Annotated in this window: 105 protein-coding genes and 1 tRNA gene (2 of these 106 cut by a window edge); 44 read left to right on the forward strand and 62 right to left on the reverse strand. The window is 71.2% G+C overall.

All coding sequences use genetic code 11. The features are described 5' to 3' along the window. From CRP27_RS17150 to CRP27_RS17165, 4 genes are all read right to left on the reverse strand, one after another. A protein-coding gene (locus CRP27_RS17150) for an ABC transporter permease (RefSeq protein ID WP_097181827.1) crosses the window boundary here: on the reverse strand, positions 1–73 show its start. It extends 863 nt beyond the left edge of the window; only the first 73 of its 936 coding nucleotides appear in the window; it begins with the start codon at positions 71–73; the stop codon falls past the left edge of the window. Continuing rightward, the gene (locus CRP27_RS17155) at positions 70–1,050 is read right to left on the reverse strand and encodes an ABC transporter permease (protein ID WP_097181828.1); all 981 of its coding nucleotides are present in this window, start codon (positions 1,048–1,050) and stop codon (positions 70–72) included. The genes CRP27_RS17150 and CRP27_RS17155 overlap by 4 nt, the downstream gene beginning before the upstream one ends. After that, complete coding sequence (locus tag CRP27_RS17160) at positions 1,047–2,807, reverse strand: ABC transporter substrate-binding protein (RefSeq protein ID WP_255257645.1); 1,761 nt, start codon at positions 2,805–2,807, stop codon at positions 1,047–1,049. Before CRP27_RS17160 ends, CRP27_RS17155 begins: the two co-directional genes overlap by 4 nt. A 509-nt stretch (positions 2,808–3,316) precedes the next feature. Next, positions 3,317–4,423, reverse strand: coding sequence for a LacI family DNA-binding transcriptional regulator (locus CRP27_RS17165; protein WP_255257646.1), 1,107 nt, complete (start codon positions 4,421–4,423; stop codon positions 3,317–3,319). A gap of 207 nt (positions 4,424–4,630) precedes the next feature. Here CRP27_RS17165 and CRP27_RS18330 point away from each other — a divergent pair, with 207 nt between their 5' ends. After that, entirely contained in the window at positions 4,631–4,786 is a 156-nt protein-coding gene (locus CRP27_RS18330; RefSeq protein ID WP_176505665.1) for a hypothetical protein, read from the forward strand. 90 nt (positions 4,787–4,876) lie between these two features. Here the strand turns inward: CRP27_RS18330 and CRP27_RS17170 are convergent, their stop codons facing one another. Next, positions 4,877–5,578, reverse strand: coding sequence for a GntR family transcriptional regulator (locus tag CRP27_RS17170; RefSeq protein WP_255257647.1), 702 nt, complete (start codon positions 5,576–5,578; stop codon positions 4,877–4,879). A 108-nt stretch (positions 5,579–5,686) separates the two neighbouring features. Here CRP27_RS17170 and CRP27_RS17175 point away from each other — a divergent pair, with 108 nt between their 5' ends. Continuing rightward, on the forward strand, positions 5,687–6,835 hold the full coding sequence (locus CRP27_RS17175) for an MFS transporter (RefSeq protein ID WP_255257649.1): 1,149 nt from the start codon (positions 5,687–5,689) through the stop codon (positions 6,833–6,835). 104 nt (positions 6,836–6,939) lie between these two features. Here CRP27_RS17175 and CRP27_RS17180 read toward each other — a convergent pair whose 3' ends face one another. After that, positions 6,940–8,097 (reverse strand): Vms1/Ankzf1 family peptidyl-tRNA hydrolase, encoded by a 1,158-nt coding sequence (locus CRP27_RS17180; RefSeq protein WP_097181831.1) that lies wholly within the window; start codon positions 8,095–8,097, stop codon positions 6,940–6,942. Between the two features lie 193 nt (positions 8,098–8,290). Between CRP27_RS17180 and CRP27_RS17185 the strand changes: the two genes are divergently transcribed. Genes CRP27_RS17185 through CRP27_RS17200 form a run of 4 tightly spaced genes read left to right on the forward strand, consistent with a single transcriptional unit; the run spans position 8,291 to position 14,683 of the window. Continuing rightward, entirely contained in the window at positions 8,291–9,655 is a 1,365-nt protein-coding gene (locus CRP27_RS17185) for an extracellular solute-binding protein (protein WP_097181832.1), read from the forward strand. Beyond that, the gene (locus CRP27_RS17190; RefSeq protein WP_097181833.1) at positions 9,652–10,740 is read left to right on the forward strand and encodes a carbohydrate ABC transporter permease; all 1,089 of its coding nucleotides are present in this window, start codon (positions 9,652–9,654) and stop codon (positions 10,738–10,740) included. Before CRP27_RS17185 ends, CRP27_RS17190 begins: the two co-directional genes overlap by 4 nt. Next, entirely contained in the window at positions 10,737–11,672 is a 936-nt protein-coding gene (locus CRP27_RS17195; RefSeq protein ID WP_079238017.1) for a carbohydrate ABC transporter permease, read from the forward strand. The genes CRP27_RS17190 and CRP27_RS17195 overlap by 4 nt, the downstream gene beginning before the upstream one ends. After that, on the forward strand, positions 11,669–14,683 hold the full coding sequence (locus CRP27_RS17200; protein ID WP_097181834.1) for a glycoside hydrolase family 2 TIM barrel-domain containing protein: 3,015 nt from the start codon (positions 11,669–11,671) through the stop codon (positions 14,681–14,683). The genes CRP27_RS17195 and CRP27_RS17200 overlap by 4 nt, the downstream gene beginning before the upstream one ends. A gap of 121 nt (positions 14,684–14,804) precedes the next feature. Here the strand turns inward: CRP27_RS17200 and CRP27_RS17205 are convergent, their stop codons facing one another. After that, the gene (locus CRP27_RS17205) at positions 14,805–15,236 is read right to left on the reverse strand and encodes a DUF3151 domain-containing protein (RefSeq protein ID WP_097181835.1); all 432 of its coding nucleotides are present in this window, start codon (positions 15,234–15,236) and stop codon (positions 14,805–14,807) included. 276 nt (positions 15,237–15,512) lie between these two features. Here CRP27_RS17205 and CRP27_RS17210 point away from each other — a divergent pair, with 276 nt between their 5' ends. Beyond that, positions 15,513–17,090 (forward strand): ABC-F family ATP-binding cassette domain-containing protein, encoded by a 1,578-nt coding sequence (locus tag CRP27_RS17210; protein ID WP_097181836.1) that lies wholly within the window; start codon positions 15,513–15,515, stop codon positions 17,088–17,090. A 6-nt stretch (positions 17,091–17,096) separates the two neighbouring features. Here the strand turns inward: CRP27_RS17210 and CRP27_RS17215 are convergent, their stop codons facing one another. The 4 genes from CRP27_RS17215 to CRP27_RS17230 form a co-directional block, all read right to left on the reverse strand. Further along, positions 17,097–17,792 (reverse strand): SDR family oxidoreductase, encoded by a 696-nt coding sequence (locus CRP27_RS17215; RefSeq protein WP_097181837.1) that lies wholly within the window; start codon positions 17,790–17,792, stop codon positions 17,097–17,099. A 231-nt stretch (positions 17,793–18,023) separates the two neighbouring features. Further along, positions 18,024–18,527 (reverse strand): DedA family protein, encoded by a 504-nt coding sequence (locus tag CRP27_RS17220; protein WP_097181838.1) that lies wholly within the window; start codon positions 18,525–18,527, stop codon positions 18,024–18,026. Positions 18,528–18,564: 37 nt separating this feature from the next. Then, positions 18,565–19,596 (reverse strand): YihY/virulence factor BrkB family protein, encoded by a 1,032-nt coding sequence (locus CRP27_RS17225; RefSeq protein WP_097181839.1) that lies wholly within the window; start codon positions 19,594–19,596, stop codon positions 18,565–18,567. Between the two features lie 4 nt (positions 19,597–19,600). Then, positions 19,601–20,122 carry a hypothetical protein gene (locus CRP27_RS17230; protein ID WP_097181840.1) on the reverse strand — a complete coding sequence of 174 codons (522 nt, stop codon included), beginning with the start codon at positions 20,120–20,122 and terminating at the stop codon, positions 19,601–19,603. Between the two features lie 64 nt (positions 20,123–20,186). Between CRP27_RS17230 and CRP27_RS17235 the strand changes: the two genes are divergently transcribed. Continuing rightward, positions 20,187–20,927: an MBL fold metallo-hydrolase gene (locus CRP27_RS17235; RefSeq protein ID WP_097181841.1), complete on the forward strand. Its 741-nt coding sequence runs from the start codon at positions 20,187–20,189 to the stop codon at positions 20,925–20,927. 295 nt (positions 20,928–21,222) lie between these two features. Here CRP27_RS17235 and CRP27_RS17240 read toward each other — a convergent pair whose 3' ends face one another. Genes CRP27_RS17240 through CRP27_RS17270 form a run of 7 tightly spaced genes read right to left on the reverse strand, consistent with a single transcriptional unit; the run spans position 21,223 to position 27,599 of the window. After that, positions 21,223–22,266, reverse strand: a complete 1,044-nt coding sequence (locus CRP27_RS17240) for a Gfo/Idh/MocA family protein (protein WP_097181842.1) — start codon at positions 22,264–22,266, stop codon at positions 21,223–21,225. Between the two features lie 58 nt (positions 22,267–22,324). Beyond that, a complete protein-coding gene (locus CRP27_RS17245; RefSeq protein ID WP_097181843.1) occupies positions 22,325–23,251 on the reverse strand; it encodes a prenyltransferase in 927 nt (308 codons plus the stop codon). Continuing rightward, positions 23,248–23,664, reverse strand: coding sequence for a lycopene cyclase domain-containing protein (locus tag CRP27_RS18335; RefSeq protein WP_097181844.1), 417 nt, complete (start codon positions 23,662–23,664; stop codon positions 23,248–23,250). The genes CRP27_RS17245 and CRP27_RS18335 overlap by 4 nt, the downstream gene beginning before the upstream one ends. Further along, positions 23,661–24,002 (reverse strand): lycopene cyclase domain-containing protein, encoded by a 342-nt coding sequence (locus CRP27_RS17255; protein ID WP_097181845.1) that lies wholly within the window; start codon positions 24,000–24,002, stop codon positions 23,661–23,663. Before CRP27_RS17255 ends, CRP27_RS18335 begins: the two co-directional genes overlap by 4 nt. Then, positions 24,002–25,630, reverse strand: coding sequence for a phytoene desaturase family protein (gene crtI / locus CRP27_RS17260; RefSeq protein WP_176505666.1), 1,629 nt, complete (start codon positions 25,628–25,630; stop codon positions 24,002–24,004). Before crtI ends, CRP27_RS17255 begins: the two co-directional genes overlap by 1 nt. After that, complete coding sequence (locus CRP27_RS17265; protein WP_097181846.1) at positions 25,627–26,544, reverse strand: phytoene/squalene synthase family protein; 918 nt, start codon at positions 26,542–26,544, stop codon at positions 25,627–25,629. Before CRP27_RS17265 ends, crtI begins: the two co-directional genes overlap by 4 nt. Next, a complete protein-coding gene (locus tag CRP27_RS17270) occupies positions 26,541–27,599 on the reverse strand; it encodes a polyprenyl synthetase family protein (protein ID WP_097181847.1) in 1,059 nt (352 codons plus the stop codon). Before CRP27_RS17270 ends, CRP27_RS17265 begins: the two co-directional genes overlap by 4 nt. A gap of 21 nt (positions 27,600–27,620) precedes the next feature. Between CRP27_RS17270 and idi the strand changes: the two genes are divergently transcribed. The 3 genes from idi to CRP27_RS17285 all read left to right on the forward strand — a co-directional run bounded on the left by idi (position 27,621) and on the right by CRP27_RS17285 (position 30,248). Beyond that, positions 27,621–28,163, forward strand: a complete 543-nt coding sequence (idi, locus tag CRP27_RS17275) for an isopentenyl-diphosphate Delta-isomerase (RefSeq protein WP_079238005.1) — start codon at positions 27,621–27,623, stop codon at positions 28,161–28,163. A 183-nt stretch (positions 28,164–28,346) separates the two neighbouring features. Then, positions 28,347–28,949 carry a glycerol-3-phosphate responsive antiterminator gene (locus CRP27_RS17280; RefSeq protein WP_097181942.1) on the forward strand — a complete coding sequence of 201 codons (603 nt, stop codon included), beginning with the start codon at positions 28,347–28,349 and terminating at the stop codon, positions 28,947–28,949. Positions 28,950–29,198: 249 nt separating this feature from the next. Next, positions 29,199–30,248, forward strand: coding sequence for a magnesium and cobalt transport protein CorA (locus tag CRP27_RS17285; RefSeq protein WP_097181848.1), 1,050 nt, complete (start codon positions 29,199–29,201; stop codon positions 30,246–30,248). Positions 30,249–30,419: 171 nt separating this feature from the next. Here CRP27_RS17285 and CRP27_RS17290 read toward each other — a convergent pair whose 3' ends face one another. The 4 genes from CRP27_RS17290 to CRP27_RS17305 form a co-directional block, all read right to left on the reverse strand. Beyond that, positions 30,420–31,847 carry an FGGY-family carbohydrate kinase gene (locus tag CRP27_RS17290; RefSeq protein ID WP_097181849.1) on the reverse strand — a complete coding sequence of 476 codons (1,428 nt, stop codon included), beginning with the start codon at positions 31,845–31,847 and terminating at the stop codon, positions 30,420–30,422. After that, positions 31,844–33,361, reverse strand: a complete 1,518-nt coding sequence (locus CRP27_RS17295; protein WP_097181850.1) for an FAD-binding oxidoreductase — start codon at positions 33,359–33,361, stop codon at positions 31,844–31,846. Before CRP27_RS17295 ends, CRP27_RS17290 begins: the two co-directional genes overlap by 4 nt. 114 nt (positions 33,362–33,475) lie before the next feature. Beyond that, positions 33,476–34,252: an SDR family oxidoreductase gene (locus CRP27_RS17300; RefSeq protein ID WP_097181851.1), complete on the reverse strand. Its 777-nt coding sequence runs from the start codon at positions 34,250–34,252 to the stop codon at positions 33,476–33,478. Positions 34,253–34,277: 25 nt separating this feature from the next. Beyond that, positions 34,278–35,561, reverse strand: coding sequence for a nitrate/nitrite transporter (locus CRP27_RS17305; RefSeq protein WP_176505667.1), 1,284 nt, complete (start codon positions 35,559–35,561; stop codon positions 34,278–34,280). A gap of 315 nt (positions 35,562–35,876) precedes the next feature. On the opposite strand from CRP27_RS17305, the gene CRP27_RS17310 reads away from it, so the two are divergent. The 4 genes from CRP27_RS17310 to CRP27_RS17325 all read left to right on the forward strand — a co-directional run bounded on the left by CRP27_RS17310 (position 35,877) and on the right by CRP27_RS17325 (position 41,573). After that, the gene (locus CRP27_RS17310) at positions 35,877–36,899 is read left to right on the forward strand and encodes a LacI family DNA-binding transcriptional regulator (protein ID WP_097181853.1); all 1,023 of its coding nucleotides are present in this window, start codon (positions 35,877–35,879) and stop codon (positions 36,897–36,899) included. Positions 36,900–37,586: 687 nt separating this feature from the next. Beyond that, on the forward strand, positions 37,587–39,110 hold the full coding sequence (gene mmsA, locus CRP27_RS17315; protein ID WP_176505677.1) for a multiple monosaccharide ABC transporter ATP-binding protein: 1,524 nt from the start codon (positions 37,587–37,589) through the stop codon (positions 39,108–39,110). Beyond that, on the forward strand, positions 39,107–40,399 hold the full coding sequence (gene mmsB / locus CRP27_RS17320; RefSeq protein ID WP_097181854.1) for a multiple monosaccharide ABC transporter permease: 1,293 nt from the start codon (positions 39,107–39,109) through the stop codon (positions 40,397–40,399). The genes mmsA and mmsB overlap by 4 nt, the downstream gene beginning before the upstream one ends. Positions 40,400–40,478: 79 nt before the next feature. Beyond that, a complete protein-coding gene (locus CRP27_RS17325; protein WP_097181855.1) occupies positions 40,479–41,573 on the forward strand; it encodes a sugar-binding protein in 1,095 nt (364 codons plus the stop codon). A 462-nt stretch (positions 41,574–42,035) separates the two neighbouring features. Here CRP27_RS17325 and CRP27_RS17330 read toward each other — a convergent pair whose 3' ends face one another. From CRP27_RS17330 to dcd, 3 genes are read right to left on the reverse strand one after another with little or no spacing between them, the layout of a single operon-like run. Continuing rightward, positions 42,036–42,365, reverse strand: coding sequence for a DUF86 domain-containing protein (locus CRP27_RS17330; RefSeq protein ID WP_097181856.1), 330 nt, complete (start codon positions 42,363–42,365; stop codon positions 42,036–42,038). Further along, positions 42,362–42,877, reverse strand: a complete 516-nt coding sequence (locus CRP27_RS17335; protein WP_097181857.1) for a helix-turn-helix domain-containing protein — start codon at positions 42,875–42,877, stop codon at positions 42,362–42,364. Before CRP27_RS17335 ends, CRP27_RS17330 begins: the two co-directional genes overlap by 4 nt. A gap of 60 nt (positions 42,878–42,937) precedes the next feature. Next, positions 42,938–43,525, reverse strand: coding sequence for a dCTP deaminase (gene dcd / locus CRP27_RS17340; RefSeq protein WP_097181858.1), 588 nt, complete (start codon positions 43,523–43,525; stop codon positions 42,938–42,940). 89 nt (positions 43,526–43,614) lie between these two features. On the opposite strand from dcd, the gene CRP27_RS17345 reads away from it, so the two are divergent. After that, positions 43,615–44,706 carry a GNAT family N-acetyltransferase gene (locus tag CRP27_RS17345; protein ID WP_176505668.1) on the forward strand — a complete coding sequence of 364 codons (1,092 nt, stop codon included), beginning with the start codon at positions 43,615–43,617 and terminating at the stop codon, positions 44,704–44,706. A 130-nt stretch (positions 44,707–44,836) separates the two neighbouring features. Further along, positions 44,837–46,882, forward strand: a complete 2,046-nt coding sequence (locus tag CRP27_RS17350; protein ID WP_097181860.1) for a cytochrome c oxidase assembly protein — start codon at positions 44,837–44,839, stop codon at positions 46,880–46,882. Between the two features lie 217 nt (positions 46,883–47,099). Here CRP27_RS17350 and CRP27_RS17355 read toward each other — a convergent pair whose 3' ends face one another. The 3 genes from CRP27_RS17355 to CRP27_RS17365 form a co-directional block, all read right to left on the reverse strand. Then, positions 47,100–50,006: an Ig-like domain repeat protein gene (locus CRP27_RS17355; RefSeq protein WP_097181861.1), complete on the reverse strand. Its 2,907-nt coding sequence runs from the start codon at positions 50,004–50,006 to the stop codon at positions 47,100–47,102. Positions 50,007–50,353: 347 nt separating this feature from the next. Then, complete coding sequence (locus tag CRP27_RS17360; protein WP_097181862.1) at positions 50,354–50,701, reverse strand: hypothetical protein; 348 nt, start codon at positions 50,699–50,701, stop codon at positions 50,354–50,356. After that, entirely contained in the window at positions 50,691–51,785 is a 1,095-nt protein-coding gene (locus CRP27_RS17365) for a DUF6177 family protein (protein WP_097181863.1), read from the reverse strand. Before CRP27_RS17365 ends, CRP27_RS17360 begins: the two co-directional genes overlap by 11 nt. 243 nt (positions 51,786–52,028) lie before the next feature. Between CRP27_RS17365 and CRP27_RS17370 the strand changes: the two genes are divergently transcribed. From CRP27_RS17370 to CRP27_RS17380, 3 genes are all read left to right on the forward strand, one after another. Continuing rightward, positions 52,029–52,099, forward strand: a tRNA-Gly gene (locus CRP27_RS17370). Positions 52,100–52,212: 113 nt separating this feature from the next. Continuing rightward, entirely contained in the window at positions 52,213–53,145 is a 933-nt protein-coding gene (bla, locus tag CRP27_RS17375) for a class A beta-lactamase (RefSeq protein WP_097181864.1), read from the forward strand. A 59-nt stretch (positions 53,146–53,204) separates the two neighbouring features. Continuing rightward, complete coding sequence (locus CRP27_RS17380) at positions 53,205–54,305, forward strand: FAD-dependent oxidoreductase (RefSeq protein ID WP_097181865.1); 1,101 nt, start codon at positions 53,205–53,207, stop codon at positions 54,303–54,305. A 42-nt stretch (positions 54,306–54,347) separates the two neighbouring features. Here the strand turns inward: CRP27_RS17380 and CRP27_RS17385 are convergent, their stop codons facing one another. From CRP27_RS17385 to CRP27_RS17400, 4 genes are read right to left on the reverse strand one after another with little or no spacing between them, the layout of a single operon-like run. Further along, positions 54,348–56,216, reverse strand: coding sequence for a glycogen debranching N-terminal domain-containing protein (locus CRP27_RS17385; RefSeq protein ID WP_141399815.1), 1,869 nt, complete (start codon positions 56,214–56,216; stop codon positions 54,348–54,350). After that, positions 56,213–57,529, reverse strand: coding sequence for a hypothetical protein (locus tag CRP27_RS17390; RefSeq protein WP_097181867.1), 1,317 nt, complete (start codon positions 57,527–57,529; stop codon positions 56,213–56,215). Before CRP27_RS17390 ends, CRP27_RS17385 begins: the two co-directional genes overlap by 4 nt. After that, the gene (locus tag CRP27_RS17395) at positions 57,526–58,323 is read right to left on the reverse strand and encodes a sugar phosphate isomerase/epimerase (protein ID WP_097181868.1); all 798 of its coding nucleotides are present in this window, start codon (positions 58,321–58,323) and stop codon (positions 57,526–57,528) included. Before CRP27_RS17395 ends, CRP27_RS17390 begins: the two co-directional genes overlap by 4 nt. Further along, a complete protein-coding gene (locus CRP27_RS17400; RefSeq protein WP_097181869.1) occupies positions 58,320–59,378 on the reverse strand; it encodes a zinc-binding alcohol dehydrogenase in 1,059 nt (352 codons plus the stop codon). The genes CRP27_RS17395 and CRP27_RS17400 overlap by 4 nt, the downstream gene beginning before the upstream one ends. A gap of 121 nt (positions 59,379–59,499) precedes the next feature. On the opposite strand from CRP27_RS17400, the gene CRP27_RS17405 reads away from it, so the two are divergent. The 8 genes from CRP27_RS17405 to CRP27_RS17440 all read left to right on the forward strand — a co-directional run bounded on the left by CRP27_RS17405 (position 59,500) and on the right by CRP27_RS17440 (position 68,811). Next, positions 59,500–60,906 carry an ABC transporter substrate-binding protein gene (locus CRP27_RS17405; RefSeq protein ID WP_097181870.1) on the forward strand — a complete coding sequence of 469 codons (1,407 nt, stop codon included), beginning with the start codon at positions 59,500–59,502 and terminating at the stop codon, positions 60,904–60,906. Further along, positions 60,903–61,838, forward strand: a complete 936-nt coding sequence (locus tag CRP27_RS17410; RefSeq protein ID WP_097181871.1) for a carbohydrate ABC transporter permease — start codon at positions 60,903–60,905, stop codon at positions 61,836–61,838. Before CRP27_RS17405 ends, CRP27_RS17410 begins: the two co-directional genes overlap by 4 nt. After that, the gene (locus CRP27_RS17415; RefSeq protein ID WP_097181872.1) at positions 61,838–62,704 is read left to right on the forward strand and encodes a carbohydrate ABC transporter permease; all 867 of its coding nucleotides are present in this window, start codon (positions 61,838–61,840) and stop codon (positions 62,702–62,704) included. The genes CRP27_RS17410 and CRP27_RS17415 overlap by 1 nt, the downstream gene beginning before the upstream one ends. After that, positions 62,701–63,843: an ROK family transcriptional regulator gene (locus CRP27_RS17420; protein WP_097181873.1), complete on the forward strand. Its 1,143-nt coding sequence runs from the start codon at positions 62,701–62,703 to the stop codon at positions 63,841–63,843. The genes CRP27_RS17415 and CRP27_RS17420 overlap by 4 nt, the downstream gene beginning before the upstream one ends. After that, positions 63,843–64,859 (forward strand): Gfo/Idh/MocA family protein, encoded by a 1,017-nt coding sequence (locus CRP27_RS17425; protein WP_097181874.1) that lies wholly within the window; start codon positions 63,843–63,845, stop codon positions 64,857–64,859. The genes CRP27_RS17420 and CRP27_RS17425 overlap by 1 nt, the downstream gene beginning before the upstream one ends. Next, positions 64,847–65,866 (forward strand): glycerate kinase, encoded by a 1,020-nt coding sequence (locus CRP27_RS17430; RefSeq protein WP_097181875.1) that lies wholly within the window; start codon positions 64,847–64,849, stop codon positions 65,864–65,866. Before CRP27_RS17425 ends, CRP27_RS17430 begins: the two co-directional genes overlap by 13 nt. 141 nt (positions 65,867–66,007) lie before the next feature. Then, a complete protein-coding gene (locus CRP27_RS17435; RefSeq protein WP_097181876.1) occupies positions 66,008–67,618 on the forward strand; it encodes a DUF4041 domain-containing protein in 1,611 nt (536 codons plus the stop codon). Positions 67,619–67,764: 146 nt separating this feature from the next. After that, positions 67,765–68,811, forward strand: a complete 1,047-nt coding sequence (locus CRP27_RS17440; protein ID WP_097181877.1) for an NAD(P)-dependent alcohol dehydrogenase — start codon at positions 67,765–67,767, stop codon at positions 68,809–68,811. An 86-nt stretch (positions 68,812–68,897) separates the two neighbouring features. Here the strand turns inward: CRP27_RS17440 and CRP27_RS17445 are convergent, their stop codons facing one another. Continuing rightward, positions 68,898–70,190 (reverse strand): hypothetical protein, encoded by a 1,293-nt coding sequence (locus CRP27_RS17445; protein ID WP_141399816.1) that lies wholly within the window; start codon positions 70,188–70,190, stop codon positions 68,898–68,900. 143 nt (positions 70,191–70,333) lie between these two features. Between CRP27_RS17445 and CRP27_RS17450 the strand changes: the two genes are divergently transcribed. After that, positions 70,334–71,293 carry a helix-turn-helix domain-containing protein gene (locus tag CRP27_RS17450; RefSeq protein WP_097181879.1) on the forward strand — a complete coding sequence of 320 codons (960 nt, stop codon included), beginning with the start codon at positions 70,334–70,336 and terminating at the stop codon, positions 71,291–71,293. Here the strand turns inward: CRP27_RS17450 and CRP27_RS17455 are convergent. From CRP27_RS17455 to CRP27_RS17470, 4 genes are all read right to left on the reverse strand, one after another. Next, entirely contained in the window at positions 71,290–72,696 is a 1,407-nt protein-coding gene (locus tag CRP27_RS17455; protein WP_097181880.1) for a hypothetical protein, read from the reverse strand. The two genes, CRP27_RS17450 and CRP27_RS17455, sit on opposite strands and share 4 nt — an antisense overlap. Continuing rightward, complete coding sequence (locus tag CRP27_RS17460; protein WP_097181881.1) at positions 72,686–73,528, reverse strand: TIGR03943 family protein; 843 nt, start codon at positions 73,526–73,528, stop codon at positions 72,686–72,688. Before CRP27_RS17460 ends, CRP27_RS17455 begins: the two co-directional genes overlap by 11 nt. Continuing rightward, complete coding sequence (locus CRP27_RS17465; RefSeq protein WP_097181882.1) at positions 73,515–74,540, reverse strand: permease; 1,026 nt, start codon at positions 74,538–74,540, stop codon at positions 73,515–73,517. Before CRP27_RS17465 ends, CRP27_RS17460 begins: the two co-directional genes overlap by 14 nt. A gap of 206 nt (positions 74,541–74,746) precedes the next feature. Further along, the gene (locus CRP27_RS17470) at positions 74,747–75,325 is read right to left on the reverse strand and encodes a TetR/AcrR family transcriptional regulator (protein WP_255257648.1); all 579 of its coding nucleotides are present in this window, start codon (positions 75,323–75,325) and stop codon (positions 74,747–74,749) included. 70 nt (positions 75,326–75,395) lie between these two features. On the opposite strand from CRP27_RS17470, the gene CRP27_RS17475 reads away from it, so the two are divergent. Then, complete coding sequence (locus CRP27_RS17475; RefSeq protein ID WP_097181883.1) at positions 75,396–75,710, forward strand: multidrug efflux SMR transporter; 315 nt, start codon at positions 75,396–75,398, stop codon at positions 75,708–75,710. Position 75,711: 1 nt separating this feature from the next. Further along, positions 75,712–76,086, forward strand: coding sequence for a multidrug efflux SMR transporter (locus CRP27_RS17480; protein ID WP_097181884.1), 375 nt, complete (start codon positions 75,712–75,714; stop codon positions 76,084–76,086). 311 nt (positions 76,087–76,397) lie between these two features. On the opposite strand, the gene CRP27_RS17485 is transcribed toward CRP27_RS17480, so the two are convergent. From CRP27_RS17485 to CRP27_RS17500, 4 genes are all read right to left on the reverse strand, one after another. Further along, complete coding sequence (locus CRP27_RS17485; protein ID WP_079237950.1) at positions 76,398–77,537, reverse strand: LLM class flavin-dependent oxidoreductase; 1,140 nt, start codon at positions 77,535–77,537, stop codon at positions 76,398–76,400. An 88-nt stretch (positions 77,538–77,625) separates the two neighbouring features. Continuing rightward, entirely contained in the window at positions 77,626–78,552 is a 927-nt protein-coding gene (locus CRP27_RS17490) for a DUF4436 family protein (RefSeq protein ID WP_097181885.1), read from the reverse strand. Next, positions 78,549–81,326 carry a hypothetical protein gene (locus CRP27_RS17495; protein ID WP_176505670.1) on the reverse strand — a complete coding sequence of 926 codons (2,778 nt, stop codon included), beginning with the start codon at positions 81,324–81,326 and terminating at the stop codon, positions 78,549–78,551. Before CRP27_RS17495 ends, CRP27_RS17490 begins: the two co-directional genes overlap by 4 nt. Before the next feature lie 116 nt (positions 81,327–81,442). Continuing rightward, the gene (locus CRP27_RS17500) at positions 81,443–82,240 is read right to left on the reverse strand and encodes a phosphatase PAP2 family protein (protein WP_176505671.1); all 798 of its coding nucleotides are present in this window, start codon (positions 82,238–82,240) and stop codon (positions 81,443–81,445) included. A gap of 310 nt (positions 82,241–82,550) precedes the next feature. On the opposite strand from CRP27_RS17500, the gene CRP27_RS18340 reads away from it, so the two are divergent. Continuing rightward, positions 82,551–83,003: a DUF4383 domain-containing protein gene (locus CRP27_RS18340; RefSeq protein WP_158521884.1), complete on the forward strand. Its 453-nt coding sequence runs from the start codon at positions 82,551–82,553 to the stop codon at positions 83,001–83,003. A gap of 184 nt (positions 83,004–83,187) precedes the next feature. Here the strand turns inward: CRP27_RS18340 and CRP27_RS17510 are convergent, their stop codons facing one another. From CRP27_RS17510 to CRP27_RS17565, 12 genes are all read right to left on the reverse strand, one after another. Next, positions 83,188–84,501, reverse strand: coding sequence for an ATP-dependent RecD-like DNA helicase (locus CRP27_RS17510; RefSeq protein ID WP_097181888.1), 1,314 nt, complete (start codon positions 84,499–84,501; stop codon positions 83,188–83,190). Continuing rightward, a complete protein-coding gene (locus CRP27_RS17515) occupies positions 84,498–86,402 on the reverse strand; it encodes a cytochrome c oxidase assembly protein (RefSeq protein ID WP_097181889.1) in 1,905 nt (634 codons plus the stop codon). Before CRP27_RS17515 ends, CRP27_RS17510 begins: the two co-directional genes overlap by 4 nt. 182 nt (positions 86,403–86,584) lie before the next feature. Beyond that, complete coding sequence (locus CRP27_RS17520) at positions 86,585–86,872, reverse strand: HU family DNA-binding protein (RefSeq protein ID WP_071299873.1); 288 nt, start codon at positions 86,870–86,872, stop codon at positions 86,585–86,587. Between the two features lie 287 nt (positions 86,873–87,159). Continuing rightward, positions 87,160–87,465, reverse strand: a complete 306-nt coding sequence (gene rpsN, locus CRP27_RS17525; protein ID WP_070417144.1) for a 30S ribosomal protein S14 — start codon at positions 87,463–87,465, stop codon at positions 87,160–87,162. 2 nt (positions 87,466–87,467) lie between these two features. Further along, positions 87,468–87,638, reverse strand: coding sequence for a 50S ribosomal protein L33 (gene rpmG / locus CRP27_RS17530; RefSeq protein ID WP_022908193.1), 171 nt, complete (start codon positions 87,636–87,638; stop codon positions 87,468–87,470). Then, the gene (gene rpmB, locus CRP27_RS17535) at positions 87,638–87,874 is read right to left on the reverse strand and encodes a 50S ribosomal protein L28 (RefSeq protein WP_022903747.1); all 237 of its coding nucleotides are present in this window, start codon (positions 87,872–87,874) and stop codon (positions 87,638–87,640) included. The genes rpmG and rpmB overlap by 1 nt, the downstream gene beginning before the upstream one ends. A 442-nt stretch (positions 87,875–88,316) precedes the next feature. Further along, positions 88,317–89,012, reverse strand: a complete 696-nt coding sequence (locus CRP27_RS17540) for an alpha/beta fold hydrolase (protein WP_097181890.1) — start codon at positions 89,010–89,012, stop codon at positions 88,317–88,319. A 10-nt stretch (positions 89,013–89,022) separates the two neighbouring features. Continuing rightward, positions 89,023–89,436, reverse strand: a complete 414-nt coding sequence (locus CRP27_RS17545) for a Fur family transcriptional regulator (RefSeq protein ID WP_097181891.1) — start codon at positions 89,434–89,436, stop codon at positions 89,023–89,025. Continuing rightward, entirely contained in the window at positions 89,433–90,380 is a 948-nt protein-coding gene (locus CRP27_RS17550) for a metal ABC transporter permease (RefSeq protein WP_097181892.1), read from the reverse strand. The genes CRP27_RS17545 and CRP27_RS17550 overlap by 4 nt, the downstream gene beginning before the upstream one ends. Then, positions 90,380–91,255, reverse strand: coding sequence for a metal ABC transporter ATP-binding protein (locus CRP27_RS17555; protein WP_097181893.1), 876 nt, complete (start codon positions 91,253–91,255; stop codon positions 90,380–90,382). The genes CRP27_RS17550 and CRP27_RS17555 overlap by 1 nt, the downstream gene beginning before the upstream one ends. Next, positions 91,252–92,163: a metal ABC transporter solute-binding protein, Zn/Mn family gene (locus CRP27_RS17560; RefSeq protein ID WP_097181894.1), complete on the reverse strand. Its 912-nt coding sequence runs from the start codon at positions 92,161–92,163 to the stop codon at positions 91,252–91,254. The genes CRP27_RS17555 and CRP27_RS17560 overlap by 4 nt, the downstream gene beginning before the upstream one ends. A gap of 115 nt (positions 92,164–92,278) precedes the next feature. Next, positions 92,279–93,541, reverse strand: coding sequence for a PTS transporter subunit EIIC (locus tag CRP27_RS17565; RefSeq protein WP_097181895.1), 1,263 nt, complete (start codon positions 93,539–93,541; stop codon positions 92,279–92,281). Positions 93,542–93,719: 178 nt separating this feature from the next. Here CRP27_RS17565 and CRP27_RS17570 point away from each other — a divergent pair, with 178 nt between their 5' ends. Together CRP27_RS17570 and CRP27_RS17575 are read left to right on the forward strand one after the other, a co-directional pair. After that, on the forward strand, positions 93,720–93,956 hold the full coding sequence (locus CRP27_RS17570) for a PTS transporter subunit EIIB (RefSeq protein WP_097181896.1): 237 nt from the start codon (positions 93,720–93,722) through the stop codon (positions 93,954–93,956). Beyond that, on the forward strand, positions 93,953–94,405 hold the full coding sequence (locus tag CRP27_RS17575; RefSeq protein WP_097181897.1) for a glucose PTS transporter subunit IIA: 453 nt from the start codon (positions 93,953–93,955) through the stop codon (positions 94,403–94,405). Before CRP27_RS17570 ends, CRP27_RS17575 begins: the two co-directional genes overlap by 4 nt. A gap of 184 nt (positions 94,406–94,589) precedes the next feature. Here the strand turns inward: CRP27_RS17575 and CRP27_RS17580 are convergent, their stop codons facing one another. Then, positions 94,590–95,330 (reverse strand): GntR family transcriptional regulator, encoded by a 741-nt coding sequence (locus tag CRP27_RS17580; protein WP_097181898.1) that lies wholly within the window; start codon positions 95,328–95,330, stop codon positions 94,590–94,592. Positions 95,331–95,436: 106 nt separating this feature from the next. Here CRP27_RS17580 and CRP27_RS17585 point away from each other — a divergent pair, with 106 nt between their 5' ends. The 5 genes from CRP27_RS17585 to CRP27_RS17605 all read left to right on the forward strand — a co-directional run bounded on the left by CRP27_RS17585 (position 95,437) and on the right by CRP27_RS17605 (position 100,835). Further along, a complete protein-coding gene (locus tag CRP27_RS17585; RefSeq protein WP_097181899.1) occupies positions 95,437–96,072 on the forward strand; it encodes a response regulator transcription factor in 636 nt (211 codons plus the stop codon). After that, positions 96,065–97,267, forward strand: a complete 1,203-nt coding sequence (locus tag CRP27_RS17590; protein WP_097181900.1) for a sensor histidine kinase — start codon at positions 96,065–96,067, stop codon at positions 97,265–97,267. The genes CRP27_RS17585 and CRP27_RS17590 overlap by 8 nt, the downstream gene beginning before the upstream one ends. Before the next feature lie 96 nt (positions 97,268–97,363). Next, on the forward strand, positions 97,364–99,373 hold the full coding sequence (locus tag CRP27_RS17595; protein WP_176505672.1) for a bifunctional lysylphosphatidylglycerol flippase/synthetase MprF: 2,010 nt from the start codon (positions 97,364–97,366) through the stop codon (positions 99,371–99,373). Then, complete coding sequence (locus CRP27_RS17600; protein ID WP_141399817.1) at positions 99,370–100,650, forward strand: esterase family protein; 1,281 nt, start codon at positions 99,370–99,372, stop codon at positions 100,648–100,650. The genes CRP27_RS17595 and CRP27_RS17600 overlap by 4 nt, the downstream gene beginning before the upstream one ends. Next, complete coding sequence (locus CRP27_RS17605) at positions 100,647–100,835, forward strand: hypothetical protein (protein ID WP_097181903.1); 189 nt, start codon at positions 100,647–100,649, stop codon at positions 100,833–100,835. The genes CRP27_RS17600 and CRP27_RS17605 overlap by 4 nt, the downstream gene beginning before the upstream one ends. Here the strand turns inward: CRP27_RS17605 and CRP27_RS17610 are convergent. From CRP27_RS17610 to CRP27_RS17630, 5 genes are all read right to left on the reverse strand, one after another. Next, complete coding sequence (locus CRP27_RS17610; RefSeq protein ID WP_097181904.1) at positions 100,797–101,372, reverse strand: GNAT family N-acetyltransferase; 576 nt, start codon at positions 101,370–101,372, stop codon at positions 100,797–100,799. The genes CRP27_RS17605 and CRP27_RS17610 overlap by 39 nt on opposite strands. A gap of 81 nt (positions 101,373–101,453) precedes the next feature. Next, entirely contained in the window at positions 101,454–103,031 is a 1,578-nt protein-coding gene (locus CRP27_RS17615; protein ID WP_097181905.1) for a dihydrolipoamide acetyltransferase family protein, read from the reverse strand. 40 nt (positions 103,032–103,071) lie between these two features. Beyond that, positions 103,072–104,031, reverse strand: coding sequence for an alpha-ketoacid dehydrogenase subunit beta (locus CRP27_RS17620; protein ID WP_097181946.1), 960 nt, complete (start codon positions 104,029–104,031; stop codon positions 103,072–103,074). A gap of 86 nt (positions 104,032–104,117) precedes the next feature. After that, on the reverse strand, positions 104,118–105,254 hold the full coding sequence (locus tag CRP27_RS17625) for a thiamine pyrophosphate-dependent enzyme (protein WP_097181906.1): 1,137 nt from the start codon (positions 105,252–105,254) through the stop codon (positions 104,118–104,120). Between the two features lie 23 nt (positions 105,255–105,277). Continuing rightward, a complete protein-coding gene (locus CRP27_RS17630; RefSeq protein ID WP_097181907.1) occupies positions 105,278–106,357 on the reverse strand; it encodes a histidinol-phosphate transaminase in 1,080 nt (359 codons plus the stop codon). A 71-nt stretch (positions 106,358–106,428) separates the two neighbouring features. Between CRP27_RS17630 and CRP27_RS17635 the strand changes: the two genes are divergently transcribed. The 3 genes from CRP27_RS17635 (at position 106,429) to purB (ending at position 108,817) form a co-directional block, all read left to right on the forward strand. Further along, positions 106,429–106,827: a phage holin family protein gene (locus CRP27_RS17635; RefSeq protein WP_079237926.1), complete on the forward strand. Its 399-nt coding sequence runs from the start codon at positions 106,429–106,431 to the stop codon at positions 106,825–106,827. Positions 106,828–106,922: 95 nt separating this feature from the next. Then, positions 106,923–107,435 carry a low molecular weight protein-tyrosine-phosphatase gene (locus CRP27_RS17640; RefSeq protein WP_097181947.1) on the forward strand — a complete coding sequence of 171 codons (513 nt, stop codon included), beginning with the start codon at positions 106,923–106,925 and terminating at the stop codon, positions 107,433–107,435. Then, positions 107,432–108,817, forward strand: coding sequence for an adenylosuccinate lyase (purB, locus tag CRP27_RS17645; protein WP_097181908.1), 1,386 nt, complete (start codon positions 107,432–107,434; stop codon positions 108,815–108,817). The genes CRP27_RS17640 and purB overlap by 4 nt, the downstream gene beginning before the upstream one ends. 193 nt (positions 108,818–109,010) lie before the next feature. Here the strand turns inward: purB and CRP27_RS17650 are convergent, their stop codons facing one another. Further along, positions 109,011–109,925, reverse strand: coding sequence for a LysR family transcriptional regulator (locus CRP27_RS17650; protein WP_097181909.1), 915 nt, complete (start codon positions 109,923–109,925; stop codon positions 109,011–109,013). 72 nt (positions 109,926–109,997) lie between these two features. Between CRP27_RS17650 and CRP27_RS17655 the strand changes: the two genes are divergently transcribed. Continuing rightward, entirely contained in the window at positions 109,998–110,939 is a 942-nt protein-coding gene (locus CRP27_RS17655; RefSeq protein ID WP_097181910.1) for an EamA family transporter, read from the forward strand. Here CRP27_RS17655 and CRP27_RS17660 read toward each other — a convergent pair. Both CRP27_RS17660 and CRP27_RS17665 read right to left on the reverse strand, forming a co-directional pair. Next, entirely contained in the window at positions 110,908–111,885 is a 978-nt protein-coding gene (locus CRP27_RS17660; protein WP_097181911.1) for an epimerase, read from the reverse strand. The genes CRP27_RS17655 and CRP27_RS17660 overlap by 32 nt on opposite strands. 1 nt (position 111,886) lies before the next feature. After that, positions 111,887–112,555: a DUF4166 domain-containing protein gene (locus CRP27_RS17665; RefSeq protein WP_097181912.1), complete on the reverse strand. Its 669-nt coding sequence runs from the start codon at positions 112,553–112,555 to the stop codon at positions 111,887–111,889. A 48-nt stretch (positions 112,556–112,603) separates the two neighbouring features. Between CRP27_RS17665 and CRP27_RS17670 the strand changes: the two genes are divergently transcribed. Continuing rightward, positions 112,604–113,165 carry the 5' portion of a cation diffusion facilitator family transporter gene (locus tag CRP27_RS17670; protein WP_097181913.1) on the forward strand. It continues 347 nt past the right edge of the window, so 562 of the gene's 909 nt are visible here — the first part of the coding sequence; the start codon lies at positions 112,604–112,606; the stop codon falls past the right edge of the window.

Consider the following 113,165-nt stretch of genomic DNA (forward strand, 5'->3'; position numbering starts at 1 on the left):
CTGCTGCTCGCCACTTCGACGGGGCTGTTTGTTCTTCTTGGGTCCGTACTGCGACGGTTGCGTTGCTGGTCATCGACGCGTCCTCGGGTCCAGGACGCCGTAGAGGACGTCCACGATGAAGTTGGCGATGAGCACCGACACGGTGATCATCAGGAAGAGGGCCTGCATGAGCGGGTAGTCCTGCCCGATCACGGCGTTGAACAGCAGGTAGCCGATGCCCGGGTAGCCGAACACCTGCTCGACCAGGACCGAACCGCCGACCACGCCACCGAGCGCCAGACCGAAGCCGGTCAGGTTCGGCAGGATCGCGTTGCGGGCCGCGTACCGGATCGCCACGGTGCGACCGCGGAGACCGTTTGCCTCGGCGAAGGTCACGTAGTCGTCACCGAGGGTGTTGATCATCGCGTTGCGCATTCCGATGATCCAGCCGCCGAGGCTCGTCACGAGGATGGTGACCGCCGGCAGCACCGCGTGCTGCAGGGCGTCCCCGATGAACGCGCCGCTCAGGCCCGGTGTCGTGGTCGCCGAGTAGGCGCCCGTGGTCGGGAACCAGTGGGCCACGTAGCCGAGGAAGAAGAGCAGCAGGAGCGCCGTCCAGAAGTACGGGAACGTCGACATGAACGAGCCCGACAGCGTCGGGAGCGAGTCCAGCCAGGTGCCGCGCTTCCACGCCGCGCCGACACCGATCAGGGTGCCGAGCACGAAGGCGAGGATCGTCACCACGCCGACCAGGATCAGCGTGTACGGCAGGGCCCGGGCGACGAGGTCGCCGACCGGCTGCGGGTAGAACGTGTAGCTCGTGCCGAAGTCGAGCGTCACGACCTGGTGCAGGTAGCTGACGTACTGGTCCCAGAGGTTGCCGGTCGGGACGCCGAGCTGCGCCTCGATGGCCTTCTTGGTGGCGTCGGTGACCGGGCCGTTCTGGCTGAGCTTCGCCAGGGCGGCGTCGGTCGGGCTGCCCGGCATGAGTCGCGGGAGCACGAAGTTCAGCGTGACCGCGGCCCAGAGGGTCAGGACGAAGAGGACGAGTTTCTGGAGGATGTACTTCACTTCTGGTCCTCCGTCTGCTTCGCGTCCCGCTGTTCCTGCAGGATCTTCTTGCCCGCCGCGCTGTCGCGGAGCCGGAGCTTCGAGAAGATGAGCAGGGGTGCCGAGTCGTAGTTCTGCGGCGCCATGTAGGGGTCCTCCGCGCTGGGCCACCCGACGAACTTGCCGGTGTTGAAGAGGCCCCAGAGGCCGCCGTAGTACATGCCGATCACCGGCAGGTCGTTGTACACGACCTCCTGCAGCTGGTCGAGGATCTCCTGCTGCTTGGCCGTGTCCGTCGTCGCCTTGTACTCGTCGAGGAGCTGCTGCGTGTCGGCGTTCCTGTACCGCTCGTAGTTGTTCACCGTCGACTTGCCGACCGGCTGGTAGAAGTCGCTGCTGAGCAGGGAGTTGAACGCCTGGTAGACGTCGCCGTTGCCCATGCCGCCCATCGCCATGTCGAACGTGCCGTTGTTGATGTTCTGCTGGTACCCGGCGGGCTGCGGTGCCTGGATCGTCACCTTGATGCCGATGGCGGTCAGGTTGCGGCGGACCTCCTGCGCGGCGCGGAGCCAGTCGGAGTAGCCGTTCGCCGTCATGATCTTGATCTCGAGCTGCTTGCCGTCCTTGACGATCTTGCCGTCCTGGACCGTGTAGCCGGACTTCTCGAAGCTGGCGACGGCCGCCTTCGTGTCCTGCGTGACGACACCCTTGTTCGGGATGTCCTCGTTCACGTACTGCTCCTGGTTCGGCAGGATCAGGCCGGTCTGCGCCGCGGCCTTCAGGTTGCCCTCGGTCGCGGTCTCGGCGATGTCGTCACGGTCGAGCGCGAGCGAGATGCCCCGGCGGACGTTGACGTCGTTGTACGGCGCCTTCGTGAGGTTCGGGATCAGGCCGATCACACCGCCCGGCGGGAACCAGTACGTGTTCGTCTTCGAGGCGGCGCCCCAGGTGCCCTTGACGTCGGAGATGAACGAGTACGCCCAGTCGTAGCCGCGCGTGACGGTGTCGAGCTGGGTGTTCGTCGCCGGCAGGATGAGGTGCTTGATGGCGATCTTGTCGGCCTGCCAGTACTTCGGGTTCTTGTCCATCGAGTACTGCTGGTCGGTGTAGTTGCCGAGCACGAACGGGCCGGTGCCGACGGGGTTCGGGTCCCTCCAGGTGGTGGGGTCCTTCACCTTGCCCCAGTGGTTCTCGCCGAGGATGTACGTCTGGCCGATGATCGTCAGGCTCGGGACATCCTCCGACTTGAGGTGGAAGACGACGTGGTCGCCCTTCCGCTCGATCGTGTCGATGTGCTGCCACGCGCCCTTGATGTCCATCGCGGGGAACTTCTTCAGCAGGTCGAACGTGAAGACGACGTCCTTCGCGGTGAACGGGTCGCCGTTGGACCACTCGACACCGCTGCGGATCGTCATGTCGATCGTCTTCGCATCCGGCTGCGTCCACGAGCTCGCGAGCCACGGGTTCCGCTTGCCGTCGAGGGGGTTCACCTCGATGAGCGGCTCGTACATCCACTTGCTCGCGGTGCGGGCGTTCGCGATGTACGGGTTGAAGTTGCGGTCGAACAAGGGGTTGCCGTGGTCCGCGTTGATGAGCATCGTGTCCTTGCCGATGCTCGGGTCCGGTTGGGACCGGACCTGGATGCTGCAGCCGGTGGCCGCGAGGGCCACGACCGCGATGCCGGCGATGGCCGCGATGAGACGGCCACGCCGTCCCCGGCGGGTGCCCGGGGTGCGCGGCTCTTGTTGCCCGCGCGTGCGCTGTGGGGGAAGCGTCATTGCTCGGTCGACCTCCGTGTCGAGTCGGTACGGAGACAATGTATGCGCTTACATCGCGTCGCGCAACCGCGGCTTTGATTGCCGGGGCGGTACGGGTCGCGCGGTCGCGGGCGGGGCGGGATCGCAGGGTCGGGACGCGCGGGTCGGTCGCGCGCGGATCGGTCGCGCGCGGATCGGGATCGCAGTATGCGAGGTTCCGTCCTGCGTGCGAGGGCCCGAGCCCCGCACACTGCGCGGGACCTCGCACACTGGCGCGGCGGGCGCGAAGCGACCTCGCACCGTGCGAGGGCGCGCGGGCGCGCGGGCGCGCGGGCGCGCGGCGTGCGGGTCGGGACGTGCGGGTCGGGATCGCAGGCTCGGGATCGCAGTGTGCGAGGTTCCGTCCTGCGTGCGAGGGTCCGAGCCCCGCACACTGCGCGGGACCTCGCACACTGGCGCAGCCAACGCGACAGGCGCGCGGCACGACCCCGCACCGTGCGAGGGCGCGCGAGCGAGCGCGCGGCGCGCGACTACAGCGCCGGCGGGCAGCTCTCGCGCAGGAGCACCTCGACCGGCAGACGCACCGCCCGCGGCGGCCCCTCACGTCGCTCCAACCGATCCACGATCGCCCGGACGGCAGCGCGCCCGAGCTCCCCCATCGGCTGGTGCACGGTCGTCAGGCGGGGCACCGAGAACCGCCCCGCGTCGATGCCGTCGAACCCGGTGACGACGAGGTCCTCCGGCACCCGCACACCCCGTGCCACCGCAGCGTCGAGGACCCCGAGCGCGGACTGGTCGTTCGAGCACACGATCGCCCGGGGGACGGCCTCCCCGTCGAGCAGCTGCGCCGCGAGCTCCCGCGCCCGGACCCGACCGAAGTCGCCGTGCACGACCCGGACCGCCGACGCCGGCACCCCGTGGTCGTCGAGCGCCTGCCGGAACCCCGCCGAACGCTCGATGTCGTCCGGGGAGTCGATCGGTCCCGCCAGGTACACGAGCGACGACCGGATGCCGAGCCGACCGATGACGTGCGAGCCGAGCGTCCGCATCCCCGCGGCGTTGTCGACGCTCACGGAGTCGAAGCCGTGCGAGCGACGGTCGTCGGCGAGCACGACGACCGGGATCCGTCGGGCGACGTGCTCGAGCAGGTCGTCCGGCACGGTCTGCGCCAGCACCGCGAGGCCGTCCACCCGGCCGGCGACGTCGTTGACGATGACGTCCCGGGAGGATCCGCGCCCCGCCGCCACCATGAGCGCCAGACCGCGCTGCCACGCCTCGGTCTCGGCGCCGCGCAGGACCTCGTCGAAGTACAGGTTGGACGAGAACGGCTGCGTCACGTGCCGTCGGTCGTCGACCACGCGGACGCCGCCGTCGGTCACGAGGTCGGGTCGTTCGTCCGGCACGACGTCGAACCCGGGCAGCAGCAGTCCGACCACGCCGGTGCGCTTGCCCGCGAGGGCCCGGGCGTTGCCGGACGGCACGTAGCCGAGGGTGCGGATCGCCGCCTGCACCCGGTCTCGTGTGCCCTCGCGGACCGCGTCGGGCGTGCGCAGCACGCGCGACACCGTGGCGATCGAGACACCGGCGGCGGAGGCCACGTCGTAGACCGTGGGAGGTGCGGTGCGCTGCTCGGCCAAGCCGTGCCTCCCGTCCGACATCCGCTGCTTCCGTGCCGCGAGCCGTGCGGCCGGACCATCCTAGGCATGGTGCACGCCGGGACTTTTCCCCACGTGACCGGAATCCCTTGCGCAGTGGCGGTGCTGACCGCACACTGGTGCGACCTCAGTACGTCCCGTGAGGAAGCGCACCGCGAACGGTGCCCACACACACAGGAGAAGAAAACGATGTCCCAGTCGACACGGTCCGGCAGCAAGAACGCGATCAAGCTCACCACCGACGAGGCCGAGGTGCGCGACGCACTGCTCGACCACACCGACGGCGGGAACGCCTGGATCTTCGACCAGATCGACGCGGCTGAGGACACCGCGACGAAACCGTAGCCACCGGCCAGGAGGCACGGTGCGGGTCCGCCCCGCACCGCGCCTTCTGCAGATCGGTCGCCTCCAGGGCACGCGGCGCGCGTGAGCCGGTCAGCGCTCGGTGCTGCCCACGATCGCCATGCCCGCGCCACGCAGACGGCGACGCTCCTGCGCGATCCACGCGAGCAGGCGGTCGTTCGTCCCGGCGACGTGGGCCGCGAGCAGCTCGGCCGCGCGGTCGCCGTCTCCGGCGCGCACGGCGTCGATGATGGCGCTGTGCTCCTCCCACGCGGCGTCGCGGGCCTCGGGCGTACGGACCTCGATCCAGCGCGTGCGCTCCAGGCGGGTGAGGGCGTCGGCGATGGCGTCGGTGATGAACCGGTTGCCGCCGAGCGCGGCGAGGTCGAGGTGGAAGGTCGAGCCCATCCGGATGCCGGCCTGCTGGTCGGGCGTCGGCCGGAGCGTGTCGAGGTGTGCGCGGACCTCGGCGAGCTGCTCCTCGGAGGCACGACCGACGGCGAGCCGGGCGGCGGCGGGTTCGAGCACGCCACGGAGCTCCGCGAGTGAGGCGATCTCGTCGAGGTCGATCGGGGTCACCGTCCACGAGCGACCCTCGTGCAGGATGAGCCCCTCGCGCTCGAGCCGCGACAACGCTGCGCGCACCGGTGTGCGCGAGGCGTGGAACCGCGCCTCGAGGCCACGCTCGGAGATGCGCTCCCCCGGCGCGATCTCGAGGGTCAGGATCGCGGCACGCAGGTTGTCGTAGAGCTGACTCGTCTGCGACACCGGCGCTGCATCGGTCGTCTCGGTCACGGCGATCCAGCCTAGTAGCGGAGCGGCCCGGATGGTATACCGTTTTGGTATACCAATCAGTTCCGCAACGAAACGATGCTCGTGACAACCACCTCCCGCGCCTGGACGATGCTCGCCCTCGGCGTCGCCGCCCAGGCCGCCGGCACCCTCGTGGTGTCCGCCCCGGCGCTGCTCATCCCGTACCTGCACGCCCAGGGCGCGTCGCTCACCCAGGCGGGACTGCTCGCCGCGGCACCGACCTTCGGCATGGTCCTCACGCTCATCGCCTGGGGAGCCGTCACGGACCGCTTCGGCGAGCGCGTCGTCATCGCGGGCGGTCTGGTGCTCACCACCCTGGCGGTCGTCGGGGCCTGGGCCGCGGCGGGGAACCCGGTGCTGCTCGGGCTGGCGTTCCTCGCGGGTGGCATGACGAGCGCCTCGACGAACGCCGCCAGCGGTCGGGTCGTGGTGGGCTGGTTCCCGAAGGAGCGGCGGGGCCTCGCGATGGGCATCCGGCAGATGTCGCAGCCGCTCGGGGTGACGCTCGCGGCGGTCACGGTGCCGCAGCTCGCCGAGGCGGCCGGCATCCGCTCGGCCCTGGTGCTGCCGATCGTCCTGTGCGCCGTGCTCGCCGTGCTGTGCGCGATCGGCATCGCGAACCCGCCCCGGCCGGCCCGTGCGGACGCCCCGGTGGAGCACGTGGCGAACCCGTACCGGGCGAACGGGTTCCTCTGGCGGATCCACGCGGTGTCGATCCTGCTGGTGGTGCCGCAGTTCACGCTGTCGACGTACGGCCTGGTGTGGCTCGTCGGCCTCGGCTGGTCGACCCCTGCGGCGGGGCTGCTCGTCGGGGCGTCGCAGTTCGTCGGCGCGATCGGCCGGATCCTCGTCGGCGCCTGGAGCGACCGCGCCGGGTCACGGGTCGGGCCGCTCCGCATCGTCGCGGTGAGTGCCGCCGTCGTGATGGGACTGCTGGCGCTGGTCGACACGACGCACCTCGCCGCCGCAGCGGTGTTCCTCGTCGTCGCGACGAGCGTCACGGTGGCCGACAACGGTCTCACGTACACGTCGGTGGCCGAGGCGGCGGGGCCGTTCTGGTCCGGCCGGGCCCTCGGCGCGCAGAACACCGGGCAGTTCATCGCGGCGAGCGCCGTCGGTCCCGGGGTCGGCGCGCTCGTGGGGGCGCTCGGGTTCGCGGCGTCGTTCTCGATCGTCGGGGTCCTGCCGTTGCTGGCGCTCCCCCTGGTCCCCCGCCGCGATCGGACGCTGCACGACTGAAACGTCCCAGAACGCCCGCGATGGAACGCGGAAACGGGCGTACCTGGTCGAAAGGATCGACCAGGTACGCCCGTTTCGACCAGGTACGCCCGAGCAGCCCAGGCTCAGGCGGGCACGGCGGGACCCACGGGCCAGCGCAGGAGCGCGGCCGCAGCCACTCCGCCGGGCAAGGACGCGGCGTTCACGAGCTGGAGCTCGGCGTCCGTGAGCACCGCGGCACGCACGAGCGCGCACACGGCGGGGACCGGTCCGATCACGGGCGTCCCCGCCGCCTGCTCCGGCGCGGTCGCCACCCACGGAGCCCCGGCGAGTGCGAGGAGCGTCCGGTCCCCGATCGCCACGGCGTCGAGCGCGACGACCGCTCCCTGCGCCTGCTGCAGCGCGGCGACGACGGAGCCGAGGCCGGTCACCGCGAGGTTGTCGCCCCGGCCGACGTGGGTGCGGAGCAGGTCCTCGAGGTCGTGCCGACGGGTGGCGACGACACGGGCGAGCGCGGTCTCGACGTGTTCGACGAACGCCTGCTTCGACGAGGCGTCCGATCGCGGGTCCCCGGGGAACACGGAGGTCAGGGCATGGCTCTCGCTCGACAGCGCCTTCACGAGCAGCTCGCGTGCGGTGACGTCACCGGCGACGACGACGAGCCCGGGCCGCATCGTGCGGACGGCCTCGTCCACGGCGGCGGCGGTCTCCGACGAGTTCTGCTTCCAGATCTCCTCGGTGTGCTGCTGCCAGTGCGGCTGCTTCCAGCCGGTCCCGGCCTTCGCGTAGTGCAGGGTGTCGTTGCGCCCCTGGACCTGCTGCTCGTCGAGCGCGACGGGCGCGTGCCCGAGCCGGTACGCGCGGAAGGCACCGCCCTCCTTGCCTGCGTGCACGACCAGGAACGGCAGGTCGACCGGGCGGTGGGCGACGAGCGGCACGAGGTCCGGCACGGCACCGACGCCGACGGACTCCACGCCGTGCAGGTGGCCGGGCAGCACCTCGCTCAGGACGACGGCGCCGTCGTGGACGAGCACGTAGCGGGTGACGGGCGAGGGGACCCCTGGCTCCTGTTCGAACTCGCCGGCGATGACGTCGACGACCTCGTCCGATGCGCCCTGCGCGCGCAGTGCCTCCTCGACCCCGCGGAGCTTGAGCGCCGCCTGTCGTCGTGGGTCCTCGACGTTGCCGGAGACGTCGGCGTAGGCCCACGCCCACGTGCCACCGCCCTCCAGCCGCTCTCCCAGGATCCCGTGCAGTTCGCTCGTCGCGTTGGTCGACGTCATGGCAGCTCCTCTCGGACGGTCGCCGAGGCTGTCACGGACCCCGACGTTTCGTGTTGGCCCACACTCCACCCACGCAGGGCACGGTGTTCCACGTCCGGAGGGAACGTCCAGAGTCTGCGCGAAAGTACAGCCGCGCTCGGTTTTGTGGTTGGCTGGACGCCATCCCGCTCGACGACGAACCGGAGTCCAGGCAATGACGCCACAACCGAACCGACGCCCCGTATCGAGACGACAGCTGTTGGGCTTCGGCCTCGGCACGGCTGCCGCCGGACTCCTCGCCGGGTGTGCAGTGCCCGGCTCGACGAACGTCAACAAGGCCGCGCTCGTGCCCGCAGCCGCGAGCGGCCAGAAGGTCGAACTGACCTACTGGGCCTGGCTGAAGGACCTGCAGAAGGTCTGCGACGTGTGGAACGAGACGCACCCGGACATCCAGGTGAACGCGAACTGGATCCCCGGCGGCAACAGCGGCGGCTACCAGAAGATGTACTCGGCGCTGGCCGCCGGCGGTGGCCCGGACATCGGGCAGGTCGAGCTCCGGCAGATCCCGGAGTTCATGCTCGCCAACGGCCTGGTCGACCTCGCCCGCTACGGCGCGAAGGACCACGAGGCGAAGTACGACGACGCCGCTTGGGCCCAGGTCTCGTTCGTGGACGGCATCTACGGCATCCCCCAGGACACCGGCCCCATGGGCTTCTACTACCAGACCGCGCTGCTCGAGCAGGCCGGCGGTGAACCCCCGACGACGTGGGACGAGTGGCGCGACCTCGCCGAGAAGGTCCGGAAGACGGGTGCGCAGAACTACCTCGAGGTCTTCCCGGTCTCCGACGCCTCGCCCTTCGCCGCGTACGCGCAGCAGGCCGGCGCCCGTTGGTTCAAGGTCGACGGTGACGAGTGGGTCGTCGACATGACCGACGACAAGACCCTCATGGTCGCGGAGTTCTTCGACGGCGTCATCGACGACAAGCTCGTCGACACGAGCGCCGGCGCGTACTCCCCCGGCTGGTACGCCGCGGCGGCGAGCGGCAAGATCGCGGCCGTCACGAGCGCGAGCTGGGGTGACGCCCTCATCGAGTCCGTGCAGGGCGGCGAGGGCAAGTGGAAGGTCGCGCCGATGCAGAAGTGGGGCGACACCGGCTTCGGCTCGAGCGCGATCGGCGGTTCGACGGCAGCGGTGCTCGCCAACTCGAAGCACCCGAAGGAGGCGCTCGAGTTCATCACCTGGATGACCACCTCGAAGGAGGGCATCGACGCGATGATCAAGCACTGCGGCATCGGGTGGTCCCCCGCGAAGGACTACATCGGGGCGCAGCGCGAGCAGCCGAGCAAGTGGTTCTCCGGGCAGAACTACAACGAGGACGTCTTCGTCCCCGCCGCCAAGGAGCAGAACGTCGACTGGTCGTGGTCCCCGGTCACGCAGTCGGCCTTCACGAGCCTGCAGAACCAGTTCCGCCGCAAGCTCACCAGCGGCCTGAAGCTCACCGACGCGGTCGAGCTCGCCCAGAAGGAGATCGTCCAGTCCTTCAAGGACAAGGGCCTCAGCGTGAGGACGGCACGATGACCACGACACAGCCGAAGAACGGCTTCCGCACGAGCACGAAGGCCACGGTCGCCCAGAAGCGCGCCCCGTGGATCCTGCTCGCACCCTTCCTCGCCCTGTTCGTGCTGACGTTCATCATCCCGATCATCAGCGCGCTGTTCCAGAGCTTCACCACGGTGGACCGGCAGGGGCTCTTCGGCGAGGACGGCGTCACCGGCCGGTTCGCCGGGTTCGACAACTACGTCACGGCGTTGAACGACGCCGGCTTCGTCGCCTCGATCGGCCGCATGCTGCTGTTCGGCATCGTGCAGGTCCCCGTGATGATCATCGCCTGCACGATCCTCGCGCTGCTGCTCGAGTCGGCGAGCGCCCGCTGGCCCGGGTTCTTCCGCGCGATCTACTTCATGCCGTACGGCGTCCCCGGCGTCATCGCGACGATCCTCTGGTCGTTCCTGTACGTGCCCGGCCTGTCCCCGATCGTGTCCCTGCTGCAGTCCGTCGGGCTCCAGCCGGACTTCCTCGGCGCGAACAGCGTGCTCTGGTCGATCGCGAACATCGTCACGTGGACGTACACCGGCTACAACATGCTCATCATCGTGGCGCAGCTGAAGTCCATCCCCGGCGAGGTCTACGAGGCCGCCAAGGTCGACGGCGCGAACGCGTTCCAGGTCGCGTGGCGGATCCAGATCCCGCTCATCGCCCCGGCCCTCGTCCTCACGACGGTGTTCTCGATCATCGGCACGCTGCAGCTCTTCGCCGAGCCGCAGATCCTGTCCACGGTCGCCCCGGCGATCGACACCGAGTACACGCCGAACTACGCCGCCTACACGAACGCGTTCGCGTTCAACGAGTACGGCGTCGCGAGTGCGCAGGCGGTCATCATCGCGCTGGCCGCGTTCATCCTGTCGTTCGCGTTCCTCGCGCTGACGAACCGTCCGCCGAAGGACGAACGGGATCGCCGCAAGCGGGCGAAGCGGGACGGCCTGGAGGCGCAGCGCGCGCTCGAGACGCGCGCATCCGCCCGACAGGTGGTCACCACCCAAGCCGCACCGAGCCTCCAGGGCGGGTCCGGTCTGCAGAACGGAACGAAGGGGGCGGACGCATGACCAGCGAAGCCATCGAAGCGCCGGCCACCCGCGTCAACGCGGAACGGCTCGACACCACGTCGATCTCGGCGCACCAGCGCCGCAAGCTCGACCGCTCCGGGAAGTCCCAGATCGTCGTGACGGGCATCCTCGTCATCGTCGCGATCTACTTCCTCGTCCCGTTGTACTGGGTGATCATCGCCGCGACGAAGACCACCGGGGCGCTGTTCGCCACGAACGGGTTCTGGTTCGGCGGCGACTTCGCGCTGTTCAGCAACCTCCAGCAGGTGTTCACGTACGACGGCGGCATCTTCGTCCGGTGGATCGCGAACAGCATCCTGTACTCGGGCGTCGGCGCCGTGCTGGCGACGTACTTCGCGGCCGCGGGTGGCTACGCGCTCGCGAAGTACGAGTTCCGGGGTCGGCAGCTCGTGTTCGGGACGATCCTCGGCGGCGTGCTCGTGCCGGGGACCGCGACGGCCCTGCCGCTGTTCCTGCTGTTCTCGACGCTCGGGCTCACCGACACGTACTGGAGCGTGCTCATCCCGAGCCTCGTCTCCCCGTTCGGCCTGTTCCTCTGCCGCGTGTACGCCGCGGCGTCGGTGGACACCGCACTCCTCGAGCAGGCCCGCATCGACGGTGCCGGCGAGCTCCGGATCTTCCACACCATCGTGCTCCGCCAGATGACCCCGGCGCTCGTCACCGTGTTCCTGTTCCAGGTCGTCGGCATCTGGAACAACTTCTTCCTGCCGCTCATCATGCTGGCCGACCAGAAGCTGTACCCGATCACACTGGGACTCAACAACTGGCGATCGCAGGTCGACCGGCTGCCGGAGTTCTACCAGCTCACCACCGGCGGGGTGCTCGTCTCGGTGATCCCGCTCGTCATCGCCATCATCGTCCTGCAGCGCTTCTGGCGCGGGGGCCTCACGGAAGGATCGGTCAAGGGTTGACCATCGCCGCACTCTCCTCCACGTCCCCGGGTTCCGACGCCCGACTGTCCCCACGAGCCTGGTTGCACACCGACGCCCCGTCCCTGTCACTGAACGGGGAGTGGGACTTCCGGTGGTCGCCGGTGGCGGACGTTCCGGAACCCGGGCCGGAGGACGAGTGGGGCACCCTCCCGGTGCCGGCGCACTGGGTACTGCACGGCCACGGCGCACCGAGCTACACGAACCTCCAGTACCCGTTCCCGATCGATCCGCCGCACCCGCCGGAGGAGAACCCGACCGGGGACTACCGGCGCACGTTCTCCTTGCCGACGTCCTTCGACGCGGCTGCCCGGGTGCTGCTGCGATTCGACGGCGTGGAGTCGCACTTCCGGGTGTGGGTGAACGGCTCGCTGGTGGGGTGGAGCACGGGATCGCGGCTCGCGACGGAGTTCGACGTGACGGACGTGCTGCGGTCGGGGTCGAACGAGGTGCGGGTCCGAGTGCACCAGTGGTCTGCGGCCTCGTACCTGGAGGACCAGGACCAGTGGTGGCTGCCCGGCATCTTCCGCGACGTCACGCTGCTCGCCCGGCCCACCGCCCCGGTCGACGACGTGTTCGTGCGCGCCGGCTGGACCGCTGCGCTGGGGAGCGCCGCGACCGCCGGGACCGCTGCGTCCGGCCGGCCGTCGACCGGCACCGGGACGATCACGTTCCCGACGCTCGACGCCGTGTTCCCGGTGCGCTTCGCCGTGCCGTCGCTCGGCGTCGACGTGGTGTGGGCGGGTCCGGACGACGTCGCCCCGATCGAGGTCGAGGGCGTCGAACCGTGGAGCGCCGAGCTCCCGAAGCTGTACGACGCGACGGTGTCCACGGGGACCGCAGCCGGTGGGAGCGCGGGCGGCGAGACCGTCTCGTTGCGGCTCGGCTTCCGGACCGTGACGATCGAGGGCGACCGGTTCCTCGTCAACGGCGAGCGCGTGGTCTTCCACGGGGTGAACCGTCACGAGACCCACCCGGAGCGCGGTCGGGTGTTCGACGAAGCCCACGCCCGGGCCGACATGGCCCTCATGAAGCGCAACAACGTCAACGCCATCCGGACCTCGCACTACCCGCCGCACCCGCGCGTGCTCGACCTCGCGGACGAGCTGGGGTTCTGGGTGATCCTGGAGTGCGACCTCGAGACGCACGGGTTCGTCTTCACCGACTGGGTCGGCAACCCCTCGGACGACCCCGACTGGCGCGACGCCTACCTCGACCGGATCGCGCGGACGGTCGAGCGGGACAAGAACCACGCCTCGATCGTGATGTGGTCCCTCGGCAACGAGTCGGGCACGGGCCGGAACCTCGCGGCGATGGCGCAGTGGGTGCACGACCGCGACGCCGAGCGTCCCGTCCACTACGAGGGCGACTACACGGGCGAGTACACCGACGTGTACTCGCGGATGTACCCGACGCTGCAGGAGACCGAGTCGATCGGCGGCGGTCCGGCCACACCCCTGCTCGGCTGCGGTCCGGCGGAGGCCGCTCGCCAGCGGTCGAAGCCGTTCATCCACTGCGAGTACGTGCACGCGATGGGCAACGGCCCCGGGCAGATCGCCGAGTACGAGGCCCTGGTCGACAGGTACCCGCGCCTGCACGGCGGGTTCGTCTGGGAGTGGCGGGACCACGGACTGCTCGCCCACACGGCCGACGGCACGCCGTACTACGCGTACGGCGGTGACTTCCACGAGGTGGTCCACGACGGCAACTTCGTGATGGACGGCCTCGTCCTGCCCGACGACTCCCCCACCCCGGGCCTCGCCGAGTTCGCGGCCGTGGTCGCCCCGATCCGGTTCGCCGTCTCGGACCGCACGGTGCTCATCGAGAACCGCTTCCACTCCGCGTCGACCGCCGGGCTCCGGTTCCACTGGACGCTCGCACGGAACGGCGTCGTCGAGCACGAGGGCCGATTCGCTCCCGGTGTCGTCGCCGCGCGTGGGTCGGCGACCGTGCCGGTGCCGGACGAGGTGCTCGAGGCCACGACCGCGACGCTCGCCCCCGGCGACGAGCTGTGGTTCGACGTCACGGCCGAACTTGCCGGGCCGACCTCGTGGGCGGACACCGGCCACGTCCTGGCACGCACCCAGACGCTCGTCGCATCACGCGTGGCGGACGCACCACGGGCCTCCAGTCAGGGGTGGGACGGCGACCGACTCGGCGACGGGACGTTCTCGGCCCGCGGTGACCTGGTGTCCTGGAAGGGGCACGAGGTGGCCGGGCCGCGGCTCGAGCTGTGGCGCGCACCGACCGACAACGACAGTCTCGCGTCGCAGGGTGGCTACGAGACGGCCGACCCGGTGCTGACCCACGGCGTCGGCGACCCGTCCGCTCCCGCGTCGGCGACACGCTGGCGGGAGCGCGGCCTCGACCGGCTGACGCACCGACTCGTGTCGGTGTCCCGGACCGACCACGGCCTGGAGCAGCGCGTCCGCGTCGCGGCGGCGAACAGCGGGTGGGGCGTCGACGTCACGCACCGCTGGACCCTGACGGACGCCGGGCTGCAGCTGCAGACCGACGCGGTGCCGTTCGGCGCCTGGGACGTCACGTGGCCCCGCATCGGTGTGCGGTTCGACCTGCCGGCGTCCTTCGCCGACGGTGACGCGTCGTGGTTCGGGACGGGGCCGCTGGAGTCCTACGCGGACTCGTCGCACGCTGCCCGGGTCGGACGCTTCACGGCTCCGGTGCGGTCGCTCGGGGTCGAGTACTCGGTGCCGCAGGAGACCGGACACCGCCCGGACGTGCGGGAGTTGTCGGTGGGCGACCTGACCGTGTCGACCGTGGGGTCGCACCGTGCGGGCTTCACGCTCTCGCCGTGGACCGCGCAGCAGATCGGCCGCGCGATGCACCCGTACGAGCTGCCCGTGTCGGAGCACCTGTACCTGTACCTCGACGCTGCGCAGCACGGGCTCGGCTCGCGTGCGTGCGGCCTCGACGTGCTGCCGGAGCACCAGCTCTGGCCGCAGGCGTTCTCGTGGAGCGTGGTGCTCGCGTAGGCGGCGGCGCGCCGCCGCGGCGGCGCGCCGGCGCGGACGCCGGCCTCGCACAACCAAAGTCGCCCCGAACCGCGCATCTGCGTGGTTCGGGGCGACTTTGGTTGTGCGCCAGCAGCTCGCGCTACTCAGCGGACTCCGCCGACAGCGCGGGCAGCGCCTCGGGGTCGGACGCGTTCAGGAACTCCGTCAGGCGCTCGGGCTCGCCCGGCTCCTCGATCGCCGACGCCGCGCGGCGCAGGGCGAACAGGGCCCGCAGCACGCCACGGTTCGGCTCGTGCGACCACGGCACCGGCCCGGCCCCGCGCCACCCCGCCTTGCGGAGCGCGTCGAGGCCGCGGTGGTACCCCACCCGGGCGTACGCGTAGGACTCGAGGGTGGCCCCGCGCGCCCAGGCCTCGTCGGCGAGGAGCGCCCACGCCAGGCTCGACGACGGGTGCGACACCACGACGCTCGCGACCGGGGTGTCGGCGGCGAGCGCGGCGGTCACCTCCGGCTCGGCGGGGAGCAGCGTCTCGGGGTTCGCGGTCGGGTTCGGCAGCAGGTTCTCCGGCATGCCCCCAGCCTGTCACCTCTTGCGTGTCCGCGGGACGCGGGCGTAGCGTGGTGCCACCTCGTCGTCATCACGAGGCTCCCGGGGCGGGACGACCGACCGGCAGCACGGATGGCGGACACGGGGGTCCCCCGACGGAAGAGACGCCTTGCTGGCCATCACCGGTTCTGCTCAGCCCACGCGCTGACACCGTGATGACGCGCCCCGTCGGGCGCACCACCGCCTCGGCGGTGGGTCCGGTGTCGAGCGCCCAGCTTCGACAACCGGGGAGGCACCGCCATGCCCATCAGTCCGTCCGTCGTCCTGAACGACGTCAGTTTCACCTGGCCCGACGGCACCGTCGCGCTCAGTCACCTCACCACCGCCTTCGGCCGTGGCCGCACCGGCCTGGTCGGGAGGAACGGGGCCGGGAAGTCCACGCTCGTCCGGCTGGTCACCGGTCGGCTCCACCCCACGTCGGGCACCGTCACGACGTCGGGTCCCGTCGACCACCTGCCGCAGCGCCTGCAGACGGGTGACGACGCCGCGGTCGCCGACCTGCTCGGCATCCGACCGACGCTCACCGCGCTGCGGGCGATCCTCGGCGGGGACGCCTCGCCGGAGCACTTCGACGCGGTCGGTGACGCGTGGGACCTCGAGGAGCGGGCAGCCGCGGCGCTCGACGCCATCGGCTTGTCCGGCACCACGGCCGATCTCGAGCGCCCGGCGAGCACCCTCTCCGGCGGGCAGGCCGTGCTCGTCGCGGTCGCGGGCATCCGCCTGCGCGGTCGACCGATCGCGTTCCTCGACGAGCCGACGAACAACCTCGACCGCCGCGCCCGCGGGGTGCTGCTCGACATGGTCGACGACTGGCACGGCACCCTCGTGGTCGTCAGCCACGACCGGGAGCTCCTCGAGCACGTCGACGAGACCTGCGAGCTCCGGGCCGGGAGCATGACGGTGTTCGGTGGGACCTTCAGCGCCTTCGAGGAGCACCTCGCCGTGCAGCAGGCCGCCGTCGAACGCGAGGTCCGGGTCGCCGAGCAGCGGCACCGCACCGAGAAGCGGCAGCGGATCGAGGCGGAGACGAAGATCGCGCGCCGGGCTCGCTCTGGCGTCAAGGCGGCAGAGGGCATGCCGAAGATCTTCGCGAACGAGATGCGGAAGCGTGGGGAGCAGACCGCCGGGCGGCTCCGTACCGGGTACGCCGACGACGAGGCCGCAGCGCTCGACGCCAAGCGGGAGGCACAACTCCGGCTCCGCACCGACGAGTCGATCCACGTGACGCTGCCGGACCCGGACGTCCCGGCCGCCCGGCAGATCGCGACGATCACGGTCCGGGGCCGCGAGACGATCGTGCAGGGGCCGGAGCGGATCGCCATCTCCGGGGACAACGGCGTCGGCAAGACCACGTTGCTCGAACAGCTCGTCGGTGTGCCCGACGCCCGCGAGCACCCGCTGCCGGACACCCGTGCCGTCCCGCACGTCGACCGGATCGCGTACCTGCCGCAGCGGAAGGACACCCTCGACGACACCGCCACGGTGCTCGACAACGTCCGACGGGACGCACCCCACGTCCCGCCGGCCGAGGTCCGCAACCGACTCGCGCGGTTCCTGGTGCGCGGGGACACGGTCGACCGCCCGGCCGGAGCGCTGTCCGGCGGGGAGCGGTTCCGGGTGGCGCTGGCGAGCCTGGTGCTCGCGGACCCGCCGCCGCAGCTCCTGGTGCTCGACGAGCCGACGAACGACCTCGACCTGACGAGTGTCGACCAGCTCGTGGACGCGCTCCGCGCCTACCGCGGGGCCCTCGTCGTGGTGAGCCACGACGAGGCGTTCCTCGAGCGCCTCGACCTCACGACGAGGATCGAGCTGTCGTAGGAGGACTCAGCGTCGCCGCGTCGGCCGGATCGCCAACGACTCGATCGTGCCCCGCTCGGGCAGGTCGACGACGGTCCGGACGGCGTCCGCCACGTCCGAGGGGGCGAGGTAGTAGTCCGTGTTGTAGTCCTCGCCGAGCTTCTCGGTCAGGGCGCGCTGCATGTCCGAGTCCGTCCGTCCCGGGTGCACGCTCGACACCCGCACGCCGTTCGCCCGTTCCTCTTCGCGCAGGGCGTCCGCGAAGGCACGGAGCGCGAACTTCGACGCCGCGTACACGCCACCGCCGGGGCCGGAGTGGAACCCCGACCCGCTGTTGATCGGCACGACGATCCCCCGCGCTGCCCGGAGCGCGGGGAGCGCCACCCGGGTGAGTTCGGCGACCGCGAAGAGGTTCGTGGCGAACACCTGCTCCCACACGTCGCGCGGGGTGTCCGCGACCGTGGTGCCCTGCTCGACGCCCGCGGAGTGCACGAGCACGTCGAGCCGGTCCGGCAGCGCCGGCAGGTCCCCCGCGCCGAGGTCCCCGACGAAGGGCGCCGCACTCGGCAGCTCGGCGACGACCGCGGCGACGGCGTCCGCGCTGCGGCCGCCGACGAGCACGTGGTGCGTCCGTCCCAGGTCGAGCGCGATGGCCCGGCCGATCCCACGGGTCGCGCCCGTGACGAGAGCGGTCGGACGGGCTGGAGGCGCGGTGTCGGTCATGCGCACCAGCCTACGGAGGCGGCGGGGCGGGGCTGCACCGCGCCTCCAGGCCCTGTCTCGCTGGTTCCTGACGCCGTGCGCCGCGCGACACGACGCATCCACACCGAGACACCGCCCGATCCGGCGGCGTCTCGCGCCCGACGCGGCGTCTCGCGCCCGAGGCGGCGCCTCGCGCCCGACGCGGCGTCTCGCGCCCGACGCGGCGTCTCGCGCCCGGCGCGGCGCCTCGTCTCAGCGAGACGAGACGCCGCCTCCGGCGCCGGCGCGTGCACGACCGGCCCGCCGGCGCACCGACCAGACCACGGCCCCGGCGGCGAGGAGCAGCGCGACGAGCGCGACCACGCCCCACGGCGACCCCGCGACGGTGGCGACGACGGCCCAGAACAGGGCGATCCCCACGGTCGCGTACACGAACGCCCACGCCACGCACCCCGGCACCATCGCGATCGTGTACCGCCACCACGGCACCCGGGCGACCCCGGCAGCCGCGTTCATGATCGTCTGCAGTCCCACGGTCAGGAAGCTCACCGTGACGACCGGCAGCCCCCAGCGGTCGAGCAGCGCCGAGCCGCGGCGGACGGCAGCCGAGTCGAGCCAGCGGCCCCACCGCGACCGTGAGGCCCCGGCGACCGCACCGCGCGCCAGCCAGTAGGTGGCCTGCGCACGGCAGAACACCACGGCGAAGAGCGCGAGGACGAGCCACCAGAACGGGAGCCCCTCGAGGAAGGACGGCACGGGCCGAACCGTAGCGGCGCCGGCCGGGAACCAGCCGTCAGCGGCGGTCGGCGCCCTCGCGGATCTTGATGCCGTCGAGGACGTCCTGCGCCCGCTTCTCGTCCTGCTTCTCGATCTGTCGGGTGTCGCGTTCGGGGAGCTGGATGTCCTCCTCGGCGCGGATCCCCGCCTGCAGCTGGCGGCCGCGTTCGAGCTCGGCGTCGAACTCCGCGCCGAACAGCAGCGCGTTGTTCGTGATCCAGATCCACAGCAGGAAGACGATCACCCCACCGAGGGAGCCGTACGTTGCGTTGTAGTTCGAGAAGTTCCCGACGTAGAACCCGAACCCGACGCTGGCGACGATGAAGATCAGGATCGCCAGGATCGAGCCGCCGCTCACCCACCGGAAGTTCGGCTGCTGCACGTTGGGCGCCCAGTAGTACAGGACGGCGACGACGATGATCGCGATCACGAGCAGGATCGGCCACTGCACGATGCTCAGCACCGTGACCGCGACGTCGCCGAGGCCGATCACGTCACCGAAGCTGCGGGCGAGCGGGCCGGACACGAGGACGAGCAGGCCGACCACGAGCAGGATCACCGTGAAGAGCGTCACGCCGAGCATGGTCGGGCGGAGCTTCCAGATCGGTCGACCCTCGCGGACGTTGTAGATCCGGTTCATCGCCCGGCCGAAGGCACCGACGTACCCGGAGGCCGACCACACCGCACCGACGACACCGACGATGAACGTGACCGGCGCGGCGGGCGACCGGACGAGCCCCTCGATCGGACCCTCCAACAGCTTGACGACTTCCTGCGAGCCGATGTTGCCGATGATGTCGAGCAGCGTCTTGATCGTGTTGTCCGCCTGGCCGACGAGGCCCAGGATCGACACCACGGCCAGCAGCCCGGGGAAGAGCGCGAGGACGGAGTAGTACGTCAGGCTCGCGGCGAGGTCGGTGCACTGGTCGCTGGAGAACTCGCGGAGGGTCTTCTTCAGCGTGTAGACGACAGTCGGCTTCGTCAGGTCGGCCGGGCTGTCCGGCTTCCGGGAGTCGTCGGGGGCGGGCTTGCCGTGGTCGGATGCCATCGTCTCAGCCCTTCGCCGCGGCCTTCACGGCCTGCTTCGACCGCTTCACCGCAGCCTTGCGGTTCTTGTCGGCACGGCGCTGCACGGCTGCGATGCCGGCGCGCTGCTTCACCCGTGCCTTGTGCACCGGGTCGCGCTCGAGTGCTTCCTCGGCCGCCTTCGCCCGCGCCTTCCGGCCCTTCCGGCCGGGCTGCGCCTGCTCCTTGGCGGAGGGTCCGTCGCCGCGTGCCCCGAACGGCAGCAGCGCCGTGAACGCCGAGGTCACCGGCGGCTCGGCCAGGTGCCCGGCGGGCTTGTTGCGGATCGCGATGCCGACGACGATCGCCGCGACACCGGCCGCAGCGGTCACGCCCATCGCCACGAGCGGAGTGGGGTCGCGGTGCCAGCGCTGCTTGGTCTTCGCGATCGCCAGACGGGTGCGCGCGGGGATGTCCGCACGACGACGGATCTCGGTCACGGTGTCCGTGATGCCCTCTCGCGTGCGGACGTTCGCGAGTTCGAGCTCGGGGAGACTGTCCTTGGCCATTCCCCATTTCGTACACGGCTCAGCCGGGATCGGTGTCCAGGTCGACGCGCATACCGTGCGCGTCATGCTGTTCCGAGACATCGCCGAGGGCATCCACCGGCTGGAGATCGCACACACGAACACGTACCTCGTCGAGACCGGCGACCAGCTGGTGGTGGTCGACGCAGGCCTGCCCGCCGCCTGGCCGCACCTGCTGCTCGCCGTGCACGATCTCGGGTACTCGCCGGCGCGCGTGGAGGGCCTCCTGCTGACCCACGGGCACTTCGACCACGTCGGCACCGCGGCACGGATGCACCGGGAGTGGGGCACGTCCGTGTACGTCCACCCCGGCGACCGACATCTGGCTGCGCACCCCTACTCCTACCGGCCGCAGACGAACCGGTTCGGGTTCGTGGCCGTGCACCCGGGCGGCCTCGCTCCTCTCGGGCGGATGCTCCTCGCGGGAGCGGCGACGGTGACGGGCATCGTGGACACCCGCCTGCTGGAGTCCCGCGCTGACGTGCCCGGGTCGCCGTGGATCATCGAGACGCCTGGGCACACCGACGGGCACGTCGCGCTGCACTTCGCGGATCGGGACGCCGTGATCGTGGGCGACGCGCTCGTGACGTTCGACCCGTACACCGGCGGCATCGGGCCCCGTGTGGTGGCACCGGCTGCGACGGCGGACGTGGACACGGCGGTGGCGTCGCTGTCCCGGCTCGAGGACACCGAGGCTCGGCACGTCCTGCCCGGGCACGGGCCCGCGTGGTCGCTCGGGGTGCGCGGGGCGGTCGCGCAGGCGCGGCGCGCCGCGGGCGCCGCGTAGCGCGCGGGCGCGTGCCGGCGCGGGCGACTCTGCCGCGAAAGCGACTCGTTGCCGCGAACGTTCCGCGCGGTTCTGTCGCTTTCGCGGGTCCGGAACCGGGGCGGTGTCGGACGGGAGGCACGGGGCGGCCCGGCACCGCGCCTCCAGTCCGTTGCCCGGTCGTTCCCACGACGCACGCGATGGCAAGCGAGAGCGGGCGTACCTGGTCGGATAAACCGACCAGGTACGCCCGTTTCCGCTCAGTACGCCCTGCGCCACGCCGCCGGGCGCCGCAGGCGGCGCCGCACGCCGCGCGTCAGGACGGGACGACGACGTCCTCCGGACGGCCGGAGGCCGCCGAGCGGCCCGCCGCCTCCATGAGCGCGAGGCTCCGCAGGTTGTCGCGGCCGCTCGTCGCCGGCGCGGGACCGCCCGCCACCGAGTGCGCGAACGCCTGCAGCCCGCCCTGCCGGTCGGTGTGCGGCATCGTCGGCAGCTCGACGACCTCGGCCTCGTCGTCCTGGGTGCGGCGCACGGTGACGCGGTCACCGTCGACGGCGTTCGGCGACCCGTCGCGGCTCGTGAACCACAGCTCGCCGTCCTCGCCCTGGATGCTCCACTCCCCGGCCCAGGCGGTCCGGGGGCCGCGGGAGAGCCAGCTGCCGCGGTAGCTGACCACGAGTCCGTCCTCGAGCTCGATGATCATCGACGCGACGGCCTCGTCCTGGTACTTGCTGTACGACGGGTACGACGCCTTCGCGAAGACGCGAACGGCCTCCTGTCCGGTGACCATCCGGATGAGGTCGAAGTGGTGGATGGCCATGTCGTTGATCATGGCGTGGGGGAACCGGTAGTGCGGGTGCTCCTCGAACGCGAGGTCGTTGTCCCACTGCCGGAAGTCGATGTTGATCGCCGACAGCTCGCCGAGCGTGCCCGCCGCCAGCAGCTCCTGCGCGACCCGGGGTGCCGGGTACCAGCGGTAGTTCTGGCTGACCTGCAGCACGAGCCCGAGTTCCTCCGCACGGCGCACGGCGGTGACGGCCTCGTCGGTGGTGTTGGCGAACGGCTTCTCGACGAGGACGTGCTTGCCGGCCTCGAGCGCTTCGAGCGCGAGCGGGACGTGCGTCACGGCGGGCGCGGTGATGACGACGGCGTCGGCCTCGACCCCGGCGAGCGCCTCGGTGAGGGACGCGAACGCCGCCGACTCCGGCAGGCCGAGGTCCGTGCGCACGGCGTCCAGCGTCGCGGGGACCGGGTCGACGATCCCGACCACCTCCACTTCGGTGACCTCCGGGATCGCGGTGCGGGCCCAGTTGCCGCCCCACCCTCCGAGACCGACGTGGATGATCCGGACCGTCATGCGTGCACTCCCTCGTGGCTGGCGCGCCACGACAGCCGCGGCGCATGCGTCCAGTCTGTCAGTGCGTGAACGCGTACGCGATGAGTGCCATCGTGACGATGAACCCGGCGAGGTAGTTGATCCAGAGGAACCGCTTCCAGCCGGCGTTGGCCGACTCGGCGCCGTCGTCGGTGACGTTCCACCACGGCAGCACGTTCAGGGCGTACGGCACGACGACGACCGCGGCGATCGGTCCGGGGAACGCCGAGAACAGGAGCGCGACACCGGCGACCAGGTACGCCACGAACGCCAGGCGGACGGTGGCCCTGGCCCCGATGACGGTCGCCACGGAGCCGATCCCGCCTGCACGGTCGGCCAGGACGTCCTGCACGGCACCGAACGCGTGCGAGGCCACACCCCACAGGAAGAACGCCACGCACACGGCGACGAGCTGCCCGGTCCAGTGTGGCCCGGCCAGCGCCAGACCGTAGATCGCCGGCGACACGAAGTGCGTCGACGAGGTCAGGGAGTCGAGGAACGGCTTCTCCTTGAAGCGCAGCCCCGGCGCCGAGTACGCGATGACCGCGAACACGCTGATCGCGAGGACCAGCCAGGACCACGGCCCGTTCCCGGACACCGCCCCGAGCACGACGAGCGCGACGAGGAACGGCACGTTCGTGACGACGACGGCCCAGAGGGTCGTGCGGTGCACGCTCTTGTCGAGCAGGGCACCCTCGACCCCGCCCTTCCGCGGGTTCCGCAGGTCGGACTCGTAGTCGAAGACGTCGTTGATGCCGTACATCGCCAGGTTGTAGGGCACGAGGAAGTACACGACGCCGACGAGGAACGCCACGAGCGAGAACCCGCCGCCGCCCTCGACTCCGACGCCGCTGCCGAGCAGGTACGCGGCGCCGAACGGGTACGCGGTGTTCACCCAGCTGATCGGTCGGGACGACACGAACAGGGCGCGCAGGGTCGACGGCCTGGAGGCAGTGCTCGCGTTCACGGGGTCTCCTCCGGTGGTGCGGTGGTCGGGTCGGGCGCGGGGCGCGCGCCGGTGCGGTCCCGCGCACCGGTCCGGTCGAACAGGACCCACAGGCTGGGCAGCAGCACGATCGCGGCGATCGAGTACGCCAGGTCCTCGACGGGGATCGCCCCGATCTTCGCACCGCTGATGAGCGCCGGGTCGTAGGCGACGATCCGCAGCGTCACGATGACGTTGTCGAACACGATCGTCATGACGAGCAGGGCGGTGCCGGCGACGAGCGCGGTCACGAGCGCGATCCGTCGGCCCGTCGGCGCGCGGCGGCCCCGAGCACGCGCGCGTCGTGCGGCGACGATCCCGGCGGCGACCGCGACCACGGCCACCGCGGCGAAGAACGGCACGGCGAGCAGGGCGTACGCGCCCGACCCGGTCACGGCCGCCTCCGCTCGGACCGGCGCAGCCCACGTGCGACCAGGGGCTGCACGAAGCCGACCAGGTTCATGGTGGTGTAGCAGAGCAGCAGCAGGAAGAAGAGTTCCTCGAGCGGGACGTCCGGCGCGAGGAGCACCCCGGTCAGCAGGTCCTGCGGCCCGATGAAGAAGATGCCGAGGGCGACACCGAGGGCGTCCCAGAACAGGAAGAACGCCACGCCGACGACCATCACGGCCGCCGCACGCCACGGCGCCCGCCAGAAGAACAGCCGGAACCGGGCGTCGAGTACGGTCATGCCGACGAGCGACACGACCAGCCCGGCGAGGTACAGCCCGGGCATCAGACGCCGTCGACCGACGCGGACCCGAGCGGCGTCGGCAGCGGTTCGGTCGTGGTGTCCCCGTGGATGCGCTTGAGGAGGACCTCGGCGCTGATCAGGCACATCGGCAACCCGATGCCGGGGATCGTCGAGGCCCCCGCGTAGTACAGCCCCTCGACCTTGCGGGAGGCGTTCTTCTCGCGGAAGAACGCACTCTGCTTGAGGGTGTGCGCCGGGCCGAGCATCGACCCGTTCCAGGCGTTGTAGTCGTCGGCGAAGTCGCGCGGGCCGATCGTCCGGCGGACCCGGATGCGCTCCCGCAGGTCTGGTACGCCGGCACGCTCCGCGACGATGTCGATGGCGCGGTCGGCGATCCGTTCGACCTCGTAGTCTCCGGCGCCGTCGATCCCGCCCTTGCCGATGGACAGGTCGGCCGGCAGGGGCACGAGGACGAACAGGTTGCTCGATCCGGGCGGCGCGACCGACGCGTCGGTCTCCGAGGGTGCGCAGACGTAGATCGACGCTGGGTCCGGGACGTGCCGGTCGTGGCCGAAGATCGCGCCGAAGTTCGCCTTCCAGTCCTCGGTGAACACGAGCGTGTGGTGCAGGAGTCCGGGCACCGGGCCGTCGACCCCGAGGTACACGAGCACGGCGCTCGGCCCCGGGTCACGCTTCGCCCAGTGCGCGGCCGGGTAGGTTCGGTGCTCCTTGTCGAGCAGCTGCAGCTCGGTGTGCCGGAGGTCGGCGGCGCTCACGACGAGGTCGGCCGGTGCGGTGTGCTGCACGCCCCGCCGGTCCCGGTGCACGACGCCGGTGACGTGGCCGTCCTCGACGACGATCCGCTCGACCTTCGCCCCGGCGATGATCTTCGCGCCCTCGCGACGGCCGACGCGCTCGACCGCGGTGATGACCTCGGTGATGCCGCCCTTCGGGTAGAGCACCCCGTCGGCCAGGTCGAGGTGGCTCATCAGGTGGTACATGCTCGGCGCCGCGTACGGGCTGGTGCCGAGGAACACCGCCGGGTAGCCGAGGACCTGCCAGAGCCGGCGGTCCTTCACGGCGGACTCGGCGAACGTGGACAGCGGCTCGATGAGCAGGCGTGCGAGCTTCGGCAGCCGACGCAGGACGTCGGGGGCGGCGAGCCCGCGGAGGTCCTGGAACGTCGTGTACAGGAACCGGCGGATCGCCATGGCGTAGGTGTCCTCGGCGGAGGCCAGGTACTTCCGGATCCGCTTGCCGGCACCGGGTTCGATCGACTCGAACAGGGCGATGTTCGCCTCGCGGTCGGCGCGGAGGTCGATCGGCTCGTCGTGGCCCTCGCTGTAGACGCGGTAGCCGGGGTCGAGCTTCTCGAGGTCGAGTTCGGCGTCCGCCGAGGTGCCGAGCAACTGGAAGAAGTGGTCGAACACCTCGGGCATGAGGTACCAGGACGGCCCGGTGTCGAACCGGAAGCCGTCCTGCTCCCACGATCCGGCCCGGCCGCCGAGCTGCTTGCGCTGCTCGAGGACGGTCACCGAGAAGCCGTCCCGCGCGAGCAGGGCGGCGGACGCGAGTCCGCTGATGCCACCGCCGATGACGACGGCGCGACGGGCGGGCACCTTGCGCTTGGACGTGGGGGCCTTCTTCCTGGAGGCGCGGGGCGGGGTCATGCCGTGCCTCCAGTCCGGTGGTGGGTCGCGTGCGACCGCAGCGGCGCACGTCCGGCGAGCACCTGCGCGGCCAGGCGCGCCTTCACCGGGTTCGGGACGCGCACGCGCGTCGTGATGAGGCGGTGCGCCGGCGTGACCGCGATGCGGTCGTTGAGCTCCTGGAAGAGCGCGTGCGCGAGGCCGACCGCGTTCCTCGCGTCGGCGGGCAGCAGCCGGACGGTCGTGGCGGCGCGGTCGAGGTCCGCCTGGACGTCGGCGACGAGCCGGTCCTTCGTCGCCTCGTCGAACGTGCGGAGGTCCACACCAGGGAAGTACGAGCGGCCGAGGACCTCGAAGTCGGCGTGCAGGTCGCGGAGGAAGTTCACCTTCTGGAACGCGGCACCGAGCGCGCGGGCACCGTCGACGAGCACGGCGTCGTCGAAGGTCGGCCGACCGGCGCGGTACACGAAGGCGCGCAGGCACATCAGGCCGACGACCTCGGCGGAGCCGTACACGTAGCGGTCGAAGGACTCCTGGTCGTGCTCGGTCCGGTCGAGGTCCATCCGCATCGAGGCGAAGAACGGCCGCGTGAGTTCGGGACCGAAGCCCGTGACGCGGGCGGTGCGGGCGAACGCGTGCACCACCGGGTTCACCGAGAAGCCGAGGGCGATGGCACGCTCGGTGTCCGACTCGAGCTCGTCGAGGACGGTGCGGGCGAGCTCGTGGTCCAGTCCGGCCTCGGTCGCGGGGCCGTCGACGACCTCGTCGGCCACCCGGACGAGGGCGTAGACGTTGCGGATGTGCTCACGGGTGTGCTTCGTGAGCAGCCGGCTCGCGAGCCCGAAGGACGTCGAGTAGCGCTCGATGACGACCCCCGATGCGGCCTCGGCCGTGGCGTCGTACAGGGGCAGACGCGACGGTGCGGTCTGGTTCACCGGGCGCGTTCCACGAGTTCGGTCACGAGGCCCTCCAGGCGGTCGGCGAGGTCGTACGGCAGTCCGGCGAGCTCGGCACGGGCGAGTGCTGCGTGGTCGGCGATCCGCGACTCGGCGGCGGCGCGGGCACCACAGGTGACCAGGTTCGCACGGAGTTCGGCCGCGCGCTCCTCGGTGAGGTCCGGGTCGCCGAGGTAGGGCGCGATGTCGGGCCAGCAGTCGGTGGTCGCCGCGTGGGCGATGAGCATGGTGCGCTTGCCCTCTCGCAGGTCCCCGAGCACGGTCTTGCCGGTCGTGCCCTCGTCCCCGAACACCCCGAGCAGGTCGTCCACGATCTGGTAGGCGATGCCGATCTCCCGCCCGAAGGCACCGAGGGCGGCGACGACGGACTCGTCGGCACCGGCGAGCACGGCTCCGGACTGCAGCGGCGCCTCGAACGAGTACACGCTCGTCTTCGCCCGCTCCATCTGGAGGACCTCGTCGACGGTCGGCATCACCCCGAGCGCGAGGTCGACGTCGGTCATCTCCCCGGCGGCGCTGGCGAACACGGCCTCGTCGAGGAGTTCGAGCAGCCGGGCGCGTCGCTCCCCCGTGACCCCGGAGGACTCGATGAACCGCGGTGCCGCGGCGAGGGCGAGGTCCCCGGCGATCACCGCGGCGCTCATCCCCCGGTGCTCGGCGGTGGGCAGCGGCAGACCACCGGTCGTCCCGGTGTCGCGGAAGGACCCGGCGACGTTCGGCTGCCCACGGCGGGACCAGTCGCGATCGATGACGTCGTCGTGCACGACCAGCGCGGTGTGCAGGAGTTCGTAGGCGGCGGCGACGTTCGCGGCGGCGTGCACGTCCTCCCCGCCGAGGCCGGCGTAGGCGGTGAGGACCATGCGCGGACGGAAGCGCTTCCCGCCCATGCTCGCCTTGCGGAGCACCCGCCAGAGTTCCTCGGAAGGACGTCCGTAGCGCTCGGCACGCGCCGACGACACGACGAAGAAGCGCTCGAGGCAGTCGTCGACGAGCGCGAGGTCGATGTGCGCCACGGTGGCCGCTTCCTCGCTCATTGGCCTAACCTATCGATGCAGATGAGCGCATTCCCGGAAACCGTGGTGCTTCTGGCCGACGACCGTACCCCGATCGGCACAGCGGACAAGTTCACGGTGCACACAGACCACACGCCCCTCCACCTGGCCTTCTCGTGCCACGTGCGGAACACCGACGGCGACGTCCTGGTGACCCGTCGTGCGCTCTCGAAGAAGACGTGGCCGGGGGTGTGGACGAACACCTTCTGCGGCCACCCCGGCCCGGACGAGACCTTCGAGGACGCCATCGCCCGCCGGGCGTCGCGCGAGCTCGGCATCACCGTCCGTGACGTCGAACTCGTCCTGCCCGACTTCCGGTACCGCGCGGTGGACGCCTCTGGAATCGTCGAGAACGAGGTCTGCCCGGTGTACCGCGCGGTCACCGACGACGTCCCCGCCCCCGCGGACGACGAGGTCGCCGAGTACGCCTGGGTCTCCGAGGACGCCCTGCGGGAGTCCGTCGCCGGGGCGCCGTTCGCGTGGAGCCCGTGGCTCGGGTGGCAGCTCGCCGAGCTGACCTCGGCCGGCCTGCACATCACGCGCTGACCGCCGCCGTCGCGCTGTCCCGCTGTCGCGCTCTCCCGAGTCTCGGGCCGAGCGACACTTCTCGTGCCCGCGGGCACGAGAACGGTCGCCCACGCCGAGACTCGGGCGTGCGCGGCCGAGACTCGGTACGATCGGCTGCCGCTGGGCAGCCCGTCCCCAGACGCGTCGTCGACAATGGTCGGCATGACCACGACGGAACGCGCGGTCGCACCGCGCGCTGGAGCCGAGGCCGTACTCGACGCGCTGCGGGACGACCCGGTGATCGCGAGCATCAAGGACGCGTCCGCGTTGGACGAGGTCCTGGCATCGGACCGAGGGGTCGTGTTCGTGCTCTTCGGCAGCGTGCTCGACATCGCGGACATCGTCGACCGGGCGAAGGACGCCGGCAAGACCGTACTGGTGGACGTCGACCTGCTCGACGGGCTCGCCGCGCGGGACGTCGTCGTGACCTGGCTCGCCGAGCACACCCGCGCCGACGGGGTGCTCTCCACGAAGTCGAACCTCGTCCGGGCCGCCAAGCGCGCGGGGCTCGTCGCCGTGCAGCGCTTCTTCCTCGTCGACTCGTTCTCGTACCACCAGCTCCCCCGCGTGGTCGAGCAGGCCGGTCCGGACGCCATCGAGATCCTGCCCGGCTGCATGCCCCGCGTGATCACCTGGCTGCGGGACGACACCTCGGTGCCGATCATCGCCGGTGGCCTGGTGTGCGACAAGGCCGACGTCATGGCCGCCCTCGGTGCCGGGGCCGTCGCGGTCGCGTCGTCGAACCACGACGTCTGGGGCATGTGAACGCCCTCTCACTTGGCGCCCGCGCGGCGGCGGAGTATGGTCGGACGTCGGCCACGGGTGTGGCCACGAGGCTGCGGACCGCGGCCACGACGGACCAGAAGGGCAGGTGAGGCGCGATGTCGGGTGACCATCCTCGATCGGGCCGGCCGCCCCTGACGGTCGTCGCCGTGCCCGTTCGCTGAGCCACGCCTGCCCCCGGGACCACTCCGGGGTGACTTCGCGCCTGCCTGCTCCCGAGAGGAGCACAGCATGGCACTGATCGACAACGCGGTCTACGTCGAGGGACGTCGCGTCGAGTCACCGTCGACCCTGTCGCTCGCCACGCGGGGCGACCTGGCGTGGATCGGGCTGCTCCGGCCCGACGACGCCGAGCTCGAGGCGGTCGCGACCGAGTTCGACCTGCACGAGAACGCGGTGGAGGACGCCCGCAAGGGACACCAGCGCGCGAAGCTCGAGCGGTACGGCGACACCCTCTTCCTGGTGCTGCGACCCGCGTGGTTCGACGCCCGCGCCGAGACCGTCGAGTTCGGTGAGGTGCACCTGTTCGTCGGCGACCGCTTCGTGGTGAGCGTCCGGCACGCCGAGCGACCCGACCTGGCGGCGCTCCGTGCCCGGGTCGAGGGGGATCCGGAGTTCCTCGCGCGGGGCTCCGAGGCCGTCACGGCCGCCGTGCTCGACGAGGTCGTCGACGGCTACGCCCCGGTCGTCGAGATCCTGCAGGACCACATCGACGCCATCGAGGACCAGCTGTTCGCCGGCCAGGTCGACCCCGGCGTCTCGAAGCGCATCTACCAGCTCCTCAGCGAGGTCCTGGCGTTCCAGCGCGCCACGAAGCCGGTGCCCGCGATGGTGAAGGGGCTGCTCCGCGGCGCCGACAAGTACGGCGTCGACGACGAGGTCCAGCACCGTCTGCGGAACGTGCTCGACCACGCGCTGCGCGTCACCGAACGGGTGGACTCGTTCCGCGCCCTGCTCGAGAACGCCCTGACCCTGCACGCGACCCTCGTGTCGCAGGAACAGAACGAGGCGATGCGCCGCATGACGAGCGCCAGCCTGGCGCAGGGCGAGGAGAGCCGACAGCTCGCACGCGCCGCGCACCGGCAGGGCGAGGAGGTGAAGAAGATCTCCTCGTGGGCGGCGATCCTCTTCGCGCCTGGACTCATCGCGGGGGTCTACGGGATGAACTTCGACCACATGCCCGAGCTGCACTGGCGCTACGGCTACCCGGTCGCGATCCTCGGGATGCTCGCCCTCATGGGCGTGCTCTGGGCCATCTTCCGCAAGCGCAACTGGCTGTAGGACCTCAGGGCCTCGGCGGCCACACACCGTCGTCCGCCCGAGACGCCGGCCAGGGCACGAGACACCGCCGGATCTCACGGCGTCTCGCGCCTTCGGCGGCGCCTCGCACCGCGGACGGCGTCTCGTCTCGTCGAGACGAGACAAGACGAGACGAGACGAGACGAGACACCGTCAGCCGACGATCGCCGCCGTCCGCCGGTAGACCTCGTCGGTGTGCACCGTCACGTCCGCGTGCACCGCACGCAGCGCGTCGTAGACCGCCGCGGTCGACGGGTCCGGCGTGAACCGGTCCCGCTCGACGACCATCGCCGCTGCCGCAGCCTCGAACGACGGGTGCACTCCGGTCGCGACGGCAGCGCAGATCGCCGCCCCGCGCCCCGCGGCGCTGTCGCCGACCATGCGGATGGTCGGCGTCTGGAACACGTCCGCCATGACCTGCATCACGAGGTCCGAGGACGAGCCGCCGCCGGACACGACCACCCGCGCGTACGCCGTCCCGAGCTCGGCGGCCATGGCGTCGCCACGGTCGCGCATCGTCATCGCGATGCCCTCGAGGATCGACCGGTACACGTGCGCTCGGCCCTGCCGCCCGTCGAACCCGAGGATCGACCCCTTCCGGAACACCGCGTCGGCCGGCGCGAGCCAGTCCAGCACCGTCAGCAGTCCGTCCGAGCCGGCCGGCACGGCGGCGGCCTCGCGGTTGAGGCGGTCCTCGGGGCGTTCACCAGCCGCCTCCGCCGCTGCGGCGAAGTCCGGCCCGAGCAGGTCCCGGAACCAGCTCACGGTCCACATCCCGCGACGGATGCCGCCGGACTCGTACAGGTAGCGGCCGGGCTCGGACCCGAAGTTGGTCCAGAAGTCGGTCGCGCCGGCGATGTTCCGCTCTCCGACGGACATGCCCGCGATGTAGGTGCCGAGCGACACGAGGAGCGTCGTCGATTCCAGGAGCCCGCACCCGAGCGCCTCCACGGCCTTGTCGTTGGCCGTCGCGACCACCGGGAGGCCGACCGGGAGGCCCGTGGCCGCAGCCGCAGCGTCGGTCACGGTGCCGAGGACCTCGCCGGGCGCGACGAGTTCGAACAGCTGGTCCGGTCGCATGCCGGTTGCGGCGTACGCGGCCTCGTCCGCACTCCAGCGCCAGGTGTCGGTGTCGATCGGCCACACGCCCTGGTAGTTCGCCGCCGTGTCCCGGAAGGCACCGGTGAGCCGGTGCGTGACGTACCCGGAGGACGTCGTGACGTACGCCACGTCGTCGTGCTCCGCGACGAAGGGAGCACCGACACGGGCGTCCATCCAGCTCAGGACCGGCTGCGCGAGCGACCCGTCGGCGCGGAGCACCGCCCGGCAGAACCGGATCGTGCAGAGCCCGACGCCGACGATCTCGGACGGGTCGCCCGGGAACGCGTCCATCGCGATCCGGCACGCCGCCGCGATCGAGTCCCAGAGATCGTCGTCCGGGTGTTCGACCACACCAGGAGCAGGCGTGTGGTTCGGTCGCAGCGGGACACGCCCCTCGGCGACGACCCCGCCCCGCTCGTCGAAGACCGTGACCTTCGACGACTGCGAGCCGTTGTCGATGCCGACGAGGTACCTGGTCATGCGCGCGGTGCCGAGAACTGCGTGTCGGGGTCGGCGGCGGCGGGCTGGATCGCGCCCGGTTCCGGGAAGATCGTGCCCTTGTTCATGATGCCCTTCGGGTCGAACTGCGCCTTGAGTCCCCGCATGATCGCGAACGCCGAGCCGTGCTCCTCCTCGACCCACGGCGTGCGGTACTTGCCGACGCCGTGGTGGTGGACCATCGAGCCGCCGTGGCGCAGCGCTTCCTCGACGATGATCGCGTTGAGGGGGATGTGGTACTTCTCGATCTCCTCCTCCGGCGAGCAGTCGATGCGGTAGTCGTACACGAAGTACATGTTCGTGCCGGTCTGGTAGCTGTGCGACGAGTGGCCCCCGAGCATCGTCAGGTCTCCGGCGTGCGGGTACTCGTCACGGATGCGGCGCATGACCGCGTCGTACACGTCGCCGACGGCCGACCAGTCCGCCGACACCTCGGTGGTGTAGCCGAGCTGCTGGTCGCGCAGCATGACGGCCTTCTCGGCGTCGATCTTGTCCTGGCCCCAGTTGAGGTTGTCGAACCACGCCTCGATGAGCGCCGGGTCGACCTTCTCGTGCTGGTGCTGGTCGATGACGCGCTGGATCTCCTCCGAGGTGGCGCGGACGATGCCTGCCGGACCCTCGGCGACGAACACCACGACGCACTTGCCCTTCGAGAAGTGCGAGAAGTGCTGGTTGGCGTCCTCCGGCGAGTACAGGCGCACGACCGAGGGGTGGAAGCCGTTCGTGATGACCTCGCGCAGGATCGCGATGCCCGTACGCATGTCGTCGACGAGCGCGCCGTGGAACTCGTTGTTCTCCGGCTGGTACTTGAAGACCTTGACCGTGACCTCGGTGATGACGCAGAGCGCCCCCTCGTTGCCGATGACGACGTGGCGGATGTCCGGACCGGCCGAGCGGCGCGGGACGGACTTGATGCGACGGACCTGCCCGCCGGGGAACACGGCCTCGAGTCCGACGACCATGTCCTCGATCGCGCCGTACAGGGTGGAGAACTGGCCGATCGAACGGGTCGCGACGAGGCCGCCGTACTGGGCGAGGGGCTTCGACTGCGGCGAGTGGCCGGTGGTGAGCCCCTGCAGGCGGAGCTCGTCCTCGAGGCGCTGGAGCGGGACGCCGGCCTGCACCGTGACCTGCATGTTCTCCGGGTCGACCTTGAGGACGGCGTCCATCCGGGAGCAGTCGAGCACGATCGTGTCGACGACGCTCGTCTCGAGGCCGCCCTCCGTGCCGGTGCGGCCCGTGCGCGGGACGATGTTGATCAGGTTGTCGTTCGCGAACGCCAGGATCGCGGCGACGTCCTCGGTGGACTCGGCGTTGACGATCGCGACCGGGGTGGGGGCGTCGTAGATGCCGTGCACCGACTGGTACTTCTTGAAGCGGTCGACGCTCGCGTCGAGCAGGTGCTGCTCGTCCGTGTCGATCTGTTCGGGGCGGACGATGCCGGCGAGACGCTGCAGGATCTCGGCCCGGTCGATGGTGGCGATCGAGTCGATCATGGTGGTGAGCCCTTCGTTGGTGTGTTTCGTTGCTCTGGTCTGGTGGTCTGCTGCCTGGAGGCGCGTGGCGGCGCCGCCACGCGCCTCCAGGCCGTCAGGGGGTCGCGTCCGCGATCAGCGGACGAGGTACCCGCCGTCGACGGTGAGGGTGTGCCCGTTCACGTAGTCGGATGCGCGGGAGGCGAGGAACACCGTCGCGCCCATGAGGTCGGCGACGTCGCCCCAGCGCCCGGCAGGGATGTGGTCGAGCACGCGCTGGTTCGTCTCCGGGTTCGAGCGGGTCTGCTCGGTGATCTTCGTGGCGAAGTACCCGGGAGCGATCGCGTTCACCTGCACGTTGTGCTGCGCCAGCTCGTCGCAGTAGGCCTTCGTGAAGCCGACGATCCCGTGCTTGGTCGCGGCGTACGCGGGCGACCACTGTCCGCCGAGGAACGCGAACAGCGACGCGATGTTGATGATCTTGCCCGAGCCCTGCGCGACGAACCGCTTCGCGACGGCGTGCCCGAGCGCGAACGGCGCGGTGAGGTTCACGGCGATCATCGGGTCCCACTTCGCGCGGTCGAACGCCTCGACGTCGTCGAGCAGGCAGATGCCCGCGGAGTTGACGAGGACGTCGACCCCGCCGAGCCGTTCCGTGCAGGCGTCGACGATGCGCGTCGGGGCGTCGGCGGCGGTGAGGTCGACCTCGAGGAACTCGTACCGGCGGCCTTCGCCCTCGACGAGCGCCCGGGTCGTGCCGTCGTCGTCGACCACGCTCGGCACGAACACGTCGGCGCCGGCCTTGGCGAGGGCGAGCGAGAACGCCTGGCCGAGGCCGGAGTTGCCGCCGGTGACGATCGCACGCTTGCCGGCGAGCGAGAACAGGTCCATCGAGAAGTCGCGGATGTCCATGGGGTGAGGGTCCTTTCGTGGTGGGTCAGGCGGCGACGGCGACGTCGGGCGCCTGGCGGTTCCGCAGTTCGCGTGCACGGACGCGCATGGTGAGGGTGGTGAGCAGGAAGCCGAGGACGGCTGCGCCGAGGAGGACGGCGAACATGGTCGTGTAGCCACCGCCCTGCGCGGGCACGCCGTTCGCGGGGTCACCGACCCACCACGCGCCGAGGGCGGGGAGGAAGGCGTCCGGCAGGTAGGCGATGCCCGAGGCGAGGCCGATCAGGCCGCCCCGCTGGGCGAGCGGGACCTCGACCTCGCCGACCTGCGCCCAGTAGATGCCGCGTGAGGTGAACACCGCGAGGCACATCACGATCATCAGCACGACGGCGATCCACACGAGGGCGGGGTCGTGCGGCAGGAGCAGGAAGCCGACGGCGCTGATGGCGGCGACGACGAATGCCCAGCGGAGGAACGCCGGCGACGACTTCGTCCAACGGTCGACGAGCACGCCGCCGACCGGACCGCCGACGATCTGGAAGACGTACGTGCGGACGACACCGATCGCCCCGAGGAGCACGACGGGCACCGCGTAGCCGTCCTGCAGCAGCGGCGTGAGGTAGCCGAGCAGCGTGTAGAAGCAGTACATCATCATGATCGAGAACCCGATCAGCCAGGTGTACTTGTTGCGGGCGGCGGCGCCGAGCTCCCGGAGCGACACGGCCTGGCGTTCGACCTGACCGAGGGCGTCCCGGTCGGTGCGGACCACGACCAGGACGAGCACGGCGAACACCAGGCAGAGCACGCCGTAGATGCGCATCACCCAGAGGACCCCGCCAGTGTCGGCGATCGCGGCGGCGACGATCCCGGCACCGATGAAGCCCACGACGGTCGACGTGATGCCGCGGACGCCCTCGAGCCAGCCGAAGAGCTTGCCCTGCTCGTCGGCGGTCCCGAGCATCGAGATGAGCTTGACGAGCGACGACCAGTAGAGCCCCATGCCGAGCACGGCCATGAGCACGTGGGCGATCAGGACGCCGGTCTCGTCGGGCACCGTGGACAGCCAGAGGTCGACGACACCCATCCCGACGAGGGCGATCACGATCAGGGCCTTCGGCGAGAACTTGTCGGAGAACCATCCGCCGCAGAAGTACATGAGCACGGCGACGGCGCCGAAGACCGACGTGACCTCGCCGTAGCGCTGGATGGTGAGGTCGAGCGCGTGCGCGGTGTCGGCGAGGAAGACGAACCGGATGTACGCGACCTGGAAGATCGCGCCGCCGGTCATCGACAGGACGATGAAGCTCGTCAGTCTGCGGGACTTGGTCAAGACCACTCCTTCGTGGTGGGTGGGGACAGCGGGGGTTCGGGCACAAAAAAAGAACAGCGACACCCCAGCGCTGGTGCGCTGCGGGTGTCGCTGTTCTCTGAGGTCTGGAGCGACTGCCGTCCTTCGGGGGACGGCCGATCTGCAGTTGTGCGTTCCGGTGCGGGCGATATGCCGGATACGACGTGAACCGTACCCCATCCGTCTCCGAATCGACAACTCAGGTGGCGTCGATCCCCGAGGTGTGCATAATGATCTGGCTCGGAATGTGAACGTGCACATCGGCGTGCTTCGGCCCCGGGCGAGAAACGAGTAGCAATGGCGTCGACGCGGACACAGCAACCGCGATCGCCCAGCATCCGCGACGTCGCGCGGATCGCCGGGGTCTCCCACCAGACCGTCTCGCGCGTGCTCAACAACTCGGACGCCATCCGGGCGGAGACACGGGACCGCGTCCTCGCGGCGATGGAGCAGCTGCAGTACCGGCCGAACCGGGCCGCTCGGGCACTGGTCACCAGCCGCACGCACACCATCGGCGTGCTCACCGCCCGTCGTGCGCACTACGGCCCGGCGGTCGCACTGCAGGCCATCGAGGACGCCGCGGTGACCCGCGGGTTCAACGTCACCACCTCGACCCTCACCGAGACGACGGACGAAGCGGTCCGGGAGAGCATCCAGCGGCTGCTCGACCTCGACGTCGAGGGCATCGTGGTGATCGCGCCCCAGCAGAAGGTGTTCGACCTCATCGAGGAGCTCGGCATCCGCACGCCGTACGTCACGATGCGGTCGAGCGTGGGCGAGGACCCGACGGCGCTCTGGGTCGACCAGATGGAGGGCGCCCGACTCGCGACGGCGCACCTCCTCGACCTCGGACACGAGTACGTCCGGCACATCGCGGGACCCCAGGACTGGATCGAGGCGGACGCCCGCATGCAGGGCTTCCTGCGCGAGATGTCCGACCGCGACATGCCCGTGGTGCCGCCGATCCTCGGGGACTGGACCGCGGACTTCGGCTACCACGCCGGCCGGGAGCTCCTGCGGTGGCGGGACTGCACCGCCGTCTTCTGCTCGAACGACCAGATGGCGCTCGGGGTCATGCACGCGGCGCGCTCGTACGGCCTCGACGTCCCGGGCGACCTGTCCGTCGTGGGCTACGACGACATCCCCGAGGCGAAGCACTTCTGGCCACCGCTGACCACGGTGCAGGTCGACTTCGCCGAACTCGGCCGGCGGTGCGTGGACCTGCTCCTGCCCGGCGAGGACGACGCCGTGCTGCGCCCGATCGACATCGTTCCCCAGCTCGTGGTGCGCGGCTCCACGAGCGCACCCCGGAAGCGCTGACTCGCCGCGCCGCGCTGCGCTTCGTGAGCAGGAACGGTCGGGTCCCGTCCGTGCTCACCATGCGGGGGTGGGCGCGCCCACTGACGGCCTGGAGGCGCGGGGCGGCCCCGCCCCGCGCCTCCAGGCAGGTGGGCGGCCGGCTCCACGGCGGTGTCTGGCCGGAACGAGACGCCTCACCACCCGCAGAACTCCCCTTCCGGGGCGAGACGCCGCCGCATCCGGCGGCGTCTCGGCGCGCGGGCGGCGTCTCGCCGCACGGGCGGCGTCTCGCCGCACGGGCGGCGTCTCGCCGCACGGGCGGCGTCTCGACGCACGCGGCGCACCGCCCCGGTCCCGCGGCGCGCCGCCCCGGGTACCCCAACGTGGGGGCCGTGAGCGGACGAGTTCCGCCGGATCACGCGGGCCGTTACCGAACCGCGACCAATCCGAATTGACAGCCGCGCCGATCCCGTGCGTAGTATTACCTCCGTTCCGCCGATGTGAACGGTCACATGGACCGTCACACGACAGGACACCGGACGCGACAACGAAGTCCACGCAGGCCTCCTGTGCCCTTCGTTGCCGCAAGCAGAACCACCCGAAGGACTGCCGCATCGCAGCGGCAGAAGGAGATGCACCGTGGCGTCAACCCCGATCGACACCGGCCTCGAGACCCGGTCGATCACCGCACCCGAGACGATCCTCGAGATGCGCTCGATCACCAAGGAGTTCCCTGGTGTGAAGGCGCTGTCCGACGTCTCGCTCAGCGTCCGTGCCGGCGAGATCCACGCGATCTGCGGCGAGAACGGCGCCGGCAAGTCGACCCTCATGAAGGTCCTGTCCGGCGTCTACCCGTACGGCACCTACGAGGGCGAGATCGTCTTCGAGGGCGAAGAGGTCCGGTTCAAGGACATCAAGCAGTCCGAGCAGTCGGGCATCGTGATCATCCACCAGGAGCTCGCGCTCATCCCCGAGCTGTCGATCACCGAGAACCTGTTCCTCGGCAACGAACCAGGCAAGTTCGGCGTCATCGACTGGACGACCGCGCAGCTCCGCGCCCAGGACCTGCTCGCCCGCGTCGGCCTGAGCGACGACCCCGACACGCAGATCAAGAGCATCGGCGTCGGCAAGCAGCAGCTCGTCGAGATCGCCAAGGCCCTGCACAAGGACGTCAAGCTCCTCATCCTCGACGAGCCGACCGCGGCCCTGAACGAGAACGACTCGCAGCACCTCCTCGACCTCATCGTCGGGCTGAAGGCCAAGGGCATCTCGAGCATCATCATCAGCCACAAGCTGAACGAGATCGAGCAGATCGCCGACGAGATCACGATCATCCGCGACGGCAAGACCATCGAGACGCTGAACGTCAAGGGCGACGGCGTCAACGAGGACCGCATCATCCGCGGCATGGTCGGTCGTTCGCTCGAGTCGCGCTTCCCGGACCGCACGCCGAAGATCGGCGAGACGTTCTTCGAGGTCCGCGACTGGACCGTGCAGCACCCGCTCGACTCGTCGCGCCTGGTCTGCAAGGGCTCGAACTTCCACGTCAAGCGCGGCGAGATCGTCGGCTTCGCCGGACTGATGGGCGCCGGTCGCACCGAGCTCGCGATGAGCATCTTCGGTCGCTCGTACGGCACCTGGCTCGGCGGGCAGATCTTCAAGGACGGCGAGGAGATCAAGGTCACCAACGTCCAGCAGGCGATCGAGCACGGCATCGGCTACGTGTCCGAGGACCGCAAGGCGCTCGGCCTCAACCTGCTCGACTCGGTGAAGCGGTCCACGGTGTCCGCCGACCTGCAGAAGATCTCGAAGGCCGGCGTCGTCGACTCCCTCGAGGAGTACGACGTCGCCGAGAAGTACCGCAAGATGCTCCGCACCAAGGTGCCCAGCGTCGAGGAGAACGTCGGGAAGCTCTCCGGCGGGAACCAGCAGAAGGTCGTCCTGTCCAAGTGGATGTTCACCGACCCGGACATCCTCATCCTCGACGAACCGACCCGCGGCATCGACGTGGGCGCGAAGTTCGAGATCTACGGCATCATCCAGCAGCTCGCAGCACAGGGGAAGGGCATCATCCTGATCTCCTCCGAGCTGCCCGAACTCCTCGGCCTCTCCGACCGGATCTACACGATCTTCGAGGGCCAGATCACGGCTGACGTCCCCGCGGACCAGGCCGATCCAGAAACGCTCATGCGCAGCATGACCTCCGCGCGGAAGGGCGCTCCCGTCTCATGAAGAACCTGAAACTGCTCTTCGGCAAGGGCAACTCGATCGGCCAGTACGGCATGATCATCGCGTTGATCGCGATCCTGATCATCTTCTCGATCGCGACGAACGGGCTCATCCTCGAGCCCACGAACATCATCAACGTGTTCCTGCAGTACTCCTACATCCTCATCCTCGCGCTGGGGATGGTCATGGTGATCATCGCGGGCCACATCGACCTGTCGGTCGGATCGGTCGCGGCGTTCACGGGCATCATCGTGGCGCAGTCGATGTCGCAGTGGAACTTCCCGGCCTGGCTCGCGATCGTCCTCGGCCTCGCCGTGGGTGCCGCGGTCGGCGCCTGGCAGGGCTTCTGGGTGGCGTTCGTGAAGGTCCCGGCCTTCATCGTGACGCTCGCCGGTCAGCTCATCTTCCGCGGTGCGAACCAGATCATCGGCAACTCGACGTCCGTCCCGACGCCGGACGACTACAACACCATCGGCAACGGGTTCCTCCCCGACTTCGGCCCGGCAACGCCGTTCTCCAACGGCACCGTCCTGCTCGGGATCGTGACGTGCCTCGTGCTGATCTTCCTCGAGTTCCGCGGACGCCAGCGCCGCAAGAAGATGCAGGCCGAGGTCGTTCCGCTCTGGGTGTCGATCGTCCGCACCGGCGTGCTCGTGGTCGTCACCCTCGTCGCCACGTACCTGTTCGCCGCCGGCCCCGTCGGCACGTCGATCCCGATCGTCGCGATCATCCTCGGCGTCCTGACGATCGTCTACGGCTTCGTCACCAAGAACACGATCTTCGGCCGCCAGGTCTACGCCGTCGGTGGCAACGCGAACGCCGCGGTCCTGTCCGGCGTCAGCGCCCGCAAGGTCAACTTCTTCGTCATGATGAACATGTCGGTCCTCGCCGCGGTCGCCGGCATGGTGTTCGTCGGCTACTCCGGCGCCTCGGGCCCCGCGGACGGCACCGGCTGGGAGCTCGACGCGATCGCCGCCGTGTTCGTCGGTGGCGCCGCGGTCGCGGGTGGCATCGGCACGATCTCCGGCTCGATCATCGGTGGTCTCGTCATGGCCCTGCTCTCCAACGGTCTGTCGCTGATCGGCCTCGAGTCGAACCGCGTCCAGATCATCCGCGGTCTGGTCCTGCTCGTGGCCGTCGCCTTCGACGTCTACTCGAAGTCGCAGGGTCGTCCATCGCTCATCGGCGGCATGATGCGGCAGTTCCAGCGGAAGGACACGGAGCAGAACACCGTGGCCGCCCAGCAGCCGCAGTCCATCCAGGACCAGCCGGAGAAGGTCAACACCCAGTAACGACGTGGCGCCCCGGGCGACCGGGGCGCACGAACCCCTCACCACAGCACCAACCCCTCAACGAAGAGAAAGCAATCACATGCGCAAGAAGCTCATCGCCGGCATCGGCCTGGCGCTCGTCGCGGGCCTCGCCCTCAGCGGCTGCTCGGCTCGCGGCACCTCCGGCTCGGACTCGGGCTCGGGGATCAAGAAGGGCGACCTCATCGGTGTCGCCCTCCCGGCGAAGACCTCGCAGAACTGGGTGCTCGCTGGCGCCGCGTTCAAGAAGTCGATCGAGGACGCCGGCTTCAAGGCCGACATCCAGTACGCGAACGCCGGCAACCCGGTTCCGGACCAGCAGGGCCAGATCCAGTCCATGGTCACCAAGGGCGCGAAGGCGATCATCGTCGGTGCGGCCGACGGTTCGCAGCTCGGCACGCAGGTCTCCGCGGCGAAGAAGTCCGGCGCGACCGTCATCGCCTGGGACCGCAACATCCTGAACACGAAGAACGTCGACTACTACGTGGCGTTCAACAACTTCAAGGTCGGTCAGCTGCAGGCCCAGGCCCTCCTGGACGGCATGAAGGCCAAGAAGTCGAGCGGCCCGTACAACATCGAGCTCTTCGCCGGTTCGCCGGACGACGCCAACGCCTCCGTGTTCTTCAACGGTGCGATGGACGTCCTGCAGCCGAAGATCGACGACGGCACCGTGAAGGTCGTCTCCGGTCAGACCTCGTTCTCGAAGGTCACCACGCAGGGCTGGCTCGCGCAGAACGCGCAGTCCCGCATGACCGACATCCTGACGAAGTCGTACACGAGCACCGAGCTCGACGGGGTCCTCTCGCCGAACGACACGCTCGCCCGTGCGATCCTCACCGCGACGAAGGCGGCCGGCAAGCCGAACCCCATCGTCACCGGTCAGGACTCGGAGACCGCGTCGATCCCGCTCATCATGAACGGCACGCAGTACTCGACGATCTACAAGAACACCACGGAAGAGGCCCAGGCGGCCATCGACCTGGTGTCCGACCTCGCCGACGGCAAGACGCCGAAGACGACGAAGGACAAGAACAACGACAACGGCGTGAAGGTGGTCCCGGCGGTCGAGCTGACCCCGATCCTCGTCACGAAGGAGAACGCGGTCGAGGCCTACAAGGGCAACGACACCCTCGAGGCACTCGCCAAGAAGGGCTGATCTCCCCCCGCACCACGGACGGCCCCGTATCGCCTCGGCGAGACGGGGCCGTCTCGCGTACGCGAGACGCCGTGGCCGGCGCGAGACGCGCTCGCTCCCGCGAGACACCGCGGGACCCGGCGGCGTCTCGCGTCAGCCGGGGCGTCTCCGGGACGGTGCGGTGTCCCGGCCCGGCCAGGCGCCGCCATGGGGCCGGCCGACCACCGGACTGGAGGCACGGGTCGGCCCCGCACCGCGCCTCCAGTCCGGAACGCGGTACGCCGGCGCGACACCGCCTCCGGTCTCGGACACCGGCACGTCAGCGAGACGCCGCCGGTTCGAGCGGTGTCTCGCGACCGCGAGGTCGTCTCGCCCGCCCGGCGGCGTCTCGTCTCGCCCGCCCGGCGGCGTCTCGTCTCGCCCGCCCGGCGGCGTCTCGTCTCGATGAGACGAGACGCCGCCGCGCCGCCGCGCCGCCGCCGGTCAGGCGTGCGCCGCACGCAGGCGGCGGACCGCCTCGCACAGGGAGGGCACGTCGACGCGCGCCGTCCCGAACACCACCGCGGGCGTGGTGTCGAAGTAGCGCCGGGTCAGGCGCTCCCCCAACAGGGAAACCCGCGACCACGGGATGCCCGGCTCCGCGGACGTCACCGCGCTCGGGAGCATCCGCACCGCCTCACCGATCTCGACGAGTCGTATCCGGACCGCGTCGTACACCAGGTCCTCCGGAAGCGCGTCGTCGTCGACGTACCGGCGGATCACCCCGCACGCCCGGATGACGTCGTCGAGCCGGTCCCCGACGTCGCGGCTCACAGGGGCACCGCGTCCTGGACGGCGTCAGCGCCCATCCCCGCTGCATCGACGACGTCGACCCGGACGCCGAGGAGCTGCTCGGCGGCGTCCTGGATCCGCATGAGCGCGAAGATCCCGAGGCCAGGCTCGAGGTCCACCATGAGGTCGACGTCACTGCTCGGACCGTCCTCGCCGCGGGCGACGCTGCCGAACAACCGTGGGTCGCGTCCGCCGTACCGGTGCACGATCGCGGTGAGCTCCTGGCGGACCGCGGTCACCCGGTCACGGAGCGGCTGCGGCTCCTCGATCGGACGCAGGTCGATCACCGTCGTGAACCCGGCGGCGAGCAGCAGCCGCTGGAGCGCCACGAGGGACGGCTCACGCCGACCGTTCTCGTAGGTGCTGATGACGCTCTGCGTGACCCCGGCACGGACGGCGAGCTGCACCTGGGTCAGCTCGGCGCGCAGTCGGGCGTCGCGGATGAGCTCGGCCGCCGACACTGGTGGCGCGGGTCTGGGGAGAACTGCGGACATGCTGTCACGATACACAGCATGCGACATTTCGTATCGCAATCCTCCCGCGGCTGCGGCGTGCTACGGGCGGCGGGACACGTCCGTCCGCAGGAAGTTCTGCGCCGAGCGGGACGGTGTCGGCCCGCGCTGCCCCTGGTAGCGCGACTGGTACTCGGCGGAGCCGTAGGGCTTGTCGGCGGGACTCGACAGCTGGAAGAAGCAGAGCTGGCCGATCTTCATGCCCGGCCAGAGCTTGATCGGCAGGGTCGCCACGTTCGACAGCTCGAGGGTCACGTGCCCCGAGAAGCCCGGGTCGATGAAGCCGGCGGTCGAGTGCGTCAGGAGGCCGAGGCGTCCGAGCGAGCTCTTGCCCTCGAGCCGGGCCGCGATGTCGTCGGGGAGCGTGACGACCTCGTACGTCGAGCCGAGGACGAACTCCCCCGGGTGCAGCACGAACGCCTCGTCGGGGTCGGTCTCCACCAGACGGGTCAGGTCCGGCTGGTCCACCGCGGGGTCGATGTGCGGGTACTTGTGGTTGTCGAACAGCCGGAAGAACTTGTCGAGCCGGACGTCGATGCTCGAGGGCTGGACGAGCGAGGCGTCGTACGGGTCGAGCCCGATCCGGCCTTCGGCGAGCTGGGCGGTGATGTCGCGGTCGGAGAGCAGCACGCGCAGAAGCCTAGCGGCCTCGCGGCCGGCTCGATATGCTGCGAGGCTGCCCAGTGTCGGGCGGCGTCACACTGCCGGGAGGAACCGACATGACCGCGTACGCCGTGCACGAACTCGACGTGCCCGCCACGATGGACGACGACCCCGCGACGGTACGGGCGTTCCGCGAGTGGCTCGCGGTGTCGGATGCGGCCGAGGTCGCCGTGCACGGACTGACCGAGCTGTCGTGGAAGCCGGAGGAGTACCTCCCGATGTGCCACGATCCCGAGGCGCCGAGCCGGCTGTTCGTCGTCCGGGACGCCGAAGGCACGGTCGTGGCCGCGGGCTCGTACGACACCAAGCAGGCCCCGGGGACCCCGAACTGCTGGATCGCGATCGGCGTCGCCCCCGAGCACCAGCGCCGCGGCGTCGGCACGCTGCTCGCCGACCACCTCGAGCAGCTCGCCCACGCCGAGGGCCGTACGCAGTGGAAGACGTACGCGGTGTCCCGGCAGGTCGGACCGGCGTCGGGGCACGGCTTCGTCGCCGCACCCACCGGGTTCGGCGCGGTCCCCGCCGACGAGGCCGGCGTGCGGTTCCTCACCGGCCGCGGCTGGCGCTTCGGGCAGGTCAACCGGATCAGCCGACTCGGTCTGCCGACCGACCACTCGGTCGTCCGGGAGCTCCACGACCGCGCGGTCGCCGCCGCCGGTCCGGACTACCGCGTGCACTCGTGGACCGGTCGGACGCCCGAGCACTGGCTCGACGGACTCGCACTCCTCGAGACACGGATGAGCACGGACGCGCCGAACGGCGACATGGACGAACCGGAGGACGTCTGGACCGCCGACCGTCTCCGGGAGCACGAGGCGGAGCTCGCCCGGGCGCCGCGGACCATGCTCACGGTCGCGGTCGAACACGTTCCGAGTACCACCCTGGCCGGTTTCACGCAGCTGGCGGTGCCGGACGACCCGGCTCGCGCGGTCATGCAGTGGGACACCCTCGTGCTGCGGGAGCACCGCGGGCACCGGCTCGGCTGGCTCCTCAAGGTGGCCGGCATCGAGCACGTCGAGCGGGACTTCCCGGGCCGGCCCTCGATCATCACGTTCAACGCCGAGGAGAACCGGCCGATGCTCGACGTCAACGAGGCGGTCGGGTTCGTGGGGGTCGGCAGCGAGGGGATCTGGGAGCGCCGCGTCTGACGACGCGACCCTGAGGCGGACCGCAGCCGGATCCGGCGACTCTCCCCACCGGCACGGCCTGACCGCCGCTGGCGCGTCGCTCAGGAACCGGCGGCGTGGGCCCAGCCGAGACGCCTACCATTGGACGGTCATGACCGTCACGTCACCCGAAACCCAGCCTGGAGGCGCGGCGCCGGAATCCGCGCCCGTCACCGCGCGCACGTCCACCGTCGCGACGGTCCTCGTCATCGCGATCCCGCTCGCGGTCGCGTGCTCGATCCTCGGACTGACGCTCACGGGAGCGTTCACCGCGAACCAGCAGCTGGTGTCCGCGGGCGACCTCGTCGAGTACGGCCTGCCCGTCGCGCGGGTCGTGCACGACACGATGGCGGCGCTGACGATCGGGCTCCTGGTCGTCGGGGCGTTCGCGCTGCCGGCGCAGAAGAAGGACCACGGCGCGATGTCGAGCGTGCAGCACCGGGCGTCGCGCTGGGCGGCTGCGACCGGTGCGGTGTGGTTCCTCGCGGCGGTCGTGAGCATCGTCTTCACGGGGGCGAACACCCTCGGCGTCCCGCTCACCAGCCCGGTGTTCGCGCGGAACTTCATGCTCTTCGCGTTCCAGGTCGAGATCGGCCAGGCACTCGTCGTCTCCGCCGTGGCGATCCTCGTCGCGACCGTCGTCGCCGCCTTCGCCACCCGCGTCACCACCCTGGCCGTGGCCACGGTCGCGGGCCTCTTCGCACTGCTCCCCCTCGCGCTCTCCGGGCACGCGGCCGGTTCGCTCGAGCACGCGAACGCGGTGAACTCGCTCGCGGTGCACCTCGTCGCGGTGTGCGTCTGGGCGGGCGGCCTCGTCGCCGTGCTGGTCCTGCGCACCCGGACGAAGGGTGCCACCGGGCGGGTCGCGTCCCGCTACTCGACGCTCGCCGGGTGGGCTTTCGCGGCCGTCGCGTTCTCGGGCATCGTGAACGCCTCGCTCCGGCTGACCGGCCCGCTCGACCTCTTCACGACGACGTACGGGTGGCTCATCACGGTGAAGGCCGTGATCCTCGTGCTGCTCGGGCTCGCCGGGGTGGTACAGCGTCGCCGACTCGTCCCCGCCCTGCTCCGTTCCCCGCTCGACCGGCGGTCGTTCACCCGGTTCGCCCTGGCCGAGGTCGTCTTCATGGCCGTGGCCATCGGCGTCTCCGTCGCGGTGTCGCGCTCGCAGCCGCCGATCCCGCAGACGCCCGAGACCGGTGAGGACACCCGTTCCGGCCTGATCGGGTTCCCGTACCCGCCGGCCCAGACCGTGCACACGTACCTGACGCAGTGGCACGTCGACTGGGTGTGGCTCGCGCTCGCGGTCGTCGGTGCCGGCTGGTACCTGCTCGCCGTCCGCAAGCTCCGGAAGCGCGGCGACAAGTGGCCCGTCGGCCGCACGATCGCATGGCTGCTCGGCTGCGCGCTGTTCATCTGGACGACCTCGGCGGGACCAGCGGTCTACGGGATGATCCACTTCTCGTCGCACATGCTCCAGCACATGCTGCTGATGATGTTCGTGCCGCTGCCGCTCGTGCTCGGTGGACCGGTGCTCCTCGCGCTGCGGACCCTGCCGGTGCGGAACGACGGATCGCGCGGTGCCCGCGAGTGGCTCATGCTGTTCACGCACTCGCGGTACATGCAGTTCCTGGCGCGGCCGGCCGTCGCGGGTGTCATCTTCGCGGGCTCCCTCGTGGTGTTCTACTTCACGCCGGCGTACCAGTACGCCATGCAGTCGCACGAGTGGCACGTCGCGATGGTCGTGCACTTCGTGTTCAGCGGGTACCTGTTCTTCTGGGTGTTCGTGGGCGTCGACCCGGGCCCGGCGCGGCCCCAGTACCCGATCCTCATCATCGCCCTGCTCGCGACCCTGGCCTTCCACGCGTTCTTCGGCGTCGCGGTGATGACCTCGCAGTCGGTGTTCGCGCTCGACTGGTTCCACGCGCTCGGACAGACCAACGACGCGGCACTCCTCGACGATCAGCACACGGGCGGCGGGATCGCGTGGGGGGCGTCCGAGCTCCCGATGGTGTTCGTCGCGCTGCTCGTGGTGCGGAACTGGGTGAAGTCGGACTCCCGCGACGCGAAGCGCCTGGACCGCAAGGCCGACCGCGACGGGGACGCCGACCTCAGGGCGTACAACGAGCGGCTCGCCGCGATGCACGACCGCGACTGACACGGCAGCGGGGTCCCGGGGTACCGGGGTCGCGGTGGTCGCACCGTGCGAGGTCACGCCACGTCCCCGCCCGCAGTGTGCGAGGTTCCGCGCGCGGTGCGAGGCAGATCGGCTCGCACGCTGCGCGGGACCTCGCACACTGCGCAGCGCCGGACGCAGAACCGCGCACCGTGCGAGGGTCGCACGGTGCGCGGTTCGTGGGACTGTGCCCGGTCGGTTACTCCGCGGACTCCGCGGACTCCCGGGCAGCGCGGGTCCGACAGACCATCAGCAGCACCAGTCCGGCCAAGAGCAGGGCTGCGGCGAGACCGATGCCCGTGCCCATCGCGAGCGGCGAGCCGGTGAACGCGAGCTCCCCCGCGCTCGGCGTGTCGCCGGTGGCCGACGGGGCGTGCGACGGCGTCGCCGAGGACGACGGGTCGGCCGGGGTCGTCGGGTCGTCGGTCGGGTCGGTGCCCGGGTCCACGACGGGTGCAGCGTCGACGACGACCTCGAGCGAGGTGCTCGACGCCGCGAACGACGCGTCCCCGCTGTACGCGACCGTCACGGTGTTCGTGCCGACCGGCAGCGCGTCGGTCTCGCAGTCGGTCTCCGGCAGCGTGGCCGTGCACAGGACCGTGCCGTCTGCCGCGGTGAACGTCACCGTGCCGGTCGCACCCGCCGGCAGGCCGGAGGCGCTCAGACGCACCTTCTTCCCGACGACCGTGTGGGCGGTGTCCGTGGAGGCCACGAGCTCGGTCGGCTGCGCGGTCACGACCAGGTCGAAGGGCTCGCCCTCGGCCGGCTCGTAGTTGTCGTCACCGCTGTACTTCGCGTGCACGCGGTACTTCCCACCGGCGAGGTCCGACGGGACCGCGCACGTGGTGTCCGGCAGGGTCGCGGTGCAGAGGACCGTGCCGTCGTCCGCGACGTAGTCGATGGTGCCGGTGGCGTCCTTCGGGACCTTCGGGGTGTCGAGCGTGGTCGTCTCGCCGTGCGTGACCGTCACCGTGGTGTCCGACGGGTCGGACGGGTCCGACGGTCCTGACGGGTCCGTCGGGTCGGACGGGTCGGAGGGAGCAGGCGTCAGCGTGGTCGACGCCTTGCGCACCGCGAGGTCCACGGCCACCGCGGTCGACGCCGCGTACCGACTGTCACCCGAGTAGACCGCCGTGACGGAGTGCTTCCCGGCGGACAGACCCGTGACGTCGCAGCTCGTGTCCGGGAGCGTCGCCGTGCAGAGGACCGTGTCGCCCTCGCGGAACTCGACGGTGCCGGTCGGCGCGGCCAGCGTGCCGTCCTGGCCCTCGAGTCCGTCGACGCCGAGCGTCACGGTCTCGCCGTACGCCGCCGACTCGGGGTCGGACGTCAGCGCGATCTCGGTCGGGATCTCCGAGACGACGAGCGAACCGGTGCCGCTGGCCGCGGTGTGGTCCGAGTCACCCGAGTAGGTGGCGGTGATGCCCTTCGTCCCGACCTCGGAGGTGGCGACGGTGCAGGACGCGACCCCCGACGCGATCGTCGCGGAGCACAGCGTCGCACCGGTCGTCGTGTCGGTGAAGGTGACGGTGCCGATCGGCGTGGTGCCGCCCTGCGCCGCACCCGAGGCCACGGTCGCGCTCAGGGTGGCGCGGTCGCCCACGGTCGCGGACGCCTCGGACACCGTGACGGTGCTCGGCTGCGGCTCGACGGTGACGGCTCGGGTGATGGTGATCGCCTCGGCGTCCGTCGACGCGACGACGGTCGACACGGTGGCGGTGCGCGCGGCGCCGGACACCGTGTACGGGATCGTCAGCTGCGGGAGGACGGTCCCCGGGGTGCGGTCCGCGGCGGCCTGGTCGCACGTGACGACCTGGCCGGACGCGGAGCAGGTCCAGCCGTCACCGGTCGCGGCAGCGGCCGCGGGCGTGAAGCCCGCGGGGAAGGTGGTCGTGGTGCGGACGAGCTGCGACTCCGACCCGCCGTCGGCGGACACGGTCGGGGTGACCGTGTACGTGCCGGAGCCGGCGTGCGCGACGCTGGACGTGCCTCCAGGCTGGGCGGTCAGCACCGGCACCGGACCGGCGGCCGTCGTCGTCTTGAGGTAGTTGACCTCGTGCACGTCGTTCTGTCCGCCCGTGCCCGCGACCCAGCCGTAGGTGAGCTTGTAGGGGTAGCCGGTCGCAGGGTCGATCCACGACGAGTCGATGTTCGCGGCGTTCGACGACGTCCCGAGCTTGGGCAGCGCGCCGGTCACGACCTGCTGCGTCCCACCGATGGAGGTGAAGATGACCGCGTACTGACCGGCCGGGACGGACACGGACGTGTTCTCCTGCGCGGTCAGCATCGACGAGGTCGGGTTGATGACGATCTCGACCGGGACCTTCGCCTGCGCGCGGTCGGTGACGTTCGTCTTGTTGAGGGAGCCGGTCACCAGCGTCTTCGACTGCACGCAGTACCCGGTGGAGCCGTCGCCCGGGCCGCGCACCGTCACGGCGTTCGCGTACAGGGTGCCGTTCGTCCCCGCGTCGGCGTCACATCCGGTGCCACCGAACTGGCGGTTCGCGAAGTTGCCGAACCGGTCGAGGCCGATGCCGAGGTACGCGTGCGACAGCCCCTGCGCGTTGTTCGCGGTGCTGGCGCTGTAGCCGAGCGACCCGCCGAGGTACCCGATCTTCGCCGGGACGGTCGGGTTGTACGGGTCGGTCGCGGCGAGGTAGAACACGATGCCGTCGGCCGAGGTGCCGTTGTACTGGTAGCTGTTGAAGACCGCGTCGATGCCCTTGGTGATCGGCACCGACTGCTTCGCACCGACACCACCGGACTGGTTGTTCACGTTCGAGGTCAGGCGCAGTGCACCCGACCCGTCGGCGTCCGTCGTACCCGAACAGGTCGGGATCGACCCGGTGTTCGTGCCGGACGACGGGCGCGCGGTGAGGCACGCGACGTTCCCGCCGGACGCGGTCGTCGTCGGCAGGATGTAGCCGGTGCCGGCGGACGCGCCCGTGAAGCCCTCCTGCACGAAGGTGGTCTGCGCCGGAGCGGCGGCCGACGCGGTGGTCGCGCCCGCCCCGAGGACTGCAAGACCGGCGAGACCGGCGACGACGAAGCCGGCGAGGATGCTGCGAGCGCGCGCGACGGCACGCTTCTGGGGTTGTGTACGCACTGGAGCCCTGTTCAGTGAGAAGAGCGGTGCCGACGAGGAGCGTGCGCGCCCGGCTCGTCGGCTCGGGTGTTCACACCGTAGAGCCGGATCGGGTACTCGCGGGTCTCGAAACCGGCGTTCGCACCACAACTGGGGACACGCGCGGGCTGCGCCGAGCCACGCAGCGCGTCGCGGAAGGTCCCGGAACGCGCCGCGTACGGTCCCAGGCACGTGCAACCGCCTCGCACCGTGCGACGCTCCGCCTCCGACGGTGCGAGGTTCCGCCTTCGGTGCGAGGCCGATCGGGTCGCACGCTGGACGAAAGCTCGCACACTGCGCAGCGCGGCGCGCACGCCGCGCTGCGACGGTCAGTCGCCGTGCACGATGCAGACCGCGTCGAGGTCCAACGCGGCCTCGAGCGCAGCCGAGATGCCGGACTCGCCGTCCGCCCCCGCCGGGGTCACCGTGTCCACCCACCACAACGGCGTGGACAGGGCTGGAGCGTCGGGCAGGATCCGTTCGACCTCGTCGAGGGAGTCCACCCGCCGCACCCCGAGCACGGTGATGACCGGGTGCGTGGCGTCCCGGCAGACCTGCATCATCGGGCCGTCGTCGAGCGCGCGGACACCCCAGGTCTCGTCGTGCAGGAGCAGGGCTTCGGCGACGTCGCGCGTCTCCACTGCTTCCCGGCAGAGCAGGGTGACGTCACGGGGCACTGTGACCGCCGAACGCGTGCGAACCAGAACCGCCGTGGCCCGGACCACCAGCTCCGCTGACGTGTCCGTCGAGCGTGCCCTCGTCGTGCGCCGGGTCGAGCGGTGCGCCGCCGACGAGCTGCAGGAAGCGGTCCTCGTCGATGCGGTCCAGGAACGCCTCGAGCGCCTCCCAGCCGTCGTCGAACCGCACCACGAGCCCGCCGCCGCCGAACGTCGACGTGGTGGTGCGCGGTGGCGGCCAGACGCCGTCGCGGTCGAGGAACTGCGAGGCCTCCGGTCCGACGACGACCGCGAGCGGCGTGGGTTCGCCGTGCGACACCGCGCGGACGAGGTGGTCGACGTCTCCGCGTCGCTGCATCACCACGCCGAAGACCGGTTCGACGTCGTCCGCGACGCGGTGCACGGCGTCCAGCAGCTTCGTCGCGAGGGCCGGGTCTGCCCCGTCCTCGGGGATGGTCAGCACGGCGGACATCGTCTCGACGACGACCCCGTCGAGCAGGTGCGCGGTCATGGTCGCCGAGAACCCCTCGCCCACGGCGTACGAGGTCGAGATCGCCGGCGCTTCGTGCTTGGCGTACTGCGTGACGACCCAGCGGTCCCACGGCACGGTGAGCGGTTCCGCGGTGCCCCAACGCGTCGGGCAGGTGCCGACCGTCTCGCACAGTGCCTCGATCGCGGAGCCGATGTCGATCGCCCGCTCGGAGTGGTGCCGGAGCGTCAGGTCGATGCTGATCTGCCGGACGGAGTCGGCGGCGACCGGGTGCCCGGCTGCGGGCGTCCCGACGAGCTCGGGCCCGCGCTGGACGAAGTCCTCGATGCCGGAAGCAGCGACCCCCGTGCGTCCGTCGCGCAACGTGCCGTCGGCGGCGACCACGGCCCACGCAGCCCCGTGCGCTCCCAACGCGTGTCGCAGGGCGGGGGTGATCGCGGAGTTCAGGCCGGTGCGGAGCACGACCATGCGTCCGGACTCGGATGCACGTCGGAGGAGGGAGGCGAGCGCTTCGGTCAGCCACACCACCGGCGAAGCGGACTCGACCACGATGGCGGGGCCGACCACGTCGTCGATGAGGGGATGTCTGACCATCCGGGCCTCCTCGGGTTCGCGGGTCGCTCGATCCACCTGGACGGTACACACGCGCACGACACCTGTCCGTCAGGCGGGCGGGCTCACAGCGGAGACACGGGTGCGCCCGGCTCGCGTCCGCGGGGTGCCGCGGCAGACGGCCTGGAGGCACGGATCGCGTCCGCCACGCGGCGCACCGTGGGCGCTCGGCTGGCGTCCAGCGGAGAATCCGCTAGGCTTGCGACGTCCCGCTGAGCGGGGCGCGCGAGTGTAGTTCAATGGTAGAACTCCAGCTTCCCAAGCTGGTAGCGCGGGTTCGATTCCCGTCACTCGCTCTCTTCTGCGGAGCCGGTCTCCACGTGCAACACGCCGGGCTCGTGCACTTCCCCGATGCCACGCGGGTCGTCGTTCCCGGCGCGGGTCCAGGCACCCGCGGCAGGGTGCCCCCATGCGCCACTCCACCGCCATGGTCGCCAGCGGCGTCGTCGTCGCACTCGCACTCGCCGGTTGCGGCACCGGCACCGGCACCGCGGCACCGACCGCGACCGGATCCAGCGCGACACCGGCGGTCAGCGGACCAGACCGCGCCGCCGTTGCGCGGTCCCTCGCCGCCCTCGAGCGGGAGTACGACGCAACGGTCGGCGTCGTCGCGACCGACACGACGACCGGCGCGACGATCTCGTACAACGGCGACCGTCGCTTCGGGTACGCGTCGACGCTCAAGGCGTTCGCAGCGGCGCAGTTCCTGCGGTCGGTGCACGGCGCCGCCCGTGTCGAACGCGTGCACTGGACCGCGGCCGACGTCACGGCGGCGGGGCACTCCCCCGTGACCGAGCAGCACATCCCCGACGGACTGACGTACACCGAACTCGTCGATGCGGCGGTCCGACAGAGCGACAACACGGCGCTGAACCTCGTCCTCACGCGGATCGGCGGACCGAAGGGACTCGACGACGCCCTCGCTGCGCTCGGCGACACCACGACCGAGGTGGTCAACGACGAGCCGGACCTCAACACGATCGAACCCGGCAGCACCGAGGACACGACCACCCCCGCCGCGTTCACCGCGGACCTGGCGAGGGTGTTCGACGGGCACACGCTGAACGCCTCCGACACCGCGCAGCTCCGGGACTGGATGAGCGGCAACGCCACCGGCGACACCCTCATCCGCGCCGGCGCACCGACGGGGTGGGCGGTGGCGGACAAGTCCGGCGGCGCCGGCGGCATCCGCAACGACATCGCCCGCGTCACGACGACCGACGGCAACGAGATCACCATCTCGGTCCTGACGACGAAGCACGACCCGGCAGCGGCGTACGACGACGCCCTGGTCGCGAGGTCCGCCGCGGCGGTCCTGCGGGCGTTCACGACCGAGGACTGAACGTCGCACGACGTCATCGACGACACCTGTCGGAAACGACCCGGTACTACGATCGCGACGTGTCCTCCCCCACCATCGTCATCGGCGCCGGGGTCGTCGGTGCCGCGACCGCGTACGCCCTGACCGCCCGCGGCGAGCGTGTGCTCCTGGTCGAGCAGCACGAACGCGGACACCACCACGGGTCCTCGCACGGTGCGACGCGGATCTTCCGGCAGGGGTACGCCGACGCCGAGTACGTCGCACTGACCACCCGCGCACTGGAACTGTGGGAAGCGCTCGAGGCCGCGGGCGACACGACCCTGATCGACCGGACCGGCGCAGTGGACCACGGTCGCGTCGAGGTCGTCGACGCCATCGCCGCCGCGCTCACCGACGCGGGCATCCCGCACGAGACCCTCACCCCGGACGAAGCGGCAGCCCGCTGGCCCGGCATCGCGTTCGAGGGACACGTCCTCACGCACGCCACGGCAGGGCGCATCCACTCCGCCGAAGCGATCGAGCTCTTCCTCACCCTGGCCGAGCGCACGGGGCTCGCCGACCTCCGGTTCGACACCCGGGTCACCCGCGTGGAGGACCACGGCGACGCCGTGACCGTCACCCTGACGGCCGCCGACGGCGGCACCGAGGCGGTCCGCACCGCGTCCGTGGTGGCCGCGGTGGGCTCGTGGGCCCCGACGCTGATCGGTGACCTGCTCGCGGAACGCGGGGCGCGCCTCCCGGCCATCCGCGTCACCCAGGAGCAGCCCGCCCACTTCCCCAGCCACCTGCCGGACGAGGCCTGGCCGAGCTTCGTGCACTGGGCCGACGGCGACGACGTCTACGGCCTGCTCACCCCGGGCGAGGGCGTCAAGGTCGGGTTCCACGGGACCGGACCGGTCGTCGACCCGGACCACCGGGACTTCACGCCCGTGCCCGCCGAGGCCGCGCGGCTGCAGGCGTACGTGGAGCGGTTCGTGCCGGGTGTCGACGCGTCGAAGCCGACGTTCATCAGCTGCCTGTACGACAACTCCCCCGACGAGGACTTCGTCATCGACCGTCGGGGCCCGATCACCGTCGCCACCGGGTTCTCCGGCCACGGCTTCAAGTTCGCACCGCTGCTCGGTGACATGATCGCCGACCTCGCGACCGGCGGGGCACCCCATCCCCGCTTCTCCCTCTGACGCCCTGACCTGTCTCGTCCACACCGGGCCCGGACCGGCTCGTCAGACCAGTCGCAACACCGCCAGCACCGCCGCGACCGCCCACGCCTGCGGCCGAGCCGCCTGCCGGTACGCCACGGGCACCGGGAACGCCGACCGCTCGATGCCGCCGAACAGCTCCGGCAGGGTCCCGCCACAGGCCTCCGCCGCCGCGAGCAGCCCCTCGGCGAGCACCCGGGCTGCCGCGTCGTGCCCGTACGAGGCCATCCCCACGGCGGCGAGCGCGGTGTCGTGGGGCCACACCGAGCCGTTGTGGTACGACAGCGGGGCGTACCGGGCACTCCCGGCGGCGAGGGTCCGGAGCCCCCAGCCGGAGAACACATCGTCCGCGAGCAACCGGTCCGTCACGACCCGGGCGTCGTGCGGCCACAGGATGCCCGACCAGAGCAGGTGCCCGATGTTCGACGACACCACCTCGACCCGGGCGCCGTCGCCGTCGAGCGCCAGGACGGGGACGTCGATGCGGTCGCTCCAGAACGCGTCACGGAAGCGGGTGCGCAACGCGGCGGCCTCGCCCTCGAGCGTGGCGGCGTAGTCAGGGTCGCCCCAGACCTCGCGCGCGAGTGCCGCCGTGTCGACGAGCGCGCGCCACGCGTAGCCCTGCACCTCGCACAGTGCGATCGCGCCGGAGTCGACGACACGTCCGTCGGCGTGGGCGACGGCGTCCTCGGAGTCCTTCCACCCCTGGTGGATCAGCCCCGCGGGGTCGGGGGTGTACCGGAGGAAACCGTGTTCGCCGAGTCCGCCCGCACTGCGCATCCACTCGACGGCGGCACGTGCGGCGGGTTCGAGTTCGCGCGCGACGTCGTCCGGTGCCTGCCCGAGACCGATCAGGAACAGCGGGGTGACGTCGACGGACCCGTGGTAGTGCCGGTAGGGCACCTCGTCGAGGACGGCCAGCTCGTCGATGCGGAGCTCGTGCGGCAGCTTCCCGGGCTCGGCGACGCGGGCAGCGTCGAACGAGGTCGCCTGTTCCGCGGCGAGCGCCCGCAGCACCGGGACGAGCAGGTCCGGTGCGTCGTCGGCGGCGAGCAGCGCGGTCAGCAGCGAGTCGCGTCCGAACAGGGTGAGGAACCAGGGCACGCCCGCCCCGACGACGTGGTCGCCGCTGTCGGCCGGGAGGCCCGGGGCCGGCATCCGGAGCGCCTGCAGGTCGTCCTGTGCTCGGCTCCACAGATCGTGGGGCTCGACGACGTCGGGTCGCGCCGGCCAGGCGGGGACCGGTGCGGGGCTCGCGGAACCGACCGTGTCCGCGTCTGCGACGCGCGTGCGGAAGGCGATCCGCGCCTCCTGGCCGGCGGCGACCGTGACACGACGGACGAGGCGGGCGCTGGTGTCCTGCTCGCTGACGGTCACCTCGGCGAGGGGGCCGTCGCTCTCGGTGCGGAACGCGATCGCGTACGCGCGGCGGCGGTGTGCGACGGTGACGCCGCGGTCGTCCGGGATGATCGTGCGGACGGCGTCCGAGCGGTCGAAGGTCCGCTTGTCGGAGCGGAGCGCGAACGGGTCGGCGGCGTCGACGGCGACCTCGAGGGCGACCTCGACCTCGCGGTCCTCGTGCGCGGCGTTGCGGACGGTGACCCACTCGTCGAGGCAGTCCGCGCCGACCCGCTGTGTCAGGACGACGAGCACGTCGCTCGACTCGTTGCGGGCGCCGCGCGGCAGGAGCACCACGGACCGCACGCTGCGGCTGATCGTGCTCGCGGCGACGTCGAGCGGACGTCCGTCCACCAGGAGGGCGCGTGCGGAGAGTGCGCGGCAGTCGCGGAGGAACAGCCCGCGTGCCGGGTCGTCGGGGAGCTGGCGGACGCCGCCGTCCTCGTCGGACCGGAGCATCGCGCCGCCGCCGACGAGGACGGTCGCCTCGGTCACGACCGTCGTCCGTGCAGGACGTCGAGCGCGAGCGCCGCGGTCCACGAGAACCGGCGGGTGCCGTGCGGGGTGCCGTCGGCCGGCCCGACGTACTCGGGGTGGTCCCCGGGGGCGGCGAGGTCGACGATCGCTCGGCGCAGGCCGTCGGCGATGTCCGGGCGACCCTGGACGCAGGTGCCCTCGGCGACGAGCCACGAGGTGTTGAACCAGGCCGGTCCGCGCCAGTACAGGCGCGGGTCGTAGGCGTCCGCGGTGACCGCCGTGCTCGGGACGAGGCGTGCGCCGGAGCCGAGGAACCCGGGGCCGGTGAGGGTCTCGACGAGTCGGTCGGCGTGCCGGATCCCCGGCAGCACGAGGGGCACGAGGCCGTTGACGGTCGCGACGGGGACGAGTTCGCCGGTGCGGGTGTCCGCGGCGGTGTGGATGCCCAGGTCGTCGTGCCAGAGCTGGTCGAGCGCGGCGGTCAGGTCGGCGGCCCGGGCACGATGGGGTGCCGGGTCGGCGCCGATGTGCCCGGCGATGTCGGCGAGCGCGAGCTCGGACCGGGCGAGGAGGGCGTTCGACAGCGGGTCCTCGACGAGGAACGGGTAGGCGTCGTCGTGGTCGTCGCAGTCGTGGTCGCGGTAGCGCTCGGCGAGCCAGTAGTACCGGCCGTAGTCACGGTCCGAGGGGCGTTCGCCGTCGCCGGCGTGTGCGAGGTCGGGGCGGTCGAACGGGTCGCGCGGGGTGTCCGGCACGGTGGCGAGGACGGTGTCCCAGAGCGGGGAGTTGTCCGTGCCCGGCTCCCAGGGGTGCACGATGCTGATCAGTCCACGACCACCGCGGTCGCGACGTTCGGCGAGGTACGCGTGCCAGGCGACGAGCCGCGGGTAGGCGCGCTCGAGGAACCGGGCGCGGTCCGACCCCGACGGATCGGACTCGTGCACGGCGAGCGCCGCCCAGGCGTGCACGGCTGGCTGGACGAACCCGGCCGTGGAGGCGACGGGCGACGACCCCGGGATCTCGGACGAGCGCCAGAACGACGGCCCCGGGGAGTACTCGGCGCCCTTGGCGGGATCGAACACGATCTGCGGCAGGCGTCCGTCGGTCCACTGCGCGCCGAGCAGGGTCTCCAGCTCGAGGCGGGCACGACGCGGGGAGACGTGCCGGAGTCCGAACGCGATGAAGGCCGAGTCCCACGACCACTGGTGCGGGTAGAGCCCGGCGGCTGGCACGGTGTGGTCGCCGCGCCAGTTCGCGAGCAGGACCTCGGTCGCGGCGGCGCGCGCGGACGTGGCGCCTGCGGTCCGCGCCGTCGCGGTCTGCCGCGTCACAGGTACCTCTGCAGGAGCGGGGGGACGGTCGGCAGGACCTCGGCGGCCGGCCCGGAGAGCCGCGACTCGATGGCGATGCTGCCGGTGTAGCCGATCGCCTGCACGGTCGCACCGAACAGGGCCCAGTCGACGTGCCCGGCCCCGGGTTCGAGGCGGTTCGAGTCGCTGGCCTGCACGTGCCCGATCAGGTCGGCGACGTCGAGGAGCGCCTGCGCCGGGTCCGATTCCTCGATGTTCATGTGGTAGGTGTCGGCCACGATCCGGACGCCGTCGGAACCGACCTCGCGGATGAGCGACGCGGCGTCGGCGAGCCGGTTCACCATGTGGTCCTCGTAGCGGTTGAGCGGCTCGAGGAACAGCGTGACGCCCTCGGCCACGGCGTGCTCCCCGAGCTGCCCGAGCGCGTCCACGAGCACGGCACGGTCGTCGGCCTCGGAACGGGGCGGCTCGAACGGTGGCAGGCGACGGGAGAACATGCCGTAGGACGCCGGCGTCATCACCCCGACGCCGCCGATCTCCGCCATCACGCTGAGCTGCGACCGCATCTGCACGATCGCGTCGGCACGCAGGTCGGCGTCGAACGCTCCGATGAAGTGCGACATCTCGACGCACGTGGTGGGCATGTACACCCCGGCGGCAGCGGCGCGCTTGAGCGCGGGCAGGCGTGCGGCGAACCCGAGGTCACCGGCACTGCGGAGTTCGAGGCCGTCGAAGCCCCAGCTCCGGGCGGTGTCGGCCTTCTGCTCGAGCGAGGCACCGGGGACGTGCTGCTCCTGGACGGTCAGGCGGTTCACGGCAGCTCCAGGACGACCTGCAGCGCAGCCGACGGGTCGGTGTCGAGCATCTCGTACGCGGTCGCGGCGTCGGCCAGCGGGTAGCGGTGGCTGACCAGCGGACGCGGGTCGAGCTTGCCGGACGCCATCGCGTCGACGACCGCACGCTGCAGGCGCGGCACGTCCCAGCGGGCGCGGAGCCGTGTGGGGGCCGCACCGATCTGCGAGGCGATGACCTGCACGCGGTTGTGGTGGAACTCCTCGCCGAGGCGGACCGGCTGTGCGGCGCCCTGGTAGAACCCGGACGCGACGACCGTGCCGTCGACGCCGACCGTGCGGATGGCGTCGTGCAGGGCGTGGTAGTTGCCGCTCAGCTCGATGGCGACGTCGGCACCGGCACCGTCCGTGAGCTCACGGACGCGCAGCGCGAGCTCGGCGCCGGGCTCGAGGGCGTGCGACGCCCCCATCGCCAGCGCCTGCTCCCGACGCGACGCGATGCCGTCCACGGCGATGACGGTCGCGCCGTTGAGCACTGCCAGGCGGGTGGCGAGCAGGCCGATGACGCCCTGGCCGAACACCACCACGGTCGAGCCGACGCCGAGGTCGGCCGCGAGCACGCCGTTCAGGGCGATCGCACCGACTCGGACGAACGAGCCGGACAGCGGGTCGAGCCCCTCGGGCAGGGTGTGGCCGACGAGCTTGTCGACGGGCAGGACGCCCTCGGCGCGGTGCCCCCAGATGCCCCAGACGACGTCGCCGACCTCGGGTGCGCCGTCCGGCAGGGTGCCGTCCGCGAACGGGGCGACCTCGATGACCTCGCCAACCTCGGAGTAACCCCAGCCGTCGAGCGGGTAGGCGGGCGGACGCTGCTCGTCGGCGGCGCGGAAGAGCCGGATGTCCGGGTCCCACTCGCTCGTGAGGTAGGGGTTCGTCCCCCGGTACGCGGTCATCTCGGTACCGGCGGAGATCCCGGTGACGAGCGTGCGGACGCGCACCTCGCCTGGATGGAGTTCGGCGCTCGGTACGTCGACGATCTCGACTCGTCGCGGCGCTGCGAAGCGGAGTACTGCGGTCACTGGTCCCGTCCTCGTTGTCGTGGTCGCCGAGACATTAGCACTTCTCCTGAGCAACTTCTGCTTAGACAATGCGCAGAAGTTGGGTTACAGTCCATCCGCCCCCACATCGGAAGGAGCCGCGATGACGACGTCGCGTCCCGGACGGATCACGGCTGCTGCAGCGCTGCTGCTGACCGCGACCGTCGCACTCACCGCCTGCTCGGCGTCCCCCAAGGACGGCAGTGGCGGTGACTCGAAGACCATCACCGTCTGGTCCGAGGAGAACCAGCCCGACCGCGTCGCCGAGACGAAGCGGATCATCGCCGGGTTCACCGACGAGACCGGCATCCGCGTGAAGCTCGTGCCGGTCGACGAGAACCAGGTCCCGCAGCTCACCGCGTCCGCCGCGATCTCGGGCGACCTGCCCGACGTCATGGGCGCGATCCCGCTGTCGCTCGTGCGGCAGTTCGACACGCAGGACCTGCTCGACACCGCGGCCTCGGCGAACATCGTGCGATCGCTCGGCGCGGACACGTTCGTCGACTCGGCGCTCGCCCTCGACCAGGACGGCGACCGCCAGCTCGCCGTGCCGGACTCGTCGTACGCGCAGATCCTCGTGTACCGGAAGGACCTGTTCGAGCAGGCGGGCCTCGCGCCGCCCACGACGTACTCGGCGATCAAGAAGGCCGCCGACGTCCTGACGAAGCGGGGGCAGTACGGCATCACGCTCGCGACCGACCCGGCCGACGTCTTCACGCAGCAGACCTTCGAGTCGCTCGCGCTCGGGAACGACTGCCAGCTCGTGCGGTCGTCCGGCAAGGTGGCGCTCGAGAGCACGGCATGTCAGGCCACCTGGGACCTCTACGGACACCTCACCGCGAAGGACTCGCCGCAGGGCACCCAGACCGTCGACACCACCCGCGCCGCGTACTTCGCCGGCCAGGCGGCGATGGTCGACTGGTCCACGTACATCCTCGACGAGCTCGGCGGCCTGCGGAACGACGCGCTCCCGACCTGCCCGCGGTGCCGCGACGACCGGAAGTGGCTCGCCGAGCACAGCGGCGTCGTCACGGCGATCAGCGGGCCCGACGGCTCGGACCCCGCGACCTACGGCGAGGCGACGAGCTGGGCGGTGATGCACGGCGCGAACCGCTCCGCCAGCGAGCAGTTCGTGCAGTACATGATGTCCACCGGCTACGAGCAGTGGCTCGGTATGGCACCGGAGGGGAAGATCCCGCTCCGGACCGGCACCGCGTCCGAGCCCGACCGCTACCAGCAGGCCTGGCTGCGGATGAAGGCCGGGGTCGACCGCAAGGAACGCCTCGACGACATCTACGACGCGTCGACGATGCGGGCGCTCGAATCGGTGCCGAAGTCCATCCGCCGCTGGGCCATCCCGCAGGGTCAGGGTGCCCTGCTCGGCCCGTTCAACGCACAGCTGCCGGTCGGCAAGTCCGTCGCCGACCTGGCGTCCGGTTCCACCACCCCGCGCGACGCGGCGAAGACGGCGCAGGACGCCGTCGAGGAGATCGAGGCGAAGACACGATGACCACCGCAGCACCCCGCGCCCCGCGCCTCCCGAGACGGCGCGACACGATCACGGCCCGGGACAACCGCGCCGGACTCTGGATGGTGATGCCGACGACGGTGATCGTCCTGGCGATCGTCATCGTGCCGGTCGTCTGGAACCTCGTCATGGCGTTCCAGAAGGCGAGCTTCATCGACATCGCCGACAACGGGCTCCTCAACCCGCTCACGCTGCAGAACTTCGCCGACGTCTTCACCGATCGTTCGTTCTGGGCGTCGCTGTGGACCACCGTCGTGTTCTCCGTCCTGAGCACCGGCGGCTCGATCGCGCTCGGCCTCGTCGCCGCGCTGGCCTTCCGGTCGGCCTTCCCCGGCCGCGGGCTCGCACGCTCGCTCATGCTCCTGCCCTACGTCGCACCCGTCGTCGCGGTGACCTTCGTGTGGCAGATCATGCTCAACCCGCAGTTCGGCATCGTCAACTGGGTCGGCCAGAACTGGTTCGGCTGGGACCACCCGATCGACTTCCTCGGCCGCGCCCCGTACGCCCTGATCACGGTGATCGTGTTCGAGATCTGGCGCTACTTCCCGTTCGCGTTCATGTTCATCACCGCCCGGCTGACGGCGCTCCCCGGCGACATCGAGGAGGCCGCACTGGTCGACGGCGTCACCCCGCTGCAGAACTTCCGACTCGTGGTGCTCCCGCAGCTCATGCCGGTGCTGTCCCTGCTCGCGGTCCTGCGCCTGATCATGACGTTCAACAAGTTCGACGACATCTACCTGCTCACGGGTGGTGCGGCCGGCACCGAGGTGTCCGCCGTCCGGGTCTACGACCAGCTCATGGGCAGCTTCGACATCGGCGGCGCCGCGGCGAACGCGTTCGTGCTGTCCGCGATCCTCGCCGTTTCCCTGTTCGTGTACATGAAGTTCTTCGCGGGTCGCGAGGAGGAGGACTGATGCGCGCCTACGCCATCCAGACGCGGCTGTTCCGCGTGCTCCGTTGGGTCGTCATCGGGCTGCTCGTGCTCGCCTGCGTCTTCCCCTTCTACTACATGCTCGAACTGAGCTTCGTGCCGATCGAGCAGCTGCTGCTCGACCCGGCGCGACTCTGGGTCCCGCTGCAGGAGCTGACGCTGCAGACGTACCAGAACGTGCTCGCCCCGGAGAGCCAGGGCGGCCAGGGCTTCGGCCACTTCATGCTGAACTCGGCCATCGTGTCGATCGTCACCGCGATCCTGACGCTCGGGGTGTCGATCGCCGGTGCCTACGCCGTCGCCCGCCTGGACTTCTTCGGCCGCCGCCAGGTCTCCGCGCTGTTCCTCACGGTGTACCTGTTCCCGGTGATCATCATCGCGATCCCGCTGTTCGTCGGGTTCTCGGCGATGGGCATCCGCGAGTCGCTGTTCGGCCTCGTGATCGTCTACATCGCGCAGACCATCCCGGTGTCGATCCACATGCTGCGCTCGTACCTGAAGTCCATCCCGGACTCCATCGAGGAGGCCGCCGCGATCGACGGTGCCGGCCGTGGCCGCATCCTCTGGCAGATCGTCGTGCCGCTCGCGATGCCGTCGATCATGTCGACCGGCCTGTACGTGTTCATGATCGCGTGGAACGAGTTCCTGTTCGCGCTGCTGTTCCTCACGGCGAACCGCGACCTGTGGACGGTGTCCCTCGGCCTCTCGCAGCTGTCGAACGGCATCGAGGTGTCGAAGACGGTGCTGATGGCCGGATCGGTGCTGCTCACCGTCCCGATCGTGGTCCTGTACGGTATCGCCGAGCGGTCCCTGACAGAGGGGCTGACGAGCGGCGCGGACAAGGGATGAGCGTGGGATCAGGGCCCGGTGACGTCCTCGCACTCGTCCGACGCGGGGTCGCCAACACCCGGCGCGACCTGCAGGAGGTCACCGGCCTGTCGCGGATGACGGTGGCGCAACGGGTCGACGCGCTGATCGACGCCGGCCTCGTCCACGAGACCGGCACGGGCACCGCGACAGGGGGCCGTCGGCCCTCGACCCTGCAGTTCGACGTGTCGCGCAGCGTGTTCGCGGTCGCCACCGTCGACACGGCGCACTCGCGCACCGCGATCACCGACCGTGCGGGCCGGATCCTGTCGAGCGAGATCGTCGAGGTGCACATCGAGGCCGGCCCGCTGGTGGTCCTCGCCCGGATCCGCGACTCGCTCCAGGGACTGCTCGACGAGCAGGACGGCACGCTCGAGGGCGTCGGTGTCTCCGTCCCCGGGCCGATCGACCCTGAGACCCGTCGGCCGTCCGAGCCGCCGATCATGCCCGGCTGGGACGCCTTCCCGATCGCCGAACACCTGCAGGAGACGTTCCCCGTGCCGGTCTCGGTGGCGAACGACGCCGACGCGATGGCGTTCGGCGAGCAGGCCACGAACCACCCCGACTCCCCCTCGCTCTGCCTCGTGAAGGTGTCGACGGGCATCGGCGCCGGACTCGTGATCCGGGGCGACGTGTACCGCGGCTCGGACGGCGGAGCGGGTGACCTCGGACACATCCGGCTCGCCGGCGAGGACGCACTCTGCCAGTGCGGCTCCCGCGGCTGCCTGGCCGCCGTCGCCTCCGGCGGCGCCGTCGCCCGGGAGCTCCGCGCACGAGGCCGCGACGCGACATCCGGCCGTGACGTCCGGGCGCTGCTCGCCGCCGGCGACGTCGAGGCGCTCGCACTGGTCCACGAGGCCGGCCGCCGCATCGGCGAGGTCATGGCCACGGTCGTCACGATGGTCAACCCGCGGGCGCTCGTGGTGAGCGGCGACCTCGCCTCCGCCCAGCTCCTGGCCGGGCTGCGCGAGACCCTCTACCCGCGCACGCTGGCGCGAGCGACGCGACACCTCGACGTGACCCTGTCGGCCCTCGGCGAGGACGCCGGGGTCGTCGGCAACGCCCGGCTGGTCGCCGAGATGCTCTACTCCGCCGACGCGGTCAACGGTCGGCTCGCGTGATGCCCGAGGTCGGTCCGCAGCAGCCTGGGCCCACGCCGCCGGTTCCGGACCGACGCGCCAGCGGCGGCCCGGCCGTGCCGGTGGGGAGAGGCGCGGTGCGGGTCGGTCTCGCCGGCGCGGGGCAGTGGGCGGCCGGCATGCACGCCCCACTCCACTCCGCGGGCGCCGAGACCGAGCTCGTCGGCATCTGGTCCCACACACCGGCGCGCGCGGCCGAGCTGGCGGCACGCCACGGCGTGCCCGCCTTCGAGCACTTCGAGGACCTGGTCGCCGCGAGCGAGGCCGTCGACTTCGCCGTCCCACCCGCCGTCCAGGCGGACCTCGCCGTGACCGCAGCACGCGCCGGACGCGCGCTCATGCTCGAGAAGCCGCTGGGTGCCTCCAGGCTGGACGGTGAGCGCCTGCACGACGCGGCCGTGACGGCGGGCGTCCCCACGCTGGTGGCCTTCACCCGGCGGTACTCCGCCGGCCTGCGCGACTTCCTGTCCTCCATCGCCGACCGCCCCGGCCCCACCGTCGTCAGCGGACGGTACGCCCACGGCGGACTGCTGCCCGGCGGGTTCGTCGGCGAACGCGAACGCACCGGCTGGCGGGCGGACGGCGGCGTCCTGCTCGACCTGGGGCCGCACCTGCTCGACGCCGTGGACGCCGCGGCCGGACCGGTCGTGGCGCTCCGTGCGTCCGAGGTGCCGGGCGAGGCCGTCCTGCTCGAGACGGAACACGTCGGCGGCGCCCGCGGTCAGCTCGTCGCCTCCGGCCGGTTCGGCGGCGACGGATCGGTGTTCGAGATCGACCTGTTCGGCCACGAACCGCGCGCCCGGTTCGTCGGTTCCGTGATCGATCCCGACGCGGTCTGGGCGCGCATCCGGGCCGAGTTCGCCGCCGCTGTCCGCAACGGCACGCCCCCGACGGTGGACGTCACACGGGGCCTGCACGTGCAACGCTTGCTGGACGCCGCGCTGCGTTCGCTCGCGGACGGCAACCGCTTCCAGGAGGTCAACGCATGCGTGTCGTGATCGCGCCGGACTCGTTCAAGGGCACCGCGACCGCGGCTTCCGTCGCCGAGGCGATCCGGGACGGCTGGCTGTCCGCGCGACCGGACGACACCGTGACGCTCGCGCCGATGGCCGACGGCGGCGAGGGCACGCTCGACGCCTTCGAGACCGCCGTCCCCGGTGCCGTGCGCGTCCCGATCACCGTCACCGGACCGGACGGCTCCCCCGTCGACACGTCCTGGCTCCGGCTGCCCGACGGGCGGGCCGTGGTCGAGCTCGCGGCGACGAGTGGACTCCCGCTGCTCGGCGGGGAGCTGCTGCCGGACACCGCGACCTCGCGCGGGTTCGGTGAGGCGATCGCCGCCGCGCTGTCCTCCGGGGTGAGGGGCCTGGTGCTCGGCATCGGCGGCAGTGCGTCGACCGACGGCGGCGAGTCGGTCCTGGACGTCATCGGTGACCGGCCGCTCCCGCCCGACGGGGTCGTGGTGCTCACCGACGTCACGTCGCCGTTGCTCGGACCGGCCGGAGCCGCCGCGGTGTTCGGGCCGCAGAAGGGCATCACGCCCGATCGCGTCGCGGAGTTCGACGACCGACTGGCCGCGTTCGCGGGACGCTACCCCGATGTCGACCCGTCCACGCCGGGTGCCGGTGCCGCCGGCGGGGTGGGGTTCGGGCTCCTGGTTTGGGGTGCGACGCTCGCTCGAGGGGCCTCGGCGGTCGCGGACGTCCTGCGGCTCCCGGCGCTGCTTGAAGGGGCCGACGTGGTGATCACCGGCGAGGGTCGGTACGACGGGCAGAGCGCCGCGGGCAAGGTGCCGTCGGTGGTGCAGGCCCTGACGGCGTCGCACGCTCCCGGTGCTCGGTCGATGCTCGTCGCGGGTGCGATCGATGCCCCGCTGGACGACTACGACGCCGCCGCGTCGTTGACGGTGCTGGCGACGCAGACGACCGGAGAACCCGACGACGCCCTGGCCGACCCGCTGCGGTTCGCGGCGATCGCGGGGCAGCGGTTGGCGAGGCTCGACTGAGGGCTTCAGCGGATCCACTTGTCGGAGGCTGTCGCCCGGATCCCGGACCTTCTCCCTCGAGCAGCCGGTCGGGCGCAGACCAGCCTGCGTTGCCCTCGTTCTGGGGATCGACCCTGTGACACGCATCAGTATCCGGACTCGATGAGCACTGCGCCGGGCTGGTACGACGACCCACAAGACCCGACCATCGTGCGGTACTTCGACGGTCTGGGCTGGACACCTCACACGCAGTACAAGCCAAACGGGAGCGTCCCGGCCCGCCCAGCGACCCGACTCGCTCAGAAGCGAGACGTTCCGCTTCGATCACGACGTGAGTTGCGAGCGCAGCAAGCTGGTGCCGAACCGGCTGTGCCCGGAGCAGCGTCCCAGAAGCGAGAGCGGTTGTCGAAGAACGAGGCACGTGCACGGCTCGCTGCGGCTGAGGAGACCATCGCGCGCCACGGGCTCCGACGATTCGAAGAGATCGACTCGTACCGAGAGTCGGTAGAGGCCGAGCTCGCAGCCGAGCGGCAGGCCGCGCTCGAGGAGTCCGCGTCGCTCCGCAAGGAGGCGTCGGAAACACTCGACGAGAGCCGACGGCTCGTTGCCGAACAACAGTCACGAGCCTCGCGCGAAGCACTCGAGCGTCGAACCCAGAGCGAGCAGCAACTCAATCAGCTCCTCGCCGACCTTCGTCTCGCACGCGCGGAATTGGAGGAGGTCTCCCGCACACTCGTCGGGTCCCGGACGGCCGCGGAACTGCAGTCCGTAGGGCTCTTCGACTACGAGCACCCGGCTGAGTCGTCAGCGGCGCTCGCGACGTCGCTCGAGGCGCTCCGGAGCCGCATCAAGAACGCGGTACGAGACAAGGTCGCCGTGTCGTCGACGATGAACTTCACGTTCAACAACTCCGCGGCGCAGGGCAGGAAGTTCGTGAACGACATGACGAAAGTCCTGCTCCGTGCTTACAACGCAGAAGCCGAGAACGCCGTCAAGGCGACACGAGCCGGGAACCTGCACACCGCACAGGCCCGATTGTCGCGCGCCGCCGAACAGATCGCGAAGAGCGGTCAGATGATCAGTCTCCGCATCACCGATTCTTACCACCGGATGCGTCTCGAAGAACTGGAACTCGCTGCGCGTCACCTGCAGGCCGTGCAGGCAGAGAGGGAACTCGAGCGAGAGCGACGCGCAGAGCTTCGCGAGCAGCGGAAGGCAGAACAGGAACTGCAGGTCGAGCGCGACCGCCTCGAGAAGGAACGCGGCCACTACCTGGCGACACTCGCAGCACTGGAAGCGAACGGAGATCTGGACGGTGCCGCTCGGATCCGCTCGAAGCTCGAGGACGTCGATCGCGCAGTCGCCGACGTGGACTACCGTGCTGCGAACGTGCGAGCCGGGTACGTCTACGTCATTTCCAACGTCGGAGCCTTCGGCGAGCGCATGGTCAAGATCGGTATGACGCGACGACTCGAACCCATGGACCGGGTGAACGAGCTCGGCGACGCTTCCGTCCCGTTCCGGTTCGACGTGCATGCCCTGTTCTTCGCCGACGATGCGGTCGGCATCGAGACGATGCTCCACCAGCACTTCGCCGAGCAGCGGGTCAACCGCGTGAACCTGCGACGAGAGTTCTTCTACACGACACCCGAGGCAGTCCTCGCTGCGCTGAAGGATCACCACGTCGAGATCGTGAGCTTCGCGGTGGAGCCTGAAGCACCGGAGTACCGGACCAGCCTGAACATGGTTGAGGAGGCCGCCAGCGTTCGCTGACGAGCGACGGTCGCCGAGCAGTCTGCGGCCAGCCGCCTTGCATTCCTCCCCAGGGGTGTCCCATCCGTACCTCCCACGCTGTGGCGCGCTCCACCAGACTGGAGCAGGACCGGATCCGGTCCTGAAGCAACCCCACGAGGAGACCATTGCGCACCGTCAACGCGTACGCGGCCCCGTCCGCCACGGAACCGCTCGTCAAGACCACCATCACCCGTCGTGACCTCGGCCCGAACGACGTCGAGATCGACATCGCCTACGCCGGCATCTGCCACTCGGACATCCACACCGTCCGCGGCGAGTGGGGCGAGATCCAGTACCCCCAGGTCGTCGGCCACGAGATCGTCGGCCACGTCGCCTCCGTCGGCGAGAACGTCACCAAGCACAAGGTCGGCGACCGCGTCGGCGTCGGCTGCATGGTGAACTCCTGCGGCGAGTGCGAGAACTGCCTGAAGGGCGAAGAGCAGTACTGCCTCAAGGGCAACATCCAGACCTACGCGGGCGTCGACCCCGCCGACGGCAGCATCACCCAGGGCGGCTACTCGCAGGCCGTCGTGGTGAACGAGGACTTCGTGCTGCGCGTCCCCGAGTCGCTCGACATCGAGAAGGTCGCGCCGCTGCTCTGCGCCGGCATCACCCTGTACTCGCCGCTGCACCACTGGAAGGCCGGCCCCGGCAAGAAGGTCGCGATCGTCGGCCTCGGCGGACTCGGACACATGGGCGTGAAGATCGCTGCCGCGCTCGGCGCCGAGGTCACCGTCCTGTCGCAGACCACCGCCAAGCAGGAGGACTCGCTGCGCTTCGGTGCCGTCGCCCACTACGCGACGAAGGACCCGGAGACGTTCGAGAAGCTCGCGAACTCCTTCGACCTCATCATCAACACGGTGTCGGCGAAGATCCCGATGGGTGCCTACCTGGGCCTGCTCGCGGTCGACGGCACGATCGTCAACGTCGGTGCCCCGTCGGAGCCGCTCGAGGTCCCCGCCTTCGCCCTGATCGGCTCGCGTCGCAGCTGGGCCGGTTCGGCCATCGGTGGCATCCGCGAGACCCAGGAGATGCTCGACTTCTGCGCCGAGCACGGGATCCTGCCGGAGACCGAGCTCATCAGCGCCGACTACATCAACGAAGCGTACGAGCGCGTCCTGTCGTCGGACGTCCGGTACCGCTTCGTGATCGACGCGGCGACGCTGGCGTAGCGACCCGCGTCCTGGACGCGACCAGCAGACGGACTGGAGGCGCGGTGCCGGCCGGCACCGCGCCTCCAGTCCGTCTCCACACCACGTCAGCCGCGGCGCGCACTCAGGCAGGACAGGGCGGTTGCCCCGTCCGGCCCGTCCAGGTCCTGGTTCGGCAGATCGGCCGCGACGATCCGTGCTTCGAGCCGATCAAGGCCGTGTCGGCGCGAGGCCTCGGCGACGAGCGCAGCTGCCCGCACGGGCTCCGGTTGCGGTATGGAGCAACGGACGAGGTCCGCCGACGACATCCCGTGGGCGTCGACGGGCTGTTCGCAGTACGGCGGCTTCCAGCCCTCGCCCACGTGACGTGTCAGGGCCTCGAACACCGCCGATCCGGCGTACTGGATCGACCCGGCGAACCAGTTCAGCCACCATTGATCGTCGGTCGGCATCTCGGGCGGGTACCTCCGGACGGACCCGTCTGGGTCGTGCGCCACGGCCCCGATCCGGTGGAGGACCAATCCCTCGACGTGGTTTGTGAGCCCCTCGGCGGTCTCACGGCACTCGAGCGTCGTGATCAGGTCCGGCCGCAGGGTCCTTCGGTGCTCACGGATCGCCAGGAACGTCTCGAGCGCCACTGGCCGGGCGTCGGCCTCGGCGAGGACCAGTTGCTCGAGCCACGCGAGCGCGGCGATGTGCGCGTCGTCGGCCGGGTACCGGAACGAGTAGTCCCAGGCCTCCCATCCGGGCGCGGGCGCCGGCCCGGTCGGGTGGAGCTGGTGGACGTACTCGTGCCAGAAGACCGCGGTGCCGCGCCAGTCGTCGACTGCGCACCCCTCGGGATCGAGGTGGTCGGGGACGACGCCGTAGCACGTGACACCGTCGTAGCGGAGTTCACCGCACGACCACTCCCGGTTCTCGAACCCGTCGAGGACCACTGCGAGCACCTCCGGGTCGCGACAGATCTGCACCGAGCCGATGTCCCAGCTCGGCGGCGCGGCACACGACGCACCGCCCGGGACCGCCGTGGGGAACCCGAGGAAGTACGCCGCGGTCAACGGCGCCGAGGCCGCGGTCCGGTCGAGGAGGACGACCGGGTCCGGCGTGACCCGGTCAACCGGCAGCACCCCGCCCGCTCGGGTCACGCCCCTGACGCGTGCGACCTGGTAGATCATCTTGCGGATGCCGCCGGGGATGGCCCGCCAGGTCGGATCCGTCCACTCGGCACCGTCGAGGACGGGCGTCCCGTCCTCGTGCGCCGTGCTCGCGCGGGCGCGACCGGGCGGCGCGCCTGCGGTCGCGGACAGCGCCGTGACGGCAGCCGCCGCGCCGAGGAACGTCCGTCGGTCGAACAGCGGACGGGAGCGTCCGGGGAGGGGCAGGTCTCGTTCATCGTGCATGCCGCCCATCTGACGACAGCGGGTGTTTCGCCGGCGCAACCAGCAGCCGGCAGCGGGTCCGACGCCGGCCGGCACCGCGCCTCCGTCAGTCCGACACGCGCAACACGCGCACGCGGACGTCCCGGGCACGGCAGGCTGGCCGCATGACCCCCACGGCTCACGAGGGCGCAGCGCCCCTGGTGTCCGTCGCCGGCACGGACACCGATGCCGCCGTCACCGATCTCTCCGGCATGTACGCCGGCCGGTCGTGGCGCTCCGACCGCACCGACGGCTCGTACTGGTACCGCTACGTGGGCGTCGGCGACGACCGGATGAGCATCCGCCGGTCGCAGATGCAGGGGTCGCTCCGCGGCGACGCAGCGGTCGAGGGCGAGGTCGTGGTCCAGTGGATCGACGACGGTGTCGCCGCGATCGACGCCGGCCGCGACGAGGTCCGGATGCGACCGGGGGTCCCGACGCTCTTCCCGATCGAGCAGCGGTTCAGCATCGACTACACGAACTGGGACCAGCGGCTCGTGCACCTCGACCGCGGGCTCGTGCTCGACGTCGCGTCCGAGCGGTACCTCGTCGACGGGTCGGTCGACTTCGACCGGAACGCCACCCCGACGGCCGAGTCGATGGCCCGGTGGCGCACCGCGGTCGCGTCGTCGATCCGGGCCCTCCGGGAGCAGGGTGCGGAGTCGCTCGCGTGGCACGAGTCCCAGCGCGATACCGCCAGGGCGCTCCTCGACATGTACCGATTCCGCGCCGAGGTGGCACCGATCGGCTGGGGCGAGCACCGGAACGCCCGGATCCGCACCGCCGTCGAGCACATCCACGCGCACGCGCACGAGCCCCTGACGGTGTCGGACCTCGCCCGGGTCGCCGACCTCAGCGTCCGTGGCCTGCAGGAGGCCTTCCACCGCACGCTCGACCGGTCACCGATGCAGTACCTGCGCGAGGTCCGGCTGCGCCGTGCCCACGAGGACCTGCTCCGCGCCTCACCCGCCCAGGTCGCCGTCGCGGACGTCGCGGCACGGTGGGGCTTCACGCACATGGGCCGGTTCTCGGGCGAGTACCTCCGCCGGTTCGGCGAGTACCCGAAGGTGACGCTCCGGCGCTAGCCGACCTCGTCGCCCGACGGCAACGCCGCGCACCAGTCCACGGACCCCGCGTCGATGCTCGCCTCGAGCGCTCCCGAGGTCGCGTCGACGATGCTCACGAGCTCGCTCGTCGCCGACTTCGTCGCGACGGCGACGAACTGCCCGTTCGGGGACGGGCAGACCGCGGTGACGCTCGCGTCCTCGGGGACGGGCACGGGCAGCCTGGAGGCGCGGCTCCCCTCCACCCGCACGATCCGTTGCGAGATGGTCCCGTCCGACCGCACGTCCCCCACCACGCGCAGGTAGCTGTCGTCCGTCAACTGGGCGATGCGCCCGAGGTAGGCGGCGTCGGTGCTGGCGGCGGGGGCCTGCAGCGCGGTGCGCTCGCCGTCCGTGAGGTCGAGGCGCACGATGCCGGTCCCGGTCTCGACCACGGCGGTGGTGCCGGTGCCGACGAAGCCGTGCAGGTACGTGGCGCTCCCGAGGCGGACGGCGTCGGTCCGGCCGCTCATGTCGACGAGCACGAGGTCGTCGCTGCCGGTCCGGACCAGGGCGCTCTCGGTCCGTGGCACGTACGCCCACTGCCCCACGGTCATCGGTGTGGCGCCGGTCTCCGGTTTCCCGCTCGCGTCGATCGCGGTGGGCAGGTGCGTGCCGGTCATGTCCACGACGTACAGCCCGACGTTGCGGGACCGTCCGGTCGAGGTGTCGGCGTACTCGAACCCGAACGAGGCGCCGTCGTCCGCGGCGTGCAGGGCGGTGACGCGGCCCTCGGCGGTCGGCAGGGTGAGGTGCTCGACGGGGGCGTCCTCGTCCTGCACCCCGCCCGCGAGCGGCACGATGTCGACGGAGGACCCTGCGTCCGTCCCGCTCACCACGACGAGCGACCGGCCCAGGCGGACGTACTCCGCGATGCCGGTGGCCTCGTACACGGTGGTCGCTCCCCCGGCGTCGAGGGACCGACGGACGATCCGGTCCTTCGCGCCGGTTCCGCCCGGGACGAGCGCGAGGACGTCGGTGCTCCCGGTCCGGATCGTCGCGCGGAGGTCCGAGGTCGCACGCTGTCCTGGTGCCCGGACCCCGTCGACGGTGACCGTGTAGTCGCGGTCGTAAGCCAGGGGGCCGGCGAACTCCACGGCGATCGTGTTGCCGCTCGAGGTCACGGTGTGCGCGGCCGCCGGGCTCACCCGGACGTCGGCGGCGGAGACCTTCTGCAGCGCCTGGTTCGCAGTGAGGATCACCCGCTGGGCCGGACGGGACACCAGCCCGGTGGCGTCGTACGTGACGTCGCGGAGCCGGGGCCCCTGCTGCGACCCGACGACCGCGGCGGCCGTGCCGACGACGACGAACACCAGGACCGTGGCGACGAGCCGGCGGCGGAAGCGGTTCCGAGGCCGGCGACGCGTCGGTGCGTCAGTACTCATACGGGTCCTTCGGCTGCGCGATCTTCTTGACCGTCGCTGCCTTGATGACGATCCGGGCGTCCGCCGCCTGGTCCGGGTTGGCGGCGAGGGCTCCCGTCACGGTGACCCACTGGTCCTCGTCGGGGACGGTTCCGTCGGTGACGACCCCGAGGCCGACGGGCTGGGCGTCCACCGCGCAGCAGCTGATCACGAACCGGGTCAGGGTGAACGAGCCGTCCGACCCGGGCACGACGAACCCCGAGAGCCGCACCTGCTTGCCGACGAGCGACGTGGTGTCCGTGGTCTGTCGGATGAGGGCGGCCCAGTCCTTCACGCCGTACTCCGACGTGTCGACCGCGCCGCTGCCGAGCAGGGACACCGCCGCTTCCGATCCGGTGGCGTTCGACAGGGTCGCCGAGTCCACGCTCCGCTGCTGTGCGGTCCGTGCGGAGAGCGTCGTCGGGGGCAGGACGAGCATGGCGGCGGTGACCCCGATCGTGACGAGCGCAGCCACCCCACCGAGCACGATCCGTGGGAGACGACCCGCGCCTCTCCCCACCGGCACGGCCGGCCCGCCGCTGGCGCGTCGGTCCGGAACCGGCGGCGTGGGCCCAGGCCGGTGCTCGTGCTCCTCGTCGTCGTGCACGTGCTCGTGCCCGCGCGCCACGACCACCAGGCCGGCGATCGACGCGGGCACCGCGACCGCCCCGAGGACGATCGTGAACACCGAGTACCGCGGGTTGATGTACAGGTCGAGGTGCCCGGCGAGGGCGAGCCACAGCGTGCAGAGCGCCACCGCGAGGACCGACCCGAGGCCGAGGTACGCGGGCAGGCGCGACTCAGACGAGGACATTCATCACCAACCCGACGGTCGCGGCGAACAGGACGCAGACGACGGCGAGCAGCACCAGGAAGCGTGCACGGAACGTCGTCCGGAGCAGGGCGATCATCTTCACGTCGATGATCGGCCCGATGATGAGGAACGCGGTGATCGACCCTGGCAGGAACGTCGACGCGAACGACAGCGCGAAGAAGGCGTCCACGTTCGAGCACAGCGACACCGTCATCGCGAGGAGCATCATCGCGGCGACGGACAGCACCGGGTTCGCGCCGATCGACACGAGCGTGGACCGGGGCACGGCGACCTGGATCGCGGCGGCCAGCCCGGCGCCGACGAACAGCGCTGGCATCATCGTCGCGGTCTCGCCACCGAACTGCGCGGCGCTCTCCCGCCAGCGGTTCCGGGACCGCGGGGCACCGATCGCCGCACGGCAGCGGGCCTCGAACGCGGGCAGCAGCAGGTCGGCCGGACGGCGGTGCGCGGCGACGATCCAGCCGACGAGGTTGGCGATCACGAAGCCACCGACGATGCGGACCGGCAGGATCCAGCCGGACCAGCCGAACGCCTGCGCGGTGCTGATGATCACGAGCGGGTTGAGGATCGGGGCGGCGACGAGGAACGTCACGGCCTCGGCCGGGGTGAACCCGCGCATCATGAGGCCACGGGCGAGCGGCACGTTCCCGCACTCGCACACCGGGAAGAGCATGCCGATCAGGGAGATGACCGCCCGGCGCGGGATCGGGCGCTGCGGCAGGACCCTCTCGAGCGCACCGACGGGCACCCAGACCTCGACGACGATGGACAGCACGATGCCGAGCACCACGAACGGCAGGGACTCGACGACGACGCTGATCGCCAGGGTGAGGAAGTCCTGCACGACGTTCGGCAGCCCCGCGGTGCCGACGGCCGGGGAGAGCAGGCGGACCGCGAGCAGCACGACGACCGCGAGCAGCACGAGCCCGGGGCCGGTCAGGGCCCGCGATCGGGAGTCAGCGCGCTGCGGCGGCCGGGTGGTCGTCGTCACCGGGCAAGGATAGGCGACGAGCGTCGCCCGGAGGACTCGCACCGCGCGAGGCGCGCGCAGTGTGCGAGGTTCCGGTCACCGTGGGACGCCGCGAGCCCCACACGATGCACGGAACCTCGCACCGTGCCCACGAGACCTCGCGCCGTGCGAGCCCCGCAAGCCCCGCAAGCCCCACGAGCCCCCGCGGCGCCGCCCGGCGCCCCGCGTCAGCCCCCGGCGACCCCGTCGAGGTGCCGGTCGAGCACGTCGATCGCCCAGTCGCCGGACTCCCCCGGCGCGAGCCGCACGACGTGCATCGCGAGCCCGTCGATCAACGCGTGCAGCCGTCGGGCCTCGTACTCACGATCGGCGGCGGGCACCCCGACGAGCCCGAGGATCTCCTCGCTCCACTCCCGCATCTCGTCGACGACGCGGTCGAGCGCCGGCCGGAGCTCGGCATCGGTCAGCGCGGCGTTCCCGAGCGCGAGGTAGACGTCGAGCTCGATGACCCGCTCCTCGTCGAGGGGCAGCAGCTCGAGGACGATCCGGTGCGCACGTTCACGACCCGACCGGTCCGCCGGGATCGCCGCGATCCGCTCCCGCGTGCGGTCGAACACGAGCGTGATGGTGTGCTCGCGCATGCTCGACTGCGTCGGGAACACGTAGCGAACGGTGCTCGGCGGCAGGCCGGCCTCGGCGGCGACGTTCCGGACGCTCAGCGCCCCGAGGCCGTCCCGCGCGAGGACCCGGCACGCTGCCTCGGACACCGTGCGGCGCCGTTCCTCGACGTCGATGCTCCTCGTCATGCACCCATACTCGCACAACTGTGCTACTTTCGTACTCGCACACTCGTACGACTCATGGAAGGAGATCGTCATGGCATGGGTGATCCTCGTCCTGTCCGGCGTCCTCGAGGCCGTGTGGGCCACCGCCCTCGGCGCCTCGAACGGCTTCAAGAAGGTCGTCCCGACGATCGTGTTCGTCGCCGGGATGGCCCTGAGCATGGTCGGCCTGGCGTTCGCGATGAAGGAGATCCCGGTCGGCACCGCCTACGCCGTCTGGGTCGGCATCGGCGCATCGCTCACGGTGATCGTCGCGATCCTGCGCAAGCAGGAGGCAGCGTCGGTCGCCCGCGTCGCCCTCGTGCTCGGTCTCGTCGCCTGCGTCGTCGGCCTCAAGGTGGTGAGCTGAGATGCCGTGGATCGTCCTGTTCGTCAGCGCCGCGCTCGAGACCGTCTGGGCCACCGCCCTCGGCGAGAGCGACGGGTTCACCGTCCCCGGCCCGACGATCGTGTTCGCGATCACCATCGTGGTGAGCCTCGTCGCGTTCGGCTACGTCCTGAAGCACATCCCGATCAGCACGGCGTACGCGGTGTGGACGGGGACCGGTGCCGCGCTCACCGTGCTGTGGGGCATGGCCACCGGCGCCGAGCCCGTGACGGTGCTGCGCGTGCTGTTCATCGCCGGCATCGTCGGCTGCGTGGTCGGCCTCAAGCTGGTCCCCGCCCGCCCGGCCACCCCGGCTGCCCCGGCCGCCCCGGCTGCCCTGGAACGAGACTCGGCCTGAGCGACGGGACTCGCGCCTCGGCGCCCGAGAACCGTCGCCAGGCGCGAGTCTCGGGACGCGCGCCGTGACGGGCCTGAGCGACGGGACTCGCGCCTCGGCGCCCGAGAACCGTCGCCAGGCGCGAGTCTCGGAACGCGCGCCGTGACGGCCTGGAGGCGCGGTGCCAGCCCGCACCGCGCCTCCAGGCCGTCGGTGGTCGCGCCCACCCCGCATGGTGAGCAGCAATGGTCGGGTCGCCTTTCGGGACCCGACCATTGCCGCTCACGAAGCGAGCGCTGCGCGCGCTGTACGTGCCGTGCGCGCCGTGCGCGTCAGACCGACGCGCCCGTCCACTCGTCCTCGGCGGCGACGTGGTCGCTGCCCGCCGTGCCGGCGGCCAGCGCCGCGGCCGCACGAGCGGCGTGCGACGGCGGGTCGGACGGCACGTCCGCCGGGCGCCCCTCGTCGTTGATCGTGCGGAGGGCCGGCACGATGTCCTCGGCCAGGATGTCGATCTGCTCGAGCACCGTCTTGAGCGGCAGTCCCGCGTGGTCAACGAGGAACAGCTGGCGCTGGTAGTGCCCGACGCTGTCCTTCATCGCGGCGTACCGGTCGATGACCTGCTGCGGGGAGCCCACGGTGAGCGGGGTCTGGTGGGTGAAGTCCTCCATCGAGGGGCCGTGTCCGTACACCGGCGCGTTGTCGAAGTACGGCCGGAACTCGTCGATCGCGTCCTGCGAGTTCTTCCGCGCGAAGAACTGCCCGCCGAGGCCCACGATCGCCTGGTCGGCACGCCCGTGCCCGTAGTGCTCGAAGCGCTGCCGGTAGAGCCCGACCATCTGCGCGGTGTGCTCGATCGGCCAGAAGATGTTGTTGTGGAAGAAGCCGTCGCCGTAGTACGCGGCCTGCTCGGCGATCTCCGGCGTCCGGATGGAGCCGTGCCACACGAACGGCGGGACGCCGTCGAGCGGACGCGGGGTCGAGGTGAAGCCCTGCAGCGGCGTGCGGAACTTGCCCTGCCAGTTGACGACGTCGTTCTCCCAGAGCTGGCGGACGAGCGCGTAGTTCTCGATCGCCAGGTTGACGCCCTGGCGGATGTCCTGCCCGAACCAGGGGTACACGGGGCCGGTGTTGCCGCGGCCCATCATGAGGTCCATGCGACCGTCGGAGATGACCTGGAGCATCGCGTACTCCTCGGCGATCCGCACCGGGTCGTTCGTGGTGATCAGGGTCGTCGAGGTCGACAGCGTGATGTTCTTCGTGCGCCCGGCGAGGTAGCCGAGCATGGTGGTCGGCGACGACGCGACGAACGGCGGGTTGTGGTGCTCGCCGGTGGCGAAGACGTCGAGGCCGGCCTGGTCGGCGTGCTCGGCGATCGTCAGGATGTCCCGGACCCGCTGGGTGTCGTCGGGGGTGTGCCCGGTGGTGGGGTCGGTCGTGACGTCACTGACCGTGAAGATGCCGAACTGCATGATGCGCCGCCTTCCGCGATTTCGATGCGTTTGCATCGACTTGCTGGGTACAACGTAGCGCAGCCGCCGGCATTCCCGCCAGGAGGAACTACGCGGCCTCGTCCTCCAGGACCCGCCCGCGCAGCACCTTCGACTCCCGCCAGAGCATGTACGCGCCGGTCCACACGAACATGATCGCGACGAGCGCCAGACACGGGAAGAGGAACACGAAGTCGAGCGTCGTCCCGATGGGGGGCGCCCCCGGCATCGCGGACCGCAGCGCCGGGAACGACAGCAGGGTGGCGCTCAGCCAGATGACGTTCGCGAACTCGAGCTTCCGGCGGAGGATCGCCGCTCCGATGGTCACGACGGCCATCAGGGTCGTGAACAGGATCGCGAGGATGTAGAACGACACGATCACGACGCTCAGGGTGTCGCGGTGCCCGTCGATCTGCATCGGGACGAGCGTGCGGCCGTCCGCTTGCTCACCGGCACTCCGCTCGGCGTTCATCACCCACGGGCGCGCCGAGTTCGACATGTCCACCTCGAACGGCACGGCGGCGCTGGTGTCGTCGTTCTGCACGCTCAGCTGGAAGTTCGTGAACGGCTGGTCGAACGGGTACGAGGTGTCGCCGCGGTCCAGGGTCAGCGTCAGCGAGGTCGCGTCGACCACCGACTGCCCCGGGAACGTCACGACGCTCGTCGTCACGCCGCCGCTCGAGACCTCGATGCGGAGCGGCTTCGAGATCTCACCGGCCTTCTCGCCCTCGAACGAGCCGTGCGGGATCGGCAGCACGTTCGCCTGCATCACCCGGTTCGACAGGTCGACGTCCTGCACGCTCATCCGCAGGGTCATGTAGTTCCCCGTCGGGTTGTTCGACCCGGTCACCGGTACCGCGGTCGTCGTCTTGAGCGCCCCGGAGAGCCCGATCACGACGTAGTACACCGCGAGGAGCACCACCGCGACGAGCAGGATGATCGGCGCGGGGTTCCTGCGGGTGCGCTGCTCGGTGGGGGCGTCGGTCGTCTGCGTCATCGGTTGCTCCCGGACGGTGGGTCGGTGGTGGGACGGGGACTGGTCGGACTGGAGGCACGGCTCGGCTCCGGCGGGCCGGATCCGGTCGGCGGCGTGGTCGCCGCTGCGGCGGGGCCGGACGCGGCGCGTCTGCCAGCGACGGTCGCGGCGAGCGCGAAGAGCAGCATCGCGAGGAGCGGCACCATCGCGCCGGGGAACTCCGTGACGTTGAACGTGGTGATCTGGTCGGCGAGCTGCGAGGCCTCGGTCTCGGCCTTCGCCACCGCGGTGGTCACGGTGATCGCGTTGGCCTGCGACGCCCGGTTCGACGCGAGGGAGATCTGCTGCACCGCGGTGTCCGGCGCGTTCACGGGGTCGGCGTACACCCGGACGTCGACGTCGGCCTGCTGCCCGGGGTCGAGCGGGATCATGCACGAGAACGAGGTCGTGGCGACGGTGCAGTCGAGCGGCTGGTCGTCCACCTCGACGTCCACGTTCCGGTAGACCATGCCGGTCGACATCCGGGCCTGGAAGGTGATGGCGACCGTCGCCCCCGAGGCGTTCGGGCCGAGGGTGCCGCGCATGTCGGCGGCCGTGCCGGGCAGGATGCGCTGGGTGCCGAAGCGGAGGTCCATCGCCATCGGACCGTCGTTCGTCCCGGCGGCGTCGGGACCGCCGGCTCCGGACCCGCCGGTGCTGCCTGCGCCGTTGCCGCCGCCGGAGCCGTTGCCGGGCGCGGGGGTGGACGGGGAGTTCGGGGAGCTCGGGTTCGTCGGGGACGCCGACGGCGACTGGCCGGCGTTGCCGGTGTCACCGGTGCCGGCACTGCCGGAGCCGCCCGGGGCAGTGCCACCGGGACCACCCGCGGAACCGCCGCCGGTGCCGGGGACGGGAGCGGTGCCTCCAGGCGGTGTGGCCGGTGCGCGCACCGTGAAGGTGGTCCCGCCCTCCGGGCCCGTGATGCCGCCGAACGTGTCGGTGACGCGCAGCGTGACCGAGCCGACCGGCAGATCGGCGGTCGGCACGCAGGACCAGTACCCACCGCCGTCACCCGTGGCGGTGCAGACGGTCTGGTTGCCGCGGAGGACCTCGACGGACGCTCGGTGGGGCACGTTGTTGCCGGCGATGGTCGGGCGACGCTCGGTGGTGGTGGAGCCCGCTGCCGGACTCGTCACCCCTGGACGACCGGGCCCGGCCACCGCGAGGGTCGTGCTGACCTCGTGGGTCCCCGTCGTGTCGACCGGCGACGACACGGTGGCGGTGAGCGGCCACCGGGTGCCAGCGGCCGTCCCGGACGGGACCACGCCCCGGATGGTCACCGTCCGCGTCTGCCCCGCGCCGATGGTGCCCAGCGACACGGGGTCACCGCTCAGCAGTTCCTCGCACGTCGGCTGCGTCTCGAGCCCGGACACGCTGCAGGACCGCGCCGGGAACCCGTTCGGGTCGTCGATCCGGATCGTCGACGGACCCGACGTGTCCGGCCCGGTCCCCTCGACGGTGAACGTCTTCTGCACCGGCGCCGTCGGCAGCGCGGAGTTCGGGCCCTCGGCCGTGACGGTGAGCGCGGACCGGACGGCTGGGAAGGTCACGGCTGCCGTGTCGGACGCCTTGACCCGCGCGTAAGTGTCGTTCGCGGAACTCGCGAGCGTCGACGTGAGGGTCAGGGTGCGCGGGTCCGCGTCGAGCGGGAGGGTCACGGTGGCCTCGGCGGTCTGCGTGCAGGCGCCTTCCGGGTCGAGCGGTCCGGTCGACCCGAGCAGGTGGCCGGTGGGAAGGGCATCTCCGGGCAGGGCGCAGGCCGTGGACGACGCGGACACCTGCCGGATCGCATCGAGCGTCCCACCCGCCGCCTCGACCCGCGTCCTCAGGTCGGAGCGCACGGTCGGGAAGAGCGTCATGTCCGTCGTCCCCGCGGTGTTCCGGACGCTGGTCGACACGGGGACGGTGTACGTGACCGTCGTGTTCCCCTGCGCGTCCTGCTGCACGTCGGTCGGGGTCGCCGTGGCGTCCGGCGTGTCCACCGTCCCGCTCTGGCAGCCCAGGGGCGGCGTGACGAGGAACCCGCCGTCGGCGGGGGTCGCGCTGCCGTTGCCGGAGACCCGGAAGGTGAGGGTCGAGACCGGCTGGTCGAACCAGACGTCGACCGCCTTCTGCGGGACGTTGTCGACCGTTCCCGCGGGCTGGTTCGCTCCGGCGATGCGCGCCGTGGTCCCGACGGTCTGCACCGTGGCCGACCCGGCACTCGTGCTCTTCGCGGCGCTCTGGGCGGGCACGGCTGCCCCGCCGGGTCCGGCACCGCTCACGTCCAGGCCGGACGGGGCGTCGATCCCGCCGATGGTGAACTGCACCCGCTGCGGGTACGGCATCGTGACCGTCAGGGTGCCCTGCGCGCCGCCGTCGATCGAGCTGAAGCCGATGCCGTTCGCGCCCGAGTAGTACGTCGTGGACCCGTACCCCTCCTGCCCGAAGGAGCCGTAGCCGAAGGAACCCGTGGGGTTCGAGACGTTGCTGAAGACCCCGGGCTGCATCGGGTAGGCGGAGACGGCGGAGTCGAATGGCATCGTCGCGCCGTTCGTGACGGCGCCCGATCCGCCGGCCTTGCTGAACACGGGCGACGACGTGGTCGCGTAGTCGCCCACCGCGATGCAGCCGAGGCGGTCCTGGAACGGCACGGTGATGGTGTCCGCCGCGGCGCTCGTGGCCGCCACCACCGACGCGGCGCCGATGAGCGACAGCGCCAGGACAGCGGCGATCGCTCCACGTGCCCGGCGACGTCGCGCCACGGTGTGCTGCACCCGCATGGTTCCCCGTCCGCAGCGGGTCCCTACTCCGCCGACGCAGGCAACGGTAGTCGTCTTGCCGTCCGGGGTCCGGACGCGTTACAGGGCTGTAACCCTCGCACCCGCGATGCTCACCGCGCGGACGGGATCTCCTCGGTGTCGGTGCGTGCCGCGTGGTGCATGCCGTCCGCGATCCACACGATGGTCACGACGGCGAGGACGCTCGCGCTCGACGCCATCCGCCCCGCGACGAGGATCGCCGCGTGGTCGTGTGCGCCGCCGGTCACGCCGTACACGAGGGCGGCGAGCCCGACCAGGAACGTCACGCCGGTCGCGACGACGAGGATCCCGGTCACGATGCGCCGCGGTCCTCGACGACCGTCCCGGTCACCGCGCTCACCCCGGTCCACCCGCGGCCCGAACGCCCGGACGGCCCCGAGCCAGAAGAGTGCGATGGCACACGCCCCGACGATGTCGCTCACCCGGTGCCAGCCGTAGACGACGGTCTGGTTGGCGACGAACACCGCGTACGCCGCACCGACGAGCGTGACGACGGGCCGGAAGCGCCGCGGAGTGACCATCAGCACGGCGAACAGTGCGGCGAGGGCGATCGTCGCGTGACCGGACGGGAACGAGTTGGGCGTCGTCGACTGGGCGATCTCCGGGCGCTCGGCGATACGCTTGACGAGCGTCGAGGTGGCCGCCGCCGCGAGCACGACGACGCCGGCCCCGAGCCCCACCGCGAGCCGACGTCGAGCGAACGCGACGGCAGCGATCACGACCACGAGCAACAGGATCACCGGCACCGAGATGACGTTGAGTGCAGTGTCCGACCCGAACAGGTCGGACTCCCGGACCCCGCCCAGCGCGGCGTCCTCGACCCGCTGCCCCACCGGCGTCAACACCGCCGCCGCGTAGACGAGAGGCACGATCACGAACCCCAGAGCCGCCAACAGCCCCCACCGCAACCGTCGCGAGACACTCGGTCCACGCGATTCCGGTGCGTTGCGTTCGGGCGTTCGGGTCACCGGACTGGTCCTCCTCGGGGTGCTGGTCGTCGGCCTCGTCACGCGCCTGGCGACGCGCGTGCGATTCGGACGGTCGGGGTCCGACACGATACCGTTGGAGCGCCGGTCGGAGGCTGGGAACGCACCGATCGGTCTCGCGCGGGTGAACGCACCGGCGCACATCGCCGGACCGACGTACACCGCGTCGGCTGCGTACGAGGAGGAAACCGAAGTGGCCATCAAGGAACCGAGCATCACCGCTTCCCCGAACCGCGGACTCGCTCTGACGGTCGGCGCGATCCTCTTCGTGTGGGGCATCCTCGGCTTCTTCTTCGCGGCCGACGGCGACCCCGGGTTCTTCAGCCGCCAGGGCGGGATGCTCTGGAACGCGTTCGGCGTCAACCCGCCGCTCGCCCTGATCTGGGTCATGCTGGCCGCGGTCCTCCTGATCGTCGGCCTCGGCAACACGATCGGGTCCCGCAACGGCAACATCCTGGTCGGTGCCGTGCTCGTCGTCCTCGCCGTGTACGGATTCGTGTTCGTGAACACCTCGGCCAACATCTTCGCGCTCAACACCACGGACAACGTGTTCCACGCGATCGTCGGCGTGATCCTGCTCCTGACGGCGTTCGGTGCCGACAAGGAGAACCTCCGCGCACTGCGGGCCGACGCCGCTCGCGCCTGAGCCCTCGCGTCGACGACGCCCCGCCCGCCCTCGTGGCCGGCGGGGCGTCCTGCGTCCGGGCGCCCTGCCCGCCGAGGTCGCGCGACTCGCCATGTGCTCGCCGCCGAGGTCTCACGCGCTGCCGCTCACTCGGCGCTCCGGCGGCACTTCTTGCGACCTCGAGAGCCCGCGAGCCGTCCGGGTGTCAGTCGTCGTCGGGCTCCGGCGCCTTCGGGGCCTCGAGTTCCGTCGCCACCACGCGCGGCGCCTCGGACATGAAGCGCCGGACGTCGAGGTCCACGATGATGTCCTGCGGCCGCAGCGGCCGGGTGAGGTAGAGCCCCTCGAGCGAGGTCAGGCGCGACAACGCGACGTACGTCTGCCCCGCGCTGAACACCCGGTTGCCGAGATCCACCACGGCCCGGTCGTACGTGCTGCCCTGCGACTTGTGGATCGTCACCGCCCACGCCAGGCGCAGCGGGAACTGCTGGAACTCCCCCACGGTGTCCTTCTTGAGTTCCTTCTTGTCCGGGTCGTAGGAGTACTTGAACTTCTCCCACACCGACGGCTGGACCTCGAAGGACTCCCCGTCGACGTCGACCCACACGGTGTCCCGGATGGTCTGCACGATCCCGAGCGTGCCGTTCACCCAGCGCTGGTCGGGGTCATTGCGCAGGAACATCACGTGCGCGCCGGGCTTGAGCTCGAGGGCTTCGTCGGCCGGGAAGTTCCGCCCGCCGAAGTCCCCGTTGACATCGGCCCGCGCCGTCCTCAGCTTGCCCGGCAGCCGGTCGAGCGCGGCCTTGTTGATGCGCGCCACGGTGTCGTTGCGCGTGGCCAGGGTGATCGCGTCGTCCGGGGCGGGTCGCGCCCCGGCGGCGTTGAGCTGGCCGGCCACGTCAGCCGTGACCCGCCCGTGCCGCACCGCCGTGAGCATCGCCGCGAAGGCGTCGTCGCGCTGCCGGTGGACGGTCGCGAGTTCGACGATGTGCAGCTCGGCCTCGAGCCACACCTTGGCGTCGAAGAACCACATCGAGCGGTAGTGGTCGGTGAAGTACGCGCGCTCGTCCCCGTCGCCGGGCACCGGTGGCAGCTGGTACGGGTCCCCGAACATGACCACCTGCACCCCGCCGAACGCCTCGAACTGGCGGCCGCGGGCCTTGCGAAGCGAGCGGTCCATGGCGTCGAGCAGGTCGGCGTTCACCATCGAGACCTCGTCGATCACGAGGGTGTCGATGGTGTTGAGGAGCTTGCGGGTTTCCGGACCCTGTCGGAGCTCGGCGTCGGCGATGAGGCCGATCGGCAGGCGGAACAGCGAGTGGATGGTCTGGCCGCCGACGTTCAGCGCTGCGACACCGGTCGGCGCACAGATGACGACCTGCTTCTCAGTGTTCCACGACAGGTGGTTGAGGAGCGTCGACTTGCCCGTCCCCGCACGCCCGGTGATGAACACGTGGTCACGGGTGTGCTCGATGTACTCGAAGACCGCGCGCTGCTCGGCGCTGAGTTCGACGCTCATCGGGCGTCCATCCCGGCGTGGTGCTCGCGCCGCACGCGGACGAGCACCACCCCGACGACGGTCACGAGCACTGCGGCACCGGCGACGACGAGCAGGACCCCGGCACGAGCCTGGTCGACGAGCGGGGCCGGTCCCCACGTCCTGCCCATCGCGCCGAACCACGACGCCTGCAGGAGCCCGAGCGGCCCGCGCATCGCGATGCCGAGCGAGACCAGTCCGGCCGCGACGACGACCGCACCGGCGATCCGGACGAGTGCAGCGGGCACCGACGCCCGTCGTGCACCGGCCGCGACGGGCGTGAGCAGGCTCGGGACGGCGAGCAGTCCGACGAGCAGGAACACGACGTCGATCACGGTGCGCCCGGTGGAGTCGCTGACGGACCAGCGGAGCGCGTCGGTCGCGAAGAACGCCCACCACACGGCGGCGAGGAACACGAACGCCGGGAACGGCTGCACGAGGTACCGCACCGCGGCGTTGTCGAGCAGCACGGTGGTCCACTCGCGCACGCCGGTGCTGTCGTCGTCACGCGGGTGCACGGCCGCGCGGATCAGGCTCACCGGCGCCGCGGCCCAGAGCAGCGCCGGGACGACGAGCCCGAGGAGCAGGTGGGCGCCGACGTTCGCCGACACCAGGAACCGGTCGTACGTGTGGAGCGAGCCGGAGGTCGCCACGACGAGCGACACGAGCGCGATGCCGAGCGCCACCGTGCGGCGGACGGGCCAGTGCTCGCCGCGTCGTCGGAGCCGGACGACCCCGGCCGCGTACGTCGCCGCGACGAGCACGGCCGCCATCAGCCAGAACAGGTCGACGTTCCACGCCGTCAGCCAGCCCCAGGCCCCGGGGGCGTGCGGCAGGGTGTCGTCCGTCAGCAGCTCGGCCGGTGACGGGTCGGTGGTCTTGCTCAGCGCGATCTGGTCGACCGGGGTCGCGGTGCGACCGAGTGCCGCGGCGAACCCGCTCGCGACGCCCATGACGGCGAGTTCGACGACGATCAGCAGCCAGAACGGACGACGATGTCCGGGCGCGACGGTGAGGGAGCGGATGGCGCGCTGCCGCTGCACGGCACCGAGGACGCCGATCGCGACGATGGCCCCGGTCTTGACGAGCACCAGCACCCCGTAGGCGGTGAACAGGTTCGAGAACGCGCCGACGCGGATCTGCGCCGAGGCCACCCCGGACACGGCGACGAGCACGAAGCAGCCGAGGGCGATGCTCGAGTACCGGCCGACGACCACGGCCAGACGAGCGCCGTCGATCACGGGCCGGAGCAGCACGAGCATCAGGAGCCCGCCGACCCACAGCGCGGCGCCCACCAGGTGCAGGCCGAGCGCGGTGACCGCGGCGTCGTGGCTGGCCGTGCCCGCGGCGTGCCCCTGCTGCGCGAGCGGGATGAGCCCGATCATCGAGACACCGGCGGTCAGGGCGACCATCCCCCGCGAGCGCACGGCGAAGCACAGCACCGTGACGGCAGCCGCGACGAGGACGGTCACGAGCCAGGCGAGCCCGAGGTCGGTGCCGGTGAGGAACACGCCCATCGACTGGCCGAACTGCTCGTCGAGGCTGACCTTCGAGCCGGCGACGCTGAGGAAGGTGAAGAACGTCGTGACGGCGGACGCCACGGTCCAGATGCCCGCGGCGCCGGCGGCGACGTCGATCGCGCGGTTCCACTCCGGAGCCGTGCGGGACAGCCCGACGGTCGCGAGGGCCAGTCCGCCGATCGTGGCCGCGGCGGAGAGGTCGACGACCAGCCGGGCGATCGGGAGGCCGAAGCGCACCACGGCACCCGGATCGGCGATGAGCGCGGCGTTCGCCCCGCCCCCGAGGACGAGGGCGACCAGGAGGGAGACGAACCCGACGAGCAGCAGCACGGCGGGGCCGGCGATGCGCGCGATCCGGTTCACCCGTCAAGCCTAGGCGCTGCCCCACCCGGCCACGGAATCGGGCGGGCCGACCTGTGGGCGGCGATCCGTGCCTCCAGGCTGTGGAGGAGCAACCACGCAGCGGACGCGCACCCGAGCACCGACGCTGCCCGGGAACGACGAAAGGGACGGCCGAGGCCGTCCCTTCCAACGCGGAAGCAGTCTTACTTGACCGCAGCCTTCAGCTTCGAGCCGGCGCTGACCTTGACCGAGTCGCTCGCGGCGATCTCGATGGCCTCACCCGTCTGCGGGTTGCGGCCGGTGCGAGCGGCGCGGTGGGTCTTCTCGAAGGCGATCCAACCGGGGATCGTGACCTTGGTGCCGTCGGCAACCGAGCCAGAGACGACGGAGAAGAGTGCGTCGACGACGCCGTTGACGGTGGCCTGGCTCTGGCCGGACTCCTGCGCGACGGCAGCGACGAGCTCGGTGCGGTTCAGTGACTTGTCAGCCATGGATGTCCTCCTCGGACTTCTTGCAGTATCGGTCGGACGACTTCTCGTCCGGCGCCCGGAGCGGGTGCCCCGTGCCGCGGGACCGCAGGCGTGCTGCCCGGCGGAACCGGAGTCGAACGTACCAGCCACCTGGGACGAAACCCGCCGACTCGCCCGGATTTCCGGGGTTGTCGGGGTATCAACGGGGCTGGAGTGACCGATGTGACGAAGATGTCCCCCGAAACGGGTCGGGAACGGCGAACGCCCCGCCACCACTGGGGTGACGGGGCGTTCGCGGAAGCAGGTGCTTACCAGGAGCTCTTCGTGATGCCCGGCAGCTCGCCACGGTGGGCCATGTCGCGGAAGCGGACACGGCTGATGCCGAACTCACCGAGGTGGCCACGGGGGCGGCCGTCGATGGCGTCGCGGTTGCGGTAGCGCACCGGCGACGCGTCGCGCGGGAGCTTCTGCAGGCCGACGCGGGCGGCCTCACGCGACTCGTCGGAGCCGTTCGGGTCCACGAGGGCCTTCTTCAACTCGAGACGACGCTCGGCGTAGCGCGCGATGATCTCGGCACGCTGGTTGTTCTTCGCGATCTTGCTCTTCTTCGCCATGCTTAGCGCTCCTCACGGAAGTCGACGTGCTTGCGGATCACCGGGTCGTACTTCTTGAGCACGAGACGGTCCGGGTTGTTGCGACGGTTCTTCTTGGTCACGTAGGTGAACCCGGTGCCCGCCGTGGAGCGGAGCTTGATGATCGGACGAACGTCCTGACCCTTCTTGGCCATCAGATCTTCTCCCCACGGGCGAGGAGATCCTTGACGACGGACTCGATGCCGCGTGCGTCGATCACCTTGATGCCCTTCGCGCTGAGCGTGAGCGTGACGTTACGACGAAGCGAGGGCACGTAGTACGTCTTCTTCTGCACGTTCGGGTCGAAGCGACGCTTCGTCCGGCGGTGCGAGTGCGAGATGTTGTGTCCGAAGCCGGGGGTGGCTCCGGTCACCTGGCACACTGCTGCCATGGTTTCCTCCTGAGGTACCGTGCGGCTGACTGCCGCACCCAAGTTCACTTGCCTGGCACGCACGCGCTGCGGCTCGGTCGGTGACCGGGCTGTCTGCGAGGGGGTTGTGCGCGCCGCCCAGGCCCGCTGACCCTGTCGAAGGGCCGGTGAGCACCGCGCGACCGCGGCGTTCGCGACGGTCGGAGGGCTTGGAACAACTGGGCTCGCCGCGCGGACGCGGAGAACCAAGGGTCAAGCGTACGCGACGACCGGGCGTGTCGCAAACCGCTGGGGTCGCGGCTGCGTCGTCGGTCGTTGGACGTCGGTCGTCGGTCGTCGGCCTGGAGGCGCGCCCCACGTCCGGCGGGTGCGTCCAGTCAGCAGAAATGGTCGGGTCACGTGCCGCCACCCGACGGTTCCTGCTCAGTGGATGCGCGGACGCCCGCCCGCGAGCGCGGACGCGCTACGGCGCCGCGGTCGGCGCTGGCGCCAACGCCTGCACCATGAGCTCGCCGAGCTCCTGCGGCGCCGTGAACATCGGCCAGTGCCCCGTCTCGAGCCCGACGATCGAGAGCTCCTCGGTCGCCACGAGTTCCGCCGCCCAGGTCTGGTGGTCGGCCACCATCGTCGCGAGGTCCGTCGCCGGGATCTCGCACGTGATCACCGTCGCCGGGATCGTGTGCCGCGCAGCGTCGGAGTAGTGGAACCGATCGGACGGCACCGCGGCGGGCTCCGGGATCGCCCGGTGCTCGAAGGCCTCCCGCAGCTCGGCCGTCATGCCCCGCACGGTCGCCGGCTCCCAGACGTCCCACGAGGGCAACGGCACGACGCCGTCCGCCACGGGCAGCTCGTCGTTGACGCAACCGCCCTCCGGCCCGGGGAACGTGTCGACGTAGAGCAGGTGCGCGACGAGCGACGGCCGCTGGTCCGCGGCCATGTACGCGATCGGCCCCGCCCCCGAATGCCCCGCGAGCACCACGGGCTCGGAAGGCGTGGCGACGTCGTCGAGCTTCTCGACCAGTGCGGCGACCTGCTCGTCGAGCGTGTCGCCGTCGCGGGTGACCGCCTCGACCGAGTGGCCGGCGGCGCGCAGCACCGGGGCCACCTCGTCCCAGGCGCTCGCGTCGAGCCAGAATCCGGGAACCAGGATCACGTGCATGACGCGGAGACTACGCGCCGGTGCGCGCTGCCGTGCACGATGCGCACTCGCCGAAGATGTCCACAACGTGGCTGGCGTTCGTGAAGCCGTTCGCCGAGGCGACCTCCTGCGCCCACCGCTCCACCGGGTCCGCCTCGATCTCGACGGTGCGGCCGCAGTTCCGGCAGATCAGGTGGTGGTGGTGCGCGTCGGTCGTGCAGGCGCGGTACAGCGACTCGCCGTCCTGCTGCAGGGAGTCGGCGTCACCCTCGGTCGCCAGGTCGGACAGCGCCCGGTACACGGTCGCCAGTCCGATCGTGGATCCGTCGTCCCGCAGGTGCTGGTGGAGCGCCTGGGCGCTCACGAACCCCTCGGTGCTGGAGAGCGCGGTGCGCACGGCCTCGCGCTGCCAGGTGTTCCGCTTCGGCTTCTGCACGGCGTTCATGCGGTGACTCCTTCCTTGCGGCTCGCGTCCGAGGACGCGTCCGGCGTTCCGGCCTGGAGGCGCGGTGCGCCCCCGCCACGCTGGTCCCGGCCCGTGATCCGGTCGCGTCCACGGCGGTCCTTGCGTCCGCCGACGATGCGGCAGACCACCCAGATCGCGAACGAGATCGTCGTGACGTAGGGGCTGATCGGCAGTCCGCCGCCGAGGGCGAGCAGGATCCCGCCCACGACCGACACGACCGCGAACACGGTCGACAGGATCGGCACGACCACCGGGTGCGAGCTGAGGCGAAGGGCCGCGGCCGCCGGGGTGACGAGCAGGGAGAGCACGAGGAGCGCGCCGACGATCTGCACGGACACCGCGGTCGCGAGGCCGAGGGCGAGCATGAACACGATCGCCAGGGTCCGCACCGGGATGCCGGCCGCCGCCGCGACGTCGGGGTCGACGGACGCGAACATCAGCGGACGCCAGATCACGAGCAGCGTCGCCACGACGATCGCCGCGATGACGATGAGGAACGTCAGCTGCGGGTTGTCCACCGAGACGATCTGACCGGTGAGCAGCCCGAACTTGTTCGCCGCCCGACCCTTGTAGAGCGCCAGGCAGAGGATGCCGAGCCCGAGCCCGAACGGCATGAGCACGGCGATGATCGAGTTGCGGTCGCGGGCCTTCGAGCCGAGCAGTCCGATGAGGAGCGCCGCGATGACCGACCCGACGAGCGACCCCGTGACGACGTTGACGCCGAGCAGCAGGGACGCGCTCGCGCCCGCGAACGAGAGCTCCGAGATGCCGTGCACCGCGAAGGGCATGTTCCGGGCGACCACGAACGGCCCGATCAGACCACCGACGATGCCGAGCACCGCACCCGCCCAGATGGAGTTCTGCACGAGCACGACGAGCTCGCCGTAGTCCTGGAACGAGAAGATCGTCGACCAGACGTCCATCAGATCCGCCCTTCGTCCGGCGCCGGAGCGTGCGGGTCCGGGTCGCAGTGGTGGTCGTGGGCGTCGTTGGCGCCGACGATGACGATCCGCCCCATCGTGCGGACCACGTCGACGGGGGTGCCGTACAGGTCGGAGAGCACGTCGGTGCGCAGGACCTCGTCCGGCGAGCCGATCCGGAACCGCCCGCCGGCGATGTAGAGCACCCGGTCCACCACGTCGAGGATGGGGTTCACGTCGTGCGTGACGAACAGCACGGCTGCGTCCCGCTGTCGGCGCTGCCGGTCGATGAGCTCGGTGACGCCGCGCTGGTGGCGGAGGTCGAGCGAGATGAGCGGTTCGTCGCACAGCAGCAGTGCGGGGTCGGCGGCGATGGCCTGCCCGACGCGGGTGCGCTGCTGCTCCCCGCCGGACAGCTCGGCGACCGGGGCGTCCGCGAACGCCGTCGCGCCGACCTCGTCGAGGATGCGGTCGACCCGGGCGCGCTCGGCACGGCTCGCGGGCAGGATCCCCCACCGCGACCCGGTGACGCCCTGCGCGATCATGTCCCGTGCGCGGAGCGGCGTGCCGGGGTCCATCAGTCGCTGCTGCGGGATGTACCCGATCTTGCGGTGCCCGCGACGGACCGGCTGGCCGAGGAACGACATCGTGCCCGAGGTCAGCCGCTGCTGGCCCAGGACGGTCCGCAGCAGTGAGGTCTTGCCGGCACCGTTCGGCCCGAGCACGGCGACGAACTCACCCGGCGCCAGGTCGAGGTCGAGGTGCGACCAGAGCCGGCGCGCACCGTAGGAGAGCTCGGCGTCCCGCAGCGCGAGCACGGCGGAACCGCCACTGCCGGCGGCAGTGACGGTTCGCGAGGGAGTCTGGAGGGTGGTCACTTCTGGAGCGCCGCCTGCACCGCGTCGATGTTCGCCTGCTGCCACGAGACGTAATCCTCCCCCTTCGGGAGCGTCTCCGTGACACCGACGACCGGGATCCCGTTGTCCTCGGCGGCCTTCTTGACCTGTTCGGTCTCCGGGCTGGAGGTCTGGTCGTTGTACGCCAGGACCTTCACGGTCTTGTTCGTGAACAGCTTGAGGGTGTCGTTGAGCGCGGCCGGCGGGACGTCGTCGCCTTCCTCGATCGCCTCGGAGAAGGCCTCGGGCGTGACGTTGTCGAGCCCGATCGCGTCGAACAGGTAGCCGGGCACGGGCTCGGTGTAGGAGACCTTCTCGCCCGCGTACGTCTTCTTCAGGTCGGCGGTCGTCGACTCGAGCCCCTCGAGCTTCGTCGTCAGCGCGTCGGCGTTCTTCGCGAACTCGCTCTTGTCCGCGCTGTCGAGCTCACCGAGGCGCTTCGACACGTCGGCGACGAGCTTCACCATCGTCGGGTAGCTGTAGAACACGTGCTCGTTGAACTCGGCGTCCCCGCCCTTGTCGAGGCCGGACAGCTGCACGACGTTGATCGTGTCGGCCTTGGTGCTCGACGCGTCGGCGAGCGTGGTCATGAAGTCGTCGTAGCCGCCGCCGTTCTCGATGAGCAGGTCGGCCTTCGACACGGCGAGCTGCGTCTTCGCGCTCGACTCGAACGAGTGCGGGTCCTGCGACGGGTCGTTCAGGATGCTCGTGACGGAGACGTGGTCGCCGCCGATCTCCTCGACGATCGAGCCGTAGACGTTCGTGGAGGCGACGACCCGGACGGTGTCGTCGCCCGAGGCGTCACCGGAGGCAGAAGACGTCGCGCACCCGGTCAGGGCGAGCGCGGCGGCGCCGGCGACGAGCGGCAGGGCGAGGAGACGGTTGTGCATGTCCTCGAGCGTAGGGCTAGTTGATAACGGTTGTCAAAACCAGTATCAACCGGATGACGGACAGGAGGCGCGGCGCCAGCTGGCACCGCGCCTCCGGTCCCTCAGATGGTGACGTCTACGGCTTCGTGGCCGCGTCGATCGTGTTCTCCGCGATCGTGTCGTCCTCACGCCCCGGCGTGCGGAGGTTCCACTTCTTGATCACGAAGCTGAACAGGAAGTAGTAGACCACCGCGTACCCGAGGCCGATCGGGATGAGCCAGATCGCCCCGTCGGCCTTGCCGAAGTTCAGGACGTAGTCGATCGCACCGGCCGAGAACGAGAACCCGTCGTGGATCCCGAGCGCGTTCACGAGGGCGAGCGACGTGCCCGTCAGGACCGCGTGGATGACGTAGAGCGGGAACGCCACGAACATGAACGAGTACTCGAGGGGCTCGGTGATGCCGGTCACGAACGAGGTGAGCGCGGCCGAGAGCATGATGCCGCCGACGAGCTTGCGGTTCTGCGGCTTGGCGTTGCGCCAGATGGCGAGGGCACCCGCGGGCAGCGCGAACATCATGATCGGGAAGAAGCCGGTCTGGAAGATGCCAGCGGTCGGGTCGCCGTTGAGGAAGCGGGCGATGTCACCGTGCCAGATCGTGCCACCGGCGTTGAAGCTGCCGAGCTGGAACCACGGGAAGAAGTTCAGCAGCTGGTGCAGGCCGACCGGGATGAGCATGCGGTTCGCGAACCCGAAGATGCCGCCACCGATGACGGCGTTGTCCGCCACGGCGGTACCGGCAGCGGTGAGCGCGATGTCGAAGTAGCGGTACACGAACGACATGAGCACGGCGATGACGAGGGCCGCTGCTGCCGTCAGGATCGGGACGAGACGACGTCCCGAGAAGAAGCCGAGGAAGTCGGGCATCTTCGTGCGGTGGAAACGTGTCCACAACCCTGCGGACACCAGACCCATGACGATGCCGCCGAGGACACCGAAGTTGATCGTGGCCTGGTCTCCGTTCGCGTCCTTCACACCCGCCAGGACGATCGGCGACATGACGGCGAAGACCTGGTACATGACCATGTAACCGACGACGGCGGCGAGGGCCGTGGTGCCGTCCGACTTCTTCGCCCACCCGATGGCGATGCCGACGGCGAAGAGCAGGGGGAGCCAGGTGAACACGGCCTGCCCGGCGGCGGAGATGACGCTGGCGCCCGTCTCGAAGCCGGGGATGGCGCCGAGGAGGTCGGGCTGACCGATGCGGTTCAGGATGCCCGCCGCCGGCATGACCGCGATCGGGAGCAGCAGGCTGCGTCCGAGTCGCTGGGCGTTCGCGAAGACCTTGGACTGCTTCTTCGGCTTCTTCTCCGGCACGTCCGTGGCAGTGGTGGTGCTCATCGGAAGTCCTCTCGTCATTGGGTGGAGCTGTCGGGGTGAGTTGAGTCGTGCAGCCAGCGCAGGTAACCTCGGCGGTATCACCAGGTCCGGTCCTGTCCGGTCATGACCAGTTCCGTAGTCTGAACCGAGACCGGGCGCATGTCAACCTGGCGCTCACACCCTGAACGAGGAGGAACCGATGGCTGACATCAAGGCCGCTGACATCATCGCCGCGCTGGGCGGGGTGGAGAACATCGAAGAGGTCGAGGGCTGCATCACGCGCCTCCGCGTCGAGGTGGAGGACGGAGACCTCGTCGACAAGGCCGCACTGCAGGCCGCCGGCGCCCAGGCCGTCGTCGGTGGCGGCACCGGCTGGCAGGTCATCGTCGGCACGGTCGCCGACAACCTCGCGCAGGACATCCAGGACGAACTGTGACGAGCGTCCGGACCCCGTTCGCGGGCCCGGTCGTCGCACTCGCCGACGTGCCCGACCCGGTGTTCGCCGGGCAGCTCGTCGGCGCCGGCGTCGCGGTGGACCCGACCGGCGTCGAGGGCGCGGTCACCGCGGTGGCGCCCGTCGACGGCACCATCGTGAAGCTGCACCCGCACGCGTTCGCCCTGCAGGGTTCGGCGGGGACCGACGTCCTCGTGCACGTCGGCATCGACACCGTGAAGCTCTCGGGCGAGGGCTTCGAGCTCCTCGCGACGGAGGGCGACACCGTCTCCGCCGGTGACCCCGTCGTCCGGTTCACCCCCTCGGTGATCTCGGCGGCCGGCTACTCGCCGATCTGCCCCGTCGTGGTGCTCGGCTCCGCGCCGGACTCGATCGCGCAGGGCACCGTCGGCACGACCGTCCGCGAGGGCGACGCCCTCTACGAGGCGTAGTCGCCCGACGGGCGCACCACGCGCCTCCAGGCCCGACCCTCGCCAAAGCGACAGTGTGCTGCCGGAAGCCGGCAGCACACTGTCGCTTTCGCGCACCTGACGCATTCGTGCGCCGGCAGACTGTCGCTTTCGCGTACCCCGGACCGGCGTGAACCCGCGCGGACCGGCGCAGACCGGCGCGGCGCTACGCGACCACCTGCGGCGCCGTCGCCGTGACCTCCATCTGCACGCGGTACCGGTCCGACCGGTACCACGAGCGGGTGTGCTCCACGGGGCGCTCCCCCGTGTACGACACCCGGTCGAACTCCAGCACCGGCGCACCCGTCTTCGTCCCGAGCAGGGTCGCCACGTCGTCCGCCGCGGGGTTCGCCGCGACGGTCTGCTGCGCCCGGTCGATGGGCGTGCCGTACTCGGTCGCGATGATCGAGTAGACGGACCCGGACAGGTCGTGGTCGAGCAACCCGGGGAACGCGTCCGCCACGAGCCAGGCGTCGTCGATCGACACCGGGGCACCGTCGGCCATCCGCAGACGCTTCACGTGGAAGGCCGGGACGTCCGGGTCCAGGCGCAGCGCGGCGGCGGTGTCCTTCGGTGGGATCCGCTCCTCGCGCACGAGCACGACCGTCGTGGGCACGTGCCCCATCGCACGCATCTCCTCGGTGAAGGACGCCAGGTGCAGCGTGGACTGCACGGGACGGTGCGCCACGAAGGTGCCCTTGCCGCGGACGCGCTCCAGGTAGCCCTCGTTGACGAGCTGCCCGAGGGCCTCACGCACGGTGATCCGCGAGACGCCGTACTCGGCGATGAGCTGCCGTTCGGAGGGGATCGCGGCGCCGGGCGCGAGGCGCGAGGTGGCGAGCTCGAGGAGGATGCGCCGCAGCTGCTGGTGCTTCGGCTCGGCGCCCTCGGTGATGCGGCTCGTCATGCGTCCCTCGTGCTCCGTCGCTGGTCGTCTTGGTGGTCATGCGCGGACATGACCAGTTCGCATCACAGTAGCGAGTCCCTCTCCGAACGCCAACGTGCATGACAAGATGACGGCCGTGACAACCGTGGTGATCGTCGACGACGAAACGCTCGTCCGCTACGGCTTCGAGCTGATCCTCGGAGCCGCGCCGGACATCGACGTCGTGGCCACGACCGGCGACGTCGAGGCCGTGCAGGTCATCCGGACGCACGCGCCCGACGTCGTGCTGCTCGACGTGCGGATGCCGCGGGTGAACGGCCTCGAGGTCCTCCGCGAGCTGCAGACGCTCGCGGATCCCCCGGCGGTCGCGATGCTGACGACGTTCGACACGGACGAGTACGTCGGCCAGGCGATGGAGCTCGGGGCCGCGGGGTTCCTGCTCAAGGACACCGACCCCGAGGCGCTGGCCGAGTACGTCCGGGTCCTCGCCCGGGGCGGCGTGGTCCTCGCACCGGGTGTCGACCGGTCGCGGCTCTTCGCCCCACGCCTGCCCGGGCACGTGCCGCCGTCGCTGTCCGACCGCGAGCGCGCCGTGCTCCGGCTGGTCGCCGACGGCGCGAGCAACCCGGACATCGGCCAACGCCTCGGCGTGAGCACCGGCACCGTCAAGGAGGACGTCCGCGGCCTCCTCGCCGCGTTCGGCGTCCCGACCCGGGTCCAGCTCGCACTGCGTGCGGCCGAGGCAGGACTGCTGGATGGCTGAGCAGCCGACGGCCACCCGCCTCCGTCGGGTCCTCACCGCGACCGACGGGAGGCTCGACCGCCTCGTCGACGCCGGCCTGCGTTGGGTGCGCACCCACCGGGCACCCTGGTGGCTGGTCGACGCGTTCTTCGTCGCGGCCGCCGTCGCCGACGCCGTGCTCGACATCTCCGGAGCCACGACGGTCGAGACGTGGCTGTCGCTGCTCGCCGCAGCGGCGCTGCTGATCCGCCGCCGCTTCCCGGTGCTCGCGTTCGCCCTGACGATGCCCGGGCTGTTCGTCGGGTCCGCGGTGGTCGCCGCCAGCATCGCGCTGTTCACGCTCGGGGAGCGCACGGACCGCCGGTGGCTCATGCTCCTCGCCGCGCTCGTGCAGTTCGTCGGGTTCGGCGGGTTCGTCGGGCCGCCGCAGACCCTCGACGAGATCGTCGTGTCCGTCGTCTACGCCCTCATCTTCGCGCTCGGGCCCCTGGCCGTCGGACTGCTCGTGCAGACCCGTGCGCGCCTGACCGAGCAGCTCGCCGAGGTCCACCGCGCCCGCGAGGACGAACGCCGACAGGCCGCCGCCGTGGCGCTCTCCCGCGAACGGGCGCTGCTCGCGCGGGAGATGCACGACGTCGTCTCGCACCAGGTCACCCTCATCGCCGTGCAGGCCGGGGCGATGCAGATGGCCGGGCGGGACGAGGCCGAGCGCGGGTTCGCCCGCACGATCCGGCAGCTGTGCGTCGTGACCCTGCAGGAACTGCGCGAGATGGTGCAGGTGCTCCGGGCCTCCGGTGGCACCGACCGCGAGATCGCCCCGCAGCCCGTGCTCGCCGACCTGCCGCGGCTCGTCGCCGAGAGCGGCCTGGAGACCAGCACGACCGTCGACCTGCCGGACACCCTCGCGCAACCGCTCCAGCGCGCCGTGTACCGGTTCGTCCAGGAGGGGCTGACGAACGTCCGGAAGCACGCCCCGGACGCGACCGTCCGGGTGAGCGGCCGGATCCACGCCGGACAGGTGCTCGTGGACGTCGTGAACGGGCCGGCGCGGGCGGACCGGCTCGAGCTACCAGGGTCCGGGCTCGGGCTGATCGGCCTCGGTGAGCGTGCGTCGCTCCTCGGCGGGAGCATGGAGTCCGGTCCGCAGCCGGACGACGGGTTCGCGCTGCACCTGCGGCTCCCCGTCGAGCACGTGCCGGCGGTCCGCACCGTCTGACGGTCATCCTCCGAGCCAGCCGGGATGGCCGATCGGCCATCGTGGTTCACACCGCGGAGCGATGACGCGACGACCGCGACCGGCTGGGATGAGATCGTGGCCCCTCAAGCTCTGCTCGGACGACTCAGTCGCTTCCCGGTCTCCGTCGTCGTGACCGTCGTGGCGGGCGTCCTCGTCGTCTCCGCCCGGATGGCCCACGCGGAGCCGGACTTCCCGCACCACCCGCCCGTCGCCTGCCTGGCGCTCGTCGCGGTGGCACTCACGACGGTCCTCGCCGAACGCTCCCTCGGTTCCCTCCGGACCCTCGTGATCGGCGTCGGCGCACCTGCGCTCGCCGTGCTCGGGACGCTGGCGACGGTGTCGATCGGCGCCGCGTTCGGTGAGGCGCACGCCGAGTTCGCCGTCGGGCAGCCCCTCTTCGCGCCCTCGATCGTGGCCGCGGCGCTGCTCGGTGCCGCCACCGCCGCGATGCCGACGCAGCACCGGTGGCGGACCCGGACCGCCCTGTGGACCGTGGTGCTGACGCTCGTCCTGTTCGCCGGCCACGGGTCGGACCTGGCGCGTGCCCTGGCGACCCTGCTCGGGACCGCAGCCGGCGTGGTCGTCGTGCGCCGCGCCTCCAGTCCGGAAACCCGCACCACCCGCGATGCCGTGCGCGCACGCACGCTCGTCGTGAGCGCGCTCATCGCGCTCGGCGCGGGGACGCTCGTGACCCTCGTCGTGCCGGACCCCGACGGCGTGCTGTCCGTCTTCGTGGACGCGATGAGCGACCGGTCGGTCGTCGTCGTCGGCGTCCTGCTCCTCTGCGCGGCCTGGCTTGTGCACCGAGGCCGGCCCGCCGGGTTCGCCCTGGCGACCGGCGTCCTCGTCGTCCTGACCGTGGTGCTCGTCGACGTGTTCGTCATCGAGCCGATGCGCTCCGACGCCGTCCACTGGCAGGGGCTCGGGCTCGACGCGCTGGAGTGGCAGGTGACGCTCCTCGGTGCGTGGCTCGTGCCCGCCGCCGTCCTGCTCGCCGTCCTCGGGCTGCACGGACGGCTCGTCCGCAAGCGGTTCCGCGCGGCGGGCCCCTGCCGCGACGACCTCGTCGAGATGCTCCGCGACGGCGACGCCGGGACCCTCGGGCACATGGGCACCTGGCGCGGGAACGCGACCTGGACGCACCCCGGCGGACTCGGCGCGGTCGCGTACCGTGTGCGCGGCGACGTCGCCCTGACCGTGTCCGACCCGGCGTGCGCCGCGGCCGACCGCGCCGCAGTGCTGGCGGCGTTCACGGCGTTCTGCGAGCGGAACGGCTGGGTGCCCGCGTTCACGAGTGTGCACGAGCCGGTGCGGGAGATCCTCGTCGCCGAGGGCTGGTCCGCCCTGCCCGTCGGGGTCGAGTCCGTGCTCGACGTCACCGCGTTCGACCTGCGCGGGAAGAAGCGTCAGGACCTCCGGACGGCGTCGAACCGGGCAGACCGGGAAGGCGTCCGCGACGAGTGGACCACGTTCGGCGCACTCGACGACACCCGTCGCGCCGAGGTCGAGGCGATCTGCACCCGCTGGGCCGCCGACCGTCGACTGCCCGAGATGGGGTTCACCCTCGGCGGCTTCCGCGAGCTCGACGACCCGGACGTCCGACTCATGCTCGCCGTCGCGCCGGACGGCCACGTGACGGCCGTCACGAGCTGGCTGCCGGTGTACGAGCACGGCACGCTGACCGGGTACACACTCGACGTCATGCGCCGCGGCGAGGACGGGATGCCCGGCGTGATGGAGTTCCTCATCGCCCGCACGGCACTCCGGGCCCGAGACGCCGGCCTCACCACGATCAGCCTCTCCGGCACACCGCTGGCCGCCCACGCCGGCGCCGGGTCGTTGGTCGCCCGCGGGTCGATGCTCCTCGCCCGCGTGCTCGAGCCCGTGTACGGGTTCCGGTCGCTGCAGCGCTTCAAGGAGAAGTTCGGCGCACGACACGAGCCGCTCTGGATCGTCGTCCCCACGGCCCTGCACGTGCCGCGGGTGGCCCGGGCGCTGGCGTCGGCGTACGTCCCGGGGCTCCGGCCGAAGCACCTGTGGGCGCTGCGGCAGGCGCACCGCGGCACTGCGGCGTCGCGCTCGTGAGCCCGACCGAGTGGCTGCTCGCGACGCAGCTGCAGGCACCGTCGAAGCTCGTCCCGATCGACGTCGCCTTCACGGTGCTCGCGGTCGTCGTGCTGCTGCCGGTCGTCAGGTCGTGGCGGGATCGCCGTGCGTGGCGGTCCGTCGGGCTCCGTGGCGCGATCGCCGTCGCGGCAGCCCTCGTCGTGCTCGTCCTCTGCTGGATCGTGAGCGACGTCCTCAACGTGTTCGGGGTCGCGCTCAGTCCGGTCACCCGGATGTGGATCGCGATCGCGGCGGCCGGTCTCGCCCTGGCGGTCACGGGCATCGTGCAGGGCGGGCGCTGGCGCCGGGTGCTCGCCGTGGTGCTCGTGCCGGCAGCGCTCCTCGTCCCCGCACTCGGGGTGAACGTCGAGTTCGCCAAGTACCCGACGCTCGGGACCGTCGTGCAGAGCGACCCCTACCCGTCGCTCGACCTGCACGCGGCGCCGGCGAGGGCCCTGCCCTCCGTCGGCGAGGTCCGCACCGTCGACATCCCCGGCGCACGCTCCGGCTTCCCCGCCCGTCCCGCGATCGTCTACCTGCCGCCGGCCGCCCTCGTCCGCGATCCCGCTCCGCTGCCCGTCGTGCTCGCGTTCGCCGGCCAGCCCGGAGCCCCGAGCGACATGTTCACCGCCGGGCAGATGGGCACCGTGCTCGATGCCTACGCCGCTGCGCACCACGGCCGCGCGCCGATCGTCGTGTCCGTCGACCAGCTCTCGGCGCCAGGGCTGAACACCATGTGCGTCGACTCGCGACTCGGGAGGTCGGCGACCTACGTCACCGAGGACGTCCCCCGATGGCTCACCGCCCACCTGCCCGTCACACCAGACCGCCGGGCCTGGGGCCTCGTCGGCTTCTCGCAGGGAGCGACCTGCGCCATGCAGTTCCTCACCGGAGCGCCCGACCGGTTCGGGGCGGCCCTCGCGATCTCGAGCGAGCTGCAGCCCATCGACCAGAGCCCGCAGCACAGCGCCGACCAGGCGTTCGGCGGCTCGGTGGCGGCGTGGAAGGCGGCTGCCCCGATCGCACAGATGCGGGCGCACGGGCTGGGCGGACACACCGTCTGGCTGACGGCGGGGTCCTCCGACCACGCGTTCAGTCGGAACGCCCGCGCGCTCGGGACCGCTGCACGGAAGGCCGGGGCGCACTGCGACGTCGCGTTCGCGCCCGGCAGCGGCCACGACTGGAACACGGTGCAGTGGTCGCTGCGCACGGAGTTGCCGCGCGAGGCCGACGTGCTGTTCGGGGCGCTGCGGTGAGCCACGTCGTGCTCGGTGTGGTCGCCCTCGTCGCGATCGTCCTGCTCACCGTCGGTCCGGCCGAGGTCGCACCGCTCGCCGGGGTGCTCCTGGTGATCAGCGCGATCACTGCCGCTGCGACGGCCCCGCGTCGGTCGACCGGGGACTCAGGCGTTGGCGACGAGCCAGGCCCGCTGCGTCCGTGAGAGCGCCCGGTCTGCCCACACCTGACGCTCGACACCGGTCGGCAGCGTGGCGGACGTCGATCCCTGCCACACGAGCGACAACCCCGCCCGCTCGAGCACCGCGGCCGACGCCGGGTTGTTCGTGAGCACCCGACCCGTGATCGGGACGTCGGGTGCGACCTCGTGCGCAGCACTGACGGCGGCGCGGGCGATCTCCGTCGCGTAGCCGTTGCCCCACGCCGACGGTGCCAGCCGGTACCCGAGGTTCCACACCCCGGCGGCGGTCATGTCGACACCGCCGACCCCGAGGAACGCGTGGTCCGCAGCCGAGCGCACCGCCCACGACCCGAGGCCGTGACGAGCGCGACCACCGATCTTGCGCTGGACGAGGTCCACGGTCGACGCCCGCACCGTGTGCCGACCGGCGGGCAGGTGGGTCCACGTCCGGGCGTCGGAGAACACGTCGTGCACGTCGTCGATGTCGGCGGGGGTCAGCGGGGTGAGCAGGAGGCGATCCGTTCGGATCTCCTGCGGGGGCATCAGGAGCTGGTGGACCATGCGTCGATCATCCCGCCGCCCACCGACATCCGGGTGAACGGCGCGCGAACGGGCGCGAGTCGTGCGGAGGACTGCGTCCGGTCAGTCGAGCAGCAGCGCCGGCTCCTCGAGCACCGACGCCACGTCGTGCACGAAGCGCGACGCCACGTCCCCGTCGACGACCCGGTGGTCGAACGAGGCACCGATCGTGGTCACCATGCGGGACCGGACCTCGCCGTCGACGACCCACGGCTTCGGCTTGATCGTGCCCATCGCCACGATCGCGACCTCGCCCGGGTTGAGGATCGGGGTCCCGGTGTCCATGCCGAACACGCCGATGTTCGTGATCGACACCGTGCCGTTCGCCATCTGCGCCGGGGTGGTCTTGCCGTCGCGGGCGGTCAGGGTGAGCTGCTCGAGGGCCTGGGCCAGCTCGAGCAGGGACATGTCCTGCGCGTCCTTGATGTTCGGCACGATGAGCCCACGCGGGGTGGCCGCGGCGATGCCGAGGTTCACGAAGTGGTGCACGATGATCTCGCGGTCGGTCCACGTCGAGTTCACCGAGCGGTTGCGGCGGACGGCCCAGATCACGGCCTTCGCGACGAGGAGCAGCGGCGAGACCTTCACGCCGGCGAACGTCGGCGAGGACTTCAGGCGCTTGACGAACTCCATCGTGCGGGTCGCGTCGACGTCGACGAACAGCGAGACGTGCGGCGCGGTGAACGCCGACGTCGTCATCGCGGTCGCGATCGCCTTGCGGACGCCCTTGACCGGGATCGTCTCGCTGCGGACGTCGCCCCACTCGGGCGTCTCGATGTTGCGGAAGACGCTGGCCTGCTTCGCGTGCCGGATGACGTCGTCTCGGGTGACCTCACCCGCGAGACCGGTCGCGACGATCTCGGTCAGCTCGACGCCGAGGTCCTTCGCGAGCTTCCGGATCGGCGGCTTCGCGAGGACGTTGGTCGCGGTGGTCTGCTTGCGCCCGGACCCCGAGCCGAGCGCGCTGATCGCCTCGGCGGTGCTCTCCTCTCCGGGATCGGTGGCGGCTTCGGCCGCTGCTGCGGCATCCGCACTGGAGGCACGGCTCGCCTCGGCCGCGAGGGCTGCGGCCCGGCGGGCACCCGGCTTCCGACGGGACGGGGACGAGGTCGCGGAGCCGTAGCCGACGAGGACGGCGCCGGACGACTCGTCGGTACCGACGACGGAGGCGCCGTCGGCGACCGGCTGCGCTGGCGCGGGGGCGGCTGCCGCAGGCGCTGCGGCCGGCGCCGGAGCGGCGACCGGCGCGGGCGCTGCCGGGGTCTGCGCGACCGGAGCCGCGGGTGCGGGCGGTGCCGGCGGGGTGGCCGTGACGTCCGGCGAGGCCGGGACGCTGTCCGCGACGGGAGCCGCGCCTCCAGGCTGGGTCGACGGGACCGGCGCACCGGAGGCGACCGACGCGTCGGAGTCGACCCGGATGATCGGCTTGCCGACCTCGACGGTGTCGCCCTCGGACACGAGGAGCCCGGTGACGGTGCCGGCGAACGGCGACGGCAGCTCCACCAGGGACTTCGCGGTCTCGATCTCGACGAGCACCTGGTCGACGGCGATCTCGTCCCCGATCGCGACGCGCCACTGCACGATCTCGGCCTCGGTCAGGCCTTCGCCCACGTCGGGCAGGGGGAATTCGGCGGCGGCCACGTCGGCTCCTTCGGCGTTCGGGTCGTGCTCGGTCAGGGTGTCAGTAGGCGAGGGCGCGGTCGACGGCCTCGAGGACGCGGTCGGCGTCCGGCAGGTGCAGGTGCTCCAGCTTGGAGACCGGGAACGGGATGTCGAACCCGGAGACCCGGAGCGGCGGCGCCTGCATCGTGTAGAACGCCTTCTCGGCGACCGTCGCGGCGATCTCGCTGCCGACGCTCACGAAGCCGGAGGCCTCCTGCGCGATGACGAGCCGACCGGTCTTCCGGACGGACGCCAGCAGCGGCTCCCAGTCGATCGGGGAGATCGAGCGGAGGTCGATGACCTCGCAGCTGGTGCCCTCGGACTCGGCGAGCTCGGCGGCCTGCATGAGCGTGGCGACCATCGCGCCGTGGCCGACGAGGGTGACCTCGGTGCCGGTGCGGGCGACGCGCGTCGTGTGCATCGGGACGTGGCCGTCGACCAGGTCCACCTGGCCCTTCGGCCAGTAGCGGGACTTCGGCTCGAGGAAGACCACCGGGTCCTTCGAGGCGATCGCCTCCTGGATCATCCAGTAGGCGTCGTTCGGCGTGCTCGGGCTCACCACGCGGAGGCCCGGGGTGTGCGCGAAGTACGCCTCCGGGGACTCCTGGTGGTGCTCCACGGCGCCGATGTGACCGCCGTAGGGGATGCGGATGACGACCGGCAGTGACATGTGCGCCGGCAGCCGGTTCGCCATCTTCGCGAGCTGCGAGGTGATCTGGTCGAAGCCCGGCCAGACGAACCCGTCGAACTGGATCTCGACGACCGGACGGTAGCCGCGCAGGGCGAGGCCGATCGCGGTGCCGATGATGCCGGCCTCGGCGAGCGGGGTGTCCCGCACGCGCTCGGGGCCGAAGCGGTCCTGCAGGCCCTCGGTGATGCGGAAGACACCGCCGAGCTGGCCGATGTCCTCGCCCATCAGCAGGACCTTGTCGTCCGCCTGCATCGCGGCCGCGAGCCCGGCGTTGAGTGCCTTGGCCATCGGGAGGGTCGGGGTGGGGTCGCTCGGGACCTCGCCGGCGCCCGGGTGGGAGCGCAGCGTGTAGTCGAAGAGCTGCTCGGTGGTGCTCATGCGTGGGCGCCCCCTTCGTAGCCGGCCTCGTACCGTTCGAGCCATGCCTTCTGCTCGGCGATCAGCGGATGCGGCTCGCGGTACACGTTGTCGAACATGACGTCCACCGACGGTGCCGTCAGGGCCACCGTGCGGCGACGGACGTCGGCGGCGATGTCCTCGCCCTCCTCGTCGAACGTGGCGAGCTGCTCGTCGGTGACGCCCTTGCTGCGCAGGTACGCGGCGGACCGGGTGATCGGGTCGCGGCGGACCCACTCGTCGAGCTCGTCGTCGCCGCGGTACCGACTCGGGTCGTCCGAGCTGGTGTGCGCACCGATGCGGTACGTGTCCGCCTCGATGAACGCCGGACCCTGGCCGCTGCGGGCGTGGTCGGTGGCGACGACGGATGCCGTGTACGACGCGAGGACGTCGTTGCCGTCGATGAGGACGCTCGGGATGCCGAAGCCGCGGGGGCGGTCGACGAGCGGCGTCGGCGACTGCACGGCCACGGGGACCGAGATCGCCCAGTGGTTGTTCTGCAGGAAGAAGACGACAGGCGCCTTGGTCGAGGCCGAGAACACGTACGCCTCGTTCACGTCGCCCTGGCTGGTCGCGCCGTCGCCGAAGTACACGATCGAGCACGCGTCGCGGTCCGGGTCGCCCGTGCCGACGTCGCCGTCGAGCTTCTGCCCGAGGGCGTAGCCGGTGGCGTGCAGCGTCTGCGAGCCGATCACGAGGGTGGAGATGTGCGTGTTGCCGCGCTCGTCCGGGTCCCAGCCGCCGTGCGTCTGCCCGCGGTACATCGCGATGATCTCCATCGGCTCGACGCCGCGGTGCATCGTGACCGCGTGCTCGCGGTAGGACGGGAAGACGTGGTCCTGCGCGCGCAGGGCGAACACGGAGCCGGTCTGCGCGGCTTCCTGTCCGTGGCTCGGGACCCAGAGGCCGAGCTGCCCGGTGCGCTGGAGGTTGTGACCGGCGTGGTCGAACCGACGGGTGAGGACCATGCGGCGGTGCATCGCCAGCAGGGTCTCGTCCGGGATCGCCCGCGCGGCGGCGGCGAACTCGGCGTTCTCGTCGGTCTCCACGAACCGGCCCTCGGTGTCGAGGAGCCGGATGGTGGTCGTCGCGGGGGCCGCGGCGCGGAATGACATGCGGGCCAGCGTAGCGGCAGCGACTACTCGGCTGCCTGGAGGTCCCCCACAAGCGAGCCCGCCGTTTCGAGGAGCGTTCCCACAGCCTCGTGCTCACCGATGGAGATGCGGATGCCCTCGTTCCCGAAGGCGCGGACGATGATGCCGGCCTGCTCGAAGCGCTCCGTCGCGTGCGCGGTCAGCTCGCCCGTGGGCAGCCACACGAAGTTGCCCTGCGCGTCGGGCACGTCCCAGCCCTGCTCCCGCAGCGACGTGACGATGCGGTCGCGGAGTGCGGCGATCTCCGACACGCGCGCGAGCAGCTCGGACTCGCGTTCGAGGCTGGCGAGCGCCGCGGCCTGCCCCTGCGCCGTGACCGACAGGGGGATCGCGCAGGCACGGACGGCGTCGAGCACGTACGCCGGACCGAGGGCGTACCCGACGCGGAGGCCGGCCAGCCCGTACGCCTTCGAGAACGTGCGGAGGACGACGAGGTTCGGGTACCGCTCGAGCAGCGGGGCACCACGGACGGCGGTGGGTTCGGTGACGAACTCGGCGTAGGCCTCGTCGAGGACGACCAGCACCGAGGACGGCACCCGTGCCATGAGCGCCTCGAACTCGGCGCCCGTGACGACCGGTCCGGTCGGGTTGTTCGGCGTGCAGACGATCACCATGCGGGTGCGCTCGGTGACGGCCGCGGCCATCGCGTCGAGGTCGTGGCCGCCGTCGGCGCGGTTCGGCACCTGCACGCTGGTGGCACCGGCGACCGTGACGACGCCCGGGTACGCCTCGAAGGAGCGCCAGGCGTAGACGATCTCGTCGCCGGGACCGGACGTGGCCTTCGCGAGCTCGTGCAGGATCGCCACGCTGCCCGGGGCGACGTGCACCTCGTCGACGGTGGTGCCGAAACGGTTCGCGAGCACGGCGCGCACGGCGAGGGCGGTCGCGTCGGGGTAGCGGTTGAACGCCGTCTGCGCCTGCACGGCCTCGACCACGCCGGGCAACGGCGGGAACGGGTTCTCGTTGCTCGACAGCTTGAAGGCGTCGGCCGCGGCCTGGCGTCCCTGCTTGTAGGCGGGGAGCACCGCGATCTCGGGCCGGATGTGCACGCGCTCGTCAGTCACGAGGACAGGCTACCGGCCCGTCCCCGCGCACCATCGGCCCGTCCCCGGCCACCGGAGGGCATCATGGGTGCATGCGATTCCTCGTCCGCCTCGTCGTCAACGCCGTTGCGCTCTGGCTCACCACGCTCATCGTCAGCGGCGTCTCCGTCACCCCGTTCGGCGACGGCGGCACCACGGCCACCGTGCTGACCTACCTGCTGGTGGCGTTCGTGTTCGGCCTCGTCAACGCGGTGATCGGCACGCTCATCCGGATCGTGGCGTTCCCGATCTACATCCTGACCCTCGGGCTCATCTCGTTCGTCGTCAACGCGATCCTGCTGCTCATCGTCGCCGGGATCTCGGACGCGTTCGGGTTCGGGCTGAACGTGGAGTCGTTCGGGTGGGGCATCGTCGGCGCCTTCGTGCTCGCCGTCTTCGCCTGGCTGATCGGGCTCTTCGTGCGCCCGGTGCTCAACCGCCAGCGCGCGTGACGCGGGCCGACGACGCGACCGGCACCGCGCCTCCCGGCACGACGACGAACGCGACGCCCGTCGCGGACGCGACGTCCCTGCGTCATGATGTCCCCATGACCACGGACGCCGGAGCCCCCTTCCGGGTCTCGTTCGTCTGCAGCGGCAACATCTGCCGCTCCCCCATGGCCGGCATCGTCTTCGCCCAGCTGGCGGCCGACGCCGGCATGTCCGACCGCTTCCAGGTCGAGTCCGCCGGCACCGGCGACTGGCACGTCGGCGAACCTGCCGACGAGCGCACGATCGCAGCCCTCGCCGCGCGCGGATACGATGGCAGCAGGCATCGCGCCCGTCAGTTCGACCCGGACCGGTTCCCGGACCTCGACCTGGTGGTCGCACTCGACCGCTCCCACGAACGCATCCTGCGCTCGTGGGCACCGACCATGGACGACGCCGCGAAGGTGACGCTCCTGTTGCGGTACGACGACGCCTGGCCCCAGCAGACCGACGTACCGGATCCGTACTACGCGGACCGGCACGAGTTCGACCGAGTGCTCTCGACCGTCGAACGGGCCTGCCGGGCGCTCTTCCGCCAACTCGAGCCGGCAGTCCGTCAGGGAGCCCCATGACCCCCCTTCCCCCGCAGCCGATCAGCCCGCTCGACGGGCGCTACTACCCGATCGTGCACACGGTGGGCGAGCACCTCTCCGAGGCCGGCCTCAACCGCGCACGCATCGTGGTCGAGGTCGAGTGGCTCATCTTCTTGACCGACCACGCGATGTTCACCACGTCGCCGCTCAGCGTCGACGACAAGGCCGCGCTCCGGCAGGTCGTCGAGACCTTCGGGCAGACGCAGATCGCCGAGCTCGCCGAGATCGAGGCCACGACCCGTCACGACGTCAAGGCGGTCGAGTACTTCGTGCGCCGCCGCCTGTCGGAGCTCGGGCTCGACTCCATCGCCGAGCTCACCCACTTCGCCGCGACGAGCGAGGACGTCAACAACCTGTCGTACGCGCTCACCGTGCGCGACACCGTCGACCAGGTCTGGCTGCCGGCGTTCAAGGCCGTCCTGACGGTGCTGCGTGGGATGGCCGAGGAGCTCAAGAGCGTCCCGATGCTGTCACACACGCACGGCCAGCCGGCGACCCCGACGACGCTCGGCAAGGAGCTCGCGGTGGTCGTGTACCGCCTCGAGCGCGTGCTGGCGCAGATCGAGGGCGGCGAGTACCTCGGCAAGTTCTCCGGTGCGACCGGCACCTTCTCGGCGCACCTCGCGGCCGACCCCGAGGCGGACTGGCCGGCACTGTCGAAGGAGTTCGTCGAGGGACTCGGGCTCACCTGGAACCCGCTCACCACGCAGATCGAGTCGCACGACTGGCAGGCCGAGCTGTACGACCGGGTGCGCCACGCGAACCGGATCCTGCACAACCTCGCGACCGACGTGTGGACCTACATCTCGATGGGGTACTTCACGCAGATCCCGGTCGCGGGGGCCACGGGTTCGTCGACGATGCCGCACAAGATCAACCCGATCCGGTTCGAGAACGCCGAGGCGAACCTCGAGATCTCGTCGGCACTGTTCTCCACGCTCTCCGAGACCCTCGTTACGAGCCGGCTGCAGCGTGACCTCACCGACTCCACCACGCAGCGGAACATCGGCGTCGCGTTCGGGCACTCGCTGCTCGCGCTCGACAACCTGCGCCGCGGCCTGGGCGAGATCGCCGTGAACGAGGCGCGCCTCGCCGAGGACCTCGACCACAACTGGGAGGTGCTCGCCGAGGCCATCCAGACGGTCATCCGTGCCGAGGTCACCGCGGGCCAGTCGAACATCGAGGACCCGTACGCGATGCTCAAGGAGCTCACGCGCGGCAAGCGCATCGGGCAGGCGGAACTCGTCGCGTTCGTGAACGGTCTGGACATCTCGTCCGGTGCGAAGGCGCGACTGACGAACCTCACGCCGGCCACCTACACGGGCCTCGCGGACGAGCTGGTCGACCACCTCGACGTCTGACGCGGCGTCTCGCCGGCCGACGGGCGTCTCGTCTCACTGAGACGAGACGCCGCGCCCGGCGCGAGACGCCGCGCGACGTGTGGGACAACGCGCGATGCGGCGGCGTCTCGCGGCCGGGACGGCGTCTCGCGGTCATGACGGCGTCTCGCCGGACTGGAGGCGCGGGTCGCGCCCCGCGCGTCGGCCCGCCACCTCAGGTGGTGACGTCCAGGGCCTCGGCGACCAGCGCCTCCAGGACGGTACGGACCGCAGGACGGACCGCACGGTCCGGACGGACGAGCGCCTCGATCCGGCGACCCGCGCGGACGTCCGCGAGCTCCGCCAGGTGGAAGCGCCCCGGCGCACGCGTGCCCGAGGTGTACCGCGGCACGAGCGCGACGCCGTGCCCCGCGGCCACGAGGTTCTCGATCACCGGCAGGTGGATCGTGCGGAACCCGACGCTCGGCGGGGTGTCCGTCGCCGCCGCCATGGCCGTGAGCACCCGGTCGATCGGGTAGCCCGCGGGCACCCCGATCCACGACTCCCCCACGACGTCGTCGATCCGGACGCGTTCGCGGGACGCCAGCCGGTGGTCGAGCGGGAGCGCGACGTCGAGTGGTTCGCGCAGGAGTGGGACGGTCTCGAGCGCTTCCCGTCCCGCGGGCGGGGCGCCGTCCGGCCGGTGGCCGATGACGACGTCGTGGTCGGCGGCGAGCGGGCCGAACTCGTCCTCGCTGACGTCCACGTCCACCAGCACGAGCTCGATGCCGGGGTGCTCGCGCATCCGGGTGAGGAGTCCGGGGAGCAGGAGCTCGGCGGCTGACGGGAACACGGCGAGGTCGACGCGACCACCCGCGCCGCCGAGGTGTTCCCGCCAGGCGGCGTCCACGGTGGCGATCGCCGTCGCGACCCCGCCGGCCAGGCCCGCGAGCACCCGCCCGTGCTCGGTCAGCCGGACACCACGGCCGACGCGTTCGACCAGGACGACACCGACCTGGCGCTGGAGGGTCTGGAGCTGCTGCGACACGGCGCTCGGTGTCCGGTGGGTGGCCTCGGCGACGGCGGTGACACTGCCGCGTTCGTCGAGTTCGCGGAGGACGGCGAGCAGCTGTACGTCGAAGTCGACCATGCAGGGACCCTACAACGTCGCTTCGGAACTCTTCGCTGGTGCTGCACGGTTCTGGTGCGTCACGATCGACCCGTGCGTACCCGTGACCGTCTCCTCGCCGTGGTCGTCGCCGTCGTGTGGGGGCTCAACTTCCCCGCGACGGCACTGGCGCTCGAGCACTTCCCGCCGTTCCTGCTCGCGGCGCTGCGGTTCACCCTGCTCGCCGTGCCGACCGTGCTGCTCGTCCCGCGTCCGAGGATCCCGTTCGGCCGCCTGCTGCTCGTCGGCTTCGGGCTCGGAGTGCTGCAGTTCGCGTTCCTCTACCTCAGCATGGCGTCGGGCATGCCGTCCGGGCTCGCCTCGCTCGTGCTGCAGGCGTCGGCGCCGTTCACGGTCGTGCTCGCCGGGGTGTTCCTGCGCGAGCGACTCACCGGGCGGCAGGTGATCGGGGTGACGATCGCGGTGTGCGCCCTCGCCGCGATCGCCGTGCACCGGGCCCAGGCGGCGGCACTCCTGCCCGTCGTGCTCGCGCTCTGCGGCGCGCTCGGCTGGGCGATCGGCAACGTCGCCACCCGGCGTGCCGGAGCGCCGAACCCGCTGCACCTGACGCTCTGGTGGTCGATCGTCCCGCCGATCCCGATGGCCGTGCTGTCGTTCGTCGTCGAGGGGCCCTCGCGCATCGGGAACGCGCTCGGGACGGCGTTCACCGCTGAGGCCCTGCCTGCCGACCTCGGACTGCTCTACATCGTGCTCGTCGCCACCCTGGTGGGCTACGGCATCTGGTCACGGCTGATGGCGACGTACCCGTCGAGCACCGTCGCGCCGTTCTCGATGCTCGTGCCCGTGGTGGGCGTGCTCGCGTCGTGGGCGGCGTTCGGCGAGGTACCGGACGTCGTGGAGATCGCCGCCGGCGCGGTGGTCGTCGCGGCCGTGCTCTGGTCGTCGCGCGCGGCCCGACCGCGGGCGCTGCCGGTCACCACCGCCGGTCTCCCGGTCCCGGTGCTCAGCCCCGGTGCTGGCGACGCTCCGCGATGATCCCGGCGAGCGCCCCGCGGAGGTGCGGGTAGCGGAACTCGTACCCTGCCTCGACGAGGCGCGTCGGCACCACCCACCGGCTCTTCAGCACGAGCTCGGTCTCCGTGCGGATCGCGAACGACCCGATCTCGAGCATCCACCGCCAGGTCGGGATCCCGAACCGGCGCCCGACGGCGTCCCGGATGGTGGCCATCACGGTGCGGTTGTCCGACGGGTTCGGGCTGGAGACGTTCACGGCGCCGTCGATGTCCTCGTGGTCGCGCACGAACCGGATCGCCCCGAGGACGTCGGCGATGTGCACCCAGCTGAACCGCTGCCGGCCACGGGTGTGCCGGTCGTGGTGGTAGGTGCCCGCACGGAGCCGGGAGCGCGTCGGGAACCACGGGCCGTCGTACTGCGGGCCACCGAGCCCGGCCTGCGCCAGGCGGAGCAGGGGGACGAGGGCGCTCCCGTCACCGAACACGATCGCCATCCGGAGCGCGACGCGTCGGGTGCCCGGGAGGTCCACCGCGTAGAGAGCGTCCTCCCATGCCTTGGCCACGGACACCGAGAACCCCTCGCCGAGCTCGCCCGTCGCTTCGTCCTGCGGGCGGTCGTCGGCGTGCCGGTAGATCGTCGCGGTGGAGGCGTTGAGCCAGAGCGGCGGCGGGTGTTCGCTCGTGCGGATCGCCTCGGCGAGTTCGAGGGTGGTGTCGACCCGGGACCGGATGATCTCCGCCCGGTTCCGACGCCCGTACCGGCAGTTGACGCTCTTGCCGGCCATGTTCACGACGAGTGCTGCTCCGTCCACGAGCTCGCGGATCCGCATGGTGTTGCCCCACACGGCGTCGCCGGTGCGGCCGATCGTGACGACCTCGTAGCCCTCGTCGCGGAAGGCGTCCTGCAGGTACTGCCCGACGAAGCCGCTCGCCCCCGCGATCACGGCGCGGCCCTTCTGGTCGCTCATCTCATCCCCGTTCTGTGTCCGGCGCGATCTCGTACCGGAACGCCCCCTCGTACCGGTACAGCGTGCCGACGACCGGTGCCGAGAGCACCAGGGACACGCGCTGCAGATCGGCATCGTCATCGAATCGTTCCGTGAGCGTCACACGCGGTGCGATCAGGGCCGGGAGGCACCACTCCCGTCCCAGCGCACGGAACGTCACGCGCGTGGAGACCAGGCGCAGGGCGCCCGCGTCCGGACCGGTCCCGTCGACCTCCGTCCGGAGCAGGGCGCTGACGCGCCCACGGCGACCGAGGTGGTCGACGAGCCCCTCGGGTTCGGCGGTGATGGCGTCCACCATCGTGCGGGCGCCGGAGCGGAACCGGAAGGTGCGGTGCGCGCGGACGGCGACGCGGGCCTCCAGGCTGGTTCCCGACCCGCGGTGGACGCGAGCCGGACGGTTCTCGACCGTGAACGGGACGTCCCGCTCCCAGACCGGGAACACGACGGCGTCGCGGGCGAACCAGGCGAGCAGCGGCCAGAGCCAGCGCCGGGGCGTGCCGACGACGTCGAAGACACCCTCGCCACGGCCGACGTGACCGGGCGGGACCGGACCGAAGTACGTCCGCAGCCGCGGGTGCAGCCGGGCGAGGACGTCGGGCGGCGTGCTCAGCTCGTACGGCGACCGGGTCACGCTCCCGATCCTGGCACGTCGTCGGTGCAGGTCCCTACGATGTTGCGCATGGGACACGACCACGGGCACGGGCACGCGTCCGAGCGCGCCCTGCTCATCGCCTTCTGCATCTCGGCGGGGATCCTGCTCGCCGAGGTGATCGGCGCGGTCGTCACCGGATCGCTCGCGCTGCTCGTCGACGCGGGCCACATGGTCGTCGACACCGGCGGTCTCGGCATCGGCCTCGTCGCCACACGGCTCGCCCGACGCAGTCCGACAGCGCAGCGCACGTGGGGCTTCCAGCGGGCCGAGGTCCTCGGGGCCACGGCGCAGGCGGCCATCCTGCTGGCGGTCGGCGTCTACGTGATCATCTCGGCGGTCCAGCGCCTGTTCGTGCCGGCCGAGATCCACTCCGGGCCCCTGCTCGTCTTCGGGATCATCGGGCTCGTCGGCAACCTCGTGGCGTACGCGGTACTGCTGCGGGCCTCCGGCGAGGGCTTCACGTCTCGGGCTGCTCGACTCGAGGTCCTGAACGACACGCTCGGCTCGGTCGCCGTCATCGCCGCGGCCGTCGTCCTCATGCTGACCGGGTGGGAACGGGCGGACTCCGTCGCGGCGATCCTCATCGGGT

It is taken from the genome of Curtobacterium sp. 314Chir4.1, assembly GCF_900215175.1.
Lineage (GTDB): Bacteria > Actinomycetota > Actinomycetes > Actinomycetales > Microbacteriaceae > Curtobacterium > Curtobacterium pusillum_A.

What these genes read in the sequence shown, in the direction of transcription:
- CRP27_RS17160 (WP_255257645.1), bottom strand. Translation starts at nt 2,807, where the DNA reads ATGACGCTTCCCCCACAGCGCACGCGCGGGCAACAAGAGCCGCGCACC.
- CRP27_RS18330 (WP_176505665.1), top strand. Translation starts at nt 4,631, where the DNA reads ATGTCCCAGTCGACACGGTCCGGCAGCAAGAACGCGATCAAGCTCACC.
- CRP27_RS17175 (WP_255257649.1), top strand. Translation starts at nt 5,687, where the DNA reads ATGCTCGCCCTCGGCGTCGCCGCCCAGGCCGCCGGCACCCTCGTGGTG.
- CRP27_RS17180 (WP_097181831.1), bottom strand. Translation starts at nt 8,097, where the DNA reads ATGACGTCGACCAACGCGACGAGCGAACTGCACGGGATCCTGGGAGAG.
- CRP27_RS17185 (WP_097181832.1), top strand. Translation starts at nt 8,291, where the DNA reads ATGACGCCACAACCGAACCGACGCCCCGTATCGAGACGACAGCTGTTG.
- CRP27_RS17190 (WP_097181833.1), top strand. Translation starts at nt 9,652, where the DNA reads ATGACCACGACACAGCCGAAGAACGGCTTCCGCACGAGCACGAAGGCC.
- CRP27_RS17195 (WP_079238017.1), top strand. Translation starts at nt 10,737, where the DNA reads ATGACCAGCGAAGCCATCGAAGCGCCGGCCACCCGCGTCAACGCGGAA.
- CRP27_RS17205 (WP_097181835.1), bottom strand. Translation starts at nt 15,236, where the DNA reads ATGCCGGAGAACCTGCTGCCGAACCCGACCGCGAACCCCGAGACGCTG.
- CRP27_RS17210 (WP_097181836.1), top strand. Translation starts at nt 15,513, where the DNA reads ATGCCCATCAGTCCGTCCGTCGTCCTGAACGACGTCAGTTTCACCTGG.
- CRP27_RS17215 (WP_097181837.1), bottom strand. Translation starts at nt 17,792, where the DNA reads ATGACCGACACCGCGCCTCCAGCCCGTCCGACCGCTCTCGTCACGGGC.
- CRP27_RS17225 (WP_097181839.1), bottom strand. Translation starts at nt 19,596, where the DNA reads ATGGCATCCGACCACGGCAAGCCCGCCCCCGACGACTCCCGGAAGCCG.
- CRP27_RS17230 (WP_097181840.1), bottom strand. Translation starts at nt 20,122, where the DNA reads ATGGCCAAGGACAGTCTCCCCGAGCTCGAACTCGCGAACGTCCGCACG.
- CRP27_RS17235 (WP_097181841.1), top strand. Translation starts at nt 20,187, where the DNA reads ATGCTGTTCCGAGACATCGCCGAGGGCATCCACCGGCTGGAGATCGCA.
- CRP27_RS17240 (WP_097181842.1), bottom strand. Translation starts at nt 22,266, where the DNA reads ATGACGGTCCGGATCATCCACGTCGGTCTCGGAGGGTGGGGCGGCAAC.
- CRP27_RS17255 (WP_097181845.1), bottom strand. Translation starts at nt 24,002, where the DNA reads ATGCCCGGGCTGTACCTCGCCGGGCTGGTCGTGTCGCTCGTCGGCATG.
- crtI (WP_176505666.1), bottom strand. Translation starts at nt 25,630, where the DNA reads ATGACCCCGCCCCGCGCCTCCAGGAAGAAGGCCCCCACGTCCAAGCGC.
- CRP27_RS17270 (WP_097181847.1), bottom strand. Translation starts at nt 27,599, where the DNA reads ATGAGCGAGGAAGCGGCCACCGTGGCGCACATCGACCTCGCGCTCGTC.
- idi (WP_079238005.1), top strand. Translation starts at nt 27,621, where the DNA reads ATGAGCGCATTCCCGGAAACCGTGGTGCTTCTGGCCGACGACCGTACC.
- CRP27_RS17280 (WP_097181942.1), top strand. Translation starts at nt 28,347, where the DNA reads ATGACCACGACGGAACGCGCGGTCGCACCGCGCGCTGGAGCCGAGGCC.
- CRP27_RS17285 (WP_097181848.1), top strand. Translation starts at nt 29,199, where the DNA reads ATGGCACTGATCGACAACGCGGTCTACGTCGAGGGACGTCGCGTCGAG.
- CRP27_RS17290 (WP_097181849.1), bottom strand. Translation starts at nt 31,847, where the DNA reads ATGACCAGGTACCTCGTCGGCATCGACAACGGCTCGCAGTCGTCGAAG.
- CRP27_RS17295 (WP_097181850.1), bottom strand. Translation starts at nt 33,361, where the DNA reads ATGATCGACTCGATCGCCACCATCGACCGGGCCGAGATCCTGCAGCGT.
- CRP27_RS17300 (WP_097181851.1), bottom strand. Translation starts at nt 34,252, where the DNA reads ATGGACATCCGCGACTTCTCGATGGACCTGTTCTCGCTCGCCGGCAAG.
- CRP27_RS17310 (WP_097181853.1), top strand. Translation starts at nt 35,877, where the DNA reads ATGGCGTCGACGCGGACACAGCAACCGCGATCGCCCAGCATCCGCGAC.
- mmsA (WP_176505677.1), top strand. Translation starts at nt 37,587, where the DNA reads ATGCGCTCGATCACCAAGGAGTTCCCTGGTGTGAAGGCGCTGTCCGAC.
- mmsB (WP_097181854.1), top strand. Translation starts at nt 39,107, where the DNA reads ATGAAGAACCTGAAACTGCTCTTCGGCAAGGGCAACTCGATCGGCCAG.
- CRP27_RS17325 (WP_097181855.1), top strand. Translation starts at nt 40,479, where the DNA reads ATGCGCAAGAAGCTCATCGCCGGCATCGGCCTGGCGCTCGTCGCGGGC.
- CRP27_RS17335 (WP_097181857.1), bottom strand. Translation starts at nt 42,877, where the DNA reads ATGTCCGCAGTTCTCCCCAGACCCGCGCCACCAGTGTCGGCGGCCGAG.
- CRP27_RS17345 (WP_176505668.1), top strand. Translation starts at nt 43,615, where the DNA reads ATGACCGCGTACGCCGTGCACGAACTCGACGTGCCCGCCACGATGGAC.
- CRP27_RS17350 (WP_097181860.1), top strand. Translation starts at nt 44,837, where the DNA reads ATGACCGTCACGTCACCCGAAACCCAGCCTGGAGGCGCGGCGCCGGAA.
- CRP27_RS17365 (WP_097181863.1), bottom strand. Translation starts at nt 51,785, where the DNA reads ATGGTCAGACATCCCCTCATCGACGACGTGGTCGGCCCCGCCATCGTG.
- bla (WP_097181864.1), top strand. Translation starts at nt 52,213, where the DNA reads ATGCGCCACTCCACCGCCATGGTCGCCAGCGGCGTCGTCGTCGCACTC.
- CRP27_RS17405 (WP_097181870.1), top strand. Translation starts at nt 59,500, where the DNA reads ATGACGACGTCGCGTCCCGGACGGATCACGGCTGCTGCAGCGCTGCTG.
- CRP27_RS17410 (WP_097181871.1), top strand. Translation starts at nt 60,903, where the DNA reads ATGACCACCGCAGCACCCCGCGCCCCGCGCCTCCCGAGACGGCGCGAC.
- CRP27_RS17415 (WP_097181872.1), top strand. Translation starts at nt 61,838, where the DNA reads ATGCGCGCCTACGCCATCCAGACGCGGCTGTTCCGCGTGCTCCGTTGG.
- CRP27_RS17420 (WP_097181873.1), top strand. Translation starts at nt 62,701, where the DNA reads ATGAGCGTGGGATCAGGGCCCGGTGACGTCCTCGCACTCGTCCGACGC.
- CRP27_RS17425 (WP_097181874.1), top strand. Translation starts at nt 63,843, where the DNA reads ATGCCCGAGGTCGGTCCGCAGCAGCCTGGGCCCACGCCGCCGGTTCCG.
- CRP27_RS17430 (WP_097181875.1), top strand. Translation starts at nt 64,847, where the DNA reads ATGCGTGTCGTGATCGCGCCGGACTCGTTCAAGGGCACCGCGACCGCG.
- CRP27_RS17435 (WP_097181876.1), top strand. Translation starts at nt 66,008, where the DNA reads ATGAGCACTGCGCCGGGCTGGTACGACGACCCACAAGACCCGACCATC.
- CRP27_RS17445 (WP_141399816.1), bottom strand. Translation starts at nt 70,190, where the DNA reads ATGCACGATGAACGAGACCTGCCCCTCCCCGGACGCTCCCGTCCGCTG.
- CRP27_RS17450 (WP_097181879.1), top strand. Translation starts at nt 70,334, where the DNA reads ATGACCCCCACGGCTCACGAGGGCGCAGCGCCCCTGGTGTCCGTCGCC.
- CRP27_RS17455 (WP_097181880.1), bottom strand. Translation starts at nt 72,696, where the DNA reads ATGAGTACTGACGCACCGACGCGTCGCCGGCCTCGGAACCGCTTCCGC.
- CRP27_RS17460 (WP_097181881.1), bottom strand. Translation starts at nt 73,528, where the DNA reads ATGTCCTCGTCTGAGTCGCGCCTGCCCGCGTACCTCGGCCTCGGGTCG.
- CRP27_RS17470 (WP_255257648.1), bottom strand. Translation starts at nt 75,325, where the DNA reads ATGACGAGGAGCATCGACGTCGAGGAACGGCGCCGCACGGTGTCCGAG.
- CRP27_RS17475 (WP_097181883.1), top strand. Translation starts at nt 75,396, where the DNA reads ATGGCATGGGTGATCCTCGTCCTGTCCGGCGTCCTCGAGGCCGTGTGG.
- CRP27_RS17480 (WP_097181884.1), top strand. Translation starts at nt 75,712, where the DNA reads ATGCCGTGGATCGTCCTGTTCGTCAGCGCCGCGCTCGAGACCGTCTGG.
- CRP27_RS17485 (WP_079237950.1), bottom strand. Translation starts at nt 77,537, where the DNA reads ATGCAGTTCGGCATCTTCACGGTCAGTGACGTCACGACCGACCCCACC.
- CRP27_RS17490 (WP_097181885.1), bottom strand. Translation starts at nt 78,552, where the DNA reads ATGACGCAGACGACCGACGCCCCCACCGAGCAGCGCACCCGCAGGAAC.
- CRP27_RS17510 (WP_097181888.1), bottom strand. Translation starts at nt 84,501, where the DNA reads ATGAGCGTCGAACTCAGCGCCGAGCAGCGCGCGGTCTTCGAGTACATC.
- CRP27_RS17520 (WP_071299873.1), bottom strand. Translation starts at nt 86,872, where the DNA reads ATGGCTGACAAGTCACTGAACCGCACCGAGCTCGTCGCTGCCGTCGCG.
- rpsN (WP_070417144.1), bottom strand. Translation starts at nt 87,465, where the DNA reads ATGGCGAAGAAGAGCAAGATCGCGAAGAACAACCAGCGTGCCGAGATC.
- rpmG (WP_022908193.1), bottom strand. Translation starts at nt 87,638, where the DNA reads ATGGCCAAGAAGGGTCAGGACGTTCGTCCGATCATCAAGCTCCGCTCC.
- rpmB (WP_022903747.1), bottom strand. Translation starts at nt 87,874, where the DNA reads ATGGCAGCAGTGTGCCAGGTGACCGGAGCCACCCCCGGCTTCGGACAC.
- CRP27_RS17540 (WP_097181890.1), bottom strand. Translation starts at nt 89,012, where the DNA reads ATGCACGTGATCCTGGTTCCCGGATTCTGGCTCGACGCGAGCGCCTGG.
- CRP27_RS17545 (WP_097181891.1), bottom strand. Translation starts at nt 89,436, where the DNA reads ATGAACGCCGTGCAGAAGCCGAAGCGGAACACCTGGCAGCGCGAGGCC.
- CRP27_RS17550 (WP_097181892.1), bottom strand. Translation starts at nt 90,380, where the DNA reads ATGGACGTCTGGTCGACGATCTTCTCGTTCCAGGACTACGGCGAGCTC.
- CRP27_RS17560 (WP_097181894.1), bottom strand. Translation starts at nt 92,163, where the DNA reads ATGCACAACCGTCTCCTCGCCCTGCCGCTCGTCGCCGGCGCCGCCGCG.
- CRP27_RS17565 (WP_097181895.1), bottom strand. Translation starts at nt 93,541, where the DNA reads ATGAGCACCACCACTGCCACGGACGTGCCGGAGAAGAAGCCGAAGAAG.
- CRP27_RS17570 (WP_097181896.1), top strand. Translation starts at nt 93,720, where the DNA reads ATGGCTGACATCAAGGCCGCTGACATCATCGCCGCGCTGGGCGGGGTG.
- CRP27_RS17580 (WP_097181898.1), bottom strand. Translation starts at nt 95,330, where the DNA reads ATGACGAGCCGCATCACCGAGGGCGCCGAGCCGAAGCACCAGCAGCTG.
- CRP27_RS17585 (WP_097181899.1), top strand. Translation starts at nt 95,437, where the DNA reads ATGACGGCCGTGACAACCGTGGTGATCGTCGACGACGAAACGCTCGTC.
- CRP27_RS17590 (WP_097181900.1), top strand. Translation starts at nt 96,065, where the DNA reads ATGGCTGAGCAGCCGACGGCCACCCGCCTCCGTCGGGTCCTCACCGCG.
- CRP27_RS17610 (WP_097181904.1), bottom strand. Translation starts at nt 101,372, where the DNA reads ATGGTCCACCAGCTCCTGATGCCCCCGCAGGAGATCCGAACGGATCGC.
- CRP27_RS17620 (WP_097181946.1), bottom strand. Translation starts at nt 104,031, where the DNA reads ATGGCCAAGGCACTCAACGCCGGGCTCGCGGCCGCGATGCAGGCGGAC.
- CRP27_RS17625 (WP_097181906.1), bottom strand. Translation starts at nt 105,254, where the DNA reads ATGTCATTCCGCGCCGCGGCCCCCGCGACGACCACCATCCGGCTCCTC.
- CRP27_RS17635 (WP_079237926.1), top strand. Translation starts at nt 106,429, where the DNA reads ATGCGATTCCTCGTCCGCCTCGTCGTCAACGCCGTTGCGCTCTGGCTC.
- CRP27_RS17640 (WP_097181947.1), top strand. Translation starts at nt 106,923, where the DNA reads ATGACCACGGACGCCGGAGCCCCCTTCCGGGTCTCGTTCGTCTGCAGC.
- purB (WP_097181908.1), top strand. Translation starts at nt 107,432, where the DNA reads ATGACCCCCCTTCCCCCGCAGCCGATCAGCCCGCTCGACGGGCGCTAC.
- CRP27_RS17650 (WP_097181909.1), bottom strand. Translation starts at nt 109,925, where the DNA reads ATGGTCGACTTCGACGTACAGCTGCTCGCCGTCCTCCGCGAACTCGAC.
- CRP27_RS17660 (WP_097181911.1), bottom strand. Translation starts at nt 111,885, where the DNA reads ATGAGCGACCAGAAGGGCCGCGCCGTGATCGCGGGGGCGAGCGGCTTC.